This window comes from Microbacterium sp. KRD172, assembly GCF_017168295.1.
Lineage (GTDB): Bacteria > Actinomycetota > Actinomycetes > Actinomycetales > Microbacteriaceae > Microbacterium > Microbacterium profundi.
The window spans coordinates 1,801,034-1,907,160 of the sequence record NZ_JABFAS010000002.1; the positions used below are offsets into that span (position 1 = coordinate 1,801,034).

107 protein-coding genes and 2 tRNA genes are annotated in these 106,127 nt (G+C 66.3%); 43 read left to right on the forward strand and 66 right to left on the reverse strand.

Annotated features, from left to right (window positions below; genetic code table 11):
• The 3 genes from J1M43_RS09065 to J1M43_RS09075 all read left to right on the forward strand — a co-directional run.
• The coding region (locus tag J1M43_RS09065; protein WP_206476507.1) for a hypothetical protein at positions 1-271 on the forward strand (271 nt) is incomplete at its 5' end.
• Between the two features lie 205 nt (positions 272-476).
• Complete coding sequence (locus tag J1M43_RS09070; protein ID WP_033107306.1) at positions 477-1,982, forward strand: multicopper oxidase family protein; 1,506 nt, start codon at positions 477-479, stop codon at positions 1,980-1,982.
• 124 nt (positions 1,983-2,106) lie between these two features.
• Positions 2,107-2,595, forward strand: a complete 489-nt coding sequence (locus J1M43_RS09075) for an ISAs1 family transposase (RefSeq protein WP_084595853.1) — start codon at positions 2,107-2,109, stop codon at positions 2,593-2,595.
• Positions 2,596-2,911: 316 nt separating this feature from the next.
• Here the strand turns inward: J1M43_RS09075 and J1M43_RS09080 are convergent, their stop codons facing one another.
• The 5 genes from J1M43_RS09080 to J1M43_RS17170 form a co-directional block, all read right to left on the reverse strand.
• Entirely contained in the window at positions 2,912-3,508 is a 597-nt protein-coding gene (locus J1M43_RS09080; RefSeq protein ID WP_206476508.1) for a DUF305 domain-containing protein, read from the reverse strand.
• Between the two features lie 156 nt (positions 3,509-3,664).
• On the reverse strand, positions 3,665-4,066 hold the full coding sequence (locus J1M43_RS09085; RefSeq protein WP_206476509.1) for a four-helix bundle copper-binding protein: 402 nt from the start codon (positions 4,064-4,066) through the stop codon (positions 3,665-3,667).
• Positions 4,067-4,663: 597 nt separating this feature from the next.
• Positions 4,664-5,503 carry a F510_1955 family glycosylhydrolase gene (locus J1M43_RS09090; protein WP_206476510.1) on the reverse strand — a complete coding sequence of 280 codons (840 nt, stop codon included), beginning with the start codon at positions 5,501-5,503 and terminating at the stop codon, positions 4,664-4,666.
• 144 nt (positions 5,504-5,647) lie between these two features.
• The gene (locus tag J1M43_RS09095) at positions 5,648-6,250 is read right to left on the reverse strand and encodes a DUF305 domain-containing protein (protein WP_206476511.1); all 603 of its coding nucleotides are present in this window, start codon (positions 6,248-6,250) and stop codon (positions 5,648-5,650) included.
• A gap of 91 nt (positions 6,251-6,341) precedes the next feature.
• A complete protein-coding gene (locus tag J1M43_RS17170) occupies positions 6,342-6,785 on the reverse strand; it encodes a DUF6153 family protein (RefSeq protein WP_234000216.1) in 444 nt (147 codons plus the stop codon).
• 167 nt (positions 6,786-6,952) lie between these two features.
• Between J1M43_RS17170 and J1M43_RS09100 the strand changes: the two genes are divergently transcribed.
• The 3 genes from J1M43_RS09100 to J1M43_RS09110 all read left to right on the forward strand — a co-directional run bounded on the left by J1M43_RS09100 (position 6,953) and on the right by J1M43_RS09110 (position 9,837).
• Positions 6,953-7,213: a YHS domain-containing protein gene (locus J1M43_RS09100; protein ID WP_206476512.1), complete on the forward strand. Its 261-nt coding sequence runs from the start codon at positions 6,953-6,955 to the stop codon at positions 7,211-7,213.
• A 71-nt stretch (positions 7,214-7,284) separates the two neighbouring features.
• The gene (locus J1M43_RS09105; protein ID WP_241245209.1) at positions 7,285-9,495 is read left to right on the forward strand and encodes a heavy metal translocating P-type ATPase; all 2,211 of its coding nucleotides are present in this window, start codon (positions 7,285-7,287) and stop codon (positions 9,493-9,495) included.
• A 21-nt stretch (positions 9,496-9,516) separates the two neighbouring features.
• Positions 9,517-9,837 (forward strand): metal-sensitive transcriptional regulator, encoded by a 321-nt coding sequence (locus J1M43_RS09110; protein ID WP_033107036.1) that lies wholly within the window; start codon positions 9,517-9,519, stop codon positions 9,835-9,837.
• Between the two features lie 297 nt (positions 9,838-10,134).
• Here the strand turns inward: J1M43_RS09110 and J1M43_RS09115 are convergent, their stop codons facing one another.
• The 5 genes from J1M43_RS09115 to J1M43_RS09135 all read right to left on the reverse strand — a co-directional run bounded on the left by J1M43_RS09115 (position 10,135) and on the right by J1M43_RS09135 (position 14,294).
• Positions 10,135-10,560: a type II toxin-antitoxin system VapC family toxin gene (locus tag J1M43_RS09115; RefSeq protein ID WP_084595851.1), complete on the reverse strand. Its 426-nt coding sequence runs from the start codon at positions 10,558-10,560 to the stop codon at positions 10,135-10,137.
• Complete coding sequence (locus J1M43_RS09120) at positions 10,557-10,823, reverse strand: type II toxin-antitoxin system Phd/YefM family antitoxin (protein WP_033107034.1); 267 nt, start codon at positions 10,821-10,823, stop codon at positions 10,557-10,559. The genes J1M43_RS09115 and J1M43_RS09120 overlap by 4 nt, the downstream gene beginning before the upstream one ends.
• A gap of 253 nt (positions 10,824-11,076) precedes the next feature.
• Entirely contained in the window at positions 11,077-13,434 is a 2,358-nt protein-coding gene (locus J1M43_RS09125; protein ID WP_206476513.1) for an excinuclease ABC subunit UvrA, read from the reverse strand.
• Positions 13,435-13,479: 45 nt separating this feature from the next.
• Entirely contained in the window at positions 13,480-13,890 is a 411-nt protein-coding gene (locus J1M43_RS09130) for a VOC family protein (RefSeq protein ID WP_033107032.1), read from the reverse strand.
• Positions 13,887-14,294 (reverse strand): helix-turn-helix transcriptional regulator, encoded by a 408-nt coding sequence (locus tag J1M43_RS09135; RefSeq protein ID WP_206477361.1) that lies wholly within the window; start codon positions 14,292-14,294, stop codon positions 13,887-13,889. The genes J1M43_RS09130 and J1M43_RS09135 overlap by 4 nt, the downstream gene beginning before the upstream one ends.
• Before the next feature lie 141 nt (positions 14,295-14,435).
• Here J1M43_RS09135 and J1M43_RS09140 point away from each other — a divergent pair, with 141 nt between their 5' ends.
• The gene (locus J1M43_RS09140; RefSeq protein ID WP_052167034.1) at positions 14,436-15,038 is read left to right on the forward strand and encodes an HdeD family acid-resistance protein; all 603 of its coding nucleotides are present in this window, start codon (positions 14,436-14,438) and stop codon (positions 15,036-15,038) included.
• Positions 15,039-15,106: 68 nt separating this feature from the next.
• On the opposite strand, the gene J1M43_RS09145 is transcribed toward J1M43_RS09140, so the two are convergent.
• Entirely contained in the window at positions 15,107-15,871 is a 765-nt protein-coding gene (locus tag J1M43_RS09145) for an SDR family oxidoreductase (protein ID WP_033107030.1), read from the reverse strand.
• Between the two features lie 120 nt (positions 15,872-15,991).
• Here J1M43_RS09145 and J1M43_RS09150 point away from each other — a divergent pair, with 120 nt between their 5' ends.
• The 4 genes from J1M43_RS09150 (at position 15,992) to J1M43_RS09165 (ending at position 18,739) form a co-directional block, all read left to right on the forward strand.
• Entirely contained in the window at positions 15,992-16,465 is a 474-nt protein-coding gene (locus tag J1M43_RS09150) for an NfeD family protein (protein ID WP_033107029.1), read from the forward strand.
• Positions 16,466-16,473: 8 nt separating this feature from the next.
• A complete protein-coding gene (locus tag J1M43_RS09155; protein WP_206476514.1) occupies positions 16,474-17,406 on the forward strand; it encodes an SPFH domain-containing protein in 933 nt (310 codons plus the stop codon).
• Positions 17,403-18,197 (forward strand): glycerophosphodiester phosphodiesterase family protein, encoded by a 795-nt coding sequence (locus tag J1M43_RS09160; protein ID WP_206476515.1) that lies wholly within the window; start codon positions 17,403-17,405, stop codon positions 18,195-18,197. Before J1M43_RS09155 ends, J1M43_RS09160 begins: the two co-directional genes overlap by 4 nt.
• Positions 18,198-18,355: 158 nt before the next feature.
• Complete coding sequence (locus J1M43_RS09165; RefSeq protein WP_033107026.1) at positions 18,356-18,739, forward strand: RNA polymerase-binding protein RbpA; 384 nt, start codon at positions 18,356-18,358, stop codon at positions 18,737-18,739.
• Here J1M43_RS09165 and lnt read toward each other — a convergent pair.
• The 9 genes from lnt to J1M43_RS09210 form a co-directional block, all read right to left on the reverse strand.
• Positions 18,736-20,289: an apolipoprotein N-acyltransferase gene (lnt, locus tag J1M43_RS09170; RefSeq protein ID WP_206476516.1), complete on the reverse strand. Its 1,554-nt coding sequence runs from the start codon at positions 20,287-20,289 to the stop codon at positions 18,736-18,738. The two genes, J1M43_RS09165 and lnt, sit on opposite strands and share 4 nt — an antisense overlap.
• Before the next feature lie 11 nt (positions 20,290-20,300).
• Complete coding sequence (locus J1M43_RS09175; protein ID WP_206476517.1) at positions 20,301-22,775, reverse strand: RNA helicase; 2,475 nt, start codon at positions 22,773-22,775, stop codon at positions 20,301-20,303.
• The gene (tatC, locus tag J1M43_RS09180) at positions 22,772-23,533 is read right to left on the reverse strand and encodes a twin-arginine translocase subunit TatC (RefSeq protein WP_052167071.1); all 762 of its coding nucleotides are present in this window, start codon (positions 23,531-23,533) and stop codon (positions 22,772-22,774) included. Before tatC ends, J1M43_RS09175 begins: the two co-directional genes overlap by 4 nt.
• A 62-nt stretch (positions 23,534-23,595) precedes the next feature.
• Complete coding sequence (gene tatA / locus J1M43_RS09185) at positions 23,596-23,847, reverse strand: Sec-independent protein translocase subunit TatA (RefSeq protein WP_206477362.1); 252 nt, start codon at positions 23,845-23,847, stop codon at positions 23,596-23,598.
• Positions 23,848-23,895: 48 nt separating this feature from the next.
• Complete coding sequence (locus tag J1M43_RS09190; protein WP_206476518.1) at positions 23,896-24,867, reverse strand: YafY family protein; 972 nt, start codon at positions 24,865-24,867, stop codon at positions 23,896-23,898.
• Positions 24,867-25,886: a YafY family protein gene (locus tag J1M43_RS09195; RefSeq protein WP_206476519.1), complete on the reverse strand. Its 1,020-nt coding sequence runs from the start codon at positions 25,884-25,886 to the stop codon at positions 24,867-24,869. The genes J1M43_RS09190 and J1M43_RS09195 overlap by 1 nt, the downstream gene beginning before the upstream one ends.
• The gene (locus J1M43_RS17090; RefSeq protein ID WP_206476520.1) at positions 25,886-26,860 is read right to left on the reverse strand and encodes an FKBP-type peptidyl-prolyl cis-trans isomerase; all 975 of its coding nucleotides are present in this window, start codon (positions 26,858-26,860) and stop codon (positions 25,886-25,888) included. Before J1M43_RS17090 ends, J1M43_RS09195 begins: the two co-directional genes overlap by 1 nt.
• Positions 26,861-26,870: 10 nt before the next feature.
• Positions 26,871-27,887 carry a tRNA (adenine-N1)-methyltransferase gene (locus J1M43_RS09205; RefSeq protein WP_033107020.1) on the reverse strand — a complete coding sequence of 339 codons (1,017 nt, stop codon included), beginning with the start codon at positions 27,885-27,887 and terminating at the stop codon, positions 26,871-26,873.
• Entirely contained in the window at positions 27,884-28,573 is a 690-nt protein-coding gene (locus J1M43_RS09210; RefSeq protein ID WP_268746250.1) for an HAD family phosphatase, read from the reverse strand. Before J1M43_RS09210 ends, J1M43_RS09205 begins: the two co-directional genes overlap by 4 nt.
• 89 nt (positions 28,574-28,662) lie before the next feature.
• Between J1M43_RS09210 and J1M43_RS09215 the strand changes: the two genes are divergently transcribed.
• Positions 28,663-29,517: a PAC2 family protein gene (locus tag J1M43_RS09215; protein WP_033107018.1), complete on the forward strand. Its 855-nt coding sequence runs from the start codon at positions 28,663-28,665 to the stop codon at positions 29,515-29,517.
• Here the strand turns inward: J1M43_RS09215 and J1M43_RS09220 are convergent.
• Positions 29,514-30,341, reverse strand: coding sequence for an undecaprenyl-diphosphate phosphatase (locus tag J1M43_RS09220; protein WP_206476521.1), 828 nt, complete (start codon positions 30,339-30,341; stop codon positions 29,514-29,516). The genes J1M43_RS09215 and J1M43_RS09220 overlap by 4 nt on opposite strands.
• Before the next feature lie 28 nt (positions 30,342-30,369).
• A complete protein-coding gene (locus J1M43_RS09225; RefSeq protein WP_033107016.1) occupies positions 30,370-31,665 on the reverse strand; it encodes a M20/M25/M40 family metallo-hydrolase in 1,296 nt (431 codons plus the stop codon).
• Between the two features lie 120 nt (positions 31,666-31,785).
• On the opposite strand from J1M43_RS09225, the gene J1M43_RS09230 reads away from it, so the two are divergent.
• Positions 31,786-31,868: transfer RNA gene (locus J1M43_RS09230), tRNA-Leu, on the forward strand.
• A 93-nt stretch (positions 31,869-31,961) separates the two neighbouring features.
• On the opposite strand, the gene J1M43_RS09235 is transcribed toward J1M43_RS09230, so the two are convergent.
• Both J1M43_RS09235 and J1M43_RS09240 read right to left on the reverse strand, forming a co-directional pair.
• Positions 31,962-33,062, reverse strand: a complete 1,101-nt coding sequence (locus J1M43_RS09235; protein ID WP_206476522.1) for a VIT1/CCC1 family protein — start codon at positions 33,060-33,062, stop codon at positions 31,962-31,964.
• A gap of 127 nt (positions 33,063-33,189) precedes the next feature.
• Entirely contained in the window at positions 33,190-34,932 is a 1,743-nt protein-coding gene (locus J1M43_RS09240) for a DEAD/DEAH box helicase (RefSeq protein ID WP_206476523.1), read from the reverse strand.
• A gap of 146 nt (positions 34,933-35,078) precedes the next feature.
• Here J1M43_RS09240 and J1M43_RS09245 point away from each other — a divergent pair, with 146 nt between their 5' ends.
• The gene (locus tag J1M43_RS09245) at positions 35,079-35,921 is read left to right on the forward strand and encodes an SGNH/GDSL hydrolase family protein (RefSeq protein ID WP_033107013.1); all 843 of its coding nucleotides are present in this window, start codon (positions 35,079-35,081) and stop codon (positions 35,919-35,921) included.
• A gap of 19 nt (positions 35,922-35,940) precedes the next feature.
• Here the strand turns inward: J1M43_RS09245 and J1M43_RS09250 are convergent, their stop codons facing one another.
• Positions 35,941-36,741, reverse strand: a complete 801-nt coding sequence (locus tag J1M43_RS09250; protein WP_206476524.1) for an RNA methyltransferase — start codon at positions 36,739-36,741, stop codon at positions 35,941-35,943.
• Between the two features lie 91 nt (positions 36,742-36,832).
• Here J1M43_RS09250 and J1M43_RS09255 point away from each other — a divergent pair, with 91 nt between their 5' ends.
• Positions 36,833-37,666, forward strand: coding sequence for a Sir2 family NAD-dependent protein deacetylase (locus tag J1M43_RS09255; RefSeq protein ID WP_033107012.1), 834 nt, complete (start codon positions 36,833-36,835; stop codon positions 37,664-37,666).
• Positions 37,663-38,247, forward strand: a complete 585-nt coding sequence (locus J1M43_RS09260) for a histidine phosphatase family protein (RefSeq protein WP_033107011.1) — start codon at positions 37,663-37,665, stop codon at positions 38,245-38,247. Before J1M43_RS09255 ends, J1M43_RS09260 begins: the two co-directional genes overlap by 4 nt.
• 36 nt (positions 38,248-38,283) lie before the next feature.
• Here J1M43_RS09260 and J1M43_RS09265 read toward each other — a convergent pair whose 3' ends face one another.
• The 5 genes from J1M43_RS09265 to J1M43_RS09285 are packed head-to-tail and all read right to left on the reverse strand — an operon-like array spanning position 38,284 to position 44,234.
• Positions 38,284-39,093: a CoA ester lyase gene (locus J1M43_RS09265; protein WP_206476525.1), complete on the reverse strand. Its 810-nt coding sequence runs from the start codon at positions 39,091-39,093 to the stop codon at positions 38,284-38,286.
• Positions 39,083-39,568, reverse strand: coding sequence for a MaoC family dehydratase (locus tag J1M43_RS09270; protein ID WP_206476526.1), 486 nt, complete (start codon positions 39,566-39,568; stop codon positions 39,083-39,085). Before J1M43_RS09270 ends, J1M43_RS09265 begins: the two co-directional genes overlap by 11 nt.
• A 9-nt stretch (positions 39,569-39,577) precedes the next feature.
• Positions 39,578-40,729 carry an acyl-CoA dehydrogenase family protein gene (locus J1M43_RS09275; protein ID WP_206476527.1) on the reverse strand — a complete coding sequence of 384 codons (1,152 nt, stop codon included), beginning with the start codon at positions 40,727-40,729 and terminating at the stop codon, positions 39,578-39,580.
• Entirely contained in the window at positions 40,726-42,681 is a 1,956-nt protein-coding gene (locus J1M43_RS09280) for a biotin carboxylase N-terminal domain-containing protein (protein WP_374058520.1), read from the reverse strand. The genes J1M43_RS09275 and J1M43_RS09280 overlap by 4 nt, the downstream gene beginning before the upstream one ends.
• Positions 42,681-44,234 (reverse strand): carboxyl transferase domain-containing protein, encoded by a 1,554-nt coding sequence (locus J1M43_RS09285; protein WP_206476529.1) that lies wholly within the window; start codon positions 44,232-44,234, stop codon positions 42,681-42,683. Before J1M43_RS09285 ends, J1M43_RS09280 begins: the two co-directional genes overlap by 1 nt.
• A gap of 94 nt (positions 44,235-44,328) precedes the next feature.
• On the opposite strand from J1M43_RS09285, the gene J1M43_RS09290 reads away from it, so the two are divergent.
• Positions 44,329-44,916 (forward strand): TetR/AcrR family transcriptional regulator, encoded by a 588-nt coding sequence (locus J1M43_RS09290; protein ID WP_206476530.1) that lies wholly within the window; start codon positions 44,329-44,331, stop codon positions 44,914-44,916.
• Between the two features lie 201 nt (positions 44,917-45,117).
• Here J1M43_RS09290 and J1M43_RS09295 read toward each other — a convergent pair whose 3' ends face one another.
• From J1M43_RS09295 to pdhA, 3 genes are read right to left on the reverse strand one after another with little or no spacing between them, the layout of a single operon-like run.
• Complete coding sequence (locus J1M43_RS09295; RefSeq protein WP_206476531.1) at positions 45,118-46,473, reverse strand: dihydrolipoamide acetyltransferase family protein; 1,356 nt, start codon at positions 46,471-46,473, stop codon at positions 45,118-45,120.
• The gene (locus J1M43_RS09300; RefSeq protein ID WP_206476532.1) at positions 46,470-47,480 is read right to left on the reverse strand and encodes an alpha-ketoacid dehydrogenase subunit beta; all 1,011 of its coding nucleotides are present in this window, start codon (positions 47,478-47,480) and stop codon (positions 46,470-46,472) included. The genes J1M43_RS09295 and J1M43_RS09300 overlap by 4 nt, the downstream gene beginning before the upstream one ends.
• A gap of 1 nt (position 47,481) precedes the next feature.
• On the reverse strand, positions 47,482-48,594 hold the full coding sequence (gene pdhA / locus J1M43_RS09305) for a pyruvate dehydrogenase (acetyl-transferring) E1 component subunit alpha (protein ID WP_206476533.1): 1,113 nt from the start codon (positions 48,592-48,594) through the stop codon (positions 47,482-47,484).
• Between the two features lie 168 nt (positions 48,595-48,762).
• On the opposite strand from pdhA, the gene J1M43_RS09310 reads away from it, so the two are divergent.
• The gene (locus tag J1M43_RS09310; RefSeq protein ID WP_033107004.1) at positions 48,763-49,236 is read left to right on the forward strand and encodes an Lrp/AsnC family transcriptional regulator; all 474 of its coding nucleotides are present in this window, start codon (positions 48,763-48,765) and stop codon (positions 49,234-49,236) included.
• Here the strand turns inward: J1M43_RS09310 and J1M43_RS09315 are convergent.
• Entirely contained in the window at positions 49,208-50,107 is a 900-nt protein-coding gene (locus J1M43_RS09315) for an alpha/beta fold hydrolase (protein WP_206476534.1), read from the reverse strand. The genes J1M43_RS09310 and J1M43_RS09315 overlap by 29 nt on opposite strands.
• A 60-nt stretch (positions 50,108-50,167) precedes the next feature.
• Here J1M43_RS09315 and J1M43_RS09320 point away from each other — a divergent pair, with 60 nt between their 5' ends.
• Positions 50,168-50,893, forward strand: coding sequence for an exonuclease domain-containing protein (locus J1M43_RS09320; protein ID WP_033107002.1), 726 nt, complete (start codon positions 50,168-50,170; stop codon positions 50,891-50,893).
• A gap of 137 nt (positions 50,894-51,030) precedes the next feature.
• Here the strand turns inward: J1M43_RS09320 and J1M43_RS09325 are convergent, their stop codons facing one another.
• The 3 genes from J1M43_RS09325 to glgA form a co-directional block, all read right to left on the reverse strand.
• A complete protein-coding gene (locus J1M43_RS09325) occupies positions 51,031-51,288 on the reverse strand; it encodes a type B 50S ribosomal protein L31 (protein ID WP_033107001.1) in 258 nt (85 codons plus the stop codon).
• Between the two features lie 86 nt (positions 51,289-51,374).
• A complete protein-coding gene (locus J1M43_RS09330; protein WP_033107000.1) occupies positions 51,375-52,160 on the reverse strand; it encodes an ABC transporter ATP-binding protein in 786 nt (261 codons plus the stop codon).
• A 17-nt stretch (positions 52,161-52,177) separates the two neighbouring features.
• Entirely contained in the window at positions 52,178-53,362 is a 1,185-nt protein-coding gene (gene glgA / locus J1M43_RS09335; protein WP_206476535.1) for a glycogen synthase, read from the reverse strand.
• A 46-nt stretch (positions 53,363-53,408) separates the two neighbouring features.
• On the opposite strand from glgA, the gene J1M43_RS09340 reads away from it, so the two are divergent.
• Together J1M43_RS09340 and serB are read left to right on the forward strand one after the other, a co-directional pair.
• Positions 53,409-54,653, forward strand: a complete 1,245-nt coding sequence (locus J1M43_RS09340; protein ID WP_206476536.1) for a glucose-1-phosphate adenylyltransferase — start codon at positions 53,409-53,411, stop codon at positions 54,651-54,653.
• Positions 54,654-54,675: 22 nt separating this feature from the next.
• Complete coding sequence (serB, locus tag J1M43_RS09345; protein ID WP_033106997.1) at positions 54,676-55,311, forward strand: phosphoserine phosphatase SerB; 636 nt, start codon at positions 54,676-54,678, stop codon at positions 55,309-55,311.
• Positions 55,312-55,490: 179 nt separating this feature from the next.
• Here the strand turns inward: serB and J1M43_RS09350 are convergent, their stop codons facing one another.
• Entirely contained in the window at positions 55,491-56,201 is a 711-nt protein-coding gene (locus tag J1M43_RS09350) for a beta-ketoacyl-ACP reductase (protein WP_033106996.1), read from the reverse strand.
• Positions 56,202-56,293: 92 nt separating this feature from the next.
• Here J1M43_RS09350 and J1M43_RS09355 point away from each other — a divergent pair, with 92 nt between their 5' ends.
• The 3 genes from J1M43_RS09355 to J1M43_RS09365 are packed head-to-tail and all read left to right on the forward strand — an operon-like array spanning position 56,294 to position 57,728.
• On the forward strand, positions 56,294-56,713 hold the full coding sequence (locus tag J1M43_RS09355) for a DUF3099 domain-containing protein (protein ID WP_206476537.1): 420 nt from the start codon (positions 56,294-56,296) through the stop codon (positions 56,711-56,713).
• On the forward strand, positions 56,710-56,907 hold the full coding sequence (locus J1M43_RS09360) for a hypothetical protein (RefSeq protein WP_033106995.1): 198 nt from the start codon (positions 56,710-56,712) through the stop codon (positions 56,905-56,907). The genes J1M43_RS09355 and J1M43_RS09360 overlap by 4 nt, the downstream gene beginning before the upstream one ends.
• Positions 56,904-57,728, forward strand: coding sequence for an SURF1 family protein (locus tag J1M43_RS09365; protein WP_033106994.1), 825 nt, complete (start codon positions 56,904-56,906; stop codon positions 57,726-57,728). Before J1M43_RS09360 ends, J1M43_RS09365 begins: the two co-directional genes overlap by 4 nt.
• A gap of 1 nt (position 57,729) precedes the next feature.
• On the opposite strand, the gene trmD is transcribed toward J1M43_RS09365, so the two are convergent.
• The 4 genes from trmD to rpsP are packed head-to-tail and all read right to left on the reverse strand — an operon-like array spanning position 57,730 to position 59,771.
• Complete coding sequence (gene trmD / locus J1M43_RS09370) at positions 57,730-58,449, reverse strand: tRNA (guanosine(37)-N1)-methyltransferase TrmD (RefSeq protein WP_206476538.1); 720 nt, start codon at positions 58,447-58,449, stop codon at positions 57,730-57,732.
• Positions 58,450-58,469: 20 nt separating this feature from the next.
• Complete coding sequence (gene rimM / locus J1M43_RS09375) at positions 58,470-59,111, reverse strand: ribosome maturation factor RimM (protein WP_206476539.1); 642 nt, start codon at positions 59,109-59,111, stop codon at positions 58,470-58,472.
• Entirely contained in the window at positions 59,095-59,325 is a 231-nt protein-coding gene (locus J1M43_RS09380; protein WP_033106992.1) for an RNA-binding protein, read from the reverse strand. The genes rimM and J1M43_RS09380 overlap by 17 nt, the downstream gene beginning before the upstream one ends.
• Before the next feature lie 5 nt (positions 59,326-59,330).
• Complete coding sequence (gene rpsP / locus J1M43_RS09385) at positions 59,331-59,771, reverse strand: 30S ribosomal protein S16 (protein WP_033106991.1); 441 nt, start codon at positions 59,769-59,771, stop codon at positions 59,331-59,333.
• Between the two features lie 202 nt (positions 59,772-59,973).
• Here rpsP and J1M43_RS09390 point away from each other — a divergent pair, with 202 nt between their 5' ends.
• Together J1M43_RS09390 and J1M43_RS09395 are read left to right on the forward strand one after the other, a co-directional pair.
• On the forward strand, positions 59,974-61,125 hold the full coding sequence (locus J1M43_RS09390) for a glutamate--cysteine ligase (RefSeq protein WP_374058521.1): 1,152 nt from the start codon (positions 59,974-59,976) through the stop codon (positions 61,123-61,125).
• A 545-nt stretch (positions 61,126-61,670) separates the two neighbouring features.
• Complete coding sequence (locus tag J1M43_RS09395; protein ID WP_052166635.1) at positions 61,671-62,240, forward strand: endonuclease domain-containing protein; 570 nt, start codon at positions 61,671-61,673, stop codon at positions 62,238-62,240.
• Positions 62,241-62,567: 327 nt separating this feature from the next.
• On the opposite strand, the gene glpK is transcribed toward J1M43_RS09395, so the two are convergent.
• Together glpK and J1M43_RS09405 are read right to left on the reverse strand one after the other, a co-directional pair.
• Positions 62,568-64,064 carry a glycerol kinase GlpK gene (gene glpK / locus J1M43_RS09400; RefSeq protein WP_206476541.1) on the reverse strand — a complete coding sequence of 499 codons (1,497 nt, stop codon included), beginning with the start codon at positions 64,062-64,064 and terminating at the stop codon, positions 62,568-62,570.
• Between the two features lie 106 nt (positions 64,065-64,170).
• Positions 64,171-65,136: a sugar-binding transcriptional regulator gene (locus J1M43_RS09405; protein ID WP_206476542.1), complete on the reverse strand. Its 966-nt coding sequence runs from the start codon at positions 65,134-65,136 to the stop codon at positions 64,171-64,173.
• 88 nt (positions 65,137-65,224) lie between these two features.
• On the opposite strand from J1M43_RS09405, the gene J1M43_RS09410 reads away from it, so the two are divergent.
• Positions 65,225-66,943 carry a glycerol-3-phosphate dehydrogenase/oxidase gene (locus J1M43_RS09410; RefSeq protein ID WP_206476543.1) on the forward strand — a complete coding sequence of 573 codons (1,719 nt, stop codon included), beginning with the start codon at positions 65,225-65,227 and terminating at the stop codon, positions 66,941-66,943.
• A 116-nt stretch (positions 66,944-67,059) separates the two neighbouring features.
• On the opposite strand, the gene ffh is transcribed toward J1M43_RS09410, so the two are convergent.
• Together ffh and J1M43_RS09420 are read right to left on the reverse strand one after the other, a co-directional pair.
• Positions 67,060-68,610: a signal recognition particle protein gene (gene ffh / locus J1M43_RS09415; protein ID WP_033104528.1), complete on the reverse strand. Its 1,551-nt coding sequence runs from the start codon at positions 68,608-68,610 to the stop codon at positions 67,060-67,062.
• 48 nt (positions 68,611-68,658) lie between these two features.
• Entirely contained in the window at positions 68,659-69,246 is a 588-nt protein-coding gene (locus J1M43_RS09420; protein WP_033104529.1) for a TetR/AcrR family transcriptional regulator, read from the reverse strand.
• A gap of 79 nt (positions 69,247-69,325) precedes the next feature.
• On the opposite strand from J1M43_RS09420, the gene lipB reads away from it, so the two are divergent.
• Both lipB and lipA read left to right on the forward strand, forming a co-directional pair.
• Entirely contained in the window at positions 69,326-69,994 is a 669-nt protein-coding gene (gene lipB / locus J1M43_RS09425) for a lipoyl(octanoyl) transferase LipB (protein ID WP_033104530.1), read from the forward strand.
• Positions 69,991-70,983, forward strand: a complete 993-nt coding sequence (lipA, locus tag J1M43_RS09430) for a lipoyl synthase (RefSeq protein WP_206476544.1) — start codon at positions 69,991-69,993, stop codon at positions 70,981-70,983. Before lipB ends, lipA begins: the two co-directional genes overlap by 4 nt.
• A 27-nt stretch (positions 70,984-71,010) precedes the next feature.
• Here lipA and J1M43_RS09435 read toward each other — a convergent pair whose 3' ends face one another.
• The 3 genes from J1M43_RS09435 to smc all read right to left on the reverse strand — a co-directional run bounded on the left by J1M43_RS09435 (position 71,011) and on the right by smc (position 76,145).
• Positions 71,011-71,511 carry a DUF2004 domain-containing protein gene (locus tag J1M43_RS09435; protein WP_033104532.1) on the reverse strand — a complete coding sequence of 167 codons (501 nt, stop codon included), beginning with the start codon at positions 71,509-71,511 and terminating at the stop codon, positions 71,011-71,013.
• Positions 71,512-71,532: 21 nt separating this feature from the next.
• Positions 71,533-72,408, reverse strand: coding sequence for a signal recognition particle-docking protein FtsY (gene ftsY / locus J1M43_RS09440; protein ID WP_033104533.1), 876 nt, complete (start codon positions 72,406-72,408; stop codon positions 71,533-71,535).
• A gap of 185 nt (positions 72,409-72,593) precedes the next feature.
• Entirely contained in the window at positions 72,594-76,145 is a 3,552-nt protein-coding gene (smc, locus tag J1M43_RS09445) for a chromosome segregation protein SMC (RefSeq protein ID WP_206476545.1), read from the reverse strand.
• A 513-nt stretch (positions 76,146-76,658) separates the two neighbouring features.
• On the opposite strand from smc, the gene J1M43_RS09450 reads away from it, so the two are divergent.
• The 5 genes from J1M43_RS09450 (at position 76,659) to J1M43_RS09470 (ending at position 81,266) form a co-directional block, all read left to right on the forward strand.
• Positions 76,659-76,943 (forward strand): hypothetical protein, encoded by a 285-nt coding sequence (locus tag J1M43_RS09450; protein WP_033104535.1) that lies wholly within the window; start codon positions 76,659-76,661, stop codon positions 76,941-76,943.
• 28 nt (positions 76,944-76,971) lie between these two features.
• Positions 76,972-78,063, forward strand: coding sequence for a GNAT family N-acetyltransferase (locus J1M43_RS09455; RefSeq protein WP_052166637.1), 1,092 nt, complete (start codon positions 76,972-76,974; stop codon positions 78,061-78,063).
• The gene (locus tag J1M43_RS09460) at positions 78,060-79,136 is read left to right on the forward strand and encodes a GNAT family N-acetyltransferase (protein ID WP_033104536.1); all 1,077 of its coding nucleotides are present in this window, start codon (positions 78,060-78,062) and stop codon (positions 79,134-79,136) included. Before J1M43_RS09455 ends, J1M43_RS09460 begins: the two co-directional genes overlap by 4 nt.
• A 103-nt stretch (positions 79,137-79,239) precedes the next feature.
• Positions 79,240-79,950 carry an ABC transporter ATP-binding protein gene (locus J1M43_RS09465; RefSeq protein WP_033104537.1) on the forward strand — a complete coding sequence of 237 codons (711 nt, stop codon included), beginning with the start codon at positions 79,240-79,242 and terminating at the stop codon, positions 79,948-79,950.
• Positions 79,947-81,266 carry an FtsX-like permease family protein gene (locus tag J1M43_RS09470; protein WP_052166638.1) on the forward strand — a complete coding sequence of 440 codons (1,320 nt, stop codon included), beginning with the start codon at positions 79,947-79,949 and terminating at the stop codon, positions 81,264-81,266. Before J1M43_RS09465 ends, J1M43_RS09470 begins: the two co-directional genes overlap by 4 nt.
• A 12-nt stretch (positions 81,267-81,278) precedes the next feature.
• Here J1M43_RS09470 and J1M43_RS09475 read toward each other — a convergent pair whose 3' ends face one another.
• The 7 genes from J1M43_RS09475 to J1M43_RS09505 form a co-directional block, all read right to left on the reverse strand.
• On the reverse strand, positions 81,279-81,893 hold the full coding sequence (locus J1M43_RS09475) for an HAD family hydrolase (RefSeq protein WP_052166639.1): 615 nt from the start codon (positions 81,891-81,893) through the stop codon (positions 81,279-81,281).
• Positions 81,890-82,765, reverse strand: coding sequence for a bifunctional DNA-formamidopyrimidine glycosylase/DNA-(apurinic or apyrimidinic site) lyase (gene mutM / locus J1M43_RS09480; RefSeq protein ID WP_033104538.1), 876 nt, complete (start codon positions 82,763-82,765; stop codon positions 81,890-81,892). The genes J1M43_RS09475 and mutM overlap by 4 nt, the downstream gene beginning before the upstream one ends.
• Positions 82,758-83,450: a ribonuclease III gene (rnc, locus tag J1M43_RS09485; protein ID WP_206476546.1), complete on the reverse strand. Its 693-nt coding sequence runs from the start codon at positions 83,448-83,450 to the stop codon at positions 82,758-82,760. The genes mutM and rnc overlap by 8 nt, the downstream gene beginning before the upstream one ends.
• A 17-nt stretch (positions 83,451-83,467) precedes the next feature.
• Positions 83,468-83,677, reverse strand: coding sequence for a 50S ribosomal protein L32 (gene rpmF / locus J1M43_RS09490; RefSeq protein ID WP_033104540.1), 210 nt, complete (start codon positions 83,675-83,677; stop codon positions 83,468-83,470).
• A 2-nt stretch (positions 83,678-83,679) separates the two neighbouring features.
• A complete protein-coding gene (locus tag J1M43_RS09495; protein WP_235272301.1) occupies positions 83,680-84,177 on the reverse strand; it encodes a DUF177 domain-containing protein in 498 nt (165 codons plus the stop codon).
• Positions 84,178-84,284: 107 nt separating this feature from the next.
• Positions 84,285-84,782 carry a pantetheine-phosphate adenylyltransferase gene (gene coaD / locus J1M43_RS09500; RefSeq protein ID WP_033104541.1) on the reverse strand — a complete coding sequence of 166 codons (498 nt, stop codon included), beginning with the start codon at positions 84,780-84,782 and terminating at the stop codon, positions 84,285-84,287.
• A 59-nt stretch (positions 84,783-84,841) separates the two neighbouring features.
• Positions 84,842-87,022, reverse strand: a complete 2,181-nt coding sequence (locus tag J1M43_RS09505; RefSeq protein WP_206476547.1) for an ATP-dependent DNA helicase RecG — start codon at positions 87,020-87,022, stop codon at positions 84,842-84,844.
• 44 nt (positions 87,023-87,066) lie between these two features.
• On the opposite strand from J1M43_RS09505, the gene rsmD reads away from it, so the two are divergent.
• Entirely contained in the window at positions 87,067-87,645 is a 579-nt protein-coding gene (gene rsmD / locus J1M43_RS09510) for a 16S rRNA (guanine(966)-N(2))-methyltransferase RsmD (RefSeq protein ID WP_033104543.1), read from the forward strand.
• Here the strand turns inward: rsmD and thiL are convergent.
• The gene (gene thiL, locus J1M43_RS09515; RefSeq protein ID WP_033104544.1) at positions 87,615-88,610 is read right to left on the reverse strand and encodes a thiamine-phosphate kinase; all 996 of its coding nucleotides are present in this window, start codon (positions 88,608-88,610) and stop codon (positions 87,615-87,617) included. The two genes, rsmD and thiL, sit on opposite strands and share 31 nt — an antisense overlap.
• A 23-nt stretch (positions 88,611-88,633) precedes the next feature.
• Between thiL and J1M43_RS09520 the strand changes: the two genes are divergently transcribed.
• Entirely contained in the window at positions 88,634-89,152 is a 519-nt protein-coding gene (locus J1M43_RS09520) for a DUF3515 family protein (RefSeq protein ID WP_033104545.1), read from the forward strand.
• Positions 89,153-89,155: 3 nt separating this feature from the next.
• Here the strand turns inward: J1M43_RS09520 and J1M43_RS09525 are convergent, their stop codons facing one another.
• The 7 genes from J1M43_RS09525 to J1M43_RS09555 all read right to left on the reverse strand — a co-directional run bounded on the left by J1M43_RS09525 (position 89,156) and on the right by J1M43_RS09555 (position 96,743).
• Positions 89,156-90,244: a D-alanine--D-alanine ligase family protein gene (locus tag J1M43_RS09525; protein ID WP_206476548.1), complete on the reverse strand. Its 1,089-nt coding sequence runs from the start codon at positions 90,242-90,244 to the stop codon at positions 89,156-89,158.
• Positions 90,150-91,283: an NAD(P)H-dependent glycerol-3-phosphate dehydrogenase gene (locus J1M43_RS09530; RefSeq protein WP_206476549.1), complete on the reverse strand. Its 1,134-nt coding sequence runs from the start codon at positions 91,281-91,283 to the stop codon at positions 90,150-90,152. Before J1M43_RS09530 ends, J1M43_RS09525 begins: the two co-directional genes overlap by 95 nt.
• Complete coding sequence (locus J1M43_RS09535) at positions 91,273-92,028, reverse strand: 1-acyl-sn-glycerol-3-phosphate acyltransferase (RefSeq protein ID WP_206476550.1); 756 nt, start codon at positions 92,026-92,028, stop codon at positions 91,273-91,275. The genes J1M43_RS09530 and J1M43_RS09535 overlap by 11 nt, the downstream gene beginning before the upstream one ends.
• Positions 92,029-92,033: 5 nt before the next feature.
• Complete coding sequence (gene murA, locus J1M43_RS09540) at positions 92,034-93,401, reverse strand: UDP-N-acetylglucosamine 1-carboxyvinyltransferase (protein WP_033104548.1); 1,368 nt, start codon at positions 93,399-93,401, stop codon at positions 92,034-92,036.
• A 94-nt stretch (positions 93,402-93,495) separates the two neighbouring features.
• Positions 93,496-94,092 (reverse strand): 3-isopropylmalate dehydratase small subunit, encoded by a 597-nt coding sequence (gene leuD / locus J1M43_RS09545; protein ID WP_033104549.1) that lies wholly within the window; start codon positions 94,090-94,092, stop codon positions 93,496-93,498.
• A 2-nt stretch (positions 94,093-94,094) separates the two neighbouring features.
• A complete protein-coding gene (leuC, locus tag J1M43_RS09550; protein ID WP_206476551.1) occupies positions 94,095-95,573 on the reverse strand; it encodes a 3-isopropylmalate dehydratase large subunit in 1,479 nt (492 codons plus the stop codon).
• 177 nt (positions 95,574-95,750) lie between these two features.
• Positions 95,751-96,743, reverse strand: a complete 993-nt coding sequence (locus J1M43_RS09555) for a TerC/Alx family metal homeostasis membrane protein (RefSeq protein ID WP_033104551.1) — start codon at positions 96,741-96,743, stop codon at positions 95,751-95,753.
• Between the two features lie 238 nt (positions 96,744-96,981).
• On the opposite strand from J1M43_RS09555, the gene J1M43_RS09560 reads away from it, so the two are divergent.
• Genes J1M43_RS09560 through J1M43_RS09575 form a run of 4 tightly spaced genes read left to right on the forward strand, consistent with a single transcriptional unit; the run spans position 96,982 to position 100,461 of the window.
• Positions 96,982-97,560, forward strand: a complete 579-nt coding sequence (locus tag J1M43_RS09560) for an RNA polymerase sigma factor (protein WP_033104552.1) — start codon at positions 96,982-96,984, stop codon at positions 97,558-97,560.
• Positions 97,557-98,618, forward strand: a complete 1,062-nt coding sequence (locus J1M43_RS09565) for a DUF4349 domain-containing protein (protein WP_052166640.1) — start codon at positions 97,557-97,559, stop codon at positions 98,616-98,618. The genes J1M43_RS09560 and J1M43_RS09565 overlap by 4 nt, the downstream gene beginning before the upstream one ends.
• A gap of 59 nt (positions 98,619-98,677) precedes the next feature.
• On the forward strand, positions 98,678-99,232 hold the full coding sequence (locus J1M43_RS09570) for a helix-turn-helix domain-containing protein (RefSeq protein ID WP_033104553.1): 555 nt from the start codon (positions 98,678-98,680) through the stop codon (positions 99,230-99,232).
• Complete coding sequence (locus tag J1M43_RS09575) at positions 99,229-100,461, forward strand: MFS transporter (RefSeq protein ID WP_033104554.1); 1,233 nt, start codon at positions 99,229-99,231, stop codon at positions 100,459-100,461. The genes J1M43_RS09570 and J1M43_RS09575 overlap by 4 nt, the downstream gene beginning before the upstream one ends.
• 196 nt (positions 100,462-100,657) lie before the next feature.
• Here the strand turns inward: J1M43_RS09575 and J1M43_RS09580 are convergent.
• Positions 100,658-100,730: transfer RNA gene (locus J1M43_RS09580), tRNA-Glu, on the reverse strand.
• Positions 100,731-100,883: 153 nt separating this feature from the next.
• Here J1M43_RS09580 and J1M43_RS09585 point away from each other — a divergent pair.
• Positions 100,884-101,522 carry an MBL fold metallo-hydrolase gene (locus tag J1M43_RS09585; RefSeq protein ID WP_033104555.1) on the forward strand — a complete coding sequence of 213 codons (639 nt, stop codon included), beginning with the start codon at positions 100,884-100,886 and terminating at the stop codon, positions 101,520-101,522.
• 185 nt (positions 101,523-101,707) lie between these two features.
• Here J1M43_RS09585 and pepN read toward each other — a convergent pair whose 3' ends face one another.
• Positions 101,708-104,203, reverse strand: coding sequence for an aminopeptidase N (pepN, locus tag J1M43_RS09590; protein WP_206476552.1), 2,496 nt, complete (start codon positions 104,201-104,203; stop codon positions 101,708-101,710).
• A 292-nt stretch (positions 104,204-104,495) separates the two neighbouring features.
• Between pepN and J1M43_RS09595 the strand changes: the two genes are divergently transcribed.
• Positions 104,496-104,699 carry a cold-shock protein gene (locus tag J1M43_RS09595; protein WP_033104556.1) on the forward strand — a complete coding sequence of 68 codons (204 nt, stop codon included), beginning with the start codon at positions 104,496-104,498 and terminating at the stop codon, positions 104,697-104,699.
• A gap of 315 nt (positions 104,700-105,014) precedes the next feature.
• Positions 105,015-105,857 (forward strand): M23 family metallopeptidase, encoded by an 843-nt coding sequence (locus tag J1M43_RS09600; protein WP_235272302.1) that lies wholly within the window; start codon positions 105,015-105,017, stop codon positions 105,855-105,857.
• The last annotated feature ends 270 nt before the right edge of the window (positions 105,858-106,127 follow it).

The window sequence follows — 106,127 nt, forward strand, 5'->3', positions numbered from 1 at the left end:
CGCGTCGGGTGTCGACTCGCACGTGACGCTGCGTGGCCGGATTCTCGCGCTCAAACAGCAGGAAACCAGCCACTACTCTGGCCGGAAAACCCTGCTCAACCGGCCTGTAAACAGTCGATCACACACAACCGACAAGAGCATCCCCGTCCTCCCGGTCCCTCTCGCCGCTGTCCTGCCCGATCTCGGCCCCGCGGCAGAGCCGGGGCCGCCGCTCGAGACCGCTCGCCGGCTCGCGCTGTCCCACCTGGAGCTGTCGATCTCTCGAACGTGAGGCGTAGGGAGCGCCACGGCGGCGCTCCTGCCCCTCGGGGCAGGTCTGACCCTGCCCCGCATCTGCTACGACATCGCGCCCTCATGGCGCTGACCCTCTTCTGAGGGCGCACGAGACCTGCGCGTCCGATCAGCCGTGATCGTCGAACGCACCGGCCGATGTCGTGGCACCGCTCACCATCGACACAGAAGGACATCGTTCAACCATGCACACCGACCTGAACCGCCGCCAGTTCCTCGCTTTCGGCGCACTGACCCTCACCGCCGTCGGCCTCTCCGCATGCGACGCTACCAACAGGCCAAGCTCGTACGTCGGCCCAGACAGCCCCGCTGTCGCAGCGGCAGAGGCGAAGCGCCGCCGCACCGGAACGGTCTTGCAGCGCGCTCTGACCGCCGAGCCGGTCACGCTCGACCTCGGCGGGAAGAGCGCCGAGACCTGGGCCTACCGCGGGGCCTCTGCCGCCGACCCGCTGCGCGGCAACGTCGGCGAGACTTTGAAGGTCGCCCTCACCAACGGCCTCCCCGACCCGACCACCGTGCACTGGCACGGCCTCGCCCTACGCAACGACATGGACGGCGTGCCGAACCTCACGCAGAAGCCGGTCCAGTCGGGCGACACGTTCACCTACGAGTTCGTCCTGCCACATGCCGGCACCTACTGGTTCCACCCGCACGTCGGCGTGCAGCAGGACCGCGGCCTGTATGCGCCGCTGATCATCGACGACCCCAACGAGAAGGCCGACTACGACAAGGAATGGATCGTCGTCCTGGACGACTGGCTCGACGGCGTCACCGCGACGCCTGACCAAGTCCTCAATGAGCTCAGCCAGGGCATGATGGACCACGGCGGCATGGGCACGGGGCCGATGCGGATGGGCAACACCCTGATGGGCGCGACCTCGCCGCTGCTCGGCGGCGACGCCGGCGACGTTTACTACCCCCTCTTCCTCATCAACGGCAAGCCCGCGAACGACCCGCAGACCTTCACCGCCAAGCCCGGGGAGCGGATCCGGCTCCGGATCATCAACGCCGGCGGCGACACCGCCTTCCGGTTCGGCGTCGCCGACCATCCGCTCACCATCACCCACACCGACGGCTTCCCCGTGGAGCCGTACGAGGCCGAGAGCGTCGTGCTCGGCATGGGCGAGCGCTACGACGCGGTCATCACCGCTGGCGACGGCGCGTTCGCCGTCGTCGCCGAAGCCCTCGGCAAGCAGGACCAGGCCCTCGCCGTACTGCGTACCGGATCCGGCAGCGTCCCCGCCAAAGACGTCAAGCTGCCGCAGACGACGACCCCCGCCACCGCGGCCGACCTCAAGGCGACCGGCGCGGTCGCCCTGCCCAAGCGCGCCGTCGACCGCACCATCGTGCTCGAGCTGACCGGGAGCATGAGCAAGTACGACTGGGCCATCAACGGCAGGCGCATGGACATGGAGCAGCCGATGCGCGACGCCCTCGGCATCATCGCCGGGGAGCGGGTGAAGCTGGAGTTCAAGAACTCGACCGAGATGTGGCATCCCATGCACCTGCATGGGCACACCTACCAGCACCTCGGCGGCGGGCCCCGCAAGGACACCTCGATCGTCCTGCCCGGCAAGACCCTCCGCGCCGAGTTCGACGCCGACAACCCCGGCCGCTGGCTCAGCCACTGCCACAACGTCTACCACGGGGAGGCTGGGATGATGACTGCCATCGCCTACCAGCAGAGCTGACCCGTCCCTCGCTGTTGTGCACTGTCACGAGTATCAGAGGAACGGGCGCACCGAGGTCTGACCCTTCGTCTGGCTGGTCGCCTGGTTGTCGTCCACACGTCGGGTTCGGAGACCCCTTTCCGAGATGAAATTTCCGCATCGGGTCCGAAGCGGGGGCCGACGGTATCCGTTGTGGGAAGTGCTCGCGCTCGTGGTGTGCGCGGTCGTGGCGGGATCGCGCACATTCACGGCGATCGTGGAGTGGGCGGCGGACGCGGCCCGATATCGCCCAGTGACCGGATCGCAAAGCGTTCCCACACTCGCCACGATCCACCGGGTCTGCACGACCATCGATGGGGAAGCCCTCGATGCTGCCGTGACCTCGTGGGTGGGAGAGCGCATCGCATCGAGGGCTGTCGCGATCGATGGGAAAGAAGTGCGCGGCGCGAAGAACGGCACCGGATCGCCGGTGTTCCTGATGGCAGCGCTGGATCACGACACGGGGACAGTCATCGGGCAGGAATCCATCGGAGAGAAGACGAACGAGATCCCGCCCTTCGCCGCCCTGGTCGACCAGCTCGGAGACGTGAGAGGGCTCATCGTCACACGCACCGTGATGACCTTATCGACATAGATCGTGCCCGGAACGTCGCGGGATTCCAACGCGGGGCGCAGCGCCGCGGTGGTCGCTCTGGGAGAGCGTGACTTCTGAGGGCAATTCGTTTACTACTGGTGACCCGGCGTGATCGTGACCGGCGTATTCGCTGTCGAGAACGCCCGTCCGGCGCTCCGCCGGATACCTACCACACGAGTTTCGGTGCGGATAAGTTTCGGCGGGTCACACTTCGGCGTGTCGCGTGTTGACGGTCATCATCGGCGTGGCCACCACAAACGATCGTTTCCGGCAGGCTCTCGGATCACAAGCCATGATCGATTATCGCTACCAATCGTCATCCGTCGTCCGAGCACTGGCGGTCGGCTGCCCGTTCGAAGTCTGGAACGGGTCGGTCTTGCGCGTCCTCGGCCGTCAGCGCGAGTCCGTTGCTTTCGATGTCGGCGATGAGCCAGTCCATTTCGAGGATCTCTCGGCGCTGCGCTTCGCTGATTTCAACCGCAAGTTCGCAGACGCGGACATCCTGCAGCTGTGCTCGCTCGGATCGGGTGATCGCGAGCGAGTGATGCGGAATCATTGCGCGCATGTACGCGGTGTCGTCGACGGTGATCTGGCTGCGGTCGAGGGCGATGCCTCCTCCGAGGAGGAGAACGCTGACGATGACGACCGCGATGTTCGCTGTCCTGTGCTTGTACATGTTGAGCATCCAGGCCAGCATGACCAGCCCCATGGCGCCGCCCATAGTGAGCGCCATGAAGACGCGGCTTTCGCTGAAGCGTATGTGCCCCCATTCCCACACTCCAGCGAACATCGTCCAATACATCACGACCATGCCGGTGAGAATCATCGCCGCGAATCGCAAGTACATCGTCAGCGATCCGTGCTTTTTCGCCCCCGCTTGTCGTCCATTTGTTTCGTGCGCGTCCTTCGACATATGCCTCACCTGTTCGTCTCGGCTCGTTGCGCGGTAGCGCGATTGATGACGACGTGCGGGGCAAGAGCGCTCGCTAGTCTGCTTCGGCTTGGTCAACGGGCATCACTGGATTGATGCGGGTAGCGAAGAACTGCACGACGCCGTCGAGGTGGCTATTCAGAGGGTTGCGAGGAGCGCGGCGCAGGCGTCTTCGCATCGCCGGCAGGCCGCAGCACACACCGTGCAGTGTTCGTGCATCGTGTGCTTCTCGCACTCGTCGGCGCAGCTCGCGCATGCCGTGCGGCACGCTTCGAGGGTTGCGCGGGTGAGGTTGGCGTCGTACCAGGTGTGCCTGGACAGAATGCGTCCGGTGGTTTCGCAGAGGTCGGCGCAGTCCAGGTTCGTGCGGATGCACTTCGTCAGCTCGGCAACCATTTCCTCGCTCAGGCACGCGTCGGCGCATGCGGTGCATGATTGCGCGCACTCAACGCACGCCTCGATACACTCCACGAGCACCTTCCGGTCAGCCTGGCCAAGGTCCTTCGGGTAGGTGCGGAGCATTTCCGCCGCGACAGTCATAGTGGCTCCTCTCGTCATTGTGGAGTCTTCAAACTACGACCACGCTTCGCTCCCGAGGACCCCGTTGACTTACTCCGAGAGGGCATGGTACTTCAGCGGCAGATCATCGTCGCAGCGATTGCAGTGCGGTGACGACTATTCCGTTTCTGCAGCGTGACTGGGTGGAGTTCGAAGGATCAGAGCCAGGGCGGCAATGACCATGATTACGGCGATGTCAAAGCTGGCGATCGTGTACGTCCACCAAGCGACGTCGGTCGATTGGGCATCACTGATCAGATGCGCGAGCGCGAGGGCTGGACCGCAGATCAAGAGCATATATCCAAGACGCACGAGCCTTCGATGCGTCCGCTCCGCGGGACTGCGAGGCGAAGGCGCGCCGGGTGAGGACGAGTGCACGGCCGTCAGATGATGCAGCGGGTCGAAGGGTGACCTGGAGCCGGTGGGGGTCATCAGAAGATCGCTCCAATCGCGAGAAAACTAGCAGCGGCGAGGAGGGCAACGGCGATCGTCGCCACGATGACGAACAACACGAGGTTCCGAAAGGGGTTCTTGGGCGCTTTCACGAGGAATCCTTGGGCACGGGCCTTTGCGCCCGCGTTATTGGGCGGGACTCAGCACAGTGGTGCTGTCCGGTGAGACTTCAACGATGCCCCGGTCATCGACGAGGATGACGCGGTCGTCGATGACCGTGAGGGCTTGAACGGCGCCTTGGAGCGATTCGAGCTGATGCCAGGTTCCATTTTCATCCTCTGTCCACAGGACGCCATCGGTGCCTGCGCCGACAAGAGTGCCATCGGTGCGAGCCTCCAGTGCGTAGAGCACAGGTGTTCCGTCGACTGGAGTGAATGTGTTACCGCCGTCGCTGCTGAAGAGAACGCCATCTTCGGCTGCAGCGTACAAACCGGATTCGGTGACCGCGAGATCAGCGGCGCCGAGGGATGCACGCTCCGTCCAGTTGTTTCCCTCGTCTGTGCTGGTGAGCAGGTTCATTTGGCTAGAGGGGACGCCGTAGAGGGTGCCGTCCGGGGCCGCGGTGAGGATGTGGAAGTCGGTGGTTCCGTTGAGAGCAATAGGCGACCAAGTGTTCCCGTTGTCGTCGCTGCGGATGATGCCGAGGTTGGGTGATCCGAGTTCTGCCGGGGTCTTTTCGTCGGGATGCCCGGAGGTGAACAGCGCGTTTCCCGAGACCGTGAATCCCATGGCGTCGAAGGCGTGACCGCCGATCGGGCCAGAGATATCCCCATCGGGTGTGAGAGTGAAGATTCCGTTGTGCGTGGCCACCAGCAGATCATCGCCCCGGGGATCTTCAGCGATGCCGTGGATGTGGTCGATGCGGGGAGCTGAGTCCGGGTTGCCGAGCGGTGTCGCGGTGCATCCGGTGGCGACAGCCGCCAGGACGGTCACGGTGACGGTTGCGAGAAGGAGTGAGCGTTTCATGATGGTTTCCGTTAGGGGCCTCAAGCGGGCCTGGCTTCACGACGCGCAGCAAGAGCACGCCGACGTCTGACTGCTGCCGCAATAGGGCAGCACGGATGACAGGTCCGGGCGGGGCGATCGGATACCGGCCGGCCCGGAGGATTCCTACAGCTGGCCGAGGAGTTCCTGCATCGTGGCGATCTCCGCCGTCTGGTCGTCGATCACCTGTTGCGCGAGCTCGAGGACGTCCGGGTTCTGCGCATCATCAAGCGCCGTCTGCGCCATGTCGACGGCACCTTCGTGGTGCACGATCATCTGCTCCAGGAACAGGCTGTTCGCCTCGACAGCATCCGCGCTCTCCAACATGGTCATGTCCTCTTCGGACATCATGCTGTCGTCACCGCCGATCGAACCGTGATCCATGCCTCCCATGGAGTCGTACTCCACACCCCAGTCTTCGAGCCATCCGAGCATCTTGTCGATCTCGGGGCCCTGCGCCGCCTTGATCTGCTCGGCAAGTTCCACCACGCGTGAGTCGGCACCGTCTTTAGCGAGCAGCATGTCGGCCATCTCGATCGCCTGTTCGTGATGAGGGATCATCATCGTGACGAACATCTCGTCAGCCTCGTTCGCTGCCGAAGTCGACGACGACTGAGACGGGGAGGTGGATTCGCTGGACGGTGCCGTGCTGTTGTCAGCGCAGCCGGTGAGAACCAGCGCAAGGGTCAGTACACCCGTACTGACAGCAACGGGAATCTTCTTATTCATGGTTGTTCCTTCGAAACGTCGTGTGAGGGTTCGCAAATGATAGTGCCAGACGGCGCCAGGAATCCGACCCATCATGGTCGGCGGCGACTACTCAGGTGCGACTTATCGAAAGAAACGTCAGCGAGGGTGCCCGGGGAAGGATCCCGATCGCTTCCCACCTCACCAGGCTTACGGCACGGTGAAGGGGCAGCCCGTGACGCTGAATCAATATCGGAGGGAGGAGGAGAAGCAGACCGGCAAGCAACGCCAGCACGCACGCAGTGAGCATCTCGTTGTGACCCTGCCCATGTCCGATGCTCACATGACACGCACCCTCACACGCGGTGGACTCGCTCGCGACGGTTGACGCCGCTACGGTGGCAGGCTCCTCCCCGGCTGCGGAGTGGGTGAGTCCGACGGATCCGTGTCCCGCAGGTTCGGAGGTGAAGGTGTGCATCGCCACCAAGCCGACGATAACCATCAGCGTGGCCCCGCCGAGCATCAACAACGCGCGCAACGACAACTGCGGACGTTCGCCACGAACTGCGACGTGCATGCTCGGCCTCCTCCATTCAGTCCAGGATGCTAACACCACGATCTATGCAGCCGCCCGCCTGATCCTTCAGCGCACCATGTACATCCTGGTGCTGAATACCCCTAGGGGGTATATTATTAGGCATACCGCCGCCGCACTCCGGTGTTTGAGAGAAAGAGGAACAAACCATGTCCGACTCCACTGGATCCTGCTGCAGCCGCAACAGCCACGGTTCTGTCGACGCCGAAGGACGCAAGGATCTCTTCACCCCGCCCGCGGAGGATCTCGCCGAATGTCCTGTGATGGTAGGCAGCACCGTCATCAAGGCGGATGCAGAAGCTGCCGGCCTGTACCGCGATTACGACGGCACCCGGTACTACTTCTGCTGCGCCGGATGCGGGCCCGCGTTCGACGCCGACCCGGCTAAGTACGCCACCGCTGCTGCCTGACACTGTTTCACCGTGCGGGACACGCCACACAAGTCAGCCCCACGGTTCTCAATTCCGAGGAGGATAGGTCCATGAGCCACTCGCGTAACGACGGCGCGGAGCACACCCACGCCCACCACGACCACGCGGCGTCCACCCCCGCAGTGACGACCGAAACTGACCACGATGCGCACGCGGGACATCAAGCAATGGCGCATGCACCGCAGTCAGACGCGGCCGCGCACAGTCATAGAGACCACGGAAGCGACGACGCGCCCTCCGGTCACAACACCCACGCTGGACACGGCGGTCACGCGGGTCACGGTGACCACGTCGGGCAGTTCCGTCGCCTGTTCTGGATCATGCTCGTCCTCGCCGTCCCCACGGTCGCGTTGTCGGGCATGTTCTCGATGATCCTCGGCTACACCCTCCCCGATATTCCGGGTCTGTCATGGGTATCCCCGGTGCTGGGCACTGTCATGTACGCGTGGGGTGGAAAGCCGTTCCTCATCGGTGCAGTCAGCGAGCTCCGCGCTCGCAAGCCCGGCATGATGCTGCTCATTGGCCTCGCGATCACCGTCGCGTTCGCCGCCTCCTGGGGCGCGACGCTCGGCGTGCTCCATCACGAACTCGACTTCTGGTGGGAACTCGCCCTCCTCATCGTCATCATGCTTCTCGGGCACTGGATCGAGATGCGCTCCCTCGCCCAGACGACTTCCGCACTGGACTCGCTCGCCGCGCTACTCCCCGACGAAGCGGAACGTGTCGAGAATGATCAAGTCGTGGTTGTCGCACCGTCCGACCTCGTCGTCGGTGACGTCGTCATCGTACGCCCGGGTGGCAGCGTCCCCGCGGACGGGCGCATCGTCGAGGGACGCGCATCAATGGACGAGTCCATGGTCACGGGCGAATCCCGCACCGTGGAGCGCAGCAGTGGCGACTCCGTCATCGCGGGTACCGTTGCCACCGACTCCGGGCTTCGTGTCGAGATCACCGCGATCGGCGATGAAACCACTCTTGCCGGCATCCAACGTCTCGTCACTGAGGCGCAAAGCTCGTCTTCTCGTGCTCAGCGCCTCGCTGACACGGCTGCCGGATGGTTGTTCTGGTTCGCCCTGGGTGCTGCGGCGATCACCGCGATCGTCTGGACGTTGGTCGGCTTGCCTGACGCGGCTGTCATCCGCACCATCACCGTCCTCGTCATCGCCTGCCCGCACGCGCTGGGCCTGGCCATCCCGCTGGTCGTCTCCATCGCCACCGAGCGCGCCGCCCGGGGCGGCGTGCTCGTCAAGGACCGGCTCGCGCTCGAAAGCATGCGCACCATCGATACAGTGCTGTTCGACAAGACCGGCACCCTCACCAAGGGCGAGCCCGTCGTCTCAGAGGTCTCCGTTGCCGATGGCGCCGACCCTGACCGGGTGCTCGCGCTGGCGGCCGCCGCAGAGGCCGACAGCGAGCACCCGCTCGCGAAGGCCATCGTCCGCGCGGCCGCCGACAGGAAGCTCACCGTCCCCCGAAGCGTCGAGTTCACCTCGTCACCTGCTGTGGGCGTCACAGCGACCGTTGAGGGGAAGATCATCCGAGTCGGGGGACCTCATCTGCTGTCCGAGGAGAACGCCGATGAGCTTCCGGTCGCCGATCATTGGCGCGCGGATGGCGCGATCATCCTCCATGTCATCCAGGACGGGCGCGTCGTCGGAGCCCTGAAGCTCGCCGACGAGGTGCGTTCGGAATCCCGGGAAGCCGTCGACGCCCTTCACGCGCTCGGCGTGCAGGTCGTAATGATCACCGGCGACGCGGAAGCCGTGGCGCAGGCCGTCGCACAAGACCTCGGCATCGACCGCGTCTTCGCCGGAGTACGCCCGGAGGACAAGGCCGCAAAGGTCCAACAACTCCAGAACGAGGGACGTAAGGTCGCAATGGTCGGCGACGGCGTCAACGACGCCCCTGCCCTCGCGCAGGCCGACGTTGGGCTGGCGATCGGTGCGGGCACGGACGTTGCGATCGCGTCGGCTGGTGTCATCCTCGCAAGCGACGACCCCCGCTCGGTACTCTCCGTGATCGAACTGTCACGGGCTTCGTACCGGAAGATGAAGCAGAATCTCTGGTGGGCTGCCGGATACAACATCATCTCCGTCCCCCTCGCCGCCGGCGTCCTCGCCCCAATCGGATTCGTGCTCCCGATGTCGGTCGGAGCGATCCTCATGTCACTATCCACCATCGTCGTCGCTCTCAACGCACAACTGCTGCGCCGACTCGACCTCCGCCCCGACACCACGACCCGCGTCATCCTGAACCGCTGACCACAACCGCCGGAGATCCAGATGACTGATACCACCGTCCCTACAACATCCTGCAACCACGCAGAGCACGAGTACATCACGGACAAAGCCCGCTACCTTGCTCGCCTCAAACGCATCGAAGGACAATCACGCGGCATCCACCGCATGGTCGAGGACGAGAAGTACTGCATTGACATCCTCACTCAGATCTCCGCACTGACCAGCGCCTTGCAGAGCGTAGCCGTCGGGCTCCTCGAAGACCACCTGCGCCACTGTGTGGCAGATGCAGCTCGCGCCAGCAGCGACATCGCCGAAGAGAAGGTCCGGGAAGCGTCTCAGGCGATCGCCCGCCTCGTTCGCTGACTCGCGGCAGATTCGAAAGTGCCCGGACCGGTGAAGCGCAAGCAGCTCGATTCCTCGTGCGCATGTACTCGCGCCGGCTGTGTCGGCCTGCATGATGACGACGGCATTCGAGTCCTCGCATGCGTCCAGGCACCGCGAAACCACTACTCCGGCAGCCGATCAGAGCCACTGCGCGCTCGCGCGCCGGAAACGATCGTGTCGGTGGACCGCGCAGATCAGAGCGGGAGAGTGCATCCAATGCGAACATGTCAGCTTCGAGCTGACATAATGTGCATTATCGGCGTTTCCGATTCGAGCTCATTCAGCAACATCCGCCACAGTGAGACCCGCCTCCAGCCAAGCTCGCAGCAAGGCGCGATCGCCGCTGGCCGATACGGCGTCAACGCCAGCAGCACTGATCGCACTGGCGCAATGTACGGCGTCGTACCCACGAAGTCGGAACTCTCGCGCACAATCCGCAGCGCTGAGCATCAACAGTTCGTCCAACTCCACAACACTGACATCGCTCCACAGGATGTCGAGCAAGACTCGTGCCTCGTCGGCTTCGGTCTGATCTATCCGTGACGCACGAACCGCCGAGGCTATCGCCGCCGCGACCTCGACATACGTCGCTCGGGCTGAAACAAACGCACTGGCGCTGTCCCACAGGTGACGACATCGAGTGGATGTCGGTTCGTCGAAAACGAGCGGGACGACTGCCGATGCATCGACATACAAGATCACCGACGTTGCTCGATGACCAGATCGCTGATCGTGACGCCCGGACGCAACTTGATCGGCTCTGGTAGCTTTCTGCGTCCCGACGTGTTCGTCGGGGGTGTTACCCGCCCCTCGGCGATCAACCGCTCCAGCGGGCTCCCCTGATCAATGGGTACGAGCCGCGCGACGGGCCTGCCGTGATCGGTAACGGTGATCTCGTCGCCGCCACGCACGTCAGCGAGATAGCGACTGAGGCCATCCCTCAGTTCTCTGACTCCGACGTTCATGGCCGCTCCCGTATTTGTGGCGCTTAATAATCTCCAGTATAGCCACATTCCACGTCATTTCACTGCTCGTCGCTCACGAGGCCGAGATCATCCAGCGCGTCGTGAGCGACTGGTCCGATGGACACGCGCACGAAGTACAGCTTTACCGCTTCCCCAGTGAGAGTGCACTCGACGGCTTCCTCGCCGACCCCCGACGCCAGGATCTCTCAGCCGAGCGTGACCGCGTCATCGCACTCACCCAGTTGTTCCCAGTTCACGCCCCGACGTACTGCGCGAGGTGCTCCCCTGTCAGCGTCGACTTCGCGGCGACGAGATCGGAAGGCACGCCCTCGAACACCACGCGTCCGCCGTCGTGACCGGCGCCGGGGCCGATGTCGATGATCCAGTCGGCGTGTGTCATCACAGCCTGATGATGTTCGATCACGATGACCGTCTTGCCGGCATCCACAAGGCGATCGAGCAGCCCGAGGATCTTGTCGACGTCGGCGAGGTGCAGGCCCGTGGTCGGCTCGTCGAGCACGTAGACATCGCCTTTCTCCCCCATCTGGATCGCCAATTTCACACGCTGGCGTTCTCCACCCGACAGCGTCGACAGCGGCTGACCGAGCGACAGGTACCCGAGTCCGACATCCTCGAGCCGTCCGAGGATCGCACCGACCGCAGGAATCTTCGCTTCACCATCAGAGAAGAACTGCCGCGCTTCGGAGACCGGCAGATCCAGCACCTCGGTGATGTCCTTGCCGGCCAACTTGTACTCGAGCACGCCGGCCTGGAAGCGCTTGCCTCCGCAGTCCTCGCACGGCGTCTCAATGGTGTCCATGAAACCGAGTTGGGTGACGATGACGCCTGAGCCCTTGCACGACGGGCACGCACCCTCGGAGTTCGCGCTGAACAGAGCCGGCTTCACACCGTTCGCCTTCGCGAACGCCTTGCGGATCGGTTCGAGCATTCCGGTGTAAGTCGCAGGATTACTGCGGCGAGATCCCTTGATCGCGCCCTGATCGATCACCACCACACCCTCGCGACCAGACACGGACCCGTGGATCAGTGAGCTCTTGCCGGAACCGGCCACACCCGTGATCACCGTCAGCACGCCGGTCGGGATGTCGACATCCACGTCCTGCAGATTGTTCTCGTCGGCGCCGCGCACTTCGATCGCGCCGTTCTTCGCGCGCACGCTCGACTTCAGGGACGCACGGTCGTCGAGGTGAGCCCCGGTGAGCGTGCCACTCGCACGCAGACCGTCGAGAGTTCCTTCGAAGCAGACCTCTCCCCCGGCGGAGCCGGCGCCCGGTCCGAGATCGACGACACGGTCGGCGATCGCGATCGTCTCCGGCTTGTGCTCGACGACCAGCACGGTGTTGCCCTTGTCGCGCAACTGCAGCAGCAGCGTGTTCATGCGCTGGATGTCGTGCGGGTGAAGACCGATCGTCGGCTCGTCGAACACGTACGTGACATCGGTGAGTGATGAGCCGAGGTGACGCAGCATCTTGATGCGCTGCGCCTCTCCCCCGGACAGCGTGCCGGACGGACGATCAAGGCTCAGATATCCGAGACCGAGAGTGACGAACGCCTCGAGATTCGCGCTGAGCGCCGTCAACAGCGGCCCGGCCTCCGGCAGATCAAGTCCGCGCACCCATCCGGCGAGGTCGGTGACCTGCATCCGGCACGCATCCGCGATGCTCACTCCGGCTATCTTCGATGACCGTGCACCCTCGGTGAGGCGCGTGCCGTCGCACTCGGGACACGTCGCGAAGGTCGCGACCCGCTCGACGAACGCACGGATGTGCGGCTGCAGTGCCTCGATGTCCTTCGAGAGCATCGCCTTGGTGATCTTCGGGATGAGGCCCTCGTAGGTCATGTTGATGCCCGAGATCTTCACCTTGGTGACCTCGCCGTAGAGGAAGAGATGACGCTGCTTCTCGGTGAAGTCCGCGATCGGTTTGTCCGCAGGGTACAAACCCGATTGCGAGAACCCCTTCACCATCCACCCGTCGGCGGTGTACCCGGGCACCATGATGGCGCCCTCATCCAGCGACTTCGACTCGTCCACGATCTGCGCGAGATCGAGGTCGGAGACCGCTCCCCTGCCCTCACACCTCGGGCACATGCCACCGAGGTAGATGGCATCCTTCACGATCTTCTTCTCACCGCCCGGCCCGGTCATCACGCCACTGGCCTTCTGGGTGGGGATGTTGAAAGAGAACGCCGTCGGCCCGCCGATGTACGGCTGCCCGAGCTTGCTGAACAGGATGCGCAGCATCGCGTTCGCATCGGTGACGGTGCCGACTGTGGACCGCGGGTTCGCTCCGAGGCGCTCCTGATCGACGATGATCGAGGTCGTGAGGCCCTCGAGTACATCGACATCCGGTCGCGGAACCGAGGGCATGAATCCCTGCACGAAAGCGCTGTAGGTCTCATCGATCATGCGTCTTGACTCTGCGGCGATGGTGTCGAACACCAGCGAACTCTTGCCGGAACCGGACACCCCGGTGAATACCGTGAGCCGCCGCTTCGGGATATCGACGCTGATGTCTTTGAGATTGTTCTCTCGTGCGCCCTGTACGCGGATCAGGTCGTGGGAGTCGGCTGTGTGCGAAACGTCGGCCATCGTGTTCTTTCTGCGAGTGGGTCAGGACTGCGGGTGAGCGACGCGTCAGGCGGCCTGGTTGATACGGAGCAGGTTGCCGGCGGGGTCGCGCACGGCGCAGTCGCGCTCACCGTACGGCTGATCCATCGGCTCCTGCACGATGTCGGCGCGGCGGGAGACGAGTTGGTCGAACAGTGCGTCGAGGTCATCGCTCGCCAACGTGAGCGCCCCGTAGCTGCCTTTCGCGATGAGTTCCAGGATCGTGCGTCGCTCGTCGTCGCTGAGACCCGGATCGGTTGCGGGCGGATGCAGGACGATCGACGTCTGCGGCTGGCCGACAGGACCGACGGTCAGCCAGCGCATGCCGTCGTAGCCGACGTCTTTGCGCAGTTCGAATCCGAGCGCATCGCGATAGAAGCCGAGGGCCGCGTCGGCATCTGTATGAGGAAGGAACGCGTAGTGGATGGTGATGTTCATGATGCCCAGGTTAGGTTGGCGTCGGTGCGCGGCGCTTCTTGATTCCTGATCGGTCTCGTGACGTGCTTGATCTGGAAGTTCGGGATGCCGGAGACATCGGCCGCGCGTTCGCGATACACACTCGGCGGCACACCGACGAGTTCGGTGAAACGTGTACTGAACGTGCCGAGCGATGACGATCCGACCTCGAAGCACACCTCCGTCACGCTGAGATCGCCGCGCCGTAGAAGCGCCATCGCGCGTTCCACCCTTCGAGTCATCAGATACGAGTACGGCGCTTCGCCGTAGGTCGCCTTGAACTGTCTGCTCAAGTGCCCCGCCGACATGTGCACGCCACGCGCGAGTGCCTCGACATCGAGAGGACTCGCATGTTCACGATCGATGCGATCGCGAACATGGCGCATGGCCACCAGTTCGCGCAATCGATCTTGATCGACAGTCTGTGTCACCACATTTCATACTCCCACGGACCGGCGACATTTCAATCGCCGTGCGCGCTACGCTGGGCGAATCCTCACAGGACCTTCTCAGAAAGGCTGTCCCCCATGTCTGGAACGCTCTCCGAAGCGAAGTCGCTGTTCAAGTCGATCCGCATCACCCTCGCCGTCTTCGGAGCCATCGCACTGATCGCCGGAATCGTCCTCCTCGTCTGGCCGTTGAAGACGGCTGTGCTGGTGACCGGGATCATCGCGGCATACCTGATCCTCGCCGGCATCGTCTACGTCGGACTCGGGATCTTCTCAGGCCAGAAGGGCGGCTGGGCGCGAGTCGGTCACATCGTGCTCGGTGTGCTCTACATCGCTGCAGGCATCATCGCGTTCACGAACCTCGCGGCCGTCACGGCCACGTTGGCGTTCATCACCGTGATCTTCATCGGCATCAGCTGGATCGTCGACGGCATCGTCTCGCTCACGCTGCTCAACAAGGACGGCTCGAGGGTCTGGACGATCATCTACGCGATCCTCAGCATCATCGCCGGCATCATCGTGATCTTCTCCCCGCTGCTCGCCGTTGTCGCGCTCTGGTGGATCCTCGGCATCACGCTCGTCGTGCTCGGCATCATCCAGATCGTCCGGGCCATCACGCTCGGGCGTGATGAGAAGGCGGCCACTGCGGAGTTCACGGCGAATGCGGCTCCGGCCGAGTAGAGCCGCCGGACGTCGAAACGGCCCCGTCCTGCGCGATGCAGGACGGGGCCGTTCACATTGTGCGGATGCTATTGGTCGCCGAACCCGCTCGTGTCGCCGACCAGACGGGTGTTGTCGTCAGGGACCGGCTCGACGGCGGCGAGTGCCACCTCGGCGGCGAACTCCGAGACGTTGTAGAGCTTGCCCGCTGAGCCGCGGCGCTCTGCGATCGCGCCAGGATTCGCACGCTCGAGCAGAGTCGCAGTGATCGTGCCTTCGATCATGTCGCCGGAGACGACCGTGAATCCGATCCCCTTCTCCTCGAGCATCGGGATCAACTCGCGCAGAGCATCCTCACCCGCCCGCTTCGACCTGGCGACCGGCTCGTATTCGGGCATGGTCGGCGTGGTGCGGATGAAGTGCGCCTGGTGGCTCGTCACGAAGACGACGCGCGATCCCTCGCCGAGCAGCGGCAGCGCTGCGTGGAGCACGCTCAGCTGCGCATCGCGATTCAGCGTGAGCGCGTAGTCCTCGGCCATCCCGGACTCCATGCCGCCGGAGGCGTTGAGTACGAGCACGTCGAGCCGCCCGTACTCCGCGCGCACCTGGTCGAACATCTCGGCGACGGATGCCGGATCGGTGAGGTCGGCCCCGACGACGAGAGCCCGACCTCCGAGCTCACGCAGTTGCGTCGCAAGCTTCTCGGCGCGCGGAGCCTTGTTGCGGAAGTTGACCACGACGTCCGCGCCGGCCTCGGCGAAGTATCGGACGGTGTCGGCACCGATGCCGCGCGACGAGCCGGTGACCAGGGCGACCTTTCCGGCGAGAGAACCTGCGGGCAGAACGTCGGTCACGATGACTCCTAATGATGCGGGGAACGCCGCGAACCGCGCGGCTCCTTCACCCTACCAATGCCCTTTCCGCGCCCGAATCATGTCGTCGCGCCGTGGTAGGTTGACGGCAAAGGAGGGCCAATGGACGACGTATCCGTCTTCATCGAACTGGTCACCGAATGGGCGTGGATCGGCTGGCTCGTGCTGATCGCCGTGTTCCTCGTGATCGAGATGCTGACCCTCGATTTCACCTTCCTGATGCTCGCGCTCGGCAGCGCGGTCGGTCTCGTCACCGGATTGTTCGGGCTGCCGGTATGGGCGCAGCTCATCGTCGCCGCGGTCGCGGCAGCGCTGTTCATCCTCGTCATCCGTCCGCCTCTGCTCAGGCGCCTGCACCGCGGTGAGGATCCGACGAAGTCCAACGTCGATGCGCTGATCGGGCTGCGCGGAACAGCGCTGGCCGACATCACGCGGGTCTCAGGACAGGTCAAGGTCAGCAACGGCGACACCTGGACTGCTCGCGCCGAAACCGCCGTCCCCATTCCTCAGGGAGCACCGGTCGCGATCACCGCGATCAACGGCGCGACCGCCATCGTCCGTCCCGTCAACGACTAGGAGAAACCGTGAACGACTCCTCGTTCATCCCCACAGCGATCGGCTGGATCCTCGCGATCGCCGTGATCATCTTCGTGGTGGTGACAGTCGCGCGCTCCATCCGCATCATCCCGCAGGCCACGGCCGGCGTGGTCGAGCGCCTCGGCCGCTATCACAAGACCCTCATGCCGGGCCTCAACATCCTGGTGCCGTTCATCGACCGCCTCCGGCCGCTCATCGACATGCGCGAGCAGGTCGTGTCCTTCCCGCCGCAGCCGGTGATCACCGAAGACAACCTCGTGGTCTCGATCGACACGGTCGTGTACTTCCAGGTCACCGACGCCCGCGCCGCGACCTACGAGATCGCGAACTACCTCGGTGCCGTCGAACAGCTCACCACCACGACTCTGCGCAACGTGGTCGGCGGGCTCAATCTCGAAGAGGCGCTCACCAGCCGTGACAACATCAACGGCCAGTTGCGCGTGGTGCTCGATGAGGCCACCGGCAAGTGGGGTATCCGCGTCGGACGCGTCGAGCTCAAGGCCATCGACCCGCCCCTGTCGATCCAGGACTCGATGGAGAAGCAGATGCGCGCCGAGCGCGACCGCCGCGCCGCGATCCTGACGGCGGAGGGCACCAAGCAGTCGGCGATCCTCGAGGCCGAGGGTGCTCGTCAGGCAGAGATCCTTCGCGCCGAGGGTGACAAGCAGGCTGCTGTCCTGCGCGCACAGGGTGAAGCCGAGGCGATCCAGAACGTCTTCGCCTCCATCCATCAGGGCGCGCCGGATGACAAGCTCCTCGCGTACCAGTACCTGCAGATGCTGCCGAAGATCGCAGACAGCGAGTCCAGCAAGCTCTGGATCATCCCGAGCGAGCTCACCGAGGCGCTTAAGGGCATCGGCAGCGCGTTCACTCCGCGCCCCAGCACCGGTCAGCCGCCTGCGGGCGCTCCCGGCGCGTGACGCACCCGTACTTCCTCAAGGCACGGCATCCCCGAGTCCTCGCCCACCGTGGTCTCCTGCCTGCAACGGGCGAGAACGCGCCGGTCGGCGCCTCGCCGTCGAACGCCGTGTGGGAGAACACCGCCGCCGCATTCGCCGCCGCGCACGCCGCCGGTGCGGAGTACATCGAGACCGACTGCCGGGTCACGGCCGACGGTGACGTCGTGCTGTTCCACGACGAGACGTTGACCCGATTGCTGTCGGATGACCGCTCCGTCGCACAGGTGCGAACTGGCGAACTCGCAGAGTTGCTCGCACCGCACGGCGGCCTGCTCACAGTCGGGGAGATGCTCGAGATGTTCCCGGAGACGCGCTTCAACATCGACGTGAAGACGGATGCCGCTTCCACTCCCCTGGGCGCGCTGATCGCACCTCACGCCCATCGGGTTCTTCTGACGAGCTTTTCAGACGCCCGCCGCCGGCGTGCCGTCGATGCCGTCCTGGCGGCAGGCGCGGAGATGCGCCCTGCGACGTCGGCGGGCAGAGCGAGCATGATGAAGGTGAGGCTGCTCAGTGCGCTGCGCCTTCCCTGTGCGCGCGCGCTGCGCGGCATGGATGCGCTCCAGGTCCCCGAGCGATACGGCCCGATCCGCGTGGTCACGCGCTCGCTCCTTCGAGCGGCGCACCGCCACGGAGTCGAAGTGCACGTGTGGACGGTGAACGACTCCGAGGACATGCGCCGACTGATCGGTCAGGGCGTGGACGCGGTCGTCACGGACCGCGCCGACGTGGCGCTGCGCGCCCTTTCCTGATGAGTGCGCACGACCGGTCCTGAAGCGCGTGCGCGACCTCCCGGATGCATCTGCACGGCGGGCTGGGACTCGGCTGTGAATCCGACGGAGAACACGCCTGCGTTGAGCAGGCGCACAGGCTGGAGCGCTATACCTGACAACGACGAGAGGACCACAAAATGGCAGATCGCAGCCTGCGCGGCATCCGACTCGGCGCCCAGAGCCTACAGAGCGAAGAGGGCGTCGTTTTCATGGAACGCCGCGAAACCACGTACAAGTGCGACACGTGTGATCACGTGACCACACTGATGTTCTCGGCCGACGCCGAGCCGCCCCAGACCTGGGAATGCCGCTCCTGCGGCGCCGAGGCCGTGCTTCGCGTCGATGGCAAGACCATCACCCCTGACGCCACCGACGAGAAGGTCGCGCGCACCCACTGGGACATGCTGCTCGAGCGCCGCTCGCGCGCCGAGCTCGAAGAGCTCCTCGAGGAGCGCCTCGCATTCATCCGTGCCCGCCGTGGCGCAGGTGAGGACCCGACCCGCGAGAAGATCGGCGCCTAGAGCCGACGACGCGCGCGCCACCACCCGAACAGGAGCGCACCCAGTCCGCCCCACAGCAGCAACTGCTGCACCCAGGGGCCGAGGACGACACCAGCTGTGAGGCCGGTGCGAAGCTCGACATCCTCGAGCAGCGCGCCGGCCTCATCTGCGTCCAGGGACGCCGTGGTCGTCCCGCTTGGGCTGATCATCTGGCTGCGTCCGACCGTGGAGATGTTCACGACACTGCGACCGGTCTCGATGGCGCGCATACGTGCGAAGGCGAGTTGCTGGAGGTTCTCGTCAGTGCCGCGGAAGTCCGCATTGTTCGTCTGGAACACCAGCACCTGGGCCCCGCCTTGGATGCCTTCGCGGATGACTTCGTCGTAGATCACATCGAAGCAGATCGCCAGACCCACCGGTGTGCCGTCGACATCGACGAGCGGCGGGTTGGTGCCATGCGTGTATTCGCGACCGATCAGGCCGATGAGATCGGGCACGATCGCGTAGTAGAAGTCCCGGTCGGGCACGTACTCGCCGAACGGCACGGGGAAGCGCTTGTCATGCGTCTGCTCGGCGGTGCCGTCCTGGGTCCAGAGCATCGACGTGTTGAAGTTCTCGTCCCCCCGGCCGGTCGCCGCGTTCGCCAGCAGCGGCGCCTCGACGCGGTTGGCGATCAGCGTCATCCGACGTGCCAACCCCGGATCCTGGAACGGGTCGTAGTCCAGTCCGCCCTCCGGCCACACCAGCAGGTCCATCTCCTCGCCGAACAGCGGTTCGGTGGCCGCTGTCTGCGCCTGGATCACCGAGTACGGCTCGCGTTCATCGAAGTACCCGGTGGGCCCGTTGCCCTGCACCGCTCCGATTCGCATCGTGCCGACTGCGGTCGTCGGGAACGCAGGGGTGATGATCATCACCAGCACGAGAGCGGCCGGCACGAGGAGTGCGACGGGGCGACGCCACAGACGCACGCGCACGGATTCCACCAGCATCGCCACTGCGAACACGATCAGGAAGCTCAGACCGCTGACGCCGACCCATGAGGACAGGGTCGCCAGTGGGCTCTCCGACTGTGTCATCCCGAGCCGCGCCCATGGAAAGCCGGTATACGGCCAGGAGCCCAACAGGAGCTCGCGACCCACCCACAGTGCTCCGATGGCCGCGGGAAGGCCCACGAGGCGCCCCACTGGCCCGGGAAAGGCGCGGGGAAGCCACCTGTAGGCCAGCGCGATCGGGATCACTGCGACGGCGGTGATGGCTGCCTCCAGCGACGCGAGTGCCGCCCACGGGATGACGCCCAGGTATCGCGACGTCCACGACACGAGGAGGAAGAAGAACACGGCGCCGTAGATCAGCCCGACCAGCAGTGCTCCCCCTGCCCGGCGGCCGATGAGCGCGAGCAGCAGCAGGGCGACCCCGACGAAGGCGAACGGCCAGACGCTCGCCCCCGGGTACGCCAGATTCATGAGGAACCCTGACGCCGCGGCGGCCAGCACCGCGAGCCACAGCGGCAGCAGAGGGCGCTGCAGGACGGGGCGGGGCCGACGTGTTCGTTCGGCTGAGGGCGTTGGCATCCGGCGCGTACTCACATCGACGAGTAGGAGACGATGCCGCGCCGCACGCCGTCCAGTGCCTGACGGGCTGTACGGGCGACGTCGGCGTCCTCGGCGACGATCGAAAGCTGATCGAGCAGATCGATCGTCTGCTTCGCCCAGCGCACGAAATCGCCGGCGGCCATGTCGGCGTCCACCAGCACGCGATCGAGCAGAGCGCCGCGCGCCCACGCGTGCATGGCGCCGGAGAGTCCGGCTGCGAGGGGCTCCGAGCCCGGCAGATGATGATCCTGCTCGAGGTCGTCGAGCTCCGACCACAGCGCCGACGTCTTCTCGAAGGCGCCTCGGAATGCCCCTCGCGGCAGCCCGCGCTCCCCCGAGTTCGCCTCGTCCCTTCGTGGCTCGTACACCAGGCAGCACGCCATGGCGGCGAGCGAGGGCGCGTCCAGGCCCTTCCAGAGCCCCTGGCGCAGCGATTCGGCGACCAACAGGTCGCGTTCGCCGTAGATGCGGCGCATCGTGCGACCGGCCTCGGTGAGGACGGTCTCGTCGCCAGTGCCAGTGACGTAATCCAGGCTCGCGAGAACCTCGACGACGCGGTCGAAGACACGTGCGACCGTGCCGGTGCGGGTCTCGATCTGCGCGCGGGTGCGGTCTGTCTGACGCTTGAGCTTCCAGTAGCGCTCCGACCAGCGGGCATGGGCTTCGCGGTCGGGGCATCCGTGGCAGCCGTGTCGCTGCATCTTCGTGCGCAGGGACTGGATGCGCTTCATGCGCTTGTCGCGCGCTGCTCGCGGTGCGTGCGAGTCCTGGCGGTTCTTCTTCTCCAGGTCGCTGAGCTCACGACGGATTCCGGCGTACTCGAGGAAGTCGCCGTGTTCGCACTGCATCGCGGTGACGTAGCCGGCGAGCGATTCCTCCGCCTCACGCACCTGGCGGGCGAGACCCACGACCGCGCGGTCCGCCTGGAACTGGGCGAACGACGACTCGAGGATCTGGCGGGCACGGGGACGCCCGAACATGTCGATCAGGTTGACCGCCATGTTGTAGGTGGGCCGGAAGCTGGAGTTGAGCGGATAGGTGCGCCGAGACGCGAGAGCGGCGACGGCCTGGGGATCCATCCCCTCGGTCCACTGCACCACAGCGTGGCCTTCGACGTCGATCCCGCGACGACCCGCACGACCGGTGAGCTGCGTGTACTCCCCCGATGTGATCGCGACCCGCGCCTCGCCGTTGAACTTCTCCATCTTCTCGAGCACGACTGTCCTGGCCGGCATGTTGATGCCCAGCGCGAGCGTCTCTGTGGCGAAGACGACCTTGACGAGCTTGCGGCGGTAGAGCTCCTCCACGACCTCCTTGAAGGCGGGCAGAAGGCCGGCGTGGTGCGAGGCGATTCCCCGCTCGAGGTTCTCGACCCATTCGAAGTAGCCGAGCACACCGAGATCCTCATCCTGCAGGGATCGCGTGCGCTCCTCGACGAGTTCGCGTATCTCGGCGCGCTCTTCGACGGTCGTCAGACGAAGCCCGGATCGGCGAACCTGCTGGACCGCGGCATCGCAGCCGACGCGGCTGAAGATGAAGAAGATCGCGGGGAGCAGATTCGTGCGCTCGAGCAGCCGGATCACCTCCGGCCGATCCATCCGCTCGATCCGCTGCGCGTTCGACGCGCGTACCGGGCGACGTCCGCCTCGCTGCGGGCGGGGACTCTGACGGCCCGCGTGCTTGCCGCTGCTGTAAGACTGCGCCCGTTTGTTGCTGTCGAAGCGGGATCCGGTGAACGAGCGGATGCGCATGAGCTCCTGGTTAACGGTCGCCGTGGCGACCCCGGCGCGATCGTCGAACAGCGGCAGCAGGTCATCGCGCACCAGCACGTGCTGCTCGAGGGGCACCGGGCGGATCTCCGAGACGATCACCTCGGTATCGCCGCGCACCGTGTCGAGCCAGTCGCCGAACTCTTCGGCATTGGAGACCGTCGCACTGAGCGACACCAGCCGCACCTGTGAGGGCAGATGGATGATGACCTCTTCCCAGACCGCACCGCGGAAGCGATCGGCCAGGTAGTGCACCTCGTCCATGATCACGTAGCGCAGGTCGGCCAGCGCGGCCGAGTCCGCGTAGATCATGTTCCGCAGCACCTCGGTCGTCATCACGACGATCCTGGCGTTGCCGTTGATGTTCGTGTCGCCGGTGAGCAGACCCACCTGGTCGGCGCCGTACACCTCGACCAGTTCGCGGAACTTCTGATTCGACAGCGCCTTCATCGGCGTCGTGTAGAACGCCTTGTCCTTCGGCGTCTGCATCGCGAGATGGATCGCGAACTCTCCGACGATGGTCTTTCCCGCGCCCGTCGGCGCCGCGACGAGCACGCTGTGGCCCCGCTCGAGCGCATGACAGCCCTCGATCTGGAAGGGATCGAGATCGAAGCTCTGCCTGAGCGCGAAGGCCGCAGTCTCCGGGTGGGATGCCGCATCGCGGGCGGCCGCGTACCGCTCGGCGGGCGAGGTCATACCCCGACGTCCGGGAGCAGTCCTTCAGCCTTCTGCCGTTTGTTCTTACGGCGATCGAACAGCATGGACAGACCCGCGGCGGCGAAGAAGAGCACGACGAGGATGCCGGCGAGCATCAGCATGCTGACGACGTCAGCGGCGGGTGTTGCGAGCGCGGCGAAGACAGTCGCGATGAGGATGGCGACGCGCCAGCCTTTGAGGATCGCGCGCCCCGACATGACGCCGGCCACGTTCAGCGCGACCAGGAAGACCGGGAGCACGAACGAGACCCCGACCACGAGCATCAGTTTGAGGCTGAAATCGTAGAACTGCTTCGCCTCGAAGAGGTTGTTCGCGCCTTCCGGGGTGAATGTCGCCATCAACTCGATCACATGCGGCACCACGAGCGCGCCGACATAGCATCCGATGAAGAAGAGCGGCACGGCGGATGCCACGAAACCGATCGTGTACTTGACCTCCTTGCGGGTGAGGCCGGGCATGATGAACGCCCAGATCTGCCACAGCCACACGGGGGCGGCGACGAAGATGCCTAACGAGAAGGCGATGCGCATCCGAAGATCGAACGGCGACGTCACGGACGAGAACGTGAGACCGACGAGGTCGTCTCCCCTGGCCTCCGCGATCTTCCGCACGGGCTCGGTGATGAATGCGATCACGGGGTCGGAGAGGAAGAACCCCAGGATCATGGCGACGAGAAGCGCCGCCGCAGAGATCATCAACCGTCGGCGCAGCTCCACGAGGTGGCCGCCGAGCGACATTCGGCGTTCATTGCGTGGCTTGTCACTCGCGGCCGACTGCTTGTCGATCGCGGTCACAATCGTCAGGTGGTGGTGCCGCTGTCAGAGCGGGGCGCTGTTGTGCTCTGATCCACCGCCGGCGACGACTTCGCGACGTCGACCGAGGTCTGATCCGTCTTGCCGTCGTCGTCCTTCATCGCCTTCATCTCGCCTTTGAACAGTCGCGCCGACTGTCCCATGCTCTTCGCCAGTGCCGGGAGCTTCGCTGCCCCGAACAACAACAGGATGACGAGCACGAGTACGAGCAGATGCCAACCGGTCAATCCAGCCATGATTCCCTCCAGGGATCGAAGTCTTCGTGCAGTCTACCTGCGGATGAAGCGTTATGGGTGACGGTACAGCGCGAGCGCGTCCGCTGCCCAGTCCCTCGTCGCCGCACGAGCGAAGTCGGGATGCTGGACTTCGAGACGCCCTTGGAAACGACCAGCGACACGTTTGATGCTCCGTGGATCCGCGATCGGTATCCGCACGGTGACGACACCGGCGTGGACTTCTGAATTGTCTGCGCGCACGTAGTCTCCGAGCAGAGGCACCAGGCGCTCTGGAAGTCGCACCGTGACCTCATCGTCGTCGCCGATCTCGGTGAAGGCTTCGGGGAGGAGTTCGTCCGCGTGCGTGATCGGGATATCGGTGAGTTCGGGCTCGCTGACGCGATCCAGGTGGAAGGTGCGCATCGCCTGGCGAAGATGGCACCAGCCCTGCAGATACCACTGTCCGCCGGTGATGAGCACCTGCACAGGGTCGACAGTGCGGGTCGTGGCCGCAGCATCCGGCGCTTGATAGCGGAACGACACCGCGACTCCGCGACTCAGCGCGCTCGACACGGCGTCACGCACAGCGTCGACCGTGTCCGGAGCGATGACGACCTCCGCCGGTGCGTTCGCCGAAGCCCGTGAGAGCTTCGCGAGGAGCCCGGCGACCAGCCCCGAATCCGAGACGGCAGGCACGGCGGCGACGACCTGAAGGCCGGCAAGCAGCGCGGCGGCCTCGCGGGCGGTGAATCGCGGCACTCGGCGGAGTCCGACGTCGTTCGTGATCTCGATGACGCCCTCTTCGTCGAGGAGGTCCCAGTTGATGTCGAACATCTCATGCGGTTGCTGCCAGTACCCCGCGTCGCCAGGCAACCCGATCACTGTGAGCTTCTCCACCATGCTGCGCATCTCGTCGACCGTGACACCGAACTCGTCGGAGGCCTCGGCGAGCGTGACCTGGCCCCGCTCGAGCAGATACGGCACCAGCGTGAGATAGGCGCGCACACGGTCGGATGCGAGCAGGGGTTTCGGTTTGTCCGCCATCAGCGCACCCCTCGTTCCGCACGAACCGCATCGACGCCGACGGCATCGGTGTGCGCAGCGATCGTCGCTTCCAGTCGAGCGATCACGGCGTCTCTCAATACGGCGGGCTCCACCACGCGCACCTCCGGGCCGTACGAGGCGAGCTCATCGGCGAAGATGTGCACATCGACGAACGGCACGCTGAAGCCCTGCACCTGCGCGGTCGCGCGCCGGCCGAGCCGCAGAGCGGCCTCGGTCCCCGGAGTGATCTCGAGCAGTGCGGAGTTGCGGGCTGCGACGGCTTCGAGGCCCGCCAGCGCGCGTTCGCCTGCGCCCTCCCGCAGTCCGGCGTCGAATGACTGCTTCGTCGCGGTGACATCGCCCACGATCCGGCTGAGCAGGAAGGTGCGCTCGTCGTCCACATCGAGGTCGATGCCGTAGACGTGCCAGCGCGCCTCGTAGTCGAGCAGCGCGAGCGGTTCGACGCGCCTGCGACGCGGCGCCTCCTCCCCCGGCTTGAGGTAGTCGAAGGTCACGACGCGGCAGTCCTCGATCGCACTCTGCAGCGGCGCGAAGCTCGCGTCGCGCACCGTGATGCGAGGCGCGAAGCCGATGATCGGCTCGTCGCCGTCGATACCCAGAGCGCGGATCTTCCGCACTCCTGCCTGCGCATCCGCCGAGGAGGACTCCGCACTCCAGACGCTGCCCGCCAGGGTGAGGACCGCGAGCTCTGCCGCGCTGAACTCGATGTCCGCCGGCAGGTCGTACTCGGCCTTCGGAATGCGATACCTCGCCTCACGGAGGTCGTTGGGATCGCCGGGGTCGCCGATCGTCTCGATCGGGACACCGAGCGTGCGCAGCTCGTCCTTGTCCCTCTCGAACATCTTCTCCAGCGCATCCGCGCGCGTGCCGGCATCAGCCCGCTGCCGGTACCCCGAGATGTTGTCGAGGATCTGCTGCTTGGTGAGCCCGATCTCCGTGGCCATCAACGCCACGACGAGATTCGTCTGACGCTCTTCGGGCGGGATCCGGGCGGCCATCACTGTGCGGGGGCCGCTGGCGGATCGGTGCCGAGGATGTCGACGACGAAGACGAGCGTGGAGTTCGCGGGAACGGCGCCGCTGCCCGCCTCGCCATAGCCGAGCTCAGGGGGAACGACGATGAGCACCTGCGACCCGACGGTCTGCCCTACCAGGCCCTGCGTCATGCCGGGGATCAGCGCGGTGAGGTCGAATGGCGTCGCGCCGCCGTCCCACGACGAGTCGAACACTGCCTTGTCAGCCCACGTCACGCCGGTGTAGTTCACGAGCACGGTGTCGTCGTCTGCGACCTTCTCACCGTCGCCCTTGATGAGGGTCTGCACGACGAGATCGGTGGGAGCGGCGCTGTCGGGAACGATGATCCCTGGGCGTCCGTCTGCCGCGCGAACGACGGTCGGCATTCCGGACGCGTCGTTGTACTGCGGGGCGCCCTGGGCCTTCGACGGGAATACCTTGACGACGTCGAACACCGCGACGACCGGATCGTCCTCGCCCAGTCCGAATCCGGCCAGGTTCTGGGCACCGAAGTCCTCGGGAGAGATGACCGACAGCACGCGGCTGCCTTCGGTCGCGCATTCCAGCGCCTTGCCGAAGGCGGGAACCCGCTGAGCCCAGTAGTCGATGCTCACGAGCTGAGCCTGCTCCTCGTCGAATGCGGTGCCAGCGACTGACTCACCGGTCTTGCCGGAGTAGAGCGCGAACTCGATCACAGCACTCTGCGTCGGGCTCGTGAGCGCCAGGCCGTCGCCGACGACGACGTCACTGAACGAGCTCTTCTGCGCTCCGACCGGAGTGAACAGCTCGACATCCGGAGTTTCGCCCACATCCCCGGTGATCGTCGCGATGTCGTCGATCCCGCTCGTCGCTGCATCACGATCGCATGCGGCGCCGCTGAATGCGGGCGCAGTGGCGCACCCCGTCAGGGCGACGAGGGCGAGACTGAGTGTGGCCAGAGCGGCAGACGTTTTACGCACGCTCTCCAGTCTATTGCGAACGCTCTTCGGAATCGCGCGACGCCGACGCACGGCGCGCTCCGTCTGCGGCCTTGGTGGCCTCGCGTACCCGCTTTCGCAGATTCTTGTCCGTGATCTCACGGTCTCCGACCGCCCCAGGCGTCCATTGCTCGACGTCGTGATCGCCGTAGCTGGACTTCGACGCGCGCCGCTTGATCTCAGGGGCGATCGTTCCGGGTGCGAGTCGACGGGCGGTGAGCAGGAATCCGGTGTGCGCGACCATCCGATGATCGGGACGCACGGCGAGGCCCTCCACGTGCCAGCCCCGCACCATCGTCTCGGAGGCATCGGGGTCGGTGAACAGTCCGGTGCCGCGGATGAACTCCGCGACGCGCGAGAGCTGGGTGGCCGTCGCCACGTAACAGAGCACTACTCCGCCAGGGGTCAGTGCGTCGGCGACGACGTCCATGACCTCCCACGGTGCGAGCATGTCGAGAACCACTCGATCGACGGTGCCGGCGGGAAGCTCGACCGGAAGAGCCTCGAGCAGATCACCGACCACGACGCGCCAGGTGTCGGGCGATTCTCCGAAGAAGGTCTCGACGTTCGCCTTCGCGACCTCTGCGAAGTCCTCACGTCGCTCGAATGAGACGAGAGTGCCGGCCGGCCCCACCGCGCGCAGCAGCGAGAGCGAAAGCGCGCCCGATCCGACACCCGCTTCGACGACGGTCGCACCGGGGAAGATGTCGGCCTGCATCACGATCTGCGCAGCATCCTTCGGGTACACGATCGCGGCTCCGCGCGGCATCGACATCGCGAAGTCGCGCAGCAGAGGACGAAGCGCGAGGTACTCGTGCCCTGAGCTGTTGGCGACCACCGAGCCGTCTGGCAGTCCGATCAGGTCGCGGTGCCTGAGCACGCCGTGATGAGTGTGCAGCTCGCCGCCTTCGCTGAGCGTGACAGTGTGGAGCCGGTTCTTGGGTCCGGTGAGCTGCACACGGTCGCCGTCGCGGAACGGTCCGCTCTGACGCGAGGATGAGAGCGTCATCGCAGCGCTCCCGCTGTCTGCGAGGCCTTCGACGAGGCGTACAGTTCGATGATGTCCTGAGCCGTGCGATCCTCGAGCGTGGGCCAGAGCGCGTGCGCGCCCACCTCGTCGAGAGGCACCATGTGCGGCACGCCGAGTGTCACGGCGCCCGATGCGAGACCGGCGCGCAGGCCCGTCGGGGAATCCTCGATCACCACTGCGTCCGCGATGTCGATGTCGAGCAGGCCGGCCGCCTTCAGGTACGGTTCCGGATGCGGTTTCGGCTGTTCGACGTCGTCGCCGGCCACGACCTCCTCGAACGCGTCGAACTCGATGAGCTCGACGACGCTGAGCGCCATCCGCCGCAGCGACATCGTCACGAGAGCGGTGCGGATGCCGTGGGCATGAAGATCGCGGAGCAGTTCTCTCGCGCCGGGGCGGAAGGGCACACCCTGCGTCGCCAGGGCCGTGCGCACGTCGTCCGTGAGCCGGTCGACGATCGCTTCGGGCTCCATGTCGACGCCGGCGGCCCTGAGCAGCATCGCGCTGTCGAGCAGCCCCTTTCCCACGAGCTGCAGCGCCTGCTCGTGCGACCAGGTGCCGCCGAAGGATTGCACCATCGCGGTCTCCGCTGCCATCCAATAAGGCTCGGTGTCGACCAGTGTTCCATCCATGTCCCAGAGGACCGCGCGGGGCTTTTGACTCACTTCTCCATGCTAGCCCGGCCGGTGTCCCATACCGCCGCCCAGAAGCTAGCCTGGAGGGATACCTGCGTTCGCGATGGGAGGAGAACTCGATGGATGCACTGGGAAACCGCATCGTCGTCGTCGCGTTCGATGGCTGGAACGACGCCGGCGAAGCAGCGAGCGGCGCGATCGAGATGCTGCGCGACAGCACGGACTACGAGCTCGTGCACACGGTCGACCCCGAGCTGTACTTCGACTACCAGTACACACGTCCGTCGACCAGGATGGACGCCACCGGTCGCCGGGATCTGCGCTGGCCGGAAGCGGCGCTCTGGCGTCCTGCCGCACCGTCTGCCGACGGCGCGCCCGAGTTCTGGCTTCTGACCGGCGTTGAGCCCGCTCGTACCTGGCAGGCTTTCGCCAACGAGTTCATCGACATCGCGCTGCGCGACGACGTCACCGGGTTCATCACCCTCGGCGCGATGCTCTCAGATGTGCCGCATACCAGGCCGATCTCGATCTTCGCGTCGAGCGCGAACGAGCAGGTGCGCGATTCCCTCGGTCTGGAACGTTCGCTCTACGAGGGCCCTGTCGGGATCCTCAGCGTGATCGAGCATTTCGCCGAGCGTGCAGGCATCCCGACGGCCAATCTCTGGGCGAGCGTGCCGCATTACGTCGCATCGGCAGCGCCGTCGCCCAAAGCGACTCTGGCGCTGCTCGATCGCCTGGAGGAGATGACCGGCGTCGACATGCCTCGCGATCGTCTGCGCACGGATGCCGCCACCTGGGAGGCGTCGATCGACGCTGCGGCGGCGGACGATGAGGAGATGACGGAGTACATCCACCAGCTCGAGCGCACTCGCGACACCTGGGACTCCCCCGAGGCATCAGGAGATGCGATCGCGCAGGCGTTCGAACGCTACCTGCGCCGCCGGGGCGACGGCCCCGGCGATCACAAACGCTAACCCGAGATCACGCCCGTGCCCAGCAGTACGAGCAGCGTCGTGCCGAGCAGGATGCGGTAGATCACGAACGGCAGGAAGCTGCGCTTGGAGATCCAGTTCATGAAGAACGCGATGACGCCGAGTGCGACGACGAACGCGATGCCCGTCGCTGCGACGGTCTCGCCGAGTGAGAAGTACTGATCAGGTGCGTCCCAGTTCTTGAACAGCTGGAAGAAACCGCTTCCGAAGACAGCGGGGATGGCGAGCAGGAACGCGTAGCGTGCAGCAGCGGCGCGCTCATATCCGAGGAACAGCCCCATCGTGATCGTCCCGCCCGAGCGCGAGACACCGGGGATCAAAGCGAGAGCCTGTGCGAACCCGAACAGGATGCCGTGCGGATAGGTGATCTGGTCGAGCTTCCGGCGCTTCGCGCCGACGTGGTCGGCGATGCCGAGCAGGATGCCGAACACGATCAGCATGATCGCCACGATCCACATCGAGCGCAGCACGGTCTCTATCTCATCCTGGAACAGCAGTCCCAACACGACGATCGGGATGCTGCCGATGATGATCAACCAGCCCATCCTGGCGTCCGGATCGTTGCGAGGGAGGGACCCGGTCAACGAGCGGAACCAGTGGCCGATGATGCGAGTGATGTCACGCCAGAAGAACACCACCACGGCGGCCTCTGTTCCGATCTGGGTGATCGCGGTGAATGCGGCGCCCGGATCTTCGCCAGAACCGGTGAAGGTGCCGACGATGCGCAGATGGGCGCTGGACGAGATCGGGAGGAACTCGGTGAGTCCCTGGATGACGCCGAGGAGCAGCGCTTCGAGCAGGTGCATGGAGGGCCTTCTGATTCAGGGAAGCGCGTCAGTACGAGCGCAGCAGATCGGTCAGAACCTGCTGACCGAAGACAAGCGATTCTACGGGCACGCGTTCGTCGACACCGTGGAACATCCCGGTGAAGTCGAGATCCGCAGGCAGGCGGAGCGGCGCGAACCCGTATCCGGTGATCCCGAGTGTCGAGAGCGCCTTGTTGTCCGTTCCCGCGCCGAGCAGATACGGGATCACCGGCACGCCGGGGTCGTGGCGCGCGAGGCTCTGCACCATCGCCTCCACCAGCTCACCTTCGAACGGCGTCTCCATGCCGATGTCGCGCACGACCGTCTCGATGACGATGTCGTCTCCGACGATCTGCTGCAGCTCGGCGAGCACCTCGTCCTCGGTGCCCGGAAGCACGCGCACATCGATCAGCGCCTCGGCACGCTCCGGGATCACGTTGTGCTTGTATCCCGCGGTGAGCACCGTCGGGTTGGTCGTCGTACGGAACGTCGAGCTCAGGAACGCCTCAGCGGGACCGGATGCCGCGGCGAGAGCGTCAGGGTCGTCGACGGAGCGACCGGTGAGATCGCTCAGGCCGTGCAGAAGCGCTCGAGTCGTGTCGGTGAGCCGGATCGGCCATCGTGTGCGCCCGATCGCCGCGACGGCCTCAGAGAGCTTCACCACGGCGTTGTCCTCGTGAAGCCGGCTGCCGTGCCCCGCACGCCCCTTCGCGACGAGGCGGATCCAGATGAGGGCCTTCTCCCCCACCTGCAGCAGGTAGGCACGACGTTCGTCGACCGTGATCGAGTACCCGCCGACCTCGCTGATCGCCTCAGTCGCCCCGGCGAACCATTCTGGCCGGTCCTTCACGACGAGTGCAGAGCCCTCGACGCCGCCGTTCTCCTCATCGGCGAAGAACACCAGCACGAGATCGCGCGCCGGCTGCTCCCCTGCGCGCAATATGTCAGCGACGGAGGTGAGGATCATCGCGTCCATGTTCTTCATGTCGACCGCACCGCGGCCCCACAGCATCCCGTCACGCACCTCACCGGCGAACGGATCCACGCTCCAGTCCTCAGCCATCGCCGGAACGACGTCGAGGTGACCGTGCACGACGAGTGCCGGTCTGCTCGAATCGCGACCCTTCACGCGGGCCATGACGTTGGTGCGCCGCGGGATGGGCTCGTAGTACTCGGGCGTGAGGCCGAGACGCTCCAGATAACCGCCCACGTACTCGGCGGCCTCGCGCTCGCCCTCGGCTCTTCCGCCGCCGAAGTTCGAGGTGTCGATCCTGATCAGGTCACGCGCGATGCGAACGACCTCGGGCAGTTCGGCGTCAGACATGCCCTCAGGCTACCGAACCGGGCTGATGCTCACGGCACGCCCGGGGCGGTCCTCGGTTCGAACGCACCTGCGTCATCTGGTAATGTTTCTCTTCGGTCGGCAACGACTTCTTCACCACCTGCGCGGGTGGCGGAATGGTAGACGCGCTACGTTGAGGTCGTAGTGCCCGTAAGGGCGTGGGGGTTCAAGTCCCCCTCCGCGCACAGAACAGCTCCGGAAGAATCCTGGTTCGGCCAGGAGCCTTCCGGAGCTTTTTGCATACGCCCGTCTCACGATCATGGATGCCGCTGAAACGGTCAGACGGCGCCGACTCCGAAGACCAGGCCGAGCAGATAGGTGATCGCAGCGGCGCCGAAACCGATCGCCAGCTGGCGCAGCGCTCGGCGCAGCGGCGGCCCGCCGGAGAGGATCCCGACCATCGCCCCTGTCACGAGGAGTGCGATACCGACGAGGACGAGCGCCACGATGATGGCCGTCATGCCCTGCAGGCCGAAGATCCACGGCAGCACCGGAACGATCGCTCCGGAGACGAAGAGGAAGAAGCTGGAGATCGCGGCCGTCCAGTCGCTTCCGACGATGTCGTGACCGCTGCCTGCGCCTTGCGTACGAACCGGTGCGGTCGCGGTGCGGCGCACGCCCTCCTGGGCCGCCGCGATGATGCGACGAGACCGCGCGAGGGCCTCGGTGTGATCCATGCCGCGGGCGCGATAGACCAGGGCGAGCTCGTTCTCATCGATGTCGAGGTCTCCGGCGGAGTGCGCCGCATCGTCATTCGCCTCAGTCGAGGCGAGCAGTTCACGCTGCGACCGCACCGACACGAACTCCCCCGCGCCCATGGACAAGGCGCCGGCGAGAAGGCCTGCGACACCGCTGAACAGGACGAAACTCGAACCGACGCCCGTCGCACCGATACCCAGGACGAGCGCGAGGTTGCTGACCAGCCCGTCGTTGGCCCCGAACACGGCGGCACGGAATGAACCGGAGAGACGTCGCCGCCCGCGCGCCGCAAGGCCGCGGACGACCTCGTGGTGGATCTTCTCGTCCGCACGCATGGCCGCGGTCGCGTATTGCTCTGTGTCGTACGGCGAACGCGCTTCAGCGCTCTGCGCGAGGACGAGAACGAAGATGGAGCCGAACCGCCCGGCCATCCAGGCCAGCAGTCGAGAGCGGATGCCGGCCTTGGGCAGCCTGCCCGGTTCTCCGCCGAGCAGGTCCAGCCAGTGCTGTTCATGGCGACGCTCCGCATCGGCCAGGCTCTGCAGGATGTCGCGTTCCTCGCCCGTCTTGCGTGCGGCGAGCGTCTGATAGACCATCCCCTCGGAGCGCTCCTCGACGAGGTGCCTCGCCCAGCGGCGACGATCGGCCGCGGTCGGCTCGGCGGCAGCGGGCGCTGTCATGAATCCTCCAGTGAGTGATCGGGGCAGCCTCAACGGTATCCAGCGGGCAGAGCCGACACCGCCGGAATCCCCGTATTGCCAGCATTTCGGGGTTCCTAACCCTTCGACGGGCTCAGGGAGCAGCGGGCTATTTGCGCACGCGCTTGCGCAGCACCTCGATGCGGGCCTGCAACTGCGTCACGGTCGCCTGCGCGACGGCCGGGCCTCCGCAGATGCGGCGCAGCTCGGCGTGCACCGCGCCATGCGGCTCGCCCGCCTGCCTGGCATACAGCCCGACGAGACTGTTCAGGAGCTGACGCTGTTCGCGCATCGTCCGGTGCAGCGGCGCCGGCAGCGTCGTGACCGTCTCAGGGCCGGCCTCCGCCTCTCGCGCCTCACGCAGCTTCGACTGACGGGTCTGACGCTGCATGAGCAGCTCGTGCACGTGCTCGGGCTCGAGGAGACCGGGGATGCCGATGAACTCCTCCTCCTCCGGCGTTCCAGGTTCGGCGAGCTGACCGAACTCCTGCCCCTCGAACACGACCCGGTCGAAGTGCGCGAGCGACGAGATCGCCTGGTAGCTGAACTCCTGCGTCAGCGCGTCGGAAGCCTCTTCTTCGCGGTTCGCGCTCTCCAGCAGCGAGTCGTCGAGACCGTCCTCATCCTTGGTCTGGCGATCCAGGGCATGATCGCGCTGCTTCTCGAGCTCGTTCGCGAGCCCCATCAGCACCGGCACATTCGGCAGGAAGACGCTCGCCGCCTCGCCGCGACGTCTTGCTCGCACGAAGCGCCCGATGGCCTGCGCGAAGAACAGCGGCGTCGATGACGACGTCGCATAGACACCGACGGCGAGGCGCGGTACGTCCACGCCCTCCGAGACCATGCGCACCGCCACCATCCAGCGACTGTTGTCGGCGCTGAACTTCTCGATGCGCTCTGAAGCGGCTGCCTCGTCGGAGAGCACGACGGTCGGTCGCTGACCCGTCAGGCTGTGCAGGATCTTGGCGTACGCACGGGCGACCGTCTGATCGGTCGCGATCACCAGGCCGCCGGCATCCGGCACATGATGGCGGATCTCGGTGAGCCGGCGGTCGGCGGCCGAGAGCACCGCAGGCATCCACTCGCCCTCCGGGTCGAGCGCTGTGCGCCACGCCTGGGAGTTGACGTCCTTGGTGTTGTCCTGCCCGAGATGCGCCTCGAGCTCGTCGCCGGCGCTCGTGCGCCAGCGCATCTTGCCCGAGTACATGTGGAACAGCACCGGACGCACGACGCCGTCCGCAAGGGCGCGACCGTAGCCGTAGGCGTAGTCGGTCGACGACACTCGGCCGCCGGACTCGTCCGGCGCGTACGTCACGAACGGGATCGGTGCCGTGTCGCTGCGAAATGGCGTGCCGGAGAGCGAGAGACGGCGCTTCGCCGGACCGTAGGCGTCGCGGATCGCGTCACCCCAGCTGAGCGCATCGCCGCCGTGATGCACCTCGTCGAGGATCACAAGGGTCTTCGCGTCCTCAGTGAGGTGCCGGTGCACCGACGACTTCGCGGCGACCTGTGCGTACGTGACGACGACCCCGTGATACTGACGCGACGGCGCCCAGTGACTGTTCCGGAAACGTGGGTCGAGGCGGATGTGCACCTTCGACGCCGCGTCCGCCCACTGGGTCTTGAGGTGCTCGGTCGGTGCCACAACGATGATGCGGTTCACCTCGCCCATGCGGAGCAGCTCGACGGCGAGCGTCAGCGCGAAGGTCGTCTTTCCTGCGCCCGGTGTCGCGGCGACGAGGAAATCGCGCTGATCGCGCTGGAAGTAGATGTCCAGCGCCTCGCGCTGCCATGCACGGAGCTTGTCTGCCGTTCCCCACGGGGCGCGCTGGGGGAAGGACGGAGAGAGCATCGGTTCCAGGATAATCGGTGCCGCCGACACTTCGCCCCGCGCCGGGATCATGACTGTCGCGCTGCCCTCCCCTGTTCGGTCATCGCCGAGTAGGCTCGATCACTGCGCGGTCGCAGTTCCGGTCGCGAGGCAGTGAAGGAGCATCGATGATCGACGAGGAATCGCCCAGAACGCCGTACGTCGCGAACGAGGTTTCGCACCCCTGGCGGCGATTCGTCGCGATCGGCGATTCGTTCACAGAGGGCATCGGCGACCCGGATCCCGCTGTCCCCGACGGGCACCGCGGCTGGGCGGACCGCGTGGCGGAAGAGCTCGGGCGCCAAGTCGACGGCTTCGCCTATGCGAACCTCGCCGTGCGCGGAAAGCTCATCGCGCAGATCGTCGCCGACCAGATCGAACCCGCCGTCGCCCTGCGCCCCGACCTCATCTCGATCTGCGCCGGCGGCAACGACGTCATCCGTCCCGGCACGGACCCGGATGCCATCGCGGATCAGCTCGAGGACGCCGTCGCCCGGCTTGCATCGACCGGCGCCGCGATCGTCGTCTTCACCGGAATCGACACCGGGTTCACACCTGTCTTCCGGCGCTTCCGCGGCAAGGTGGCGATCTACAACGAGAACATCCGCGCGATCGCCGAGCGGCACGACTGCATCGTCGCGGATCAGTGGGCACTGAAGACCGTGCAGGATTCCCGGTTCTTCGACGATGACCGATTGCACTTCAACGCGCTCGGGCACCACGAGGTGGCCCGCATGGTGCTGCGCTCTCTGAACGTGCCGAACGACCTGCAGCCGATGCAACCAGAGCCCCGCCCGGCACGGACGTGGCGGGCGGCACGGGCTGAAGACCTCGGCTGGGCGCGGGAGCACCTCGTGCCCTGGGTGCTGCGGAGGCTGCGGCACCAGTCGTCCGGCGACCTCATCACCGCGAAGCGGCCGGAGCCCGGGCCGATCCTGTTCTCGGACAACTCGAAGCGCGGGAACGAGTAGCCGCCCGCACAGCTAGTAATCAGTCCGCGAGCGCCCACAGCGCGACAGCTGCGGCGGACGCGACATTCAGCGAGTCCACGCCCGCGCGCATCGGGATCGTGACCACGGCATCCGCTGCGTCCAGAGCGTCCCGCGACAGGCCGTCGCCCTCCGTGCCCATGACGAGCGCCACCCTGTCAGGGCGGTCTGCCGCGTACTCGCGCAGGGGAACCGCGTCATCGCTGAGCGCGAGCGCTGCCACCTCGAACCCGGCCGCATGCAGATCGGCGACGGCAGACGTCCAGTCTCCGATCCGGGCCCACGGCACCTGGAACACCGTGCCCATGCTCACCTTGACGCTGCGTCGATAGAGCGGATCAGCGCAGCGCGGCGAGACGAGCACCGCATCGGCGCCGAGTCCGGCGGCTGCGCGGAACGCGGCGCCGACGTTGGTGTGCTCGATGAGATCCTCCAGCACCAGGATGAGCCTTGCGCCTTCGAGCACCTCCGCCACCGTCGGCAGGGCGGGTCGGTGCATCGACGCCAGCGCGCCTCGATGCACCGCGTAGCCGGTGACCTGCTCGGCGACTTCGTCCGGTACGACGTAGATCGCCGTGTCACGGTCACCGAGCGCCTCTTCGACCTGGCCGATCCACCTGCGCTGCGTCAGGACCGAGCGCGGAATGTGACCCGCGTCGATCGCGCGCCGGATCACCTTCACCGACTCGGCGATGTAGAGCCCGTCCCGCGGTTCCGAGACACGCCGAAGCGCGGTGTCTGTGAGGTTCCGGTAGTCGGCAAGGCGAGGATCGGCACCGTCGGCGATGTACTCCAGTGGCATGTTGAACACTCTGCCATCGTCAGGGGCCCGAGCAAGGACGTCCACCATGCGTCGGCCACGCCGTAGACTCCCTCGGGGAGGATTCGTGAGCATGACGACCAGTGCCGAGCTGTCTGCCGGCATAGCGAGAGCCGTCGACCTTCTGAGGGGACGCAGGATCGCCGTCCTCACGGGTGCCGGGATATCCACGGACTCCGGCATTCCCGCGTACCGCGGCGAGGGTGCACGGACCAGGGCCGACCCGATGACCGGTCAGCGCTATCTCTCGGATGAGGCCGCGCGTCGACGTTATTGGGTGGGTGGTCACCTCGGCTGGCGCGCATTCGCACAGGCCGAGCCGAACGCCGGGCACATCGCGCTCGCCGAGATGGAGCGCGACGGTCTCTCCACAGGCGTCATCACCCAGAACGTCGACGGACTCCATCTGCGGGCAGGAAGCAGCCGAGTGATCGAGGTGCACGGCACAATGCGCCGCGTCGTCTGCCTGCGGTGCGGTCAGGTCTTCGATCGCCGCGACATCGCCACGCAGATCGAAGAACTCAATCCCTGGATCACCGTGCCGGAGAACATCGTGCTCAACCCCGACGGCGACGTCGCACCGGAGAGCACGGAGGACTTCGTCGTACCGACGTGCACGGTGTGCGGCGGGATGCTGAAACCCGACGTGGTCTTCTTCGGCGAGTACGTGCCCGCGGACCGCTTCCGTGCGGCCGAGTCGCTTCTGCGCGCCAGCGACGCGCTGATCGTCGCCGGGTCCTCGCTCGTCGTGAATTCGGGCGTGCGGCTCATCGAGCGCGCCCGTCGCCGCAACATCCCGCTCATCATCGTCAATCGCGAGCCCACCCGTGCCGACCCGTGGGCGGACGTGACTCTCGCCGGCGGCACGAGCGACGTCCTCCCCGCATTCCAGGAGCTTCTCACGTGACCTTCATCACCCTCGTCCGCCATGGTCAGACCGACTGGAACCTGGATCGCCGCATCCAGGGCTCGACGGACATCCCGCTCAACGAGACCGGTCGCGGTCACGCGCGCGCCGCAGCGGCGCTGCTCGCAGGCACCACGCATCACGCGATCTACGCGAGTCCGCTCGTACGAGCCCGTGAGACGGCGCAGATCATCGCCGGCGCGATCGGCCTCGCTCAGCCCGAACTGGTCTCCGACCTTCGCGAACGGGAGTTCGGCGAGGCCGAGGGGATGCTCGTCGGGGACTACATCGACCGTTACGGCGACTGGCACGCCGATGTCCCGAAGGCGGAGAGCTTCGATCAGGTCGCCGAGCGTGCGCTCGCCGCCCTGGACGTGATCTCCCTGGCATCTCGCCGGCGTTCGGCACCGACCGCGGAATCCGTCATCGTGGTCGCGCACGGAGGCGTCATCCGCGCACTGCTCGACCACGCCTCGGGCGGAACGATGCCGCCGGCCGGCGCCCCGCTCGCGAACGGATCCGTGCACCGGTTCGAGGCCGCACCAGGGATTCTCCGGCTTCTGGAGACGGTCACCGTCTGAACCCCGCGTCGCCGCGGACGAGCGGATCACCAGGAGTCAGCGACGGGAGCGTGCGATCACGGCTCGTGCGTGCCGCAGCACCGGTTCGTCGACCATCTGGCCACGGAACCGGAACACGCCCCGCTCCCCCTCTGCCGCAGCGATGACGGCCTCCGCCCAGGCAGAGGTCTCGGCATCCGGAAGGTACGCCCGACGGATGATCGGAACCTGACCAGGGTGGATGCACGCCGTGGCGTGGAATCCGGATGCCACGGCATCCGCCGCTTCCTGCTCCAGGCCGTCCGCGTCATCGATGTCGATGTGCACCGCGTCGATCGCCGCCTTGCCCTGCGCGCCGGCTTCCACGAGGACCCTCGAACGCGCGTACCGTGCGACGTCACGATAACGGCCGCCGGCATATCTGCTCGACGTTCCGCCGAGGGACGCCACCAGATCCTCTGCGCCCCACATGAGCGCGACGACCCGATCGTGTGCGGCGAGCCGGTCGGCTGCGGCGACGCCGCCTGCGGTCTCGCACAGGGCGATGAGGGAGAACCGTTGATCGAAGGCGTCCAACGCCGCGGGGTCCTCCGCCTTCGCGACCATCACCGTACGGAAATCCGTGTCAGCCAGCGCCGCGAGGTCTCGTGCGAAGTCACTCGTGCCAGGAGCATTGACGCGCACGATCACACGCTCTGCTCCGACCGCGGCGTCGATCAGGTTGCGCCGGGCTGCGTCCTTGTCTGCGGGAGCCACGGCGTCCTCGAGATCGAGGATCACGGCATCGGCACGTTCGAGGGCCTTCTCGAAGCGCTCGGGCCGATCCGCGGGGCAGAACAGCAGAGCGGGACCGAGCTCAAACACCATCGGACTCGCCTTCCGGCATGCAGTGCACGAGCACTGTGCGTTCCGCCTTCGCGACGACGACATCGTCCTGATTGCGGCCGGTATGCGCGATCGTGCAGATGCCCTGCCCCGTGCGTGATGACGACAACCTCTTCTCGGCCACCACGCTCTCGGTGTAGAGGGTGTCTCCGGCGAACAAGGGGTGCGGGAACGCGATCTCACCCAACCCGAGCTGCGCGACGAGCGTACCCTGCGTCAATTGGGCGACCGACGCGCCGACCATCGTCGACAGCGTCCACATCGAGTTCATCAGGCGCTGCCCGAACTCCTGCTCGGCAGCGAAGGCGGCGTCCAGGTGCAGCGCCTGCGTGTTCATGGTCAGCGTGGTGAAGAGCACGTTGTCGGCCTCGGTCGCCGTGCGACCCGGTCTGTGCAGGTACCGGGCGCCGACCTCGAACTCCTCGAAGTACAGTCCGCGCTGGAGGATGTCGGTCATGCTGAAACGCTACCCGGCGAGACCCAGCGCCCGCGCGATCACGAGCAGCTGCACCTCGGTGGTCCCCTCGCCGATCTCGAGGATCTTCGAGTCGCGGTAGTGACGGGCGACCGGGAACTCGTTCATGAACCCGTTGCCGCCGAAGATCTGCGTCGCGTCCCTGGCGTTGTCCATCGCGGCGTCTCCGGCGACGAGTTTGGCGATCGCTGATGCCTCGGCGAAGGGCTCGCCCGCATCGCGGAGCCGCGCGGCGTGATGCCACGCGAGACGAGCCGTGTGCACTCGCACGCGCATCCGCGCCAGGGTGAACTGCGCGTTCTGCCTCGTGCTCAGAGCGCTGCCGAACACGGTGCGGCTCTTCGCATACTCGACCGCAGCTTCCAGGCACCCTTCCGCAGCACCGGTGGACAGCGCCGCGATCGCGATGCGGCCTTCGTCGAGGATGCTGAGGAAGTTGCGGAATCCGCGACCCTCGACACCGAGCAGGTTCTCCGTCGGGACCCTGGCGCCGTCGAACGTCAGCGGATGCGTGTCGGATGCGCGCCAGCCGACCTTGTCGTACGGCGCCTCCACTGTGAAGCCCTGGGTGCCGTTCGGCACGATGATGGTGGAGATCTCCTTGCGGCTCTCGCGGATGCCGGTGACCGCCGTGACCGTGACGAAACGGGTGATCGGTGTGCCGGAGTTCGTGATGAACTGCTTGGTGCCGTCGATGATCCACTCATCGCCCTCGCGCCGAGCCGTCGTGCGCGTCGCTCCGGCATCGCTGCCGGCTTCCGGCTCGGTGAGACCGAAGCCCGCAAGAGCCCGTCCGGCGAGCAGGTCTGGCAGGTACTCGGCCTTCTGCGCATCATCACCGAAGCGGAAGATCGGCATGGCACCGAGGCTGACGCCGGCTTCCAGCGTGATCGCGATCGACTGATCGACCCTGGCGAGTGCCTCGATCGCGAGGCCGAGGGCCATGTAGTCGCCGCCCTGGCCGCCGAGCTCCTCGGGGAACGGAAGCCCGAACAGGCCCAGCTCCCCCATCTGGCGGACGACGTCCATCGGCAGCGTATGGGTGCGATCGGCCTCATACGACTGCGGGGCGACGACGGTGTCGGCGAACTCGCGCACCATCGCGGCGAGTTCGACCTCTTCGGCAGTGAGATCTTCGGTCATGCGATTGCTCCTTCTGGGGTGTCGTTCGACGCCGTCGCCTCGGTGGGTGTCACCACTGCGACGGCCTGGCCGCGCTTCGCCTGGTCTCCGACCGCCATCAGCAGACGCACGACGCCGTCGTGCGGGGCCGGCACCGGGTGCTCCATCTTCATCGCCTCGATCGAGACGAGAGGCTGGCCTGCTGTCACGGTCGCGCCGTCCTCGACGTGCACGGCGACGATGCTCCCAGGCATCGGTGCGCGGGCTTCGGGGTGCGTCGCCGTGCTGACCGGATGCTGCGCAGCGAGGCGGAGCAGCATCCGCTCACGGCGATCGACGGGGCGAAGACGCGCGGAGCGGCCGTTCTCACTCACCCAGATCGCACCGTCGGCATCCGTCGCCGCGACGGCTTCCCTCGCGTCCGCACCCGTTCCTGTCCCCTCGATGAGTTCATCCGCATCCGTGAGGAATGCGACAACGCGCGCGTCGCGATCGGTGAGGGCGGCCCACGCCCCGCCCGAACGCCGAGACCGAGTCTCCGGCGCGAGACGTCCCTCTGCGCGCTCGGTCTCGTGCTGCAGCTCCTGTTTCGCCGCAGCGACCATGGCGGCGGAAGGCTCGGCCGACCGCACAGGCAGCAGTGTCTCGATCAGACCGGTGTCGAGGTCGCCGCTGACGACCCGCTCGTTCGTGAGAAGCTGCCGCAGGAAGGCGATATTCGTCTCGACGCCGAGAACGACCGTCTCCGCAAGTGCCTGGTCGAGGCGGGCGAGCGCGGTCTCGCGATCGGGGCCGAAGGCGATCACCTTCGCGATCATCGGGTCGTAGAACCCCGTGACCTCGCTGCCGGTCTCGATCGCGGCATCCACCCGCACGCCGCGCGGCGCGGTGAAGCGCAGCACGGAGCCGGTCGACGGCAGGAAGTCGTGCTCGGGCGACTCCGCATAGATACGGGCCTCGACGGCATGGCCGCTCAGCACCGGCGGCGGCGCAAGCACGCCACCGGCTGCGACATCGAGCTGCAGCGCCACCAGGTCCAGGCCGGTGACGGCTTCGGTGACCGGATGCTCGACCTGCAGCCTCGTGTTCATCTCGATGAAGAAGAAGTCGTCTGGCGCGTCGGCGTCGACGAGGAACTCGACCGTACCGGCGCCGACGTACGACACGCTCTCGGCAGCTCGCACCGCGGCATCGAACAGCCGCTCGGTGAGGCCGTCCGGAAGGCCCGCAGACGGTGCTTCCTCGATGACCTTCTGGTGCCTTCGCTGCAACGTGCACTCGCGCTCACCCAGGGCGATGACCGTGCCGTGGGTGTCGCCGAAGACCTGCACCTCGATGTGTCGAGGGCGGCGGATGAGCCGCTCCAGCACGAGCGCGTCGTCGCCGAACGCGGCCTTGGCGATGCGGCGGGCGGATGCGAGCGCTGCGGCGAGTCCGCCGGCATCCGAGACCGCCTCCATGCCCTTGCCGCCGCCGCCTGCGCTGGGCTTGACCAGCAGCGGGTATCCGATCTCGTCCGCACGAGCGGTGATCTCGGCATCCGTCAGTCCCACTGCTGTGAAGCCGGGCACCACCGGGACTCCGCTTGCGCCCACGTGGTCTCGCGCCTTCGCCTTGTCGCCCATGATCTGGAGGGCCATGGTCGAGGGCCCGATGAAGATGATGCCCGCTCGCGCGCATGCCTCAGCGAGGGCAACGCTCTCGGAGAGGAACCCGTAGCCGGGGTGGATCGCCTCCGCACCGACCCGTTTCGCCGCACCGATCACTGCTTCGACGTCGAGATACGACTCCGACGCAGGCGCGGGCCCGATCAGGACGGCGTCGTCCGCGTCACGGACGTGGGGTGCCGCGGCATCCGCCTCGCTGTAGACCGCGACGCTGCGCAGTCCCTGCTCCCGCAGAGTGCGGATGATGCGGCGGGCGATCTCACCGCGATTGGCGACCAGCACCGTGTTCATGTCGTTCATGCTCATCACATCCTGAAGACGCCGAAGCGCGGCTCCGGCAGCGGGCTGCGTGCGACGACGTCGAGTGCGAGGCCCAGCAGGTCGCGGGTCTCGTCCGGGTCGACGATCCCGTCATCCCACAGCCGTGCGGTGGCGTAATAGGGCTCGCCCTGCGTCTCGTACTGCTCGCGGATCGGCTCTTCGAACGCGCTGCGCTCCTCGGCGCTCCAGCTCTCTCCGCGTGCAGTCAGCTGGTCGTCCTTCACGGTCGCCAGCACCGACGCCGCCTGATTTCCGCCCATCACCGAGATGCGGCTCGCCGGCCAGGTCCACAGGAACCGCGGCGAGTACGCACGACCGCACATCGAGTAGTTGCCAGCACCGAAGGATCCGCCGATGATGACGGTGAGCTTCGGCACCCGAGTCGTCGCGACCGCTGTGACCATCTTCGCGCCGTCCTTGGCGATGCCACCCGCTTCAGCCTCTGATCCGACCATGAATCCCGTGATGTTCTGCAGGAACAGCAGCGGGATGCCGCGCTGATCGCACAGCTCGATGAAGTGCGCTCCCTTGAGCGCGGACTCGCTGAAGAGCACGCCGTTGTTCGCGACGATGCCGATCCGATGCCCGTGCAACCTGGCGAACCCGGTCACCAGCGTCGCGGCGTACTCGGACTTGAACTCGCGGAACGTGTCTGCGTCGATGAGCCGGTCGATCACCTCGTGCACGTCGTACGCGGCGTTCACGTCGACGGGGACGACGTCGTAGAGGCTGGACTGCTCGGCGGGTTCGCGGGACGGCGCCACCTCCCATGCCGGTGTGCTCGAGGAGGGCAGCGTAGCGACGATGTCGCGGAGGATCTCGAGGGCATGCTCGTCGTCCTCGGCCAGGTGATCGACCACACCGGAGCGCCTGGCGTGCAGCTCCCCGCCGCCGAGGTCCTCCGCCGAGACGATCTCACCGATGGCGGCCTTGACGAGGGGCGGCCCGCCGAGGAAGATCGTGCCCTGGTTCCGCACGATCACGGTCTCGTCACTCATCGCGGGAACATACGCGCCGCCGGCGGTGCAGGATCCGAGCACTGCCGCCAGCTGCGGGATGCGCTCGGCACTCATCCGCGCCTGGTTGAAGAAGATGCGGCCGAAATGCTCACGGTCGGGGAAGACCTCATCCTGCTTCGGCAGGAACGCCCCGCCGGAGTCGACGAGGTAGAGGCAGGGAAGCCTGTTCTCGAGCGCGATCTCCTGCGCACGAAGATGCTTCTTCACGGTGAGCGGCAGGTAGCTTCCGCCCTTGACCGTCGCGTCATTGCAGACGACCATCACGTGTCTTCCGTGCACGAGGCCGATGCCGGCGATCACGCCCGCCCCCGGCACCTCTCCCCCGTACATCCCGTCCGCGGCGAGCGGCGACACCTCGAGAAACGGGCTGCCTTCATCGAGCAGTCTCGTGATCCTCTCCCTCGGCAGCAGCTTGCCGCGAGCGACGTGTCGGGTGCGAGAGGGCTCGGGGCCGCCGAGCGCGGCGGTGGCGCGGCGCTCGCGCAGCTCGGCTGCGAGCATCTCCTGGGTGACGGGCATCCGGGCGTCCTCCTCGACTCACGGTGGCGTTGAACAGCGCTTTTCGGTTACTGTGCACTAACCAGCCGTTTTAGGTTAGCGAGCATTAACTGAAATGACAAGCCCCCCGACCGCGCGCGATCGCGCGAAAGCAGAGCGCGCGGATTCCCTGCTGCACGAAGCCGCACGCCTCTTCGCCGAGCGCGGCTACTCCGGCGTGAGCCTGGAGGACATCGGATCGGCCGTCGGTGTCTCCGGTCCCGCGGTGTACCGCCATTTCGCGGGCAAGCAGGCGCTGCTCGGCGCCGTCCTCGTCAAGGTCAGCGAAGATCTCGTCAGCGGCGGGTCCCGCGTCGCCGAGTCATCCTGGGGCGATGAGGAGCGGATGCTGGCGCTCATCGGCTTCCACGTCGACTTCGCACTCACGCATGCCGACGTCATCCGTGTGCAGGATCGGGATCTGGCCCACCTGAGCGACGCGGATCGTGCGGAGGTGCGCCGACTGCAGCGCATCTACATCGACCTGTGGATCTCGGCTCTCGCGCCGCTGCACGACGTACCGGCTGATGAACTGCGACTGCGTGTACAGGCCTGCTTCGGTCTCATCAACTCCACCCCGCACAGCACGCGCAGCGCGGCGAGGTCGAACAAGTCGACGGCGACCATTCTCACTGCGATGGCGCGCGCCGCGCTGACGTCCTGAGTTTCGGGCGCTTCGACAGGCTCAGCGACCGGGAAACAGGCTCAACGCCCGGGAAACAGCTCATGCGATCGGGAAACAGGCTCGACGACCGGGAAACAGGCTCAACGCCCGGGAAACAGCTCATGCGATCGGGAAACAGGCTCGACGACCGGGAAACAGCTCATGCGCCGAGTATCGTTCCCTGAGCCTGTCGAAGGGTCGTCAGCGCATCAGCATCGCGCGGCCGGGCTCCTCGAGGATGTCGGCGACGTCCTTCACGAATCGGGCGCCCTCCGCACCGTCGACCACGCGGTGATCGAACGACAGACTCAGCGTCATCACCTGGCGAAGTGCGATCTCGCCCTTGTACTCCCACGGCATGCGCCGCACGGCGCCGACCGCGAGGATGCCGGATTGTCCAGGGGGCAGGATCGGGGTTCCCGCATCGATGCCGAAGACGCCGATGTTCGTGATCGAGAAGGTGCCGCCGGCCAGTGCTGCCGGTGTGGTCTTCCCCGACCGTGCGGTCTCGGTGAGAGCGCACAGCGCGTCAGCGAGCTGGGGCAGCGTCATCTGATCGGCGTCGCGGATGTTCGGCACGATGAGTCCGCGCTCCGTCGCCGCGGCGATGCCGAGATCCACGTAGTGCGGCTGCACGATCTCGCCGGCCGCGTCATCCCAGCGCGAGTTGAGCCCTGGCGTGCGCGTGAGCGCAAGGCACACCGCTTTGGCCACGATCACGAGCGGTCCGATCCGGTGCTCGGACAGTGCCCGGTCATCGCGCAGACGCGCGATCAGATCCATCGTCGCGGTGACATCGACCGTATGGAACGTCGTCACGTGCGGGGCGGTGAAGGCGCTCTGCACCATTGCCGCCGCCGTGTGCTTGCGGACACCTCTGATCGGGATCCGCGTCTCCCGTTCGCCGACCGATGCCGCCAGCGCCGTGTCCGGAACGTGCGCCGTGACAGGCTCCGAATGCCCACCCACCCGCTCGAGGTACGCATCGATGTCATCGCGCGTGATCACGCGGTCTCCTACGTCGGCGGCCACGAGCACGATGTCGACTCCCGATCGCTTCGCGTATGCGCGCACGGGTGGTGTCGAACGCGGGCGCTCACCGACCTCTGCGGGCACGGCTTCCGGTGCCGGCAGCACATCGTGCGGCGCCGCCTCCAGCACAGCGGTGTCGGACACCGCATCGACGCGCCCGGCTCTGCGCACGCGCCGTGTGGGACGGCCGCCCTTCGCCGGGGCGGCTCCATAGCCCACGAGATTCGGCGGCGTCTTCTCCTCTGCAGCCGAGGAAGCCCCGGCGGAGGAAGCCGAAGGCTCCGCTCCGGCCACGTCGAAGGCGATCAACGGAGCACCGACGGCGACGGTCTCGCCCGCCTCGGCGTGCAGGGTCGATACGATCCCGTCGAACGGCGACGGCAGCTCGACGACCGCCTTGGCCGTCTCCACCTCGGCGAGCGTCTGGTTGAGAGTGACGGTGTCGCCCGGCGCCACGAGCCACTGCACGACCTCGGCCTCGGCGAGTCCCTCACCGAGGTCCGGAAGGCGGAACTCCTCGATCATGACTCTGCTCCCGTCAGGCTGTTCGGCCGGTCTAGCACCCGATCGACGGCGTCGAGTATCCGATCGAGATCCGGAAGGTGGAACTTCTCGAGCTTGGCCGGCGGATACGGGATGTCGTGCCCGGTGACGCGCAACGGCGGCGTTTCGAGGTACTCGAAGCACTGCTCCGTGATGCTCGCGATGACCTCCGCGGCGACGCCCGCCTCGCGCGATGCCTCGTGGGCCACGACGACTCGTCCGGTACGGCGCACCGACGCGGTCACGGTGTCGTAGTCGATCGGAGAGATCGAGCGAAGGTCGATGACCTCCAGCGACACTCCATCGTCCTCCGCGGCCGACGCGGCATCCAGCGCAGTCGACACCATCGCACCGTAGGTGATGATCGTGGCATCCGTCCCCTCGCGGAGGACACGCGCGACTCCCATCGGAGGCGCGTCGGCGAGAGAGGCCTCCAGATCGACCTCGCCCTTGTGGTGATACAGGCGCTTCGGCTCGAAGAAGATGACCGGGTCATCCGAGGCGATGGCCTGCTGAAGACAGCGATAGGCATCCTGCGGGTTCGAGACCGTGATGACGCGCAGCCCGGCCGTGTGGACGAAGTACGCCTCCGGCGACTCGGAGTGGTGCTCGGCGGCACCGATTCCACCCGCCCATGGGATGCGGATCGTGATGGGCATCTTCACCCGCCCCTGGGTGCGGTAGTGCAGTTTCGCGACCTGCGAGACGATCTGATCGAACGCCGGGTAGACGAAGCCGTCGAACTGGATCTCGACAACCGGACGGTACCCGCGATAGGCGAGCCCGACAGCAGTACCGACGATGCCGGACTCTGCGAGCGGGGTGTCGATCACGCGTGCGGCACCGAACTCCTTCTGCAGGCCGTCGGTGATGCGGAACACACCACCGAGCTTGCCGATGTCCTCACCCATCAGCACGACCTTCTCGTCGTCGCTCATGGCCTTGCGGAGCCCCGCGTTCAGGGCCTTGCCCAGTGTGATCTCCGTCATCTCAGGCCCCCTCGAATGAAGAGATGTACGCGGCGTACTCGTCGCGCTGACGGTCGATACCGCAGTGCGGCTCGGCGTAGACGTTGTCGAAGACGGCGAGCGGCTCGCGCGTGACCAGGCCCAGACATGCGGCACGCATCTCACGTGCCATGACATCGGCATCCGCCTGCGCAGCAGCCATCTGCTCGTCGTCGAGTTCGCCGGCGGCGCGAAGGTGCGCCTCCAGCCGGGCGATCGGGTCGCGCGTGCGCCAGGGCTCGAGTTCGGCGGGGTCACGGTAGCGAGTGGGGTCATCCGAGGTGGTGTGCGGTCCCATCCGGTACGTCACCGCCTCGATGAATGCCGGCCCCTTGCCCGCACGTGCATGCGCGAGCGCCCAGCGCATCGCCGCCATGCACGCGAGCACATCGTTGCCGTCGACGCGGAGGCTCGGGATGCCGAACCCCGGAGCACGGCCGGCGATCGGATACTGCGACTGCACCGCGACGGGCTCGGAGATCGCCCAGTGGTTGTTCTGGCAGACGAACACGACCGGTGCCTGATATGAGGCCGCGAACACCATGGCCTCGTTGACGTCGCCCTGGCTGGTCGCGCCGTCGCCGAAGTAGGTGACCGCGACTTCCGGGGCCTTCTCGTGCTTGATGCCCATGGCGTAGCCGACCGCGTGCAGTGTCTGCGCGCCGATGATGATCTGCAGCGGAGCGACCCGCATCTCGGCCGGGTCGAACGGGGCGCCCTCTTCACCGCGCCAGACGCGGACGAAGTCACCCGGCTGCGCGCCGCGTGCGTAGATGACGCCGGTCTCGCGGTAGCTCGGGAAGACGAAGTCGATCGGATCGAGCGCACGCGCGGTGCCGATCTGCGCTGCCTCCTGACCGTTGCACGGCGCCCACAGGCCCAACTGCCCCTGGCGCTGCAGCGCGATGCCCTCCGCATCGATGCGGCGCAGAATCACCATGTCGCGATGCAGAGCGCGCAACTGTGCGGCGTCGACATCGGCGACGAACGGGTCGAGCTCCGGGTTCTTCTGACGGGTGCCGTCTGGCGCGAGAAGCCGCTCGGAGAGCTCCAGATCCTGGGTGGTGTCTGCGATCGGTGTGGTCTGCATCGACATCATCGTCCTCCTGTCGTGTGTCTCCCTCGTGAGGAGTTGCACGCGTGCACCGACATCATCATCGGCTACTTCGAGGGTACGTCTGCTGATCAGCACGCTCAAGCATTCACAGCAGCCCTGAGCATGTTGCCCAATACAGGCACGTCGACCCTGCTAATGTTTGGCACTATGCCCGCTCTTGACCGCGTCGATCTCGAACTGCTCGCCGTCCTCGCTGAAGATCCCCGCACGACGATCGTGGCCCTCGCCGAGACGCTCGGGCTGTCCCGCAACACGATCCAGGCACGGATGGCCAGGCTCGAGCAGACCGGGGTGTTCCTGTCCTATGAGCGATCGTTCTCGCCGGAGGTGCTCGGCTTCCCTCTGCAGGCGTTCATCAGCATCGGGCTGCGGCAGACCGAGCTGCCCCGCATCACGGCCGAACTCGCACGCATCCCCGAGGTGCTGCAGGTGCACGGCCTCAGCGGCGCGATCGATCTGCTGGCGCGAGTCGCCTGCCGCGACGCACGTCACCTCTTCGACACGGACGCGCGGATCCTCTCGATCGAGGGCGTCGAACGCACCGAGACGTCGCTCGCGATGGGCGAGGTGATACCGTTCCGCGTCGCCGGACTCATCGGCCTCGCGCGACGGGAACCCTGAGGAAGCGACGGATCGCCCCGGCCGCGTCGGCAGGGGTCTCGTAGTGGATGAGGTGTCCGACGTCGGCGATCTCCACGAGCTCTGCATCGGGGAACAGCGTCGCGAGATGACGCTCGGCCTCGATGGGGGTGATGTCGTCCTTCTGCGCGGCGACCAGCAGTGTCGGCACGTCGATCTGCGGGGCGAAGGCTCTCACGTCGTGAGACACACTCGCGACGAAGGCATCGCGCAGCACATCGCGATCTGCGAAGTCCGAGAAGTAGGTGTCGTGTTGGTCGTGGATGAAGCGTCGAAGGGCAGGATCCTTCGTCTTCGCCATGGTGATGCTCATGACGCGCACGATCAGCCGGTTGCGCAGCAACGCGGTACCGACCTTCGAGGGCAGCATCGCTCCGAGGTCGTAGTACCAGACGGCGAGACGCGTCATCACACCCTTGGGCCCTTCCAGTGCCGGCGCACCGATGGGGTTGATCAGGATCAGTCTCGGTGTCTCGAGCCCACCGGCGACCGCGGCGGATGCCACGATCGAGCCGAACGAATGGCCCAGGATGACGGCGCCGGGCGCGACCGCGGCGGAGAAGCTCCGAAGCCATTCGGCGTATGCGGTGAGATCGTGTGTGCGACCGGGCAGCGGCGGCGTCTCACCGAAACCGGGCAGGTCGGGCGCGATCACCCGCACCTCGGGGAGATACGCGAGCACGGGCTCCAGCCCATGATGCTCGCCGCGGAAACCGTGCACCGCGATCACCGTGGTCGATGAATCAGATGGGCCGTACACCCAGTAGGCGGTCTTCGCGCCCCCCACCTCGACTTCGTGACGTTCGACCGGCAGACGGCTCAGCCGGTCGGCGTACGGCGAGGCAACGGTCATGGATCCAGTCTACGGGCGAGCCTGCACAGCATTGTCCGAAGCCCTCCCTAGCGTGGGGTCATGGCAATCGATCTCGAACTCCCCGGCTGGCTCAGGCGCATCGGCGTCTTCGATCTTGAGACCACCGGTGTCGACGTGACCGCCGATCGCATCGTCACGGCGCACGTCGGCGTGCTCGACGCGAAGGGGCGCGAGATCGCCGCGCGCTCCTGGCTCGCCGATCCCGGCATCCCCATCCCCGAGGGCGCGGCAGCCGTGCACGGTATCAGCACCGAGCAGGCGCGACGTGACGGACGAGTCGCACGAGAGGTCGTCAGCGAGGTCACCGCATCGCTGCGCGCGCTCTTCGCCCAGGGCATGCCGGTGGTCGCCTACAACGCGTCCTATGACTTCTCCCTGCTCACGCACGAGTGCCTGCGGCACGGCATCCCGCCCCTCGAATCACCTGGCCCCATCATCGACCCGCATGTGATCGACAAGGCCGTCGATCGGTATCGCAAGGGCAAGCGCACCCTCGAGGTCGTCGCTGAGCACTACGCGGTGCGCCTCGACGGCGCACATGAGGCAGCCGCAGATGCCATCGCCGCCGGCCGCGTCGCTCAGGCGATCGCGCGCGCCTTCCCGCTCGCAGCCTCGGCACAAGAGCTGCATACGCAGCAGATCGGCTGGGCGCGCACGCAGGCTGAGAGCCTGACCGAGTACTTCATCCGGATCGGACGACTCGACGCCGAGGATTCGCTCGACGGCACGTGGCCAGTGCGGCAGCCGGACTCGACGTCCGTCTGAGACCCCGTGTTGTTCGCGACACCCCATCTGAATGACATGAATATCCCGGGGTCTGGACACGAATCGGGGGTCTTGGCGAACAACCCCGCGCACGAGAAAGGCCCCGCCGAGGCGGGGCCTTTCTCGTGGGGCAGGAGTTACTTGCTGCTGCCGCCGAAGCCCTTGAAGCGCTGGTTGAACTTCTCGACGCGACCGGCCGAGTCCATGATGCGCTGCTTGCCCGTGTAGAACGGGTGCGAAGACGACGAGATCTCGACGTCGATGACGGGGTACTCCACGCCGTCCAGCTCGATCTTCTTGTCGCTGGAGACGGTGGAACGGGTGAGGAACGTCTCGCCCGAGCCGAGGTCGCGGAACACGACGGCCTTGTAGACGGGGTGAATGTCAGTCTTCATTGCTGATTCCTTGGCTTGCGGATACGAAATAGAAAGAGAGTCAGAGGGTGCATGCGCACCAAGGGTCGAGTCTAGCAGATCTGTGTTCAGGACGTGGCGCGCGCCGCGTACCTGCCGTCCTCAGCGCTGAGCACGATCGGCATGCCGAACGCCTCGGTCAGAGCATCCGCCGTCAAGGTCTCAGCGATCGGTCCCGCCGCGACGATGCCACCGTCGCGGATCAGCAGCACGTGCGTGAAGCCGATCGGGATCTCTTCGACGTGATGGGTGACCATGACCATGGCAGGAGTCGTCGGAGACGATGCGTAGCCGCTCAGAAGCCCGAGCAGCTCCTCGCGGGCGCCGAGGTCGAGCGACGCGGTCGGCTCGTCGAGCAGCAGCAGCTCGGGGTCGGTCATGACGGCCCGCGCGATCTGCACCCGTTTCTGCTCACCGTCGCTGAGGGTTCCGAAGGTGCGGTCGGCGAGGTGATCGAGCTTCCACTCGCCCAGCACTCGCACGGCGCGCCGCTCGTCGATGTTCTCGTACTGCTCGTTCCAGCGGCCGGTGACGGAGTACGCGGCGGTGAGCACGACGTTGAGAACCGTCTCGTCGCTCGGCAGGCGTCTCGCCATGGCCGATGAGGCGAAGCCGATCCTGGGACGGAGCTCGAAGACGTCGGTGCGGCCCAGTGTCTCCCCGAGGATCGTCACCGTGCCACCGGTGGGATGCATCAGCGTGTCCGCCAGCTGGAGCAGAGTCGTCTTGCCCGCACCGTTCGGTCCGAGCACGACCCAGCGTTGATCCTCCGCGACCTGCCAGGTCACATGATCGACGATGTTGCGCCCGTCACGGCGCACGACGACATCGGTGAAATCAAGAGCACTCGGCATGTTTCAAGCCTATCGGCTCAATCCGTCAGCTCCGCGTAGAGCGCCCGCGTGGTGTCGGCAATCGCACCCCAGCTGAACTCGCGGGCGGCGCGCTCACGTCCGGCTTCTCCGTAAGCAGCCGCCTGCGCCGGATCCATCGCGACCTCGGTGAGCGTGCGCGCGAGATCGTCGACATAGCGGTCAGGGTCCACCGGCGTCCCCGTGCCGTCAGTCACCTGTTCGATCGGCACGAGACGGCCGGTGACGCCTTCATCGACGACCTCGGGAATGCCACCCGTGGCCGTGCCGACCACAGCGGCGCCGCACGCCATCGCCTCGAGGTTCACGATCCCGAGCGGCTCGTAGACGGACGGGCAGACGAATGTGGTGGCCGCGGTGAGGATCGCGGAGAGCTCGTCTCGAGGCAGCATCCGCTCGATCCAGATCACGCCCTGGCGTGTCTGCTGCAGCAGGCGCACGCCCTCCTGCACCTCCACCATGATCTCCGGGGTGTCAGGTGCACCGGCGCACAGCACGAGTTGCACCTCAGGCGGCAGTTCCGCCGCGGCGCGCAGCAGATACGGCAGTCCCTTCTGCCTGGTGATGCGCCCGACGAAGACCACGGACGGTCGGTCAGGATCCATGCCGATGCTCGAGAGGAACGCAGCATCCTGAACCGGCCGCCAACGTTCGACGTCGATCCCGTTGTGGATCACCCTGACGCGCGCCGGATCGACAGCGGGATAACTGCGGAGGATGTCGGCGCGCATTCCGCCAGACACGGCCACGATGGCCGCCGCGTTCTCGTATGCGAGCTTCTCGACACCGCTTGAGACGGCGTAGCCGCCACCGAGCTGCTCGGCCTTCCACGGTCGCAGCGGTTCCAGGCTGTGCGCGGTGAGCACGTGCGGGATCCCGTGCAGCTGGGACGCGATGTGTCCGGCGAAGTTCGCGTACCACGTGTGACTGTGCACGAGATCGGCCCCGGCGATGTCACCGACCATCGCCAGGTCGGTGCCGAGGGTCTGCACAGCGGGGTTCGCGCCGGCCAATTCGGCAGGACTGCGATACGCCGTCGTCGACCGCTCATCACGCGGCGCGCCGAAGGCGCGAACTTCGACATCGATGCTTTGACGCAGTGCGGAGACGAGTTCAGCGACGTGGACACCGGCCCCGCCGTAGATCTCCGGCGGGTATTCCTTCGTGATCATGTCGACGCGCATGTCTGAACGCTAGTACAGCAACGCGATCCGCATCTATGGTTGAGCCATGGCGGTCCCTAAGAAGGTTTTCGGCATCATCCTCGCCGGCGGCGAAGGCAAGCGTCTCATGCCCCTGACGGCGGACCGCGCGAAACCGGCGGTGCCCTTCGGCGGCCAGTACCGCCTCATCGACTTCGCGATCTCGAACCTGATCAATTCGGGGCTGAGACAGGTCGTCGTGCTGACGCAGTACAAGTCGCACAGCCTCGACCGCCACATCTCGCAGACGTGGCGGATGTCGGCGCTGCTCGACTCGTACGTCACCTCGGTGCCCGCACAGCAGCGGCTCGGGAAGCGCTGGTTCTCGGGTTCCGCAGATGCGATCCTGCAGAGCCTCAACCTCATCAACGACGAGAAGCCCGACATCGTGGTGGTGATCGGCGCCGACCACGTGTACCGCATGGACTTCCGTCAGATGGTCAAGGCGCACATCGCGTCCGGCGCGAAGGCCACCGTCGCCGGCATCCGGCAGCCCCTCGCACTCGCGAACCAGTTCGGCGTCATCGACGCCGACCCGGACGGCTCAGGGCGCATTCGGGCCTTCCTGGAGAAGCCGACGGATGCCGAAGGCCTCATCGGCTCTCCCCACGAAGTGCTCGCCTCGATGGGCAACTACATCTTCGACACCGACGCACTCGTCGAAGCGGTGGAGTCGGACGGCGAACTCGCCACGTCTGCCCATGACATGGGCGGCGACATCATCCCCTACTTCGTCGATCGCGGCGAGGCCGGCTATTACGACATGAAGCAGAACGACGTGCCCGGTTCGTCTCCGCGCGATCGTGCGTACTGGCGTGATGTCGGCACGATCGATTCGTTCTTCGACGCGCACATGGATCTGATCTCCACGCTTCCGGTGTTCAACCTGTACAACACGCTGTGGCCCATCCGCACGCAGAGTGTGAACGCGCCGCCGGCCAAGTTCGTGCGGGATGCGGTCGGCAGGATCGGCAACGCGATCGACTCCATCGTGTCGCTCGGGTCCGTACTCTCCGGCACGCATCTGGAGCGCAGCGTCGTCGGGCCGGGCACCCTCGCCGGTGGCGGTTCGACGATCACGGATTCGGTGCTGTTCGATCACGTGCACGTGGGCCAGGGAGCCCGGATCCATCGGGCCGTCCTCGACAAGAACGTGGTGCTGCTCGACGGCGCCACCGTGGGTGTGGACCGCGAGCGTGACATCGAACGCGGTTTCACGGTGACCGAGTCAGGCATCACCGTGGTCGGCAAGGGCGTGCAGATCGAACGCTGACCGGCGCGCTACGCTCGACCGTGTGACCTCTGCGCGTTTCCTCGTCGTCCTCGATGCCGATTCCACTCTCATCCGCAATGAGGTGATCGAACTCCTCGCAGATGAAGCAGGCCGACGCGAAGAGGTGCAGCGAGCGACCGAGGCGGCCATGCGCGGCGAAGTCGACTTCGCGGCGAGCCTGCGCTCCAGGGTCATGGAGCTCAAGGGCGTTCCCACCGCGGCGTTCGCACGGGTGCGGGCACGCATCGAGCCGACGCAGGGCGTGCGCGAACTGACTGCTGCCGTGCACGGGCGCGGCGGCGTGGTCGGTGTCGTGTCCGGCGGATTCCACGAGATCCTCGACCACATCGCTCCCGAACTGGGCGTCGATCGCTGGCGGGCCAATCGTCTCGACGTCGCGGACGGGATGCTGACCGGACTCGTCGACGGCGAGATCGTGGATGCCGCGGCGAAGGCCCATGCGCTCACCGAGTGGGCGCAGGAGCTCGAAGTTCCCATGCATGCCACGATCGCCATCGGAGATGGAGCGAACGACCTGCAGATGATGTCGGTCGCCGGGCTCGGGCTCGCGTTCAACGCGAAACCCGCCGTCCGCGACGCGGCAAGCTTGGTGATCGGATCGCACGACCTCAGCGCGGTCATCCCGCTGCTTCCCTGATCAGTTGACGCCGACCACGTCTCGACGTTCTCAGCGCCGTGGACGACCATGTCGTGCTCGTCGGGCACAGCGGTGGAGGAAACGTGGTGTGGGACGCTGCGGATGCGCGTTCCGATCGAGTCGCAGGTGCCCACCGACCCGCCGCGACGCCTGATCGACTCGCGTCGCTGATCAACGAGTCAGTGACCCATCCCCAGTCCACCGTCGACGGGGATCACGGCGCCTGAGATGTAGGCCGCGTCATCACCGGCGAGCCAGGTCACGACGCCGGCCACCTCGTCAGGCGTCGCGAAGCGGCCTGCCGGGATGCTCGCCTTGTACTGCTTCTGGGTGTCTTCGGGGAGCTCGGCGGTCATGTCGGTTTCGATGAATCCGGGCGCGACGACGTTCGCCGTGATGCCGCGGGCCCCGAGTTCGCGGGTCAGCGACCGGGCGAATCCGACCAGGCCGCTCTTGGATGCGGAATAGTTCACCTGGCCGGCTGAACCGTACAGACCGACGACACTGGAGATCAGGATGACGCGTCCGAATCGTGCGCGCAGCATTCCCTTCGACGCACGCTTGACGACGCGGAACGCGCCGCCGAGGTTCGTCGCGACGACGCTGTCGAAATCGTCCTCGCTCATGCGCATCAGCAGTGTGTCCTTGGTGATCCCCGCGTTCGCCACGACCACCGCGACCGGGCCGAGCTTCTCCTCGACCTCGCTGAATGCCGCATCGATGGATGCGGCATCCGTCACGTCGGCGCGAACAGTGAGCGCGCCTTCCGGACCTTCACCGCTGCGGGCGGTGACCGCGACACGATGACCGTCGCGGATGAAGCGCTCGGCGATCGAGCGGCCGATACCGCGGTTGCCTCCGGTGACGAGGACGACGCGTTCTGAACTCATGATCTCTCACTCCCATTGGCGTTCTGTCGAGGCCCGAGCAATCCTATCGGGCGACGAACGCATGTCCCCGCGCGGCGTAGGCTGGAGGTACCGTGAACCGCTCCCGTCATGCACCCGCCGTGACCTCGCTGCCGCAGTCGCCGCAGGACGAGGCCACCGGTCGCGTGCGCCGGTACGTGCTCACGATGGTGATCCGGATGGCATGCTTCGCGCTGACGATCTTCGTGACGCCGTATGGCTGGTACACCTGGGTCTTCGCGATCGCCACGGCAGTGCTGCCGTACATCGCCGTCGTCTTCGCGAACGCGATCAGCCCCACGGCGAGCCCGGCTCCTGAATCCGCGTCGCAGGAGCTGCCGACGACGGCGAGCACCCCACCCGCCGAGCCATCGGATGCGAGGACGATCACCATTCATGAGACGCCACGCGGTGAGAGCACCCACGACGTGAAGCCCGACGACGACCGGGCGAACCGAACCAAGAACCAGGACGACGGGAGCGGCGAGGCGTGACGGACGAGTTCGAATGCTCACGAGCGGCATGCCGTGCACCGGCGACCCACCACGTCGTGTGGCGCAACCCGCGCATCCACTCCGCCGAACGCGAGAAGATCTGGTTGGCGTGCGATGAGCATGTCGAGTATCTGCGTGACTACCTGGTCGCGCGGGACTTCCCGGTGACGGTTCGGGAAGGAGTGCCCGCATGAGCAATCGTCTCGTGCGCTGGGGCGTCTATGTCCTCATCGCGATCGCATTCGCTGTGGCCTGCGCTTTCCTCTCGAACTGGCAGTTCGAGAGGAATGAGGGCAGGTCTGCACAGCTCGCTCTCGTCGAGCGCAATTACGACGCCACGCCGATCCCGCTCTCCGAGGCGATCGCCGCTGACGGCTCTCTCGATGCCGAGGACGAATGGCATCCCGTGAAGCTCGAGGGCGAGTATCTCGCCGATCAGCAGGTCCTCGTACGCAATCGTCCGCACGGCGGGACGAGCGCGTTCGAGGTGCTCGTCCCCTTCCAGGACGTGGACGGGCGCGTGTTCATCGTCGACCGCGGCTGGGTGCCGCCCGGTGAGGAGGCGAACCCCGATGTCGTTCCCGCTCCTCCGACCGGCACGGTGGAAGTGATCGTGCGGCTTCGGCCCGGCGAGCGGTTGCCGGCATCGGGTCGCGGCGCCCCCGAGGGACAGGTGCCGACGATCCACCTGCCGAGCATCGCGGCGACGACAACTGGCGACGTCGTCACCAGTGCATACGGTCTGCTGGTGAGTGAGGATCCGTCACCTGACACGGCGCCTGGGACGTTCGACTCCCCCACTGAAGATCCTGGTCCTTACCTGTCGTATGCGATCCAGTGGATCCTGTTCGCCCTGATGGGTTTCATCTTCATCGGGTACATGATCCGCACAGAGATCCAGAAACACCGCGAAGAGGTCGAAGGGCGACCCGCGCCGACCAGGAACCCTCGGCGCCGCGATCATGACGCGGATGCCGAGGACGAGCTGCTCGACAAGGTCGACGCCCGCGTCTGACTCAGTCGCTCAGCAGGTCCGGACGCCGACTCTCTGTGCGTGCGAGCTGCTGCTCGTGACGCCATGCGGCGATCGCCGCATGATTTCCGCTGAGCAGTATGTCCGGCACAGCACGATCGCGCCAGCTCGAGGGCTTCGTGTACGAGGGATACTCCAGCAGCCCGTCCTCATGCGATTCCTCGACCAGGCTGTCCGGGTTCCCGACGACACCTGGAATCAGGCGGCCGACCGCCTCGATCATCGCCATCGCGGCGACCTCACCGCCATTGAGCACGTAGTCGCCGAGGCTGACGAGGCGCACCTCGCCCAGAGTGGCCGCGTACTCGAAGACGCGCTCATCTATGCCTTCGTACCGCCCGCAGCCGATGATCAGGTGCTCGCGCTCGGAGAACTCTCTCGCGGTCTTCTGATGGAACACTTCGCCCGCAGGCGAAGGGAAGATGATGGTCGAACGGTCTGAGCCCGCAGCGAGGTCGTCGAGCGCCAGCGCCCAGGGCTCTGGCTTCATGACCATTCCTGCTCCCCCGCCGTACGGGGTGTCATCGACGGTTCGATGACGGTCGCTGGTCCAATCGCGCAGGTCATGGATGCGCAGATCGAGGATGCCGCTCTCGCGTGCCTTGCCCAGCAACGACAGCGTCAGCCCGTCGAAGTACGACGGGAAGATGGAGACGACGTCTATCCGGTGTGCTGAGCGAGCGGAGCGAGTCGAAGTGCGCATGCGTTGATCGTAGCCATCGATCAATCGACGGCCGCGTCGTCCTCGGCGTCCGGCTTCGACTCATCCGCGGCTTCGGTCACTGCATCCGGAAGCTCTTCGAACAGTCCGGCGGGAGGCGTGACGATGACGCGCCCTGCGGCGATGTCGACCGCAGGGACGATGGCCTTCACGAACGGGACCATCACGTCGCCGTCCGCACCGGCGCCGGTGGGACGGACGATCAACAGGTCCTGCGCCGGCATGTGTTCGACGCGAGCCACCTTGCCGATGACGGTCTCGTCGCGCACGACGTCGAGTCCGACGAGCTGATGGTCGTACCAGGCGTCGTCCTCGTCCTCATCGGCATCCTGATCGATCCACAGGATCGCCCGCACGAGGCCTTCGGCACCTTCGCGGTCCTCGATGTCTTCGAAGAACACGACGGGGTTGCCGTTCATGACCCGGTACTCGCGTACCTTGACGCTCTTACCGTGCCACGGAGATGCCTCTGGCACCTGCAACGTGAACTCGGCACCCATGACGAATCGACGCTCGGGGTTGTCGGTGTACAACTCCAGCTTGAGGGCGCCCTTGAGACCATGGGCCTTGACGAGGCGCCCGACGCGCAGCTGGTTCTTGCCCTGGTTCCGGTCTTTCGACACCACGTCAGTCGTCCGCGACATCGACGCGAACGCGACGCCCGTCCGCCAGAGCGGTGATGAGCGTGCGCAGTGCCTTTGCGGTGCGGCCGCCGCGCCCGATCACGCGCCCCCGGTCGTCGGGGTGCACGCGCACCTCGAGCAGGTCGCCTCGCGGCGACGTGGAGGCGTTGATCTGAACATCTTCGGGGTGATCGACGATCCCCTTGACGATGTGTTCGAGCGCGGCGGCGAGCACGGCGATTATTCGGCGTCTGCTGCGGGAGCCTCGGCGGCCTCCGCGTCGGCAGCGGCGGGTGCTTCGACAGGCTCAGCAACCGGCTCAGCCTTCTTCTCCGCCTTCGGCTTGACGACAGACTTCTTGGCACCGTCGATCTCGAACGGCACCTTGGGGGCCTTGACCTGAACGGTCGAGACCGCGTCCTTGTCGCCCTTGAACTTGCCCCAGTCGCCTGTGAGCTTGAGGAGCGCAGTGACCTGCTCGGACGGCTGTGCGCCGACCGACAGCCAGTACTGTGCACGCTCGGAGTCGACCTCGATGAACGAGGGCTGCTCGGTGGGGTGGTACTTGCCGATCTCCTCGATCACTCGACCGTCGCGCTTGGTGCGCGAGTCGGCGACGACGATGCGGTAGTAAGGTGCGCGGATCTTGCCCATGCGCTTGAGACGAATCTTGACAGCCACGATTCTCCTGAATTGTGTGGAAGGAAACGAACCGGTCGCCTGGAGAGTGGGGTGCACACCCGGCGGAAGCTCAAATGAGTGGACGCATTCTGGATAGAGGGTCGAGAACGTCGTCCGACCTTCTATTCTGCCAGATTCGGAGGCGAGTAGCGAAACGACGCGACACGCGGTCATCCGTGTCGTGGACGGTGCGTGTCAGACTGTGCACGTGACGCAAGAATTCACCGATTCCCCGCGGTCCACGGTCGGTCTCGAGTGGGAGATCATGCTCGCCGATCCTGAGACCGGGGACCTTGTCGGCCGTGCGCCCGAGCTGCTCGCCGCGCTTGAGGATGAGAGCACGCCGGAGCGTCACACCGTCACCGGCGAACTCCTCACGAACACGATCGAGGTCACCAGCGGGATCGGCGAATCGGTGGCCCACGCCATCGGCGACATCGGCAATGCGATCACCGCGGTGCGCGCGGCTACGGATCCGGCCGGAATCGAGCTGCTCTCAGCGGGCAGCCACCCCTTCGCGCAGTGGTTCGACCAGCGCGTCACCGACAAGACGCGCTACCACGACCTCATCGAGCGCACCCAGTGGTGGGGCCGCAACATGATGATCTGGGGCATCCATGTCCACATCGGCGTCGAAGACCGCGACAAGGTGTTCCCCATCATCAACGCGCTGACCGCGTATCTGCCGCATCTTCAGTCGCTCTCGGCATCGAGTCCGTTCTGGGCCGGCGAACGAACCGGCTACGCATCCAATCGCGCCCTGGTGTTCCAGCAGCTTCCCACTGCCGGGCTGCCATGGGCTCTGCACTCCTGGGCAGAGTTCGAAGGCTATCTCGATGACATGGTCCGCACCGGTGTGATGGCGGATGCCACGGAGGTGCGCTGGGACATCCGTCCCGCTCCTCGGTGGGGCACGATCGAGGTGCGCGCCTGCGATGGGCTGTCCACACTCGCCGAGCTCGCTTCGGTCGCCGCCCTCGTGCAGGTGCTCGTCGAGCACATGTCACGGATGCTGGATGCCGGCGAGACGCTGCCGACGATGCCGCCCTGGTTCCACCGCGAGAACAAGTGGCGGGCGGCGCGCTACGGACTGGACGCCCGAGTGATCGTGGACGCGGTCGGCACGCAGCGGCAGGTTCGCGAGCACCTCGCGGAGACGATGTCCGCGCTCGCTCCGATCGCAGCGGACCTGGGATGCGAAGCCGAATTCGCCGGAATCGGGACGATCCTCGACGGCGGTGCGAGCTATGAGCGTCAGCTGACAGTCGCCGAGGCGACCGATTCCGACCTCGGAGAGGTCGTGCAGCATCTCATCCGCGAGTTCCGCTCCGGCCCCGGCGCGCCAGTGATCTGAGGTCTCAGCTCCCCTCTTTGTCACACTTCTCACACTGCCCGAACTTTTGTGACCCCGGGTCACCGAACACGACCCAGAGCCCCTAATCGAGGCACTTACTGACCCCGGGTCGAAAAGGGGATGACGCGCGCACTGTGTCTGCACAACGAGTCTCCGTGCACGCGGGTTGTGGAAAGAGCTGATCAACGCCGCGCAGACTCAAGGCTGTACGGATGCAACCAGAACCGCTTCCGCATGATCTGCCGGGTGCTTTCAGCGTCGCCGAAGCGCGAGACCACGGCGTCTCGAAGAAGCGCCTCCGCGCCCGCGATCTGAAGCGACCTTTCCATGGGTCGCGATCCAGAACAGAGTTGAAGCCGCTCGAACGCATCGGATTGCTCATGCGAGTGATCCCCCCGCACGCGTTCATATGCGGCCTGACCGCGGCTGTGCTCTGGGGGTTACCACTCGACTCCCGAGAAGAGAAGAGCGCGTGGCGCCTCATTCACGTAGGGGTGGCAGCAACCCAAACGCGCATCCGTCGCAAAGGCGTGCGCGGCTTCCGGATGGCAATCGACCACGATGACGTGGTACTGCACAAGCGCATCCGGGTGCTGTCCATCGAACGGGTCTGGGTCGAACTGTCGCGCGTGACAGCACTCCCCCGTTTCGTCGCGATCACCGACCACATTCTCGCGTGGCGGAACCCGCTCGCGTCGCTTGAATCATTGAACGCGACGCTCACACGCTTCGCCGGAGCCCCGGGTGCAGCCATGCGTCGGAATGCACTCGAGCTCTGTGACGATCGCGCCGAGTCTCCGAGAGAGTCGATGGTGCGCGTCGTCCTGGTGATGGCGGGGCTGCCGCGGCCATTGTGCAATGTCGACATCTTCGATGGTGCGCGGTTCGTCGCGCGCGTTGACATGCTCTACCGGAAGGCGCGAGTCATCATCGAGTACGACGGCGACTATCACCGCGATCCAGCCCAATGGAGCCGCGACCAGGTGCGCCGAGCGGAACTCGAGTCGCTCGGCTATCGGTTCATCAGCGTCACTGCCCGCGACTTCGACGATCTCGATGCGCTGGTCAACCGCATCCGCCGTGTGCTCGTCGCGCAGGGTAGCCCGACAATCTGACCCGAGGTCAGAAAGGGCCGCCGCGCAGGTAGCACGAGCGGCGCGCGCTGACCCCGGGCCAAGAAGGGCCGGCGGGCCGCCGTCCGTCGCGCTGGACCTCTTTTGACCTCGGGCCACGGAACGCCCGATGAGTCTGGGGATGAGGGGCGGTTGTCGACCCCGGGCCACAAAGTGCGGCAGCAAAGTGCGGCAGCAAAGTGCGGCAGCAAAGTGCGGCAGCAAAGTGCGGCAGCAAAGTGCGGCAGCAAAGTGCGGCAGCAAAGTGCGGCAGCAATTGAACCAAGAGAAGTGCGAGACAGAAGAAACAGGGGACGGCGTGAACTGAGGTCAGTCGTCGACCCAGTCGAACGTGCGCGTGACGGCCTTGCGCCACCGTGCGAGGCGGCGTTCTCGTTCCTCCTCATCGATCTGCGGTTCCCAGCGCTCGTCCTCGTGCCACATCGCGCGAAGTTCGTCGAGATCGGCCCAGACTCCGACGGCGAGCCCCGCCGCATACGCTGCGCCGAGTGCTGTCGTCTCGATGATGGCCGGGCGGACGACTGGAACGCCCAGCACGTCGGCCTGGAACTGCATCAGTGAGTCGTTGCCGACCATTCCGCCGTCTACTCGCAGCTCCTCCAGCGGCACGTTCGTGTCGGCGATGACGGCATCCAGAACCTCACGTGTCTGAAAGGCGACCGCCTCCAGTGCGGCGCGGGCGATGTGGCCCTTGTTCGCGAAGCGGGTGAGTCCGAGGATCGCGCCGCGCGCATCGGGTCGCCAGTACGGCGCGAAGAGCCCCGAGAACGCCGGGACGATGTACACGCCTCCGTTGTCCTCCACAGAGAGCGCGAGTTCTTCCACATCAGCCGAGTCCTTGATGAGGCCCAGGTTGTCGCGCAGCCATTGGACCAATGACCCTGTGACGGCGATCGAGCCCTCGAGCGCGTACTTCGGCGGCTCGTCACCGAGGCGATACGCGACGGTCGTGACCAGCCCGTTCTCGCTGTCGACGATCTCCTCGCCGGTGTTCACGATGAGGAAATTGCCCGTGCCGTAGGTGTTCTTGGATTCACCGCGCTCGAAAGCGACCTGGCCGAATGTGGCGGCCTGCTGGTCTCCGAGGATTCCCGCGATCGGGATGCCGTCGAGCGAAGTGCCGACTGCCTCCCCGTACACCTCCGATGACGAGCGGATCGTGGGCAGCATCGCACGAGGAACCCCGAACGCCTTGAGCAGAGCGTCGTCCCAGTCGAGCGTGCGCAGATCCATCAGCAGCGTGCGGCTGGCGTTGGTGACATCAGTCGCGTGCACTCCCCCGTCGACACCACCCGTGAGGTTCCACAACAACCAGGTGTCTGGTGTGCCGAACAGCAGCTCCCCGCTCTCTGCCCGTTCGCGCGCGCCGTCGACGTTGTCGAGGATCCAGGCGATCTTGGACGCTGAGAAGTATGTGGCGAGCGGCAGTCCGGTGGTCTCGGCGAAACGGCGGACGCCGCCGTCCGCGGCCAGCGTGTCGATGAGTGCCTGTGTGCGGGTGTCCTGCCAGACGATCGCGTTGTAGACCGGCTCGCCGGTCAGGCGATCCCACACCACGGCGGTCTCGCGCTGATTGGTGATGCCGATCGCCGCCACGTCGGATGCCTCCAGACGGGCATTCTGCACGGCGACATCGATGACCGCCCTGGTGTTCGTCCAGATCTCTGCCGCGTCGTGCTCGACCCAGCCTGCCTGAGGGAAGATCTGCTCGTGCTCGCGCTGGCCCGAGGCGACGATGGCTCCTCGCTCGTCGAAGACGATGGCTCGTGTGCTGGTGGTGCCCTGGTCTACGGCGACGATGTGCATAGGTGTTCTCTCCAGCCGGTGACGGCGTTGTCTGGTCTGGGATTCAGCCTAGAAGAAGTCGGCCCGGTGACTCAGCCGCCCTGCACGAACGTGCAGCATCCGTTCGTCACGAGTCGACGAGCTGCTCGGCCAGATGCTCGTCGAGAACGAGGTCGGTGATCAGACGGGTGGCGATCGCCCCTCGCAGGGTCGGCAGCTTCTGCACGCCGGTGACGACGCAGATGCGCCTCGATGCCCTCGACAGCACGGAGAAGGCGGGACCGGTCGCCCTGTTGTTCAACTCGATGTCCTTCCAGCTGCCATCGGATCGGTAGAACACTGTGGCCATGTCGCCGACGACCTTCTCCTCCCGCAGGCTGCGATAGTCATCCCGATCGAGATAGCCGCCGATGTATACACGGCTGGGCACCTCGGCGAACGGCGACCCGAGCCCGAACAGGATGACGTCGGCGCGGGCCTGCAGGTCGAGTACTCGCCGCGTACTGCGCTCGCGCCACATCGCCTCCTTCGTGCGCGGGTCGTCGAAGAAAGCCGGCACAGGGAACTGCTGGATGCCGGCACCGAACGCCTGCCCGAAACGATGCAGTATCTCGCTGGCGTAGTCGACCCCGCTCGTGAAGGTGTTGCCCGCCCCGTTGAGCTGCACCACGGTGGAATTGTGCGTCTCCTTCTTCGGCAGGTGCCTGCTGATGGCATCGAGCGTGGACCCCCAGGCGATGCCGAGGGTCATGTTCGAATCGAAGTAGAGCGGCAGCAGACGTGCCGCGCTCATCGCGACCCGTTCGAAACGCTCGACGTCGGAGAGGTTCTTCGGCGTGGGTACGACGTGCGCCGCGATGCCGAACCGCTCGCGGATGGCCTCCTCCAGGCGCAGCTCCTGTCCTTGCGGCTGGTGGATCTGGATCTCCACGAGCCCGGTTGCACGCGCATGGCTGAGCAGGCGCGATACGGACGAGCGCGAGGTCGCGAGCTCACGGGCGATCGCGTCCATCGTCATGTCCTGCAGGTAGTACATCTGGGCCGCGCGCAGCGCCGTCCCCGCCCGGGGATCGCTCAGGGATGAGTCGCTCATCGATTCTCCTTGCACGTTCGTGCATCTGGCTTGCGCAGTTGTGCCGGCCGAATCAGGATATACCGTGTAGGCCCAGCAAGGAGAGACGATGAGCACTGCGAACACCACCCCGGTCGAACGAGAGAGCGTGCGCTTCGCGCGGGAGAGCGGCCGGACCGGCGTCGTGATCATCGGCGCCGGAATCAATGGAATCTCGACCTTCCGTGATCTGGCGATGCAGGGCATCGATGTACTCCTCGTCGATCGAGAGGACTTCGCCTCCGGCGCGACCGCCGCGTCCAGCCATATGATCCATGGCGGCATCCGCTATCTCGAGAACGGCGAGTTCCGACTCGTGAAGGAGTCGGTGCAGGAACGCAACGGTCTGCTGAAGATCGCGCCGCACTATGTCAAGCCGCTTGAGACGACGATCCCGATCTACTCGACATTCTCTGGGGTGTTCGCCGCCCCGCTCCGCTTCCTCACGCACAAGCAGGGCAAGCCGCAGGAACGCGGCGCGTTCCTCATCAAGATCGGGCTGATGCTGTACGACACGTTCTCCCGTGACGGCGGCAGCGTTCCCCGTCACCGTTTCGTCGGCCGCAAGAAGTCGCTGCAGCAGCTGCCGAAACTCGACCAGGAGATCAAGTACACCGCGACTTACTACGACGCTTCCGTCCACGACCCCGAACGTCTCGCGCTCGATGTGCTGCGCGACGGTGAGGCCGCTCATTCGGGCGCACGCGCGCTCAACTATGTCGAGGCCATCGGACTGGACGACGAGGGCGTGCACCTGCGCGACCGCGAGACCGGCCTCGACTTCCACATCGCAGCCGATGTCGTCGTGAATGCCTCAGGGCCGTGGACAGACCTCACGAACGAGTCGCTCGGCACCGACACCGCGTTCATGGGAGGCACCAAGGGCTCGCACATCGTGCTCGATCACCCTGAACTGCTCGACGCGACCGGCGGCCGTGAGATCTTCTTCGAGCACTCCGACGGCCGCATCGTCCTCATCTACCCGCTGAAGGGGCGAGTACTCGTCGGCACGACCGATCTCGAGGCCGACCCCAGGCAGCCTGCCCGCTGCACGGAAGAGGAAGTCGACTATTTCTTCGATCTGATCGGTCATGTCTTCCCCACGATCGCCGTCGACCGTTCCCAGATCGTGTACCGGTATTCCGGCATCCGCCCGCTGCCGCACCATGACGACACCGCTCCCGGCTTCGTCTCGCGCGACTATCGGATCGAGCGGCGCAAGGACGACGGCTCCCCCACCGTGTTCAGCCTCGTCGGCGGAAAGTGGACGACGTTCCGCGCTCTGGGCGAGAACCTCGCCGATCACGTGCTCACCGAGCTCGGACGCCAGCGCGTGGCGAGTACGGTCGGGGTGCGCATCGGCGGCGGCAATGGATATCCGCGCACACCACGGCGCCGCATGGAGTGGCTGCGCCAGAACGTCGGTGACACCGAACGCGGTCGTACACTCTTCGTCCGTTACGGCACGCGGGCCGCGGAAGTCGCGGCCTTCATCGACGAAGGAGATGACGCACCAGTCGTCGGAGATGCGCTGTCGACCCGCGAACTCGCATGGATGGTCGAGCGCGAGCAGGTCCGCCACGTCGCAGACGTCATCTTCCGCCGCACGAGTCTCGCCTTCACCGGCGACGCGGATGCCGCGGCAGTGCAGGCGATCGCCGAGGCGCTCGCACCGCTGCTCGGCTGGGACGCCGCACGGATCGAGTCCGAGATCGTGGACACGTCGACCCAGCTGCGCGAGGCGCACGGCGTGGACATCGACGCTGGCAGCGTTCCCGCGGGTCGTTGAGCGAGCGTTCCCCCAGCGGCTCGTTGAGCGAGCGTTCCCCCACGGGTCGTTGAGCGAGCGGAGCGAGACGAAACGGGTTGAGCGAGCCGCAGGCGAGCCGAAACCTGAACTCCCCGTCAGCTCTTGCCGAACAGCTTCTGGATCTCTGCCAGGTCAGCTTCGGTCGGCGCCTTCTGACCGCCGAGACCGAAGCCCGAGCCCGTCGCAGGTCCGGACGGAAGGCCGGCATTCTCAGCCGCCCGCTTCGCCGGGTTGCCCGAGCGCGAAGCACCCTGCGACTTGCCCTTCTTGCCACGCTTCGACGATGCACCGGGGCGGCCCATGCCGGGCATCGCACCCATGCCAGGGATGTTCGGGGTGCCGCCGCGGGCGACGGTCTTCATCATCTTCGCGGCCTGATCGAAGCGCTGCACGAGCTGGTTCACGTCGGTCACGGTCATGCCGGAGCCCTTGGCGATGCGCACGCGGCGTGAGCCGTTGAGGACCTTGGGGTTCTGCCGCTCCCCTGGCGTCATCGACCGGATGATCGCTTCGGTGCGATCGATCTCCTTCTCGTCGAAGTCTTCCAGCTGCTGCTTCATCTGCCCCATGCCCGGGAGCATCCCGAGCATCTTCTTCATCGACCCCATCTTCTTCATCTGCTGAAGCTGGCCGAGGAAGTCCTCAAGCGTGAACTGATCGGTCGCGAACTTCTCGGCGACCTTCTGCGCCTCTTCCTCGTCGAAGGCCTGCTGGGCCTGCTCGATGAGTGTGAGGATGTCACCGAGGTCGAGGATGCGGCTCGCCATGCGGTCGGGGTAGAACGGCTCGAGATCGTCGAGACCCTCGCCGGTCGAGGCGAAGATGATCGGGCGGCCGGTGACGGATGCCACCGACAGCGCGGCACCACCTCGGGCGTCGCCGTCGAGCTTGGAGAGGACGACTCCGGTGAAGTCGACGCCCTCCTGGAAGGCCTTGGCCGTGTTGACGGCATCCTGACCGATCATCGCGTCGATGACGAACAGCACTTCATCGGGGTTCGTGGCCTTGCGGATGTCGGACGCCTGCTTCATGAGTTCGGCGTCGACGCCGAGGCGTCCCGCCGTGTCGATGATGACGACGTCATGCTGCTGACGGCGGGCGTGCTCGACGCCGTCGCGGGAGACCTTGACGGGGTCGCCGACGCCGTTACCCGGCTCTGGCGCGTAGATCGTGGCGCCGGCCTGCTCCGCGACGACCTGCAACTGGTTGACGGCGTTCGGACGCTGCAGATCAGCGGCGACCAGGAGCGGAGTGTGACCGTCCTTCTCGAGCTGCTTGGCCAGCTTTCCGGCGAACGTCGTCTTACCGGATCCCTGCAGACCTGCGAGCATGATCACGGTCGGCGGTGCCTTCGCGAACTCCAGGCGACGCTGCTCGCCGCCGAGGATCTGCACGAGCTCCTCGTTGACGATCTGCACGACCTGCTGGGCGGGGTTCAGAGCTTTGCTGACCTCGTCGCCGAGCGCGCGTTCGCGCACCTTCGCGGTGAATTCCTTGACGACGACGAGCGCAACGTCGGCATCCAGCAGTGCGCGACGGATCTCGCGCACTGTGCCGTCGACGTCGGCTGCGCTGAGCTTTCCCTTCGTACGAAGGTTGCGGAATGTCTCGGTGAGCCGATCGGAGAGCGTGCCAAAGGTAGCCATGGTGCTCTCGATTCTACGCGAGCGGATGCCGTGAACGCTGTCTCGGCGTCAGGCACGCCACGGAAGATCGTGGATCCCCGCCAGCGCCTCCTCGAACAGCGACTCGGGCGAGCCGTGTCCGGCACCGCGCTCGGCCCAGACGCGCAGAGACGACAGCACGGCGGCCGCGTGAGCGGCACCGAGGATGTCGGCACGGATCGCACCGATGCCGCTTCGTCGTGCAGCATCCGCGATTCCTGCGGCAAGGCGGGCGTGGCGCAGACCCGTATCGCGGACCAGCTCGTCCTCGAGACCCATCGCGGTCGCGTTGCGCAGTGCGAGCGCCAACGGGTCCGGCGCGAAATCGTGGACGACGGTCAGCAGGATGCCGCGTACGGCAGCGGCGTCCGCATCCGCCCCCAGTTCCCTCAGCGCGCCGATGGCGCCGTCGATCCTGGCATCGAGTCCAGACCAGAGCACGTCGCTCTTCGAGGAGAAGTAGTTGAAGAAGCTCGAGCGGCTCACTCCGGCGCGTTGAGTGATGTCGGCCACCGATGTCGACTCGTAGCCCTTTTCGAGGAACAACTCGCAGGCCGCCTCGGCGAGCACCTCACGCGATGAGGCGCGAGGGCGTCCGGCGCGGGGTTCGACCATCATCCACTTACCGTACCGCGCGTGCGTTCTCCCTCAGAAAGGGTATTATTAGACGGCATCCAACAATAGATGAAAGGCGAACATGCTCGACATCCTCACGCCCGGTCTCGCACCGGCATACGTCCCCTATCTCGACGGCTGGGAGCTGCAGCGCAGCATCCATCACGATGTCACAGACGGCACTCGCCCCGACACGCTGATCCTTCTGGAGCACGAGGCCGTGTACACCGCAGGAAAGCGCACCGAGCCGCAGGAGCGCCCACAGGACGGCACCCCTGTGGTCGATGTCGACCGCGGCGGCAAGATCACCTGGCACGGGCCCGGCCAACTCGTCGGATACCCGATCGTGCGCTTGCCAGAGCCCATGGACGTCGTCGCGCACGTGCGTCGCCTCGAGCGACTACTGATCGACATCCTGCGTCCGTTCGGCGTCGATGGATATCAGGTCGAAGGGCGCAGCGGTGTGTGGGTGCGGCGTCCGCTCTCCGAGGACAAGGTGGCGGCGATCGGCGTGCGCGTGCAGCAGGGTGTCACGATGCACGGCTTCGCGATCAACTGCGACAACACGCTCGCAGGCTTCCGCGGCATCATCCCGTGCGGCATCACCGATGCCGGAGTCACGACGGTCAGTGAGGTGCTCGGGCGCGACGTGTCCCCCGCCGACATCGTGGACGCGGTCGCGGAAGCCTTCGTCGGTGAATACTCGGATGCTGAGTACTCGGATGCTGAGTACGAAGGAGTACCCGCATGAGCGCCGCCGCTCCTGAAGGACGCAAACTCCTCCGGCTGGAGATCCGCAACGCGGAGACGCCGATCGAGCGCAAGCCGGAGTGGATCAAGACCAAGGCGAAGATGGGACCGGAGTACACCGCGCTGCACTCGCTGGTCAAAGAGGAGGGTCTGCACACCGTCTGCCAGGAGGCCGGCTGCCCGAACATCTTCGAGTGCTGGGAGGATCGCGAGGCGACGTTCCTCATCGGCGGCTCACAGTGCACCAGACGCTGCGACTTCTGCCAGATCGACACGGGCAAGCCCGCCGACTACGACACCGACGAGCCGCGCCGCGTCGCCGAGAGCGTGACCCGGATGGGGTTGCGCTACGCCACGGTCACGAGCGTCGCCAGAGATGATCTCCCCGACACCGGCGCCTGGCTCAACGCCGAGACGGTGCGTCGGATCCACGCCGAGAATCCCAACACCGGTGTCGAACTGCTCGCGAACGACCACAACGGCGACCCGGCATATCTCGGTCAGATCTTCGACGCCCGTCCGGAGGTGTTCGCGCACAACGTCGAAACGGTGCCGCGCATCTTCAAGCGCATCCGGCCGGCCTTCCGCTACGAACGCTCGCTCGGAGTGCTCACCCAGGCTCGGGATGCCGGTCTCATCACGAAGTCGAACCTCATCCTCGGCATGGGTGAATCACCGGAAGAGGTCGTGCAGGCCCTTCAGGATCTGCACGACGCAGGCTGCGACATCATCACGATCACGCAGTACCTCCGCCCGACTCCCCGTCATCTGCCGGTCGCGCGCTGGGTGAAGCCCGCCGAGTTCGTGGAGTTCAAGGAAGAGGCTGAGCGAATCGGCTTCCTCGGCGTCCTCGCCGGTCCCCTCGTGCGCTCGTCTTACCGTGCGGGCCGCCTGTGGGCGCAGTCCATGCTCTCGAAGGGACGCGAGATCCCGCCGCACCTATCGCACATCGCTGACAGCGCGGACCTCGGGTTCGCGCAGGCGGTCTGAACGCTACGCGACGAGCGGCGGCTGACCTCAGTCGCCGCTCATGACCGACTGCACTGAGCCGTCAGAAGACAGGTTCACCAGGAGCACGTCATCGGTGTTGTCCGGGTCGAGTGCATACTCCAGAACCGCGAACGGCTCTGACCCGCCGTGCTCGTCCGCGAGGATCGTCATGCTCATGAGACGCATCGAGCGGATGATGTCGACCGCCGGATCCGCGCTGACGTCGACGAGCACGTCTTCGAGTTCGTCGCCGTAAGCCTCCTGCTGCTGCAGGATGTACTCGGTCACCTCGCTCGCACGGTCGTCGACCTCGGCGAGCATGCCGCGGCGCGCGGCGCCATCCACCTGCTCGAGCCCGGAGATGAGCGCGGCGGCGATGTCGAGCGCGTCTGCAGAGACGTCATCCTGATCAGGCGCGGTGAGGTCGACCGTCACCGCCTGGTCGCCCAACTCCACCGTCTCGGACCAGAAGATCGATCCGTCCGGCCCCGAGGACAGGAGGCCGAAGTAGTCGTGTTCGATCGCCATAACGCTATGAAACCAGTCCCATCACTGCCCGACAAGGGATGCGACGAAGACGTGCGGCGTGAAGCCGGTGAGGTCGTCGATTCCCTCACCCTGACCGAGCAGTTTCACGGGGATGCCGGTGCGCTCCTGCACCGCGAGCACGAAGCCGCCCTTGGCCGAACCGTCGAGCTTCGTGAGCACGAGACCGGTGACACCGGCGTGCTCGAGGAAGGCCTCAGCCTGCATGACGCCATTCTGTCCCGTGGTCGCGTCGAGCACGAGGAGAACCTCACTGATCGGCGCCTGCTTCTCGATCACACGGCGAATCTTCGACAGCTCATCCATGAGCCCGCCCTTGGTGTGCAGGCGACCCGCGGTGTCGATGATCGCGATCTCGATGCCTTCGCGCTGGGCGTACTCGATGGTCTGATAGGCGACGGATGCCGGATCCTGGCCTTCCTGCTGCGGGCGGACGATCGCCGCTCCCCCGCGCTGAGCCCACGTCGCGAGCTGATCGACGGCGGCCGCACGGAACGTGTCGGCGGCGCCGACGACCACGCTGCGCTGGTAACCGCGCAGGAACTTGGTGAACTTGCCGATCGTCGTCGTCTTGCCGACGCCGTTCACTCCGACGACGAGCACGACCGCTGGACGCTCGGTGAGCTTGAGGGTCGTGTCGAACTTCGCGAAGTGCTCCTCGAGCGTCTCGCGCAGCATGCGCTGCAGGTCCTGAGGATCGGTGGTGCGGTAGCGATCGACCTTCTCGCGCAGCTCGTCGACGATCCGCTCCGAGATGTCGGGGCCGAAGTCTGCAGTGATCAGCGCGGTCTCGAGGTCTTCCCAGGTCGTCTCATCGATCGTGGGCTTGACGAACATCCCGCGCAGCGCGCGGCCGAGGGACCAGGACTTCTCCGCCATGCGTCCAGCCTACGATGCCGGTAGCATCGCGGGATGCAGCAGCTCCGCGCTCGATGGCGCTTTGATGTCCCAGATCCCAGACGGGATAGGAGCGGACGGCGTGTCGACAGCCAGATGCGCCGCGACACGCCGTGAGATTCGCGGGGCGTCTGAGATTCGGAACAGGCCGGCGGATGCTGGCAGCTTCAGCTCGCCGCAGCGGCCCTGTCCCCCACGCGCTGGCCGACCACTGCCGAGACGCCGTCCTGGCGCATCGAGACGCCGTACAGGGCATCCGCGATCTCCATCGTGCGCTTCTGATGGGTGATGATCAGCAGCTGTGAGCTCTCACGGAGCTGCTCGAACACGGTCAGCAGCCGGCCGAGGTTGGCGTCGTCGAGCGCGGCTTCCACCTCGTCGAGGATGTAGAACGGGCTCGGCCTGGCCTTGAAGATCGCCACCAGGAGTGCGACGGCCGCCAAGGACCGCTCGCCGCCCGAGAGCAGCGAGAGCCGCTCGATCTTCTTTCCCACTGGTCGCACCGACACCTCGATGCCGGTCGTGAGCATGTTCTCCGGATCTGTGAGCGAGATGCTGCCTGAGCCGCCGGGGAACAGCAGCGGGAAGACCTCGCCGAAAGCGCGCTGCGTGTCTTCGAACGCGCTGGCGAAGATCGTCTGCATCCGCTCATCAAGATCCGCGATGATCGTGAGCAGATCCTGCCGTGTCTGGGTGAGATCGGCGAGCTGCTCCGTGAGGAATGCGTGCCGCTGCTCGAGCGCTGCGAACTCCTCCAGCGCGAGCGGATTCACACGGCCCAACTGCGTGAGCTTTCGCTCGGACTCGGCCAGACGACGCTCCTGCATCCGCCGGTCGTAAGGGATGGCCGTCGGGTCGATGTCGTCCATCGCCTCGGGGTCCGCCTCAGCCAGCGGATCACGCGGCACCGGCTGATCCGGGCCATATTCCGCAACGAGAATATCTTCTTCGAGTGCCAGTTCGGATGCCACGCGCTCCAGCAGGCTCGTCAGATGCAGCTTCTTCTCGTGGATCTGCAGTTCGAGCCCGTGCACGCTCTCGGTGAGCCCTGAGAGCCGCTCGCGCAGCGAACTCTCCTGCACCCGGAGCGCAGTGAGCTCCTCGTTCTGAGCCGATCTGGCGTTCTCCGCCTCAGTGAGACCGACGCGCGCTTCCGTGACCGAGCGGTCGAGCGAGTCGAGGATGCGCGGCAGCTCCGCAGCGACAGCAGCTGCCGCTTCGCGCTGCGCACGCCGGATCACCGCCCGGCGAGCCGCCTCTGCAGCGGCATCCCGTTCCTGCTCGCGCTGGCGCTCGAGACTCGCGACCCTGGCCTGCGCGGCCCGGACGCGCTCTCGCAGGGTCTCGATCTCCAAGCGTGCACGTACTTCACCCTCGCGCGCACTCTCCAATGCCTCGAGCAACCCGTCACGTGCCGACGCATCCAGTACGGGGCGAGGCGCCGACTGGGCCTCCTCGAGTGCCGCCGTTGCTGCCGCCGCTGCCACTTCGGCGTCTGCCACCGCGGCCTGCGCCTGTGCGGCACCGGCTTCGAGCCGCTCGCACTCGGCCACGGCCGATTCGTGTCGGACGGTGACGCGGTTCAGCTGCTCGGCGTGCGTCGCCAACGCGGCATCGTGCTCGCGCAGCGCCTGCAACGACTCCTTGGCCTGACGGCGGGTGACGTCGACGCGCTCAGATGCGTCTTCACGCGCTTCGCGCAGCGAATCCACGATCACGCGCACCTCGTCGAGACGTTCTCTGGCCGCGTCGCGCTCAGCGGTGAGCTCGAGCCGCGATCGCTCGCCGCCGGAGCCCGTGCGCAGCGTCTGCGCAGTGACCACGTCCCCGCCCGTCGTGACGATCGTCACGACGGTGTCGCCGAGTGCGTCCAGGGCGGCACGCGCGCTGCGGGCGGCAGAGCGATCCTCCGCGACGAGCACGTGCGAGAGCACGCCGAGCACGCCATCCGGTGCGGTCACGACGTCGGTCGCGGGTGTCACGCCGTCGATCGCCGGAAGGTCGATCGCCGGTCGGAGTGCGACTGCCAGGACGAAGTCGATGATGCCCCGCTGCTGCTGCGCCGACTCCTCGGCCAACGTGAATGCCGCATCAGCGTCGTCGACCAGCACGCCTTCCGCGAGCGGCCCGAGCACAGCGGCGATCGCGGCCTCGTACCCTGCGGTGACCTGCACGGCATCGCCGACGAGCCCTCTGACGCCGGCGCCACCGGCCTTCACGACCTCAGCGGCTCCGCCTGAAAGTGCCAGAGCACTGCTCAGCGCCGACGCTTTCGCCGTCAACGACTCCGCTTCGCGCTCCACGGAGTGCAGCCGCTCTCGCAGCCCCTCGAGCTCGGTCTCGGCGGCCGTCGCCTCACGTTGCGCCGTCTCATACGCCGAGGCGTGTTCAGCGGCGGTGCCTTCCGGCGCTTCCGCGTCGTCGATCTGCTCGAGTGCCTCGGCAGCTTCGCGTCGCCGTTCGTTCGCGGCCTCGAGCGCCGTCTCCTGACGCAGCACAGCGCCGCGCACTGCGGCGAGAGCGGATGCCGCGGCCTCGGCCGTTCCGCGCAACGCAGTCAAACGCATGTCGTGCTGCGAGACGAGTGCGCTCTGCTCGGCGATGTCGACATCGAGCGTGTCGAGCTCTGCACGCGCGTCGACGACCTCGCGGCTCGCCGCGACCGCGGCATCCTGAGCATCGCCGAGTCCGGCAGAGATCGTCGTGATCTCTTCCCTGGCCTCGTCGATCGTCGACTGGGTGATCGTCACCGAGGTCACGGCCGCGTCGTCCTCCTCCGAGCCGAGCAGCGCGAGGCGCTGATTCGCCAGCGTGTAGAGCGAGCGCATGCGTTCCTGCGCCTGCTCGAGTCCGAACGCCACCCGGCGCGCCTCGTCGACGCCGGCAGAGTTCTGATCCGCTTCGAGCCTCGCGATACCCGCCCGCACAGTGTCGGCCTGGTCCGTGAGCACCAGACGCTCGGTATGACGCTCCTGCTCGGTGCGTGTGTGGTCGGCGAGTGCCGTGCGCAGGGCGACGACGTCGTCGGCGAAGATGCGTGCCTTGGCATCGCGCACGACGGCCGCGATGGTCTGCGCCTCACGGGCGATCTCGGCCTGTCTGCCGAGCGGCTTGAGCTGACGTCGGATCTCGCCGGCAAGATCGCTGAGACGCGTGAGGTTGCTCTCCATCGCGTCGAGCTTGCGGAGCGTCTTCTCCTTGCGCCGGCGATGCTTGAGGATGCCGGCGGCCTCCTCGATGAATCCGCGGCGATCCTCCGGTGACGCTTGGAGCACGGTATCCAGTCGTCCCTGCCCGACGATGACGTGCATCTCGCGGCCGAGGCCTGAGTCGCTGAGCAGCTCCTGCACATCGAGCAGCCGGCAACCCGAACCGTTGATCGCATACTCGCTGGAGCCGTTGCGGAACAGCGTGCGGCTGATCGTGACCTCAGCGAACTCGATCGGCAGAGCACCGTCGCTGTTGTCGATCGTCAGCTGCACCTCCGCACGACCAAGCGGTCCGCGCGTGGACGTTCCCGCGAAGATGACGTCTTCCATCTTGCCGCCGCGCAACGTCTTCGCGCCCTGCTCCCCCATCACCCACGCGAGCCCATCGACGACATTCGATTTGCCGGAGCCGTTGGGTCCGACGATGCACGTGACGCCGGGTTCGAACACGAAGCTCGTGGGCTGCGCGAACGATTTGAAGCCCTTGAGGGTCAGGCTCTTCAGATGCATGCGGGCACCGCTCGTCCGGGGAGAATCACGCCTCAACGCTACCGAAACGCCGGGTGAATTCCGACATCCCGCGCGGTGCACCGGTCGATCGAAGCGCGCGGCGACACGCCGGTGACAGCATCGATGCTTGACGTTCACACCATTCGCCCAGTAACTTGGCAAACCGGAAAGCTCACGAAAGGAGGACGCTCATGATCACCACGCATAACACCGCAGCCGGCTTCACGCTCGGCGCGACGCATATCGCGGATCAGCCGTCCTCTTCGTTTGACGCCCTCCGCAATGAGCTGTCGTAGAACCGCAGCCTGAGATCACCGGCCCCGAGTGGGCCTTCTCCGCCGGTTCCCGCCGCTGACACGTCGGTCATGCACCGCCGTCACGCATCGGTCGATGTTCTCGACCTCTGCCTTCCCTGGCGACGTCTCCCCTTCCGAGACCGCTCGCCTCTCGCGCCCCCGACGCATCGACGTCGGCGGACACCCCACAGGAAATCGACAGGAAACGAGACCTCTCGTGAGTAACAACACGCTGCTTCGCAGCACTGCCCACCCACCATGTCCCGAGGACCAGGAGACCCTCGAAGTCAGGCTGCCGTCCGACCGGACCGAGCTCGCGCTCTCGGACCGGCTCTCCCTCCGCCTCGGCCTCTGGCTGCTGCTGAGGACCCAGCGTCCGCGCAGGGCGACAACCCGCACGATGACCAACGAAGAAGTCATGCGGATGTTCGAGACCAAGCACGCCACCGAGCGTGAGTCTCTGACGATGCTCGCCTACCAGATGCAGCGTCATCTGCGCTGATCTCGATCAGCACATCAGGAGAAACGACATGAACATCCGACTGACAGATACCGCGACGCTGCATCCGCTCGTGCTTCCCGCACGGGCGGATGCAGTGCCGTCCGATGTGATCCGCACCTACGCGGACGTGCGCAATACGTCCATACGTGAGACGACCGGCCGCGACGATGATGTCCTCACCGCTGAGGAGCTGCTGCCGGTGCTGTACAGCTCACGCGCATCGCAGAAGCGGCAGTGGTACATCGAGGAGTTCGGCGAGATGGTCGGCTGCATGGCCGTGGACATGCTGCAGGACGCCGACGCCGACACCGCGATCGGCGTCATTGCGCTTCTGCACGCGCACAGCGGGCGCGGCATCGGTACCGCGGCCCTGCGCCACCTGGAATCCGAGACGCGCGCGGCAGGCGCACGAGCACTCCTCTGCTGGGTTGAGCATCGCGCAGGCGCCGACGACGTTCTTGCCGCTCCCACCGGCTTCGGCACCATCCCCCGTGACGGGGCAGCACGATTCCTGGAACGCCACGGCTTCGTCCTCGAGCAGATCGAGCGCGCGAGCACGCTGACGTGGGACGGTGATTCGACATCTGTTCTCGAGAACGCGCTCGAAACCGCGCAGTCTCACGCTCGGGACTATCGCGTCGTCCAGTGGATGCTCCCGACGCCCGTCGAATACGTCGACGGCTACGCATGGATGAAATCGCGCATGTCGACGGATGTTCCTGATGCGGATCTGGGCATTCCGGAGGAGATCTGGGATGCCGACCGCGTGCGAGAACTCGAACGACGACAGGCTGCGAAGGGATTCGCGTTGCAGGTGACTGCCGCGCAGCACATCACCACCGGCGAGCTTTGTGCCTTCAACGAACTCGCGATCCGCCGGTCGGACCCGAGCGACGTCACGCACCAGTACGACACGCTCGTACTCGCCGATCATCGCGGGCATCGGCTCGGAATGCTCGTGAAAGCAGCAGGGCTGCTCGGCTGGCACGAGCAGCATCCGCAATCACCGGGCGTGATCACCTACAACGCGGAAGAGAACCGCCCCATGCTCGACATCAACGAGGCGATCGGATTCACCCCGATCGCCTACGAGGGCGTCTGGAAGAAGGAACTGACATGAGCGAGATCACGATCACCGACCTCGTCGTGCCCGAGCGACTCGATTCTCCCGACGCCGCCGGATTCCACGCGATGGTGGCGATCGGCAACCGACAGGCCGAGGAGGATGCCGGCATCGACGATCTCGTCGAGACGGCCGAGGAGATGCTGCCGTCATGGCGCGATCAGACGGATCGAAGCCAGCGCGGATTCATCGCACACCGAGACGGTGACATCGTCGGCGCCGCCTATCTGTCCACTGCCAACGACGCGGAGGCGACCTCGGCGGAGATGGGAATCATGGTGGAGTCCGCATGCTGGGGCGTGGGAGTGGAACAGGCTCTCCTGGAACGCGTCGAACGGGTTGCACGCGACCTCGGCCGCACGAGTGTGCAGTCGTGGACCCTGCATCCGGCCACGTCGAACGAACGGATGCTGACCCCCGCCACGGGGTGGGGGTCAGTCGCCGCCACGGCCTTGAGCGACCTCCTCACCGCGAACGACTACGTGCTCGAGCAGGTGGAGCGCAACAGCATCCTCCCGCTGGATGGACCGCTGACGCTGGCCGAGGAGAAGCTGCGCGCGGCCAAGGCATTCGCGGGCGACGACTACCGCGTCGTGTCGTGGACCCTGCCGACGCCTGAGCATCTGCGCGCCGGATACGCCGACGTGATCTCGAGGATGGCCACCGACGTGCCCAGCGGGGATCTCGACATCGACGCGGAGGTGTGGGACGCCGATCGCGTCGTACGCCACGACAAGAACATCGCCGACGGCGGCCAGCTGCTCTCCGTCGCAGCGGTCGAGCATGTCTCGACCGGAACGCTGGTGGCGTTCAACGAACTGGTGATCGGATCGGACCGCACCGGCGTCACCCATCAGTTCGGCACCCTCGTGGTGAAGGAGCACCGTGGCAAGCGGCTCGGCACGATCGTGAAGTGCGCGAATCTGCTGCGCTGGCGCGAGATCGCCCCGGATTCGCCGAAGATCTCGACGTTCAATGCCGAGGAGAACCGCCCGATGCTCGACATCAACGAGGCCATCGGCTTCGTTCCGGCCTCGTTTGCGGGCGGCTGGCAGAAGAAGCTCGCCTGAGCAGCCGGGCCGGCTGAGGATCATCCCCCAGATGTATCTTCCGCCGGCCCAGTTCCTCCCACAGGCCGACGACGGCCGCGACGACGGCGGCGAGGCTTGAGACATGAACACTCCCGTCCTCCATGCTCAGTCGCTGACCAAGACGTTCGGTACCACCACGGCCCTTGCCGGGGTCGATCTGATCGTCGGGCGCGGTGAATCCGTCGCCATCATGGGTGCGTCCGGTTCGGGCAAGACGACGCTCCTGCACGTACTCGCCGGCATCACCGCGCCTGACGCCGGGAGCGTGCACTACGCCCCAGCGCATGGCGCGCCCGTCGACATCACCACGAGGAACGAACGCGAGCGATCCAAGCTTCGCCGAGAGTCGTTCGGCTTCGTCTTCCAGCAGGGATTGCTCATCCCGGAGCTCACCGCGATCGAGAACATCGCGCTCGCGCTCATGATCAACGGCACGTCCCGTCGCGTCGCGCTCGAACACGCAGCGGGCTGGATGGCGTCGCTCGGGCTGGCGGGGATGGAGGAGCGCCGCATCGGGGAGCTTTCCGGCGGGCAGGCGCAACGTGTCGCCATCGCCCGCGCTCAGGTCACCGGCGCAGAACTCGTGTTCGCAGACGAGCCCACCGGAGCGCTCGACTCTCAGACCTCGAATGACGTGATGGATGCGCTGCTGTGGTCGACGACCGGTCAGGGCCGGACGTTGCTCGTCGTCACCCACGACAGCGAGGTCGCCGCACGGTGCTCACGCACGGTGCACGTGCGGGATGGCCATGTCATCGGCACAGAGATCGTCAACACGGGGGTGACCGCATGAACGCCCGCGTGCTCGCACTCCTGCTGCGGCCTGCGCCCGGGCAGGGCAGCACGCTGGCGCTGCCCGCCACCGCGTTCGCGATGGTGACGGCGCTCGTACTCACCGTGGTCGGCGGCGCGCAGAAGTTCTGGAGCTGGACAGACCCGGATGCCGGGCTCTATCAGGCGCTCGCCGCGATCGCACTCGTGCTGCTGGTCGTGCCGCTGGCCACTCTCGGCGGCGCAGCCGCGCGACTCTCGGCGAGAAGACGTGACGAACGATTGTCGACGTTGCGGTTGCTCGGGGTCTCTCCCGCCGGTGTCACCGGCGCGACTGTGCTCGAATCGACGATCGTCGCCGCCGTCGGATCCCTCGTCGGCGTGCTCGGCTACCTCGCACTGGTTCCGCTGGTCGGCCTCATCCCGTTCCGAGGTGAGATCCTCGGGGCAGCGGCGATCCTGCTCCCGCCGATCGGCATTCTGGCGGTCGGCGCCGGTGTCGTCCTGCTCGCCGGCATCAGCGCCGTCGTCGGCCTCCGGCAGGTCGTCATCTCACCCTTGGGCGTGCGCATGCGCACATCCGTGCCACGAGTGCACTGGGTGCGCGCTGTACTGGCCGGGCTCGTCATCGCCGGCGCGTTCGTGTTCGTACAGGTCTTCCCCGGTACGGCGGGTCTCGTCATGACGATCGCTGTGCTCGCCGGGATGTTCGCCGTGGCTCTCGCAGTGCTGAACCTCGTCGGCCCGTGGGCGTTGAAGGTCCACGCCCAGCGCGGCCTGCGCCGTGCCGAACATCCGTCACGACTGCTCTCCGCGCGTCTGGTGCTCGAGTCCCCCAAGGCCGCATGGCGCCAGGTGAGCGGCATCGCGATGGCGAGTTTCATGGCTGTGTTCGCCGGAACGGGCGTCGCCCTCATGAACACGATGAGCGCGACGGAATCGACGGAGAATCTGACGTTGGCCGTCGACATCCGCACCGGCCTGATCATCACGCTGGTGGCCTCGTTCCTGATGGTCGCCGTCTCGATCGGCGTGAACCAGGCGTCCAGCATCCTGGATCAGCGCGAACTGCATCGCAGCCTGCATTTCCTCGGAGTGCCGGTGGAGACCGTCGATGCCGCGCGCACCCGCGCCATCATGTCCCCGCTGCTGTTCACTGCTGTCGGCTCCGCGCTGTGCGCGGCCGTGCTGGTGTTCCCGCTCGTCGGCATCGCAGTGGTCGTCGCGCCGCTGTCGCTCGTGACGATCGCCGCGGTGGTAGCGCTGGGGATCGCCCTCGTCTGGCTGGGAGTGCGCGTGACGCGGCCCCTGCTGAGCACGGCGTTTCAGCCCGCCTGAGGATGCCAGGGTTCAGTCGGCGAGGAACCTCTCGATCGCGTCGATGGTCGCTGTGTTGTCGCAGTGCAGCACGGCGCGGATGCCGAGGGCTTCGGCCGCGTCGATATTCGGAGCGTTGTCGTCGATGAACAACACCCGGTCGGCGGTGGTCTTCATCCGCTCGAGCGCCCGCTCGAATGCACGAGCGTCGGGCTTGAGCACGCCCTGCTCGTGGCTGTAGCAGATCGGGTCGAAGACGGCGGAGAGCCCGAAGCGGCGCTCTTCCTCCTCGCGCGCTCCGTCTCCGGAGTTCGAGAGGATCGCCAGGCCGCAGCGGCCGCGCAGAGACCGGGCATGGTCGAGCAGTTCGGAGTTCTCCTCACCGCAGTAGGCGTCCCACAGTTCCACCCGCATCGACTCGATCGCCGCATCGTCGAGGCTCAGCGCTTCGGCGACGCCGCGCCAATACTCTTCGAGGACGCCCTCGTTGAGGGTGGTGTCCGGCAGATCAGCGGCGGACAGCTTCGCGTCATACTCCTCGGGGGTCAACCCGGATCGCGCGCTCCACATGGCTCGCAGCTCGGCCGGCCAGGAGTGATCGTCGACGATCTCGATGACGCCGCCGATGTCGTAGAGGATCCACTTCATCCGTACACGCTACGCGAGCGACGCTGGCACCGCGGGCAGTAGTGGCTCGAACGATTCATGAATGCCTCGCGCACGATCTCGCCGCCGCAGCGCGGGCAGGGCTGCCCACCCCGGCCGTAGGCGTTGAGCGAGTGGGCGAAGTAACCGGCCTGACCGTTGACGTTGACGTATTGCGCGTCGAAGCTCGTGCCGCCCTCGGCCAGCGCCTTCTCCAGCACCAGACGGACCTCGGAGAGAAGTCGGCGCACGGCCTGGACCGACAGCGCGCGGCCGTGGGATTCCGGATGGATGCGGGCGGCCCACAGCGCCTCATCGGCATAGATGTTGCCGACCCCGCTGATCAGGGTCTGATCGAGGAGGATGCGCTTGATCGCGCTCGCGCGCCGACGCACGGCGGCGATGAACACCGCGTCATCGAACGCGGGGTCCATCGGGTCTCTGGCGATGTGCTGCACCTGCGAAGGGATCAGATCCGTCCCGTCGGCGACGAGTGCATCGACGGCGAGCGATCCGAAGGTGCGCTGGTCGGCGAACACGACGGCGAGTTCGCCGTGGCGCGGATGCCGGATGCCGATGCGGACGCGCTCGTGGCGCTCGGCCGGTGCATCCGGAGTGCGCAGCAGAAGCTGCCCACTCATCCCGAGGTGCGCGGTCAGCGCCGCCGAGCCGCCGAGCGGCAGCCAGAGGAACTTGCCCCGGCGCGAGGCACCTGAGACGATCGCTCCCTCGAGCCTCGCGACGAAGTCTGCGGCGCCGGCAGGATGCCGCGTCAGCGCGCGTTCGTCGAACACCGACGCGCTGATGATCGTCGCGCCGATGACGGCGGGCGCGAGGCCGGCGCGCACGACCTCGACTTCAGGAAGCTCAGGCACTCTCGCTGAGGAATCGCCAGGCGCTGAGCGCGGCAGCCATCTCGGCGGTCTTCTTGCTGGTGCCGTCGCCGGTCATGCTCACATCGCCCACCTGCACAGTGGCGATGAACCGTCGGTCGTGATCGGGCCCGCTGGAGGTCACCGAATAACTCGGCGGCGTCGCGCCGAGGCGTGCGGCGAGCTCCTGCAGGCTCGTCTTGGGATCCATCGCCGCGCCGTACCGCTCAGGATCGTCGAGCAGCGGCTCCGTGAGCCTCAGCACCAGTTCAGTCGCAGCCTCGGGTCCTGCCGAGAGGTAGGTGGCGCCGAAGACGGCCTCCATGGTGTCGGCGAGGATCGAATCCTTGTCGCGGCCGCCGGTCTGCTCCTCGCCCCGGCCGAGAAGAAGATGCTCCCCAAGGCCGATGCCACGGGCGACCTCTGCGAGGGCGACCGTGGAGACCACGCTCGCCCGCCGCTTGGCGAGCTGACCTTCGTCGAGAGTCGGGTGCGTCGTGAACAGCATGACCGTCACCGCCTGTCCCAGCACCGAATCACCGAGGAACTCGAGCCGCTCGTTATGCGGGATCGCCCCATGCTCGTACGCATACGAGCGATGGGTCAACGCCAACGCAAGCAGCTCAGGGTCGATATCGACCCTGAGCTTCTCGGCGAGAGGTGCCGTCCCCCCTGGGACCCCTGTCACGATCGCGAGAACGTGATTCAGACGTCAGCGACCTTGCGGCCCTTATACTCCATGAACAGCTCGGTACCCTGCGAGTCGGTGACGACCTTCGCCTGGTGCGGGCGGCTGTAGACGGTCTTGCCGTTCTCGACGGTCTTGACGAGCGCGATGGGCGCTGCCTTCCACTGCGCGCGACGCGAGCGGGTGTTGGAACGGGATACCTTGCGCTTCGGGGGGTTACCAGCCATGGCTAACTCTCTTCTGTATTCTCGGGCCCACGGCTCTCTGCCGCGTTCCCCTGGTCTGTGATCTGTTGGAGCGCACTCCACCGAGGATCGATGGGAGCGTCTGTCTCCGCCCCGGTGCTTTCGGTCAGTCGCTCACCCGTGTTCGGGTCGAGCCCCGGGCAATCCGGCTGACACACCGGCTGAAATGGAAGTGACAATACTGCCGCTTCCCTGACAAGAGTTTCAAGATCCACGTGGTCGTCTTGAACCTCGAAGTCAGTTTCCTCATCACCAGGATACGCGAAAAGCTCCTGGAACTCGACTTCGACAGGCTCAGCGATGTCTTTCAGGCATCTTCCGCAGACGCCCTTGTAGTCGGCATCCACTGTTCCGGACGCGAGAATGCCCTCGTGGACAGACTCGAGACGCACGTCGACGTCGATCTCGGAGCCGGCTTCGTAGGAGACGATGCCTTCACCCCACTGCTCCTTCAGGGTGACGGAGAACTGGTGCTCCCGCATCTCGCCGGGGTGTCGGACGATGTCGCGTACGGGCACCACGAATGGGCCGTTCAGTCGGGTCTTCACGCTTTCATGCTACCCGCGGATGCTGAGAAAGGGGCCGCGCGTCAGAGACCGCGTGCTCCGGTGTCGAGGAGAGCGGCGACAGCGCGGGGCACGAACGGCGAGATGTCGCCGCCCAGACCTGCGACCTGGCGCACGAGCGAACTCGAGACCATCGCGTGCGACGGATCGGGCAGCAGGAACACCGTCTCGATGTCGGCGAGGTGACGGTTCACGATCGCCATCGGCGATTCGTAGGCCACGTCGATCTGCGAGCGGATGCCCTTCACGAGCACCCCGGCCCCGACGTCGCGGGCGTAGTCGACCAGAAGTCCCATACTCCAAGATCCGATGACGATATTGCCGCCCATGCCGTCTTCCGCGATGGACTGCTCGAGCAGCGAAAGCCGCTGGGAGATCGGCAGCATCGCCTCTTTGCCGGGGTTGTGCACGATCAGAACGTGCAGCTCGTCGTACAGCTTCGCCGCCCGGCGGATCACATCGAGGTGACCGAGGGTGGGCGGGTCGAATGAACCTGGGACGACGGCGATCCGGCTGCTCATTTCGACTCCTTCGATCGCTCAATGCATCGCATGCCACCAGCCTATGGCACGCCGCGATTTCAGTTCTTCGCGAGAGCGGCCCTGTCGTCCTCTGTCACGCGTCTGGCGATCACCTCGCGAAGACCTGCGTGCGCCGCGAGCTGCGGGTCGGCGTCGAGGATGCCCTCCGCCAGCTCCCGCGCGCGTGCGATCAGCTTCGAGTCCTTGACCACCCGCAGCAGCTTGAGCGATGACCTCACCCCCGACTGCGTCGAGCCGAGCACGTCGCCCTCCCCGCGCAGCTCGAGATCGACCTCCGCAAGGGCGAAGCCGTCGAGAGTCGCGGCCACCGCATCGATGCGCTCGCGGGCAAGCGAGCCGGCCTCCGCCTCGGTGACGAGCAGGCACAGCCCTGGAACCTCGCCTCGACCGACTCGCCCTCGTAGCTGGTGCAGTTGCGAGACGCCGAACCGGTCGGCGTCGAGCACGATCATCGTCGAGGCGTTCGGAACATCGACGCCGACCTCGATCACGGTCGTCGCGATCAGCAGGTCGATCTCGCCGCGTGCGAAGGCCTGCATCACGGCATCCTTCGTCTCCGACGGCATCTTCCCGTGCAGCACGGCACGTCGGAGCGTGCCGACGGTCGGATGCGTCTCGAGAGCGGCATCCAGCTGCACGACACCCCAACGCGGGCCCGAGGCGCCCTCCTCCGTGGGCACGAGAGCGGCCTGGTCTTCCTCACCGGCCGCCTTCTTCGTGGTGTCGATCGCCGCGCAGACGGCGAACACCTGCCGTTTCTGCGCGATCTCCTCCGCAGCCCTGTCCCACACACGACGGAACCAGTCGGGGTGCTCCGCCAGCGGCGCGACGAAGGACTCGATACCGGCGCGGCCAGCGGGCATGGTGCGGATGACGGACGTGTCGAGGTCACCGAACACGGTCATCGCCACGGTGCGGGGAATCGGAGTCGCCGTGAGCACCAGTGCGTGCGGGCTGGAACCCTTCGCGCGCAGCGCTTCACGCTGTTCGACACCGAAGCGGTGCTGTTCGTCCACGACGACGAGACCGAGATCGGCGAAGGTCGTCTTCTCTCCCAGCAGCGCGTGCGTGCCGACGACGATCAACGCCTGACCGGCAGCGACCCTCAGTGCGGCCTTACGGCGTGCCGGTGCCGACATCTGCCCTGTGAGCAGCGTGGGCATGAGCAGCGGTGCGAGATCGGGTCCGAGCATCTTCGTGATCGATCGCAGATGCTGGGATGCGAGTACCTCGGTCGGCGCGATCAGCGCGGCCTGCCCGCCGGACTCGGCGACCTGCAGCATGGCGCGAAGTGCGACGAGCGTCTTTCCAGATCCGACCTCGCCCTGCACCAGCCGGTTCATGGGCCAGGCCCCGGTGAGGTCCGTCGCGATCTGGTCGCCGACGCTCTGCTGGTCGGCTGTGAGAGTGTACGGCAACATGGCGTCGAAGCGCTCGAGCAGCCCGCCCGGCTTCGCCTGACGTGGCGTGGCGTTCAGCGACCGCACGGCGGCGCGCTGCTGCAGCAGCGCGGTCTGCAGCACGAGAGCCTCGTGCATGCGAAGAGTGCGAACCGCGGGATCGACGTCGTTGCGCGCCTGCGGGCGGTGCAGTTGCACCAGAGCCGCGCGCGCCTCGAGCAGCCCCTCGCGCACCCGGATCTCGTCCGGCAGCGGATCCGGCACGTCGCCGACGTCGGGCAGCACCCTCTCGACCAGTTCGCGGAACTGTTGGCTGGAGACCGCCGAGGTCGCCGGATAGATCGGGATCGGCCGGTGCGCACGATCATCAGCACGGGCCTGAGCGCTCTCCTCGTCGTCGAAGAGCTCGACCTGCGGATGGGCGAACTGGGTGGTGTCGTTGTACATGCCGACTTTGCCGGAGAACACACCGCGCCGGCCGGGTCGCATCTCATTCGCACGCCATCGTGCCTGCTTGATGTTCTTCGCGAAGAACGTCAGCGAGACACGACCGTGCTCATCGCCGATGATCACGTCGGTCATGGCGCCGTTGCGATTGCGCATCTCACGCGCCGACGATGAGAGCACCTCGGCGACGATGGTCACCGTCTCGCCCACTGGCAGATCCCGGATGGGCGTGAGCTCGGCTGGGTCCGCATAACGGCGCGGATAGTGCGCCAGCATCTCCCCGACCGTCGTCATGCCGAACGCCCGCTCAACCTTCTTCGCCGTAGCCGGGCCGATCGCCTCGGCGAGACTCGTGTCGAGGGAGAAGACCATGTCTGAAGTCTAGAGAACACCGCAGACAGCCATAGGCTGTTCGGGTGACGAGGATCATCGCCGGCAAGGCACGCGGACTGCGCCTGGACGTGCCGGGCAGCGGCACGCGCCCCACCAGCGATCGCGTCCGCGAATCCCTCTTCGGAGCTTTGGAGTCCTCCGACGCCATCGTCGGCTCCAGAGTGCTGGATCTGTATGCGGGCTCCGGCGCACTGGGTCTCGAAGCGCTGAGCCGAGGTGCCAGGAGCGTCGATCTCGTCGAGCGCTCCCGACCGGCAGCCGCGATCGTGCGCCGCAACATCGGCACGGTCGTTCGGTCGATGACCGATGCCACGGCGCGCGTGCATGAAAGCGCGGTCCTGGCATTCCTCAGACGCGCGACAGGTCCGTACGACCTGGTCTTCACCGATCCGCCCTATGACGTGGACGATGAGGCGATGACCGCCGATCTGATCGCGCTGGCTCCGCTGCTCTCCGACGATGCGGTGGTGGTCATCGAGCGCGCACGCCGTTCGACGCCGCCCGACGTCGGCGCCGCCGGACTCGAGGTGTTCCGCGAGAAGACCTACGGAGACACAGTGCTCTGGTGGGCTCAGCCGGCAGTCGAATCCCAGTCGCGGTAGGGATCCCATCCGTCGATCGACACCGCCGCGCCGTCGACCAGCACGCCGTCCTTGCCACGCGCACGCACAGTGCCGATGACGCGGAAGCCGGACGGCAGAACGTCGGGTGGGAAGGTGGCGAGCAGGGCATGATCCTCGCCGCCGGCCAGCGCGCGTTCCGGATTGTCGCCGAGTGATGCGCGGGAGAGCTCAAGGGTGACGTCGGATGCGGTGGCGAGGCGCCCGGCGTCCAGGGCGAGGCCGTCCGAGATGTCCATCATCGAGGTCGCACCGGCGACGGACGCCATCACCCCGAGCCCGATCGGCGGTGCAGGGCGCAACTGAGCGGCCAGTGCCGCGCGTTCGCCCGTCTCGAGTCGAGCGGGGTCGACGGCCACTGGGGTGTCGCCGTCACGGAATCGGCCGAAGAGCACGGCGAGTCCGTGCGCGGCATGCCCGAGCTCACCTGCCACCGCCACGACATCACCCGGGCGCGCACCGGCCCTGGTGACGGCATCCCGGCCCTCCAGATCACCGAGCGCGGTGACTGCGACGGTGAGCACATCGGACACCGTCAGATCTCCCCCGACGACTGCGCAACCCGGCGCCAGAGCCTCGCAGGCCTCGCGGAGTCCGTCCGCGAGCCGCTCCACGAACGACAGGCGCAGATCGCGCGGCACGGCCAGCGCCACGAGCAGAGCCGTCGGGCGCGCGCCCATCGCCGCGATGTCGGCCAGGTTCACGGCCGCCGACTTCCACCCGAGGTCGTAGCCACCCGACCAGGCGAGTCGGAAATCCGGTCCGTGCACCAGCGTGTCAGTCGTTGCGACGACCGAGCCCGACGGCGTTCTGATCACCGCAGCATCGTCACCCGGCCCGAGGATCGTGTGCGAGGAGGGAGCGGTGCGAGCGAGGATGGCGCGCAGGATCGTGCCTTCCGACACGTCCCCGAGGCGCGGATCATCGTCTGCTGAACGGGAAGGCATGGTGTCAAAGGTAGCCTGGAATCATGTCTCGTCGTCTTGCCGCAGCCGTCGTCGTCGTCCTCGGTGCGGCCCTGCTCGGCGGGTGCGCGACCACGGTGCACATCGAGCCGGCGGACGACGCGAACAACCCGCTGTGCGCCGAGGTCTCCGTAGGCCTGCAGAATGTCGGGAACCTCGCCGACAAGGATCGTCGCTGGACGGATGCGCAGGCCACAGGTGCGTGGGGCGACGAGGGCGCAGCATCCGCGATCATCCTGAGATGCGGCGTGGCCGTACCCGCTCCGACGAGCGCCCTGCAGTGCGTGACGCTCGAGGGCGTCGACTGGCTCGTAGACGCGTCGGAGACGCCGTTGCTGCGTCTCACCACTTACGGCCGTGACCCGGCGGTTCAGCTGTACATCGACACCGGAGCAGTCAGCTCGAACGACGTCATCAGCACCCGCACCCTGGTCGCGGCGATCACCACGATCCCCGCCGACGGAAATTGCCCTGCACCGGATGAACTCGACGAAGACGCGCAGGAACTCCTGGAACTCGGCTGAGTCTCAGCGCTGCATGCCGACCTCGACGAGTTCGGTGATGAGGTCGCTGTAGCTCAGGCCCGATGCGACCCAGCACTTCGGGAACATCGAGATCGGCGTGAAGCCCGGCATCGTGTTGAGCTCGTTCACGACGAGTTCGCCTTCGGGCGTGACGAAGAAGTCCACCCTCGCCAAGCCCTTGCCATCGACCGCCTCGAATGCGCGCAGAGCGACCTCGCGCAGTCGTCGGATGAGCGCGTCATCGACATCAGCCGGGCATACGATGTCCACGCCGTCGCCGCCGAGGTACTTTCCCTCGAAGTCGTAGAAGCTGCGCGATGTGAGAACGACCTCGCCCGGAAGCGACGCCCGTGCTCCCTCGCCGGCACGACCGGCGAGCACGCCGACCTCGATCTCGCGACCGTCCACCTTCGACTCCACGAGCACCTTCTCGTCCTCGGCGAAGGCGATGCGCATCGCCTCGTCCAGCCCGTCGCCGTCGACGACTCGCGATACGCCGACACTGGAACCGGCGCTGGCGGGCTTGACGAACACGACCGAGCCCAGGGCTGCGATGTCGCTGCGAAGCCGTGAGGCGTCAGCTTCCCACTGCGCACGGCGGATCGTGATGCCCGGCGACACGGCGATCCCGGCGGCGGACAGCGCGAGCTTCGTGAAGTGCTTGTCCAGGCAGATCGCCGAGTCGAGGATTCCGCAGCCCGCGTAAGGCACCTCCAGTACGTCGAAGAACCCCTGAATCGCTCCGTCTTCGCCGTGCAGCCCGTGCAGGAGCGGCAGCACCACATCGATCTCGCCCAGGCCCGTGACCGAGCCGTCAGCCCGCGTGACCCGCAGCGTCCGGTCTCCACCGGGCTCCGGCCACAGCACGCGCGTGCCGTTGTCATCGACCTCCGGGAGGCGCGCAGCATCCAGAGCGAACTTGTCCGGCCGGTCCTCTTCCAGGACGAACGCGCCCTCACGAGTGATCCCCACCGGGATCACCTCGTAGCGCTCGCGATCAATCGCGCGCAGCACCCCGCCCGCGGTCGCGGAACTGATGGAATGCTCGCTGGAACGCCCTCCGAAGAGCACCACCACCGTCTGCTTGTCCATGATTGGTTCTCTCCTCCTGGGGAGTGTCGTCGTCGGTCGTCAGGTGCGGCGCGATGTCACGCGGATTCATCGTTCCGTCGAGCACCATCTTCACCTGCTCGACGATGGGCATGTGCACACCGGATTCGCGGGCCAACTGCAGGATCGGAGCGACGGATGCCAGACCTTCGGCGGTCTGGTTCATCTGCTTGACAACGTCCTGGTAGCTGTACCCCTGGCCGAGCAGCCTGCCGGCCGTGTTGTTGCGGCTCAGCGGCGACTGGCATGTCGCGATCAGGTCGCCGAGACCGGCAAGGCCCTGCAGCGTCTCGGGCTGGGCGCCGTTCGCCACGGCGAAGTCGGTCATCTCGACCAGACCACGGGTGATGATCGAGGCCTTCGTGTTCTCTCCGTAGCCGACGCCGTCGACGATGCCGATCGCGACGGCGATCAGGTTCTTCAGCACGCCGCCGAACTCGGTGCCGATCACGTCGGTGTTCACGAACGTGCGGAAGTAGGAGTTGCGGGCCGCCCGGGCGACGGTCTCCGCGGTCTCCTGGCTGAGCGAGGCGATCACGGCCGCAGTGGGCTGTTCGCGCGCGATCTCGAGCGCGAGGTTCGGTCCGGAGGCCACAGCGATCTGCGCGGGGTCGCAGCGCAGCTCCTGCTCTATCACCTGGCTCATGCGCAGGCCGCTCGATCGCTCGACGCCCTTCATCAGGCTGATGATCGGCAGTTCTCGACCGTCGAGCAGCGGGCGCAGTGCCTTGAGGTTCTCACGCAGCGACTGGCTGGGCACCGACAGATACACCTGATCCGCACCGGCAAGCGCCGTCGACAGGTCGTGCGTGGCAGTCATGCTGCGCGGGAGGTTGATGCCGGAGAGGTACTTCGAGTTGCGCTTGCCTTCGGAGATCTCGAGAGCCTGCTCCGGCCGGCGGGCCCACATGGTGACCTGGGCGCCGCCGTCGGCGAGGATCTTGCCGAAGGTGGTTCCCCAACTGCCGGATCCGATCACGGTGACGCGCGGCCCCGAGGCCGAGGCGTTCTTACGAGTCAAGGCGACCGGTCTCCTTCTGCCCGTGATCGGACGGGTTCCAGCGGGTCGCGGGCGCCTTCTCGTCACGCAGCTCCTCGAGCAGCGCGGTGATGGCGTTCATGAGTCGATTGGTGGCCTCGTTGAGCGCCGACTGCTCTCCGGCTCGACCGGTGAGGTCGGAGATGTCGACCGGGTCGCCGATCAGCACCTGGACGCGCTTGCGCGGCGGCCAGAGGCTCAGCCCCTTCTGATAGCGCCCCATGACGTGCTGCGTACCCCACTGCGCGACCGGGATGAGCGGGATGCCGCCCGCGAGCGCAAGGCGCACGGCGCCGGGCTTCCCCCGCATCGGCCAGAGGTCGGGGTCGCGTGTGAGGGTGCCCTCCGGGTAGACGATCACACCGCGCTCGTTCTTCACGAGGGTCCGCGACTGCTCTATCGTCTGCTTCGCGGCGGCCGCGGAGGTCGCCCTGGCGACCGGGACCATCCCTGTCTTGCGCATCAGCCAGCCCAGGACCGGAGCGCGGAACAGGCTCTCCTTCGCCATGAAGCGCGGCGCACGCCTGAGGCGCCACACCGCCACCGCGACGATGAGCGGATCGAACTCTGAGTAGTGATTCGGTGCCAGCACGAATGCGCCCTGGACGGGCAGCTTCTCCTTGCCCAGGATCTCGATCCTCGCCAGGTAGCCGACAGCGGGCACCACGACAGCCGCGAGCGGCCAGAACGCGCTCGGGCGGGACTTCTCGGGTGACCGGGAGCCCATCTGCGTCACCGGACGACGTCGAAGTCGGCGCCGAGAGCGTCGAGCTTGGCCAGGAACTTCTCGTATCCGCGGCTGAGGATGTCGACGCCGGACACCTGCGACTGACCCTCGGCCGTGAGCGCGGCGATCACGTGGCTGTATCCACCGCGAAGATCGGGTACGACGATGTCGGCGGAGTGCAGCGGCGTCGGCCCGGTGATGACCGCTGCCTGCTCGAGCTCGCGACGCGGCACGCGCCGCGGCCCGTTCTGCAGCCCGTGCGGGTGAACGACGATGTCGGCGCCCATCTTGACCAGCGCATCCGTGAAGCCGAAGCGGTTCTCGTAGACGGTCTCGTGGACGATGGAGCGACCCTCGGCCTGCGTGAGCGCGACGATGAGGGGCTGCTGCCAGTCCGTCATGAAGCCGGGGTGCACGTCGGTCTCGATGACGACGGGCTGGAGGTCGCCACCGCGACGGAAGAGGATGCCGTCCTCTTTCACGTCGAACCAGCCACCCGCCTTTCGGAACACATTGAGGAAGGTGAGCATCTCCTGCTGCTTGGCGCCGCCGACGAAGATCTCTCCGTCCGTCGCGAGTGCGGCAGACGCCCAGGATGCGGCCTCGTTGCGGTCGAAGATCGAACGGTGGTCGTAGCCGCGCAGCGTCTCCACGCCCTCGATGAGGATCACGCGGTTCGGCTCGTAGGAGATGATCGCGCCCATCTTCTGCAGCACGGCGATCAGGTCCATGATCTCCGGCTCGATGGCTGCGTTGCGCAGTTCGGTGGTGCCGTCGGCGCGCACGGCCGTCAGCAGCACCTGCTCGGTGGCTCCCACACTCGGGTACGGCAGGTGGATGTTCGCGCCGTGCAGGCGGCCCCCCTGCGTGGACAGGCGGATGCCGCTGGGCAGCTTCTCGACGACCGCGCCGAACTTGCGGAGTGCATCGAGGTGGAAGTCGATCGGGCGGTCGCCGATGCGGCAGCCGCCGAGGTCGGGGATGAACGCCTGGCCCAGGCGATGCAGCAGAGGTCCGCAGAACAGGATCGGAATGCGCGAGGCACCGGCGTGAGCGTCGATCTCTTCCATGTGCGCGGATTCCACGTCGCTGGGGTCGAAGACGAGCGAGCCGACCTCGTCGCCTTCGCTGACGCGGACACCATGCACTTCGAGCAGCGAGCGCACGACGGCGACATCGCTGATGCCAGGTACGTCGCGCAGGATGCTCGTGTCTTCACCGAGGAGGGATGCGACCATCGCCTTCGTGGCGAGGTTCTTCGCCCCCTTCACATCGACACGGCCGCGCAGCGGCCTTCCACCTCGGATGGCCAGCACGTCTCCGGTCAAAGCAGGAACTCCCTCTGGAAGCTCAGCGCGCACGGTTGTCGTCATTCGAGGAGCCTCACTTCATGGTCATGGACGCGGCGCCAGCCGCCGGAGCGGATGCTCCAGGCTCACGATGTGCTCGGTGTCGGCGGACTGTGTGTCAGCGAACAGGGAGCGTACGTGGCCGCCACGACTCGCGGCGGGCCTCGAACTGCGCGATCTTGTCTTCGTTGCGCAGCGTGAGCCCGATGTCATCGAGCCCTTCGAGGAGCCGCCATCTAGTGTAATCGTCGATCTCGATGGCGGCTCGGAGGTCGCCGACAACGGCGGTGCGCGCCTCGAGATCCACCGTGATCTCGACACCCGGATCAGCGTCGATCTCCGCCCAGATCGCGTCGAGATCCGCTTCGGAGACGGTCGCCGCGAGTAGGCCCTGTTTGCCCGAGTTCCCGCGGAAGATATCACCGAAACGCGTGCTGAGCACGACCTTGAAACCGAAATCGCGCAGCGCCCACACCGCGTGCTCACGGCTGGATCCCGTGCCGAAATCCGGACCGGCAACCAGCACCGAGGCGCCCTGGAAAGCCGGCTGGTTCAGCACGAAGTCCGGGTCCTGACGCCAGGCGTGGAACAGTGCGTCCTCGAAGCCGGTCTTCGTCACCCGCTTGAGGAACACGGCGGGGATGATCTGGTCGGTGTCGACGTTCGAGCGCTTCAGCGGAGCGGCGATGCCCGTGTGGGTGGTGAACTTCTCCATGATCAGGCTCCTACTCGATCGAACTCGGTCACTGAGTCTGTCGAAGCGTCCAGGTCGCTCGGGCTCGACAGCGTGCCGCGCACGGCGGTCGCTGCGGCGACCAGCGGCGAGACGAGGTGCGTGCGTCCGCCCTTGCCCTGACGCCCTTCGAAGTTGCGGTTGGACGTGGATGCGCAGCGCTCCCCCGGCGACAACTGGTCCGGGTTCATGCCGAGGCACATCGAGCATCCGGCGAAGCGCCACTCGGCGCCGAAGTCCTTGACGATCTGATCGATGCCCTCAGCCTCGGCCTCCAGACGCACGCGAGCGGAACCGGGGACGACCATGACGCGCACGCCGTCGGCCTTCTTGCGTCCCTTGATCACGGACGCGAACGCCCGCAGATCCTCGATGCGGCTGTTCGTGCACGATCCCATGAAGACGGCATCCACCGGCACCTCCTTGAGCGGCGTTCCAGGAGTGAGATCCATGTACTGCAGTGCGCGCTCGGCGGCGACGCGCTCGTTGGGATCCGCGATGTCGGCAGGGTTCGGCACCGACGAGGAGAGGGAGCTGCCCTGGCCGGGGTTGGTGCCCCAGGTCACGAACGGCTCGAGCTCGTTCGCATCGATCAGCACCTCCGCGTCGAACGTCGCGCCCTCGTCGGTGGGGAGCGTGCGCCAGTAGGCGACAGCGTCTTCCCAGTCCTCACCCTGCGGAGCGTGCGGCTTGTCCTTGACGTAGGCGAAGGTCGTCTCATCGGGTGCGACCATCCCGGCACGGGCGCCGGCCTCGATCGACATGTTGCAGATCGTCATCCGCCCCTCCATCGAGAGGGCGCGGATCGCGCTACCACGGAATTCGAGCACGTAGCCCTGCCCGCCGCCGGTGCCGATCTTCGCGATCACGGCGAGGATGATGTCCTTCGCGCTCACGCCGGAATTGAGCTCACCCTCGACCGTGATCGCCATCGTCTTGAACGGCTTCAGGGGCAACGTCTGCGTCGCCATGACATGCTCGACCTCGCTGGTGCCGATGCCGAACGCCATGGCGCCGAACGCGCCGTGCGTCGAGGTGTGCGAGTCGCCGCACACGACAGTGATGCCAGGCATCGTGAGGCCGAGCTGTGGTCCGACCACGTGCACGATGCCCTGCTCCGCGTCGCCAAGGGAATGGATGCGGACGCCGAACTCCTCGGCGTTGCGCCGCAGCGTCTCGATCTGGGTGCGACTGGTGAGATCGGCGATCGGCTTGTCGATCTCGAGCGTCGGCGTGTTGTGGTCCTCGGTCGCGATCGTCAGGTCGACCCTGCGCAGCGGCCTGTCTTCGGCGCGCAGGCCGTCGAAAGCCTGAGGGCTGGTCACCTCGTGCACCAGGTGCAGGTCGATGTAGATCAGGTCGGGCTCGCCGTTCTCGCCCTTCACGACGAGATGGTCATCCCAGACCTTCTCGGCGAGTGTGCGGGGGCGAGCGGATGAGGTGTCGACTGCAGGGCTGTTCATGTCTTATCTCCTGAGGATGGCGATGAGGCCCACAAAGGACTCCGCGACGAGGAGGGGCTCAGAACGAGGACTCGCCGCGGCCGCTAAGAAGGAGCACGCACCGCATGTCGTCAGATTACCACCGCTTCGCGGGCCGGCGGTCCCCCATGACAGGCCACGTGGCACCCGGTCGGCGCGTCAGTCGGTGATCGCGATCCGCTTCTTCTCGCGCGAGGACGAGATCAGGCTCGCCACGGTCGCGACGGCCATCGAGGCGAAGATCACGCCGAGCGAAACCCAGTTGTTGATGTCCGGCGCCCACTCGATCGGCTGACCGCCGTTGATGAACGGCAAATCGTTCTCGTGCATGGCGTGCAGGATGAGCTTGACACCGATGAAGCCGAGGATGAATGCGACGCCGTAGTGCAGGTACTTGAGTTTCTCGAGCAGATCGCCGAGCAGGAAGTAGAGCTGGCGCAGGCCCATGAGCGCGAAGAGGTTCGCGGTGAAGACGATGAAGGGGTCCTGCGTGACACCGAAGATCGCGGGGATCGAGTCGACCGCGAACATGAGGTCGGTCACGCCGAGCGAGACGAAGACGATCAGCATCGGCGTCCAGATCTTCTTGCCGTTCACGACGGTGCGGATCTTCGACCCGTCGTACTCATCGCTGATGTCGATTCCGCGACGCAGCATCCGGATGATGAAGTTCTCGGTCTGCTCGTCCTCCTCGTGCTTGTCCGGCATCGCCTGGCGGATCGCGGTGAACACGAGGAAGGCGCCGAACAGGTAGAAGATCGGGCTGAGTTGCTCGACGGCCGCGCCGACGATGAGGATGAAGACCGCACGCAGCACGAGGGCGATGATGATGCCCACCATCAGAGCTTCCTGCTGATAGCGACGGGGCACAGAGAACTGCGTCATGATCAGCACGAACACGAAGAGATTGTCGATGGAGAGGCTGTACTCCATCGCCCAACCGGTGAGGAAGTCCAGGGAGGTCTTCGCATCGCCGACGAAGAACAGCACAGCCGCGAAGATCAGCGCGAGAGTCACGTAGAACGCGACCCAGAGGCTGGATTCCTTCGTCGATGGGATGTGCGGACGCTTCAGGATGAGAAGCAGGTCGGCGATGAGGATGACGGTCAGGACCACCAGTGAGGTGATCTCGAACCATACGGGGATGTTCACGGGCGCAGAGCACCTTTCGAGAGAGGTCAGTAAACAGCCGAAAGTCTCTCCCCCGCACCGAAGTGCGTCACGCGCCCGGAGCAGCAGATCTGATGCTCGTGATGACGATCGCGTGAATGTCGGGATACTCCCTCTCGCGAACTCAATGGTAGCGGAGCCTCAGCCGCACTTCGTGCGAATCTGAGACGATGGGACATCTCTTGACACTTCTCTGGTGAGAGACACCGAACGGAGCAGGATGTCCGAGCCAGCCGAAGAACACGCACGATCCGAAGATCAGGACCTGGTGTCGCGCGCCGCGTCGGGCGACGAGGGTGCGTTCCGCGCGCTCTACCGCGTGCACGTCCGTCCCGTCTACTGGATCGCCCACGGGATCCTCGGGTCCGCGGTCGATGCCGAGGATGTGGCGCAGGAGACCTTCGTCGTCGCGTGGCGGAAGCTCCCTGGACTGCAGCTTCACAGCGCGTCGATCCTGCCATGGCTGGCGACGATCTGCCGCTTCCAGGCGGCCAATCGCCTTCGTCAGCGACGGCGGGACCAGGCGCACACGACGGATGCTGTGGACGAGAGGCTCGCCGCTACGGTGAGCGTCGAGGATCAGGTCATCTCCGCGGAACTGGCTGGGCGGATCACCGCCGAGATCGGCACGCTGAGCGCGCTCGATCAGGAGATCTTCCGCCTGTGCGCGACGGAGGGATTCGCCTATCAGGCCGCGGCGGACGAACTCGGCATCAGCCACAGTGCCGTTCGAAACCGTCTCTCACGGGTGCGCACGCAGCTGCGAGGCGCTGTCGATGAAGAAGTGAGAGACGCATGAACGATCAGACCCCGACCGACCCCACGACACAGCTTCCCGAACTATCCCAGGAGAGCATCGACCGCATCGAGCGCGCGGTGCTCGCCGACATCGAGCGGGAGCGCTCTCCCGAACGGGCTCGGCCCCGTGAGAAGAGCAGACGACGTGGATGGCTCACCGGGTTCGGGATCGCCGCCGCCTTCGTCGCCGGCGTGCTCATCACGCCGCCGCTTCTCAACACCGTCGGCGTCTCGACTGCGGATGGAGGCGGAAGCGTCGTCGGAGTCTCCGACAGCTCCGCCGTCGACATGGCGGTACCGGAGAGCGTCGACGCATCGTCGACCTCGATCGTCGGCGCGGAGGCCGACAGCGCCGACCGCGAGATCATCGCGTCCGCCCAGGCCACCGTGCGCGTCGACGACATCGACGGCGCAGTCGACGCGATCGCCGCACTCGCCGAGGCACGCGGGGGCTATGTGGAGAGCACCGATGTCTCCGCCGAGCCGCTGGCCACGGACATGACCCTTCCGGCGCAGCCGGCCGGTGGCTACGGCTGGATCAGCATCCGCGTGCCGTCCGCCGAACTCACGAGCGTCATCGACGATCTCGGCGACACCGGCGAGGTCGTGTCGTCCTCACTGTCCAAGCAGGACGTGACGTCGACGGCGATCGATCTGCGGGCGAGGGCGGAGGCGACGCGTGCGTCGGTCACTCGGCTCACGGAGCTCATGTCGCAGTCCGGCAGCGTGTCCGAGCTGATCGAGGCCGAGATCGCTCTGACGGATCGGCAGGCTCAGCTGGAATCGTACGAGCAGCAGCTCGCCGCGCTGGAAGATCAGGTGGCGATGTCGTCACTGCAGGTTCAGCTCGCTCCCGAGGCATCGGCCACGACGCCGGAGCCCGACGGGTTCGGCGCAGGACTCCTCGCCGGATGGAACGGGCTGATCGTGTCGTTGAACGCACTCGTGGTGACGATCGGCTTCCTCCTCCCCTGGCTCGTCATCGCCGGCGGCGTGTTTCTCCTGATCTGGATGATCCGCCGCGCGCGACGCAACCACTCCAAGACGCAGAAACCCTGATTTTCCGGGGTATACAAGAAGCCTTGTGAAGATGGTCAAACGACCATAGCGTTGGCGGCATGGAAGAGATCCGGGCCATCACCGCCGTGCACCATCCGGTACGGCGCCGGATCGTCGACTACCTCGGACTCTACGGCGCGAGCCAGGTGACCACCCTGGCTCGCGCTCTTGACCAGCAGGTCGGCAGCATCAGCCATCATCTGCGGATGCTGGAGCGGGCCGGCATCGTGGAGCGCGCCGACGCGCCGAACGCCGACAAGCGCACGAGCTGGTGGCAGCCCACGCGCCGCAGTTTCACCTGGTCTGCTGACGACTTCGAGGATTCCCCCTCGAACGCTCTGCTGGCGCGGGAGGCCGAGCGGACCAACATCTCCACGCAGCTGCAACGGCTGAAATCGTGGCACGGCGGCAAGCAGCGGCGCCCCGAGCCCGAATGGTCACGCGCCGCGTTCAGTACTGACGCCCTCGCCTGGGCGAGCGCCGCGGAACTCACCCAGCTCTCCGAGGCCCTGCGCGACACCATCGACGCTTGGCGTACGGCCATCGACCGGGAGGACGGCGCCGAACGACGCCCGGTCTTCGTCTTCGCACACGGATTCCCGACGACGCCATGAGCATCGCCGAGCCCACGCTGCTGCGAGAGCCGCCGCGGTTCTCGAAAGACCTCACCGTCCACGCCTGGATCGCGGTCAAGGCGCTGTCGGACGCAGGGGACGCCATCTGGACCATCGCGCTCGCGTGGACGGCAGTGCAGATCACCTCTCCGGCGATCGCCGGCGTCATCGTCGCCGCTGGCACCATCCCCCGCGCCGTCGTGCTGCTGTTCGGGGGCGTGCTCGCCGACCGTGCGAACGCCCGCACCGTCATGATCGTCTTCAACGCCCTGCGGGTCGTGCTGCTGGTGTTCGTGGCGCTCTGGGTGCTGGCATCGCCGCCGTCAGTGCTCCTGCTGATGTTCGCGGCGATCGCCTTCGGCGTGTGCGATGCGTTCTACGAGCCATCGGCCGCGACGATAGGCCGACAGCTCGTGCGCACCTCCGACCTGCCGTCGTACAGCGCGGTGATGCAGACCGCCACGCGTCTGGGCACCATGGGCGGCGCCGCGATCGGCGGATTCCTCGTCGCATACGCCGGGCTGAGCGCAAGCGCCTCTCTCAACGCGCTGACCTTCACCCTGGTGATCGCCTTCATCGCGATCTTCCTGCGTCCGCGGTTCGCTCTGGCCCGTGCGGCACGAGAATCAGCACTGCGCGGCGTCCAGCACGGATTCGCCCACCTGCGGAACGCTCCGACCACGCGCACTCTGGTGATCGCTCTGTCGGGTCTCAATCTCGCCGTCGGCCCTGCGACCGGGATCGGGATCGCACTGCGGGCCCACGACGAGGGCTGGGGAGCGCAGGCGGTGGGGCTGTTCGAGGCACTGATCGGCCTCGGTGCGGCTCTCGGCGCCATCTCGGTGGCAAGATGGCGCCCTACCCATGAGGCGCGCGGCGGATTCTGGGCGCTGGTCGTGCAGGGCGCGGGGATCATCCTGATCGGCGTCGGCCCTGCGTGGGCTGCGGCGATCGGATGCTTCGTGATCGGGGTGACCGCGGGATTCGCCTCGGTCCTGCTCGGCGCGACCTTCGCCGCCACGATCGATACGGCTTATCTGGGTCGTATGAGTTCGATCACCCGGCTGGGCGACGACGTGCTGATGCCGCTGGCGATGGCGGCCTTCGGAGCGCTCGCATCCGTGACGGCCACGTGGGTGCCGTTCGTGGTCTTCGGCGGCGCGCTCATACTGATGATGGTGTTCCCGCTGCGCAACCGGCAGTTGCGGGACATGGCGCTACGACGTTGAACAGCACGCGACGAACGTGTCGACCGGGTCAGCGCTTGAGGAACAGCCCGTCCAGCAGTACGTCTGTCATCCGCGTCGCCGCCTCTCGGGCGCCGCCGGTGTTCTCCTGCGCGAGTCGGCCGAGGTGGTCATCATTTCCTGAAGTTGCCGGATACGCAGAAAACCCCCGGAAATCCGGGGGTTTTCTCGTGTCGTGTGACCCCAGCGGGATTCGAACCCGCGTTACCGCCGTGAGAGGGCAGCGTACTAGGCCGCTATACGATGGGGCCGTCTTGCGGAGCGTTTCAGCCCCGCGACAACCGTTCAAGTATGCCATGGGATTTCGCACTCCGCAAAATCACGGTCGGCCGCGCAGAGATCCCGGGCGCGTCACGACGTCAACGCCGTTTGCCGCTCGGCCGAAGTAGGAGTTGACTCGTGCCATGCGCGTCACGAAGTTCGAACATGCCACCCTCCGCCTCGACCTCAGCGGCGAGACTCTGATCGTCGATCCAGGGTCGTTCACCAGCCCTCTCGTCGATCTGTCCGGCCTCGTCGCCATCGTGATCACACATGAGCATCCGGATCACTGGACGCCTGATCACCTCGACCGCATCCTCCGCGATGCTCCAGGCACCCGGATCTTCGCGCCTGCGGGCGTCGCCGCCGCCGCAACCGGGTACGAGATCACGGTCGTCGAGCCCGGCGACAGCATGAGCGCCGGCGCGTTCACACTGCGGTTCTTCGGAGGCGATCACGAGGTGATCCACTCCTCACTCCCCCGCGTTCAGAATCTCGGGGTGCTGATCAACGACGCGCTCTACTACCCCGGCGACTCGTACGCCGTCCCGGAAGGAGTCGATGTCGACGCCCTCGCCGCGCCTCTCGGTGCACCCTGGCTGAAGATCGGCGAGGCGATGGATTTCGTACTCGCCGTGAAGCCTCGCCGAGCTTTCGGCGTGCACGACATGACGCTTTCGGTCATCGGACGCGGCATGCACCGCTCGCGCCTGAAATGGGCGACCGAGCAGCACGGTGGCGAGTTCTTCGAGCTCGACCCTGGCGACTCCCTGGATCTGTGATCCGCCGCCTGCTGCCCGCGCCGGGTGGATCGCCCGGATGCAGACGCGATATGCCAGAGACGGACACGGCCTCTGGCTGATCGAAACTCACAGCGGCGAGTTCATCGGCGACTGCGGGATCACCTGGCAGTCCTACAACGACACGCCGGTGCGCACGGTCATGGGAATGACCGTGACTCCTTCGATCAGTCTCCGACGACCTGAGGCTGCGCCGCTCGCACCCTGATCTCGCGCGCGAGATGATCACGCTGTTCGATCACCAAGCGACGTAGTGCCGCAGGTGCGGTCGGATTCCCCGCGAGCCATGCGTCGACGACATCCGTCGTGTCGGCTGCGGGGAACAAACCGAGCACGAGCCGCTTGGCGATCTCGATGCTGCGCGAACCCCACGTTCCGGAGATCCACGCGAAGTACTCGTCGTCGAATCGGGCGATGAGGTCCCGACGGGCACCGGCACGCACGCCCGCGATGATCGCGTCGAGGTGATCGTTGCTCAGGCCGTGATCGCTCCAGGCTCGGTCCCATGCCTCGGCGCGGGCGTCCGGCGTGGGCCGAGATGCCGACGCACGCATCGCCGCAGTGCGTCCATCTGCGGTGTCATCGTTCTCCAGTTCGCGAGCGATGTCCGCCTCCGAGAAATCGCCCGTCGTCGCGAGTGCCGCGATCAGCGACCAGCGCAGTTCCGGGTCGATCGGCAGACCTGCCGGGCCGTGGCCGTCCAGGAGCGCACGCACCCTGGTGGTGCTCGCGTCGCTCGTCGCGGAAGCGGAAGCGAACGCGCGTGACCATGCCAGCTGCGCGTCGCTCCCTGCGGCAGCAGCATCCATCGCCGTCTCAGTGGCGATCAGCCATGCCTCACGCTCAGCACCGCGCCCGTCGGCGGGCACGAAATGCCCGATCGTGTACGCCGCATTCGCGAGCACACCGGACAGGAGTCCGATGTTCTCCTCCGCCGGCGCGTGACGGCGCACGATGTCCAGGTAATCCGCGACCGCCAGCTCCCCGTCACGGGTGGCATTCCACAGCGACGACCAGACCAGGGCTCGTGGCAGAGGCGGAAGCGTGGAGAGCGCAGTCCTGACTGCGGCCAGCGAGACAACATCGAGTCGCGCCTTGACATAGCTCAGGTCTGCGTCGTTCAGCAGCACGAGATCCGCATCCGGGAGCGTGACCGGTGTCCGTTCCTCGGTGATATCGAGCTCCACCTGCTCACGCAGCACAAGCAGGCCGTCGCTCAGGTCGTACAGCCCCACGCGCAGCCTGTGCGGCCGCGGATCGCTTTGCACCAGCATCCGCTGCCCTGCACTGTCGGTCTCAAGCCAAAGGGTCGAGACACCGCTGGTCTCCAACCATGCCTGCGACCAGGCACGGACGTCACGACCGGATACCTGTTCGAGCTGCACGAGCAGGTCGTCGAGCGTCGTGTTGCCGTAGGCGTGAGCGGAGAAGTACCGCCGTGCTCCTTCGAAGAACGCCGCCTCGCCGACGAACGCGACGAGCTGCTTCAGCACGGCGGCTCCCTTCGCATATGTGATGCCGTCGAAGTTGAGCTTGGCCGCTTCGAGATCGGGGATGTCGGCGACGATCGGATGGGTCGTCGGAAGCTGATCCTGCTGATAGGCCCACGCCTTGCGGTTGGCGGCGAAGCGCTCCCACGCGTCGATGAACCGCGTCGCTGCCGCTGAGGCATGCGAGCCCATGTAGTCGGCGAACGACTCCTTCAGCCACAGGTCGTCCCACCAGCGCATCGTGACGAGGTCCCCGAACCACATATGCGCCATCTCGTGCAGGATCGTGTTCGCTCGAGCCCCTCGTTGGGCGTCGGTCGCCGCTCCGCGGGGAATGTACGCCTCGGTGAAGGTGACCAGTCCCGGATTCTCCATCGCCCCGAGGTTGTACTCCGGCACGAAGATCTGGTCGTACTTGCCCCATGGGTACGCGAACGCGAAGGCTTCCGTGAAGAAGTCGAGACCCTGACGGGTGATCTCGATGATCTCATCCGCCTCGAGGTGCGGTGCCAGCGATGCCCGGCAGAGAACGCCGAGTGCGACCTGCTGCTCCCCTCGCGTCCAGGTGCTGTCGATGCGGTGATACGGCCCCGCGGCCACGGCTGTGATGTAGCTCGAGAGCGGCAGAGTAGGAGCGAACTCGACGATCTGCGCTCCGTCCTCCTCCCGGGCGTTCGCGACGCTCTGGTTCGACAGCACGAGCCAGTCGGACGGTGCACGTACGACGAATGTGTACGAGGCCTTCATGTCGGGCTGTTCGAAGCACGCCATCACTCGGCGCGAGTCGGCAGGCTCGTACTGCGTGTAGAGGTAGGTCTCACCGTCGACGGGGTCGATGAAACGGTGCAGCCCCTCGCCGGATCGGCTGTAAACGCCGGTCGCCTCGATCACGACGGTGTTGGATGCTGCGAGCCCCCTGACCGTGATCCGCGCACCGTCGTATTCGATGGGCACCTCGACATCGTTGACCATGACATGGTCGACAGACTCACCGATGAAGTCGATCCAGGTCGTGGGCTCTGAGGCGTCGAACGCCAGCGTCGTCGTCGTCCCGAACCCGCGCTCTTCCGAGTTCCGCGCGCCCTGTAGATCGAGTTCGACTCGGACCTCGCGCACGTTCACGGCCGCCGATCGTGCGGCGGTCTCCTGCCTGGTCAGGTTCGCAGAGCTCATGGCGTCCATCGTTTCATGGGCGGACTCCACACCGGTCAACAAGATGTCCACGCAATGGGCTAAGCTGGAGCGACACCTTCACGTTGACTTCCGGAATCTCCGGCTGTTCATCGGCCCGACTGCAACCAGCATGGTGGCCACTCGATCATCGTCCTTCATCTACCTCACGCTCCCAGCCACGAGACGCAGCGAATCTCCGCCGTCCCACTGAGAGCCCCGCAAGCTGCCGAGCCGAACATCGTCGAGGCATTACGGGTCGAAGCTCGGCCCACGAACACAAAGGAAACACAGCATGGCCACTGGCACTGTCAAATGGTTCAACTCCGACAAGGGCTACGGCTTCATTGCTCCCGATGACGGATCCGCCGATGTCTTCGCGCACTTCAGCGCGATCCAGGGCAGCGGACACCGCAACCTCGAGGAAGCACAGAAGGTCGAGTTCGACACGGAGCAGGGTCCCAAGGGCCCCCAGGCGACGAACATCACCGCGCTCTGAATCAGAGCTTCAAGGCCCGATCCTGCTGCAACGCGGGGTCGGGCCTTTTGCTGTCACCCGCGCCTTGACAATCGGTTCGATTTGACGAGACCGCCGGTTGCCCCGTAAATTACAGATCGGTAACGGTCCCACCCGAAGGGACCGGCTGTGAGCAGAACAACCCGTTCTGTGTCGGAAGGATCCCTCACGACTTCAGTGCGACCCGAGCGCGCCCCCGATTCCGCCTCGGCTACATCAGACCCCCTCAACGCATCTCGACCGCAATTGCGGCGCGACCTGCGTCGGCGCGCGACCCCGACCGCAGAATCTGCTGCTGTGCCGGCCGCGACCCCGGCTGTCCCGCCAACCGCGGCTCCAGCTGCCGCGCAGAGCGAACCGAAAGAGCACTCTCGCAGTGCGACACCGACCGCGACGATACCCCGCGGTACGCATCCGCGCACGCATCGCGCCTGGGCTAAGACCAAGGCACTCAGCGCCGCGCTGGCCGTCGGGGCGCTGATCACGGGCATGGCGCTTCCCTCCCTCAATCCGGACGCCCAGTCGTTTGGCGCCACGGCTGAAGGCGTCTCGGCGCTCAAGGATGCCGCGCAGTCTTACAGCTCCACCGACGAGATCCGCGCTGAGATCGCTCCACGAGGCAACTTCTCCGCGACGACGCCGACCGAGATCGATGAGACGCGCTCGCGAGCCGTCGCCGCCGCACTCGCAGCGGGGATGCCACTCGGCAGTGCAGTGGAGATCCCCATCGCCGACCGGGTAGTGATGCCGTTGGCCGCAGGAAGCTATTCCTTCACCGACGGCTTCGGCGCGTCACGTCCAGGACGATCGCACATGGGACTGGACCTCGCTGCGCCCGTCGGAACGCCCATCAACGCCGCGATGGCCGGTTGCGTCTCGCGTTCCACCGAAAGCTTCGAGGGCTACGGCGTGACGATCCAGATCGAGAGCGTCATCGACGGCGAGGCCGTCAGCACCGTCTACTCGCATATGATCTACGGCACGCGCGCTGTACAGGTCGGAGAGTGCGTCACTGCCGGCCAGTACATCGGCGACGTGGGCTCGACGGGCTACGTGTTCGGCTCCGTGCTGCATTTCGAGGTGCACATCTCGAGGGTGCCGGTGGATCCGATGCCCTGGCTCACCGCGCGCGTCGGCTGAGGCGCCTCGGCTCAGGACACACGTTCCCTGAGGATCCCGTCATGCAGTTCGAGCACGCGATCCGCGGCGTGCCGGGAAATCGGACACCGCGTCGATCGCACCGATGCCGCCGATGACGCGAGTGGCTCAGCCCTTGCGCAGCATGTTTAGCCGAGCTGTTCGGTAGCGGGTGTGGGTCGAACCGGTAGTGCGGGCGCGGGGATCTGGTAGCGCCCGCGCCCGCACTGCGGTCACTCGGCCGGGACGAGCCCGGTGACGTGGCGGCGCATG

Coding starts and splice junctions, on each gene's coding strand:
- J1M43_RS09150 (WP_033107029.1), top strand. CDS start 15,992: ATGGACGACGTATCCGTCTTCATCGAACTGGTCACCGAATGGGCGTGG.
- J1M43_RS09245 (WP_033107013.1), top strand. CDS start 35,079: ATGATCGACGAGGAATCGCCCAGAACGCCGTACGTCGCGAACGAGGTT.
- J1M43_RS09475 (WP_052166639.1), bottom strand. CDS start 81,893: ATGAAGTGGATCCTCTACGACATCGGCGGCGTCATCGAGATCGTCGAC.
- J1M43_RS09205 (WP_033107020.1), bottom strand. CDS start 27,887: ATGACGCTCTCATCCTCGCGTCAGAGCGGACCGTTCCGCGACGGCGAC.
- lipA (WP_206476544.1), top strand. CDS start 69,991: ATGAGCGCCGCCGCTCCTGAAGGACGCAAACTCCTCCGGCTGGAGATC.
- J1M43_RS09310 (WP_033107004.1), top strand. CDS start 48,763: ATGCCCGCTCTTGACCGCGTCGATCTCGAACTGCTCGCCGTCCTCGCT.
- J1M43_RS09190 (WP_206476518.1), bottom strand. CDS start 24,867: ATGGCGGACAAACCGAAACCCCTGCTCGCATCCGACCGTGTGCGCGCC.
- smc (WP_206476545.1), bottom strand. CDS start 76,145: ATGCATCTGAAGAGCCTGACCCTCAAGGGCTTCAAATCGTTCGCGCAG.
- glpK (WP_206476541.1), bottom strand. CDS start 64,064: ATGCACATCGTCGCCGTAGACCAGGGCACCACCAGCACACGAGCCATC.
- J1M43_RS09520 (WP_033104545.1), top strand. CDS start 88,634: ATGTCTCGTCGTCTTGCCGCAGCCGTCGTCGTCGTCCTCGGTGCGGCC.
- J1M43_RS09275 (WP_206476527.1), bottom strand. CDS start 40,729: ATGACCGAAGATCTCACTGCCGAAGAGGTCGAACTCGCCGCGATGGTG.
- J1M43_RS09420 (WP_033104529.1), bottom strand. CDS start 69,246: ATGATGGTCGAACCCCGCGCCGGACGCCCTCGCGCCTCATCGCGTGAG.
- lipB (WP_033104530.1), top strand. CDS start 69,326: ATGCTCGACATCCTCACGCCCGGTCTCGCACCGGCATACGTCCCCTAT.
- J1M43_RS09165 (WP_033107026.1), top strand. CDS start 18,356: ATGGCAGATCGCAGCCTGCGCGGCATCCGACTCGGCGCCCAGAGCCTA.
- ffh (WP_033104528.1), bottom strand. CDS start 68,610: ATGGCTACCTTTGGCACGCTCTCCGATCGGCTCACCGAGACATTCCGC.
- J1M43_RS09110 (WP_033107036.1), top strand. CDS start 9,517: ATGACTGATACCACCGTCCCTACAACATCCTGCAACCACGCAGAGCAC.
- rpmF (WP_033104540.1), bottom strand. CDS start 83,677: ATGGCTGGTAACCCCCCGAAGCGCAAGGTATCCCGTTCCAACACCCGC.
- J1M43_RS09125 (WP_206476513.1), bottom strand. CDS start 13,434: ATGGCCGACGTTTCGCACACAGCCGACTCCCACGACCTGATCCGCGTA.
- J1M43_RS09395 (WP_052166635.1), top strand. CDS start 61,671: ATGGCAATCGACCACGATGACGTGGTACTGCACAAGCGCATCCGGGTG.
- J1M43_RS09570 (WP_033104553.1), top strand. CDS start 98,678: ATGGAAGAGATCCGGGCCATCACCGCCGTGCACCATCCGGTACGGCGC.
- J1M43_RS09535 (WP_206476550.1), bottom strand. CDS start 92,028: ATGGGCTCCCGGTCACCCGAGAAGTCCCGCCCGAGCGCGTTCTGGCCG.
- J1M43_RS09285 (WP_206476529.1), bottom strand. CDS start 44,234: ATGCCCGTCACCCAGGAGATGCTCGCAGCCGAGCTGCGCGAGCGCCGC.
- lnt (WP_206476516.1), bottom strand. CDS start 20,289: ATGCCAACGCCCTCAGCCGAACGAACACGTCGGCCCCGCCCCGTCCTG.
- thiL (WP_033104544.1), bottom strand. CDS start 88,610: ATGCCTTCCCGTTCAGCAGACGATGATCCGCGCCTCGGGGACGTGTCG.
- J1M43_RS09195 (WP_206476519.1), bottom strand. CDS start 25,886: ATGGCCGCCCGGATCCCGCCCGAAGAGCGTCAGACGAATCTCGTCGTG.
- J1M43_RS09295 (WP_206476531.1), bottom strand. CDS start 46,473: ATGATCGAGGAGTTCCGCCTTCCGGACCTCGGTGAGGGACTCGCCGAG.
- J1M43_RS17170 (WP_234000216.1), bottom strand. CDS start 6,785: ATGCACGTCGCAGTTCGTGGCGAACGTCCGCAGTTGTCGTTGCGCGCG.
- J1M43_RS09560 (WP_033104552.1), top strand. CDS start 96,982: ATGTCCGAGCCAGCCGAAGAACACGCACGATCCGAAGATCAGGACCTG.
- J1M43_RS09070 (WP_033107306.1), top strand. CDS start 477: ATGCACACCGACCTGAACCGCCGCCAGTTCCTCGCTTTCGGCGCACTG.
- J1M43_RS09320 (WP_033107002.1), top strand. CDS start 50,168: ATGGCAATCGATCTCGAACTCCCCGGCTGGCTCAGGCGCATCGGCGTC.
- J1M43_RS09565 (WP_052166640.1), top strand. CDS start 97,557: ATGAACGATCAGACCCCGACCGACCCCACGACACAGCTTCCCGAACTA.
- J1M43_RS09340 (WP_206476536.1), top strand. CDS start 53,409: ATGGCGGTCCCTAAGAAGGTTTTCGGCATCATCCTCGCCGGCGGCGAA.
- J1M43_RS09175 (WP_206476517.1), bottom strand. CDS start 22,775: ATGACCTCGCCCGCCGAGCGGTACGCGGCCGCCCGCGATGCGGCATCC.
- J1M43_RS09300 (WP_206476532.1), bottom strand. CDS start 47,480: ATGACGGAGATCACACTGGGCAAGGCCCTGAACGCGGGGCTCCGCAAG.
- J1M43_RS09090 (WP_206476510.1), bottom strand. CDS start 5,503: ATGAAACGCTCACTCCTTCTCGCAACCGTCACCGTGACCGTCCTGGCG.
- J1M43_RS09255 (WP_033107012.1), top strand. CDS start 36,833: ATGACGACCAGTGCCGAGCTGTCTGCCGGCATAGCGAGAGCCGTCGAC.
- J1M43_RS09470 (WP_052166638.1), top strand. CDS start 79,947: ATGAACGCCCGCGTGCTCGCACTCCTGCTGCGGCCTGCGCCCGGGCAG.
- tatC (WP_052167071.1), bottom strand. CDS start 23,533: ATGTCGCTCGGCGGCCACCTCGTGGAGCTGCGCCGACGGTTGATGATC.
- J1M43_RS09350 (WP_033106996.1), bottom strand. CDS start 56,201: ATGAGTTCAGAACGCGTCGTCCTCGTCACCGGAGGCAACCGCGGTATC.
- J1M43_RS09140 (WP_052167034.1), top strand. CDS start 14,436: ATGTCTGGAACGCTCTCCGAAGCGAAGTCGCTGTTCAAGTCGATCCGC.
- J1M43_RS09465 (WP_033104537.1), top strand. CDS start 79,240: ATGAACACTCCCGTCCTCCATGCTCAGTCGCTGACCAAGACGTTCGGT.
- leuD (WP_033104549.1), bottom strand. CDS start 94,092: ATGGAGAAGTTCACCACCCACACGGGCATCGCCGCTCCGCTGAAGCGC.
- J1M43_RS09460 (WP_033104536.1), top strand. CDS start 78,060: ATGAGCGAGATCACGATCACCGACCTCGTCGTGCCCGAGCGACTCGAT.
- J1M43_RS09365 (WP_033106994.1), top strand. CDS start 56,904: ATGAGCAATCGTCTCGTGCGCTGGGGCGTCTATGTCCTCATCGCGATC.
- J1M43_RS09435 (WP_033104532.1), bottom strand. CDS start 71,511: ATGGCGATCGAACACGACTACTTCGGCCTCCTGTCCTCGGGGCCGGAC.
- J1M43_RS09585 (WP_033104555.1), top strand. CDS start 100,884: ATGCGCGTCACGAAGTTCGAACATGCCACCCTCCGCCTCGACCTCAGC.
- J1M43_RS09410 (WP_206476543.1), top strand. CDS start 65,225: ATGAGCACTGCGAACACCACCCCGGTCGAACGAGAGAGCGTGCGCTTC.
- J1M43_RS09220 (WP_206476521.1), bottom strand. CDS start 30,341: ATGCACCTGCTCGAAGCGCTGCTCCTCGGCGTCATCCAGGGACTCACC.
- murA (WP_033104548.1), bottom strand. CDS start 93,401: ATGACGACAACCGTGCGCGCTGAGCTTCCAGAGGGAGTTCCTGCTTTG.
- J1M43_RS09250 (WP_206476524.1), bottom strand. CDS start 36,741: ATGCCACTGGAGTACATCGCCGACGGTGCCGATCCTCGCCTTGCCGAC.
- J1M43_RS09240 (WP_206476523.1), bottom strand. CDS start 34,932: ATGCTCTCTCCGTCCTTCCCCCAGCGCGCCCCGTGGGGAACGGCAGAC.
- J1M43_RS09495 (WP_235272301.1), bottom strand. CDS start 84,177: ATGCGGGAGCACCAGTTCTCCGTCACCCTGAAGGAGCAGTGGGGTGAA.
- J1M43_RS09290 (WP_206476530.1), top strand. CDS start 44,329: ATGACAAGCCCCCCGACCGCGCGCGATCGCGCGAAAGCAGAGCGCGCG.
- J1M43_RS09575 (WP_033104554.1), top strand. CDS start 99,229: ATGAGCATCGCCGAGCCCACGCTGCTGCGAGAGCCGCCGCGGTTCTCG.
- J1M43_RS09120 (WP_033107034.1), bottom strand. CDS start 10,823: ATGAACGTCGGAGTCAGAGAACTGAGGGATGGCCTCAGTCGCTATCTC.
- J1M43_RS09095 (WP_206476511.1), bottom strand. CDS start 6,250: ATGAATAAGAAGATTCCCGTTGCTGTCAGTACGGGTGTACTGACCCTT.
- J1M43_RS09315 (WP_206476534.1), bottom strand. CDS start 50,107: ATGACCGTTGCCTCGCCGTACGCCGACCGGCTGAGCCGTCTGCCGGTC.
- pdhA (WP_206476533.1), bottom strand. CDS start 48,594: ATGTCGATGCAGACCACACCGATCGCAGACACCACCCAGGATCTGGAG.
- J1M43_RS09130 (WP_033107032.1), bottom strand. CDS start 13,890: ATGAACATCACCATCCACTACGCGTTCCTTCCTCATACAGATGCCGAC.
- J1M43_RS09330 (WP_033107000.1), bottom strand. CDS start 52,160: ATGCCGAGTGCTCTTGATTTCACCGATGTCGTCGTGCGCCGTGACGGG.
- J1M43_RS09215 (WP_033107018.1), top strand. CDS start 28,663: ATGGATGCACTGGGAAACCGCATCGTCGTCGTCGCGTTCGATGGCTGG.
- J1M43_RS09525 (WP_206476548.1), bottom strand. CDS start 90,244: ATGGACAAGCAGACGGTGGTGGTGCTCTTCGGAGGGCGTTCCAGCGAG.
- J1M43_RS09270 (WP_206476526.1), bottom strand. CDS start 39,568: ATGACCGACATCCTCCAGCGCGGACTGTACTTCGAGGAGTTCGAGGTC.
- J1M43_RS09080 (WP_206476508.1), bottom strand. CDS start 3,508: ATGTCGAAGGACGCGCACGAAACAAATGGACGACAAGCGGGGGCGAAA.
- J1M43_RS09225 (WP_033107016.1), bottom strand. CDS start 31,665: ATGTCTGACGCCGAACTGCCCGAGGTCGTTCGCATCGCGCGTGACCTG.
- J1M43_RS09405 (WP_206476542.1), bottom strand. CDS start 65,136: ATGAGCGACTCATCCCTGAGCGATCCCCGGGCGGGGACGGCGCTGCGC.
- J1M43_RS09280 (WP_374058520.1), bottom strand. CDS start 42,681: ATGAGCATGAACGACATGAACACGGTGCTGGTCGCCAATCGCGGTGAG.
- J1M43_RS09135 (WP_206477361.1), bottom strand. CDS start 14,294: ATGCGCCATGTTCGCGATCGCATCGATCGTGAACATGCGAGTCCTCTC.
- J1M43_RS09505 (WP_206476547.1), bottom strand. CDS start 87,022: ATGGTCTTCTCCCTCGACACGAGTCTCGCCGAGGCGATCGGCCCGGCT.
- glgA (WP_206476535.1), bottom strand. CDS start 53,362: ATGCGCGTCGACATGATCACGAAGGAATACCCGCCGGAGATCTACGGC.
- J1M43_RS09595 (WP_033104556.1), top strand. CDS start 104,496: ATGGCCACTGGCACTGTCAAATGGTTCAACTCCGACAAGGGCTACGGC.
- J1M43_RS09455 (WP_052166637.1), top strand. CDS start 76,972: ATGAACATCCGACTGACAGATACCGCGACGCTGCATCCGCTCGTGCTT.
- J1M43_RS09085 (WP_206476509.1), bottom strand. CDS start 4,066: ATGACTGTCGCGGCGGAAATGCTCCGCACCTACCCGAAGGACCTTGGC.
- J1M43_RS09265 (WP_206476525.1), bottom strand. CDS start 39,093: ATGGTGTTTGAGCTCGGTCCCGCTCTGCTGTTCTGCCCCGCGGATCGG.
- J1M43_RS09075 (WP_084595853.1), top strand. CDS start 2,107: ATGAAATTTCCGCATCGGGTCCGAAGCGGGGGCCGACGGTATCCGTTG.
- J1M43_RS09325 (WP_033107001.1), bottom strand. CDS start 51,288: ATGAAGACTGACATTCACCCCGTCTACAAGGCCGTCGTGTTCCGCGAC.
- coaD (WP_033104541.1), bottom strand. CDS start 84,782: ATGAGCAGCCGGATCGCCGTCGTCCCAGGTTCATTCGACCCGCCCACC.
- trmD (WP_206476538.1), bottom strand. CDS start 58,449: ATGCGCACTTCGACTCGCTCCGCTCGCTCAGCACACCGGATAGACGTC.
- rimM (WP_206476539.1), bottom strand. CDS start 59,111: ATGTCGCGGACGACTGACGTGGTGTCGAAAGACCGGAACCAGGGCAAG.
- J1M43_RS09100 (WP_206476512.1), top strand. CDS start 6,953: ATGTCCGACTCCACTGGATCCTGCTGCAGCCGCAACAGCCACGGTTCT.
- J1M43_RS09235 (WP_206476522.1), bottom strand. CDS start 33,062: ATGACAGCGCCCGCTGCCGCCGAGCCGACCGCGGCCGATCGTCGCCGC.
- leuC (WP_206476551.1), bottom strand. CDS start 95,573: ATGAACAGCCCTGCAGTCGACACCTCATCCGCTCGCCCCCGCACACTC.
- J1M43_RS09105 (WP_241245209.1), top strand. CDS start 7,285: ATGAGCCACTCGCGTAACGACGGCGCGGAGCACACCCACGCCCACCAC.
- pepN (WP_206476552.1), bottom strand. CDS start 104,203: ATGAGCTCTGCGAACCTGACCAGGCAGGAGACCGCCGCACGATCGGCG.
- ftsY (WP_033104533.1), bottom strand. CDS start 72,408: ATGGCGGAGAAGTCCTGGTCCCTCGGCCGCGCGCTGCGCGGGATGTTC.